An 89,902-nucleotide genomic window follows, 5' to 3' on the forward strand; every position below is an offset into this window, starting at 1 on the left:
TAATTTTATTGTATACAAATTCATTAATTTTTTTGGACCACTGCTTACTCTTACTTTTGCAGCACTTAAATAAGTAATCAAAGCAGCTCTTTCTGATGTCCATCTTAAATTTATTCCTAAATCAAATTTCCTTCTTCGCAACTTTAAGATAATTAACAACTGCTTGAATATTGAATCTACAACTTTATTTCTATCTGTATTTACTATTATGTGTTCATCAACTAAAAAATTTTGTGGAATAATTTGAGTCATAAGTTTATTCGTTAAAAGTGTAATGTGTGCATTAGGGAAATTTTCTCTTACTGTTTTTATTGCAGATGTACTTGCAATTAAATCTCCCAATGCCCCCCATTTTATAATTAATATATTTTTTACCTCTTCTTTCACCATAGATTTAGTATCTCTCCAATTTTATCATAAACTTGTTCAACCTGTATATTACTTAAGAAAGATTCATTATCATTTTTAATTCTTTTGCCAATTAATGAATAATGCCTTTCTTCTTCTGAATAAAAATCCCAGCATTTTGAATTATCATCAGGCATAAGAGCAAGAACTGGAACTTTCAATGCAATTGCTAAATGGCGTGTTCCTGTATCATGAGTTAATAAAAGAGAAGATTTTTTCAACAAAGCTGCAGTATTCAGAATACTTTCAGAGTAATAAAATATTATGTCTTGTGTATCGCTCAATATTGCATTACAAACTAATATATCAGCTGGTCCTGATATCAATAAAATTTTCAATGAACTTTTTTGTTTTAATAAATTAATCAGTTTGATAAAATTTTCTTTTTTCCAAACCTTAGAAGGTTCACTTGCCCCTGGATGAATGCAGAGTACTTCTTTATCATTCAGACAATTGTTAATGAAAAATTCTTCTGCCCATTTAATTTCTTTTTCGGATATAAAAAATTCTGTTGTTTTTGAATCAACCTTAACATTAAATGACTCTATTATTTTATTATAATAATCTATGTAACTAATTGAATCTTCCAGGACATCAACTTTTTTATTTAATAAAAATGAGAAATTCTGTTTTCGTGGGGCAATTCTAATTTTTGCTTGCGATAACCAAGATAAAAAAGCGATTCTATCCCCGGGATGTAAAGCTATTACAACATCAAATTTTTCCTTTCGGATTTTGAAAAAAAATTTAATACCCTCTATTAGTTTTTTTATACTTTTTTTCCCTTTGATTTGAGGATTAAAAGTAATTATGCCATTGATATAAGGATTATATTTCAATACATCTTCAAATCCATTTCTCACCATAACTATTATTTCAGCATTTAAGTAGCTATTTCGAAGTGCTCTCAATGCAGGGGTTGAAATGATTAAATCGCCAAGATATTTGATATTAATAACGAGTATTTTCAAAATAGTAAAACCAATAATTCCAATTGTAAATTTAAGAAAGAATTATTTTCTTAAACGAAGAAAAATAAAAAAGGTCACTAAAATTTTAGTGACCTTAAAAAATCCATTTATAAATTTTTGGGTTAAACCTGACTTAATTGTTCACTAACAATTTTTTCTGTATCGAGTGCTATAACCAATTCTTCATTCGTAGGGATTCTGAATACCTTTACTTTTGAATCATCTGAAGAAATTAAACATTCTCCTTCGACATTTTCATTTCTATTATCGTCAAGTATAATTCCAAGATATTCCATATTTGAACATACTTCTTTGCGAACCATAACAGAATTTTCTCCTATACCGCCTGTAAATACTAAAGCATCCAAGCCATTCATAGCGGCTGTATAAGCACCAATATATTTTTTAATTCGATAGTTAAAAACATCAAAAGCATTTTTAGCTTTTTTATTTCCTTCTTTAACTGCTTCTTCAATTTCACGCATATCACTGCTTTCACCGCTAATTCCAATTAAACCGCTGTGTTTATTTAACAGAGTATTAGCTTCAGAAAGAGATAAACCTTCTTTTGCCATTATGTAAAGAATAACAGAAGGGTCAATATCTCCGCTTCTTGTTCCCATAATTAATCCTTCAAGTGGAGTAAAACCCATTGTTGTATCAATTGACTTTCCACCTTCAACTGCAGCCATTGAACAACCATTCCCTAAATGAGCTGTAATAATTTTCAATTCTTCGATTGGCTTACCTATTAATTTAGCTGCTCTCTCAGAAACATAACGATGGGAAGTGCCATGAAAACCATAACGACGGATTTTATACTTCCGATATAGTTCATAAGGTATTCCATAAAGATAAGCTCTTGGTGGCATTTTAACATGAAATGCCGTATCGAATACTCCAACTTGAGGAGTATTTGGTAAATGCTCTTTTGCTGCTAAAATTCCTTTTATGTTTGGTGGATTATGAAGAGGTGCAAGTTCAATATTTTCTTTGATTGCATTCATTACCTGGTCTGTAATCAAAACTGAGCCAGAAAAAGTTTCACCACCATGAACTACACGATGTCCTACAGCATCAATTTCTTTTTTATTTTTAATCACACCATGATTAGGACTCAATAAAACTGCAATTACGTATTCAATAGCAATTGTATGGTCTAAAATTTCTCCGACAATTCTAATTTTTTCTTTTCCATATGGAGTATGAGTTAGAACTGCACTAGACATTCCAATTCTTTCGACCATTCCTTTTGCTAATGCAATTTGAGTAGTTGTATCAATAAACTGATATTTAATCGATGAACTTCCACAATTAAGAACTAAAACTTTCATGATATCTCCAATTTTTAAGAAATTATTTTACCTTCAGCATCATATTTGAAGAAACCTTCGCCAGTTTTTTTGCCTAATTTTCTTTCTCGAACAAGTTTGCGCAATATTGGACATGGTCTGTAGCGTGGCTCGCCCAAACTATGCCATAGAGTTTCCATCCAAGCAAGAACTTCATCGAGTCCCATTGCATCAGCCATTTCAAGAGGACCCATAGGGAAATTATAACCAAGCTTCATTGCCGTATCAATATCTTTAGCTGATGCAATACCTTCAAGTAAAATATGCATTGCTTCATTTAATAAAGGTACAATTGCTCGGGTTGTAACAAATCCTGGATATTCATAAACTTCAACCGGGGTTTTACCAATTCGAGCTGCAAATTTTTTAATTATTTCAACTGTCTTATCAGAGGTATCCAATGCACGAACAAGTTCAACAAGTGGAACTTTTGGTACAGGATTTAAAAAGTGCATCCCGATTATCTTATCTCTTCGATTTGTTACTTCAGCAATTTTAGTAAGGCTTAGAGTGGAAGTATTTGAGATAAAAATTGTTTGTGGTTTTGCTATAGCATCTAATTCCTTAAATATTTTTTGTTTTAATTCATAATTCTCATCAACAGCTTCAATAACAAGGTCACATTCAGGAATATCATTTCTGTCTGTAGTCCATTTAATTCTTGAAAGAATTGATTTCATTTCACTCTGAGTCATTGCCCAGCGGGCAATTTCCCTTTCCATTGATGCTTTAAGACTTTCTCTTGATTTTTCAATTGTTTCCTCATCCTTTTCAATTATCACAACATCTAAACCAGCCGCAGAAATTGTATGAGCAATTCCCTGTCCCATTACACCACCCCCAATAATTGCTACAAAATCAATTCTGTCATACTCTTCATTTCTTTGAACGTTACCCAGTAAATCTTCTAATTTTAATTTTTCTTCTGCCATAAAAACTTTCCTTTTATTATTAACAAAATTACAAAAAAAGCCGATTACCTACTCAAAACTTATACCAGCATTATATCTAAGTATTTTACTAAAATCCATTAGCAAATTTTAAAATTTTATTAAAAGTAAAAATCTAGAACCAATAATGAGAATTATTCGGGAAGAAAATGCCGCTGAAATAAAAAAGAGATGAATAATAATTTTTTAGGTTTGAAAAAATAAAGAGCAGGGTTTGAGATTTTAATTTATTCCTGCTCTTAACTTAATTACATATTTTTAACAATTTCTCTTGCAAAATCAGAACAGCTTAATTCTGTAGCTCCTTTCATTAATCTTGCAAAATCATAAGTAACAGTTTTGGCTTTAATTGTTTTGCTTAATGCTTTTTCAATTAATTTAGCTGCTTTTTTCCAGCCAATATAATTTAGCATCATAACACCTGATAAAATAACGGAACCTGGATTAACTTTATCAAGTCCAGCATATTTGGGAGCTGTTCCATGAGTAGCTTCAAAAACTGCGTGATAATAGCTCATATTTGCTCCGGGTGCAATGCCTAAACCTCCAACCTGTGCTGCACAAGCATCAGACAAATAATCACCATTTAAATTTGGTGTAGCAATAATATCATATTCATCAGGTCTTAATAAAACCTGCTGGAACATACTATCTGCTATTCTATCTTTAATTAAAATTTTTCCTGCAGGTAGTTTACCATCATAAGATTTCCACAGTTCTTCTTCAGTAATTATAATATCACTAAAATATTTTTCAGCTGTTTCATAACCCCACTCTTTGAATGACCCTTCAGTAAATTTCATAATGTTTCCTTTGTGAACAAGGGTAACACTTTTTCTTTTATTTTCAATTGCATATTCAATTGCCTTTTTAACCAATCGTTCCGTTCCGAACTGACTCATAGGTTTAATACCAATTCCGGAATCTTTACGAATATTTTTATCAAATTTTTTATTGATATAATTAATCAATGCTACTGCTTCTTTAGAATTTGCTTTGAATTCAATTCCAGCGTAAACATCTTCTGTATTTTCACGAAAGATAACAACATCTAAATCCTTCGGACGTTTAACCGGGCTTGGTGTTCCTGAATAATATTTCACCGGTCTTACACAAGCAAATAAATCAAGTTCTTGACGAAGTGTAACATTCAAGCTTCTTATTCCGCCACCCACTGGAGTTGTAAGTGGACCCTTGATAGCGACAATAAATTCCTTAATAGCTTCAAGAGTTTCTTTAGGTAGCCATTGATTTTTACCATAAGTTCTTACTGCTTTTTCTCCTGCATAAATTTCCATCCATACAATTTTCTTTTTTCCATCATAAGCTTTTTCTACGGCTGCATCAAAAACCATTTTCGATGCAAACCAGATATCTGGGCCTGTGCCGTCTCCTTCTATAAAAGGAATTATTGGATTATCGGGCACCGAAAGTTTTCCATCTTTAATTGTAATTTTTTCTCCTTCGGTAGGAACAATAATTTTTTTGTACTTTGCCATGAACACTCCAATTTTATATACTTAATAAATTTTGATGGATATAACAACCAAATATCCAAATCAAAATTAAGCAGAATAAATCAAAAACCAAACTGATGTTTTTATAAAAGTAATCTATAAAACTCTTAAAAGTGCTTGATATACTTTGGCAAGTGGTAAACCCACAACATTGTAATAACAGCCATTTATTTTTTTTATAAATACAGCCCCGAAATCATCTTGAATTCCATATGCCCCAGCTTTATCCATTGGACTTTTAGTTGAAATATATTCTTTAATTTCATCATCAGAAATTTTTCTGAATGTAACTTCTGTTTTTTCGTAATCAACTATCTTTTTATTGTTTAAGACATTGCACACTATAAAACCTGTATAAACTGTGTGTGTTTTTCCACTTAAAAGTTTTAAGATTCTAAAAGCATCTTTTTCATCTTTTGGCTTGCCTATAATTTTTTTATTAAGAACTACTATTGTATCGGCAGTAATTATAATTCCATCCTGTTTTCTTTTTAAAGCTTCTTCAAATTTATGATTGGCAAGACGTTTAACTGTTGCAATCGGATGTTCACCATCAAATATTTTTTCATCAACATCGACTGAAAAAACTTTAAAGTTAATTCCGAGTTGTTTTAATAATTTTTTTCTGCGTGGTGATTTTGATGCAAGGTAAATTGGTAAATCTGTCTTCAACATTTTACAAAATCTTTTAGTGGAATTATGAATGGAACAAACGAATAGTTAATTAACGGAATAAAGCTTTAATACTTCCCCAGGTTCTTTTAACACTTGATACACTATGTGCAACAGAAACTGGAGCAGAATAAGAAACAGTACCGTCATTATCTACAATTTTCAATTTGTAAGTATAAACCGCATCCAAGGACTTGAAAGCTGTTTGGTCAATGAATTCATAAGTTTTGTCTGCTCGTGGTTCAATTCTTGCAATTGGAATAAAACTGCCTGATGCAGTTGCTCTTTCAATAACAAAATAATTAAGATTAGTTTCAGATGAAGTTTTCCACTCGAGAATTACATTTCCATCTTTACTTGTTGCAGTAAAATAAATCAATTGTGCACCGGCATAAATAACAGAGGAAATTATAATGACAAGCAATATGTTAAATTTGATATTCATCATAATTTTGCGACAGCAATATATCTTAGAAAAATTATTTTGTCAAGTAGTTATTAAACTCTTTTATATCCATCCCAATTTCCAAAGTAAAATTTGAGAAATATAATTCCTGCATAAAGTATCACATAAAATGGAAGTGCTAACCAGGCTCCAATTAAACCTAATTTTAGTATTACTCCGAGAAAGAATGCAATCGGGACAAAAACAAACCAATTTGCAATTACTTCGGCCATCATAACAAAAAATGTTTTTCCTGCTGCCTGCAAGCCATTGGCAAGAACAACACCAAATGAATAAAATATTTGACCAAATCCTGCAATTCTCAAGGCTGGAACGGCTGTATCAATAACTTTGTAATCATTCGTTGTAAGAATTAAAATTGCTTTTGGAACAGAAATAAAAATTAATCCTACAAACAATGTATAAATCGCTGCAATTTTGCTCGTTTCAAAGCCGTAATGTTTTGCAAGTTTAATATTCCCACTACCCAGACTATTACCTACAAGTGTTTGAACTGCTATTCCAAAACCAAAGCATGGCATAAGAGAAATTAGAAGTGAAGAAAAAACAATATTACTAGCGGCTTGTTCGAGTGTGCCAATAAAACCAGTTATTGCTATAAAACTTAAGAATCCAATCAGTATAAAAATATTTTGAAGTGAAACAGGGAGAGAAATTTTTATTATGGAATTTGCTATATCTTTAACAAACTTAAAATTCTTGAAGTATTTATATCTGAATCGATAAGATGGAAGAATTGAAACCCCGAAATAAAAAAGTGCATCGCAAAATGTTGCTAAAGTTGAACCCAAACCGGCACCTGCCAATCCCATTCCTTTAATTCCAAAAGCACCATAAATCAAAATATAGTTAAAAATAATGTTAAGAAAATTTGCCAGTACACCTGAATACATAAAAATTTTTGTTTTACCAATACCAAAATAAAATCCACGATATGATACAGTCATCAAAAAAAATGGAATTCCTAAAAATCGATAATGTAAATATTCACCGGCATAGATTCCAACTTTTTTATCAACTGCAAAAAAATCAGCAATATCATTTGCAAAAAGAACAACAAGCGAACTTATTATCACTCCAATTAATAGTGAAAGGAGTAAAGATGTATTTAGAACTTTACCACATTCTTCATAATTTTTGGCACCATATCTTCTGGCAATTAAAACATGAGTACCTGTGGCAAGACTTGAAAAAAAACTTACGACTGCCCATGTTGCCAGTACTCCAATACCCATTGCAGCAAGATAATATTTTGCATCTGGAAGACGCCCTATCATTGCAGTGTCAATTAATGAAACCAGCATTTGGGTTGACAAACCTGCAATTGCGGGTATGGCAAGTCTTAGAATATATTTACGGTCGTCGTTAAGAGAAAATAATTCCATGAAACTAAAATATTGAAATAAAATTTTTGATAAAACTTTTTTATTCTTCAAATAATTATTAATTCATTTTCAAAAAAGATTAATTGAAAAGTTAACATTTAATCTAAATTTTACTATTTTGCAAATGGTAACGTCGGACTAAAGTAATAATGACAAAGCAGGAAGAGATAAAATATTTAATTCATACTTATGGAATTAAACTGAGTTACATTGCTGAAAAAATTGGAATAAAAACACAAACATTAAATTATTTACTTAATGAACATCATCCATTTGATGATGAACTTTATAAAAAAATAAAAGAAATAATAGACAACTATCAGTTTGAATTAAATTTATTCGATGAAACTTATCAGGAGGATTTTGATTTATTCAATGAAGAAAATCAATTCAGTATTGGAGAACGAATTAGAATATTTGCAAAAAAGAAATTTGGAAAACTCAAAAAACTTGCTGAAGCAATGAACATATCACCTCAACAACTTCAACAATATATTAGTGGAAAAAGAGAACCGGGGGCAAAAATATTAACAAAACTTTTAAGACTTGGGTGCGATATTAACTGGCTACTTGGAGGTAAAGAATCAATTGAATCTTATCGAATTTATAAATTAGAAACAAGACTTAGACAACTCGAAGAAGCTGCTGAAGAAATTTCTCAAATAATAAAAAAATTGGAATAAATTTATTTCCCCAATGCTTTTCCGTAGTTAATCATAAAATTTGTACCAAATCCTTTTTTTGTTTCCAGATTTATTTTTGCTTTATTTAGTTCAACAAATTTTTTTACAAGTGCTAAGCCTAATCCTACACCATCATAAGCTCTTCCATAACCCATTTCTTCTTGAATATAAGGTTCAAATACATGTTTGATATATTCTTTACTTATTCCTATACCTGTATCCTTTACACTTATAATAATTTCATCATTATCATTTTTGTCAAGAATTACTTTTACATAACCTTTTTTTGTATACTTTATTGCATTATCAATTAAATTAGAAATTGTTTGCGTGAATGAATATTCATCAAGATAAAGAAAAACTTCTCCACAGTTATTTTCAAAAGTAAAATCAATATTTCTTATTGAAGCTGCAGATTTGAATTCTAAAACAAGATTGTTAATAATAGATGTTATGTTAATCCTTTTCATTTCAACTGGGAATTCACCAGTTTGTAATCTCGAATAATTTAGAATCATGTCTACAGTCCTAATAATTCTTCTGCTTGAATTATCAATACTAACAAAGTATTGTTCTTCTTCTTCATCAATATATTTTTCAAATGATTCTTTTATTAAACTGACCATTCCAAGAATACCATTCAAAGGAGTTCTAATCTCATGAGAAATATTTGCAATAAATGCATCTTTAAGCTTGTTTGCAGATTCAGCTTTTTCTTTTGCCTCAACCAATTCATCATGAATTTTCTTTAGTTCAGTAATATCTTCAACCGTTCCATCATAATATAAAGCTTTTCCATTTGCATCTTTAACTGCTCGTGCACTTTCTCTTACATAGATAGTACTCCCGTCTTTTCTCTTCCATGCAGATTCTAAACCTTTAACAATACCATCTTTTTCAATTTTTTCAATAAATACTTTTCTTTCATAACCTGGTTCAAATCCTTCATGATTTAAATTTCTTTTGCATAATTCATCAAAAGAAGAATAACCAAGCATATTGATAAGTGTTTTATTTGCAAGCAATATTTTCCCTTCTGGTGTAGTTCTATAAAGCCCGATTGTAGAATTCTCATACAAAGAACGAAATCTTTCTTCACTTTCTGTCAATAATTCCAATGCTTTTTTTCTTTCAGTTATATCCTCAGCAATTGATAAAATTGCGGTTCGTCCATCCGGTAATTTCACTTTTCTTTCTACTAGATGAACCCATATAGGTTGGCCTCCTTTTTTTATGGAAGTTATTTCCATGTCGAGAATTTCTCCTGCAAGTAATCTTTTAATATTTTCTTCAACATGGTCAATTTTATTTTCTGTTTGGAATTCTCGAACATTCATTTTCAATAATTCATCGCGAGTATATCCCATAATTTGACAAAACTTTTTATTGACATCGATAATATTTCCATTAACATCTTCAAGAACAATTCCCACAGGTGAAGTTTCAAATAGATTCATATAAAGTTCAGCATTAAGATGAAATAATTCTTCAGCTTTTCTCTTTTCAGATTCTTTCCTCAAGAAATCTAATGCAAAAGAAATATCCATTGCCATTTCAGTAAAAAGTTTTACCTCATCTAAATCGAAGTAATTTATTAGTGGTGAATAAAGTGTCAGAATTCCTTCTACTTTTTTTGATATAATCAGCGGAAAGAAAGCAATGGAATTTATATTATATCTTTTATAAATCTGCCAGTCAATTGTTCTATCATTTAAGCCATTAAGAATAATACATTTTTTACTTTTATGAATCTGGTTAATTATCTTTTTGTATGAATTATCATTCAATAAATTACTTTGCTTATTAATGAAACTCTTTGTAAATCCTTTGCAAGCTGTAATTTTTATATTGTCATTTTCAAATAAACCAATCCAGCATAAAAGATTAGCTTTTTCGTGGGAGAGCTTACAAATTTCGTAAAATAATTTTTTTTGCTCTTTGACTCTTACAATCGTCTGGTTAACATCACTTAAAAAAGAATATAACTTATTTAATTTCTCAATCTTCTGATCGATTAATACTTCCCGATTAATATCTCGCGATATTACAAGAACAGCATCTTTTCCTTTATATCTAACCTTATGTGAGGTTATGTCTACAAAAATTATATTACCATTTTTTAATTGATGTCTACATATACCATACTGCTTCGATTTTATTTTTTTCTTTTTAATATCCAACAGACTGGGAATATCTTCTTTTGGTTCAAGGTCTTTCATTTTAATATTAAGAAACTCTTTTCTTGAATATCCATATTTTTTTATAGCAGCTTTATTAACTTCAAGAAGTTGTAATGATTTATAATCATATATCCACATGGGCAAGGGATGATTTTTGAAAAGTAAATTGAAAGTATAATCCACATCGGTGCCGAAAGCCATATTACCCTCACAAAATTTTTAAGAGATGATAAAACATTTTTTTATGTTAATTTCTGAGAAAAACTAATTAATTAAAATGTAATACTCAAGAATTAAAATCACTTCGGATTTGATGCAAAAGGCTTTTAATATTGAGGAGAAAAATTGTGGAGCTGAGGGGATTCGAACCCCTGACCTTCTGAATGCCATTCAGACGCTCTCCCAACTGAGCTACAGCCCCATAAAGTTCAGTGCAAATATAGAGAAACTTATATTCCTGAGTCAAATATTATCCAATTCAAATGAATAAGGATTCTATAGAAATATTTATGTCCATTGAAAAATAAATTCATTGAATTCCACAAAGAGTAAGAATATCTTTGTATCAAAATTTTGTGAAATTATGAATTACAAAAAATATTTAAACATAATATTTATTATCACATTTGTACTATTAATTTCTTATTCATGCGATGATACAATTACTCAGGAGGATTTAGACAACAGACAAATACCTTCTTCAAATGTAAGTTATTCACAACATATTCAACCTGTATTTGATGCAAAATGCAATTACGCAGGTTGTCATAATGATAGAGATATGGCTGGTGGATTAAGTTTAACAAATTATTATAATACAACCGCAGATTATTTAATTGTTGCACCCGGCTTACCTGAAAACAGTAAATTAGTCTGGTCAATTGAAGGTAGAGGGACAAATCCAATGCCCCCTGTTGGAAGATGGCCCTTAACAAAAAACCAGATTGATGGAATTAAAATCTGGATTAAAGAAGGAGCAAAGAATAATTAAAAGTAAATTTTTTATTTAATTTTGTTTTAATATTTATAACCACTTCATTTTTCTGTACCATGAGATTGTTCGCATCATCCCTTCATCTAATGAAATATTTTGTTTATAACCTAATTCATTCTTTGCTTTTGAAACATCGCATGTCCATTCTTTTTGAACAAAATCTTTTGCTTTTTCTAAATTAAAAGTTGCTGCTTTTGAGCTGAACATTGCAAAAAATTGAGCGATGGCAGCTACTATATAAACAATAAAATGAGGTATTCTGATTGTAAGAGCACTTCTACCAAATGCTTTTTTTATAGATTGACTTATCTGTTCCCATGTATAAATTTTTTCTGATGCAATAAAATAAAGTTGACCCTTAGATTTATCCGAAGTCGCTGCAAGAAAAATTCCATTTACTACATCATAAACATGACTTAAGTTCAATTTCTTTTCGTTAAATCCTACAAGTGTCATTATTCCCATTTTATAGGTTTTGAATACCTGATAAATTTCCGTATCTCTTTCTCCATAAACCGCTGGCAGTCTTACAATAGTTATTGGCAATTTATCCATATAACTTTTGGCAAGTTTTTCTTCAGCAAGTTTACTTCTTCCATAAGTTGTGATTGGATGTTCGGGAGTTTCTTCATTACATGGTTCCCCATTTAATGAAGGACCGCATGCTGTTTGACTGCTTACCACCACAATTCTTTTAATTTTCGAATCTATTTCACATAATGCATCAAGAAGTGTTCTTGTTGTTTCAACATTACCTTTGAAATAACCTTCTTCTGTTTTTGCTTTTACAACTCCGGCAATGTGAAATAAGTAATCAGCATCTTTAAGAACCTCTTTTAATTTCTCTTTATCAAATAATCCTGAATAGAAAATTTCTACTGGCTTCCCCTCCAACCATTTTGTAGAGCTCGTTTTTCTTAAAATGCATTTTACATGATGACCCTTTTCAAGAAGATAATCGACCATATGACTTCCTACGAATCCGGAAGCTCCTGTAACAACTGAAATAATTTTAGATTCCATAGTATTAAATAATTATTAATTTTATTTATATTGTCTTTGTTATTTAAGAATTTTATTCAAAAGATATAACTAAAATATAAAAATCAAAATTTGTAAAACAATCAGGAGGTATTTTTGGGAGATTTATTCACAAAATGTTTTGAATTTACCCGCGCAGATGATATCAAAGCGTTGGGCTACTATCCATATTTCAGACCTATCGAAGAAAATGAGGGACCTGTAGTTCAAATCGAAGGAAGAAAGATTGTAATGGCAGGTTCAAATAATTATTTAGGTTTAACAGCACATCCCAAAGTTAAAGAAGCAGCAATTAAAGCAGTTGAAAAGTATGGAACTGGATGTTCGGGTTCGAGATATTTAACTGGCACACTTGACCTTCATATTGAATTAGAAAACAGATTGGCTAAATTTTTTGGTGCTGAAGCTGTACTTCTTTATAGTACAGGTTACCAAACTGCACAGGGTATAATAGCTGCATTAGTCCAAAAAGGTGAATATGTAGTTTCCGACAGAGATAATCATGCTTGTATAGTTGCTGGACAAATTATGGCACGCGGTGCAACTGCTGAACTTGTAAGATACAAACATAATGACATGAATGACCTAGAAAGAGTTCTTCAAAAAATTCCAATTGAAACAGGTAAATTAATTGTAAGTGATGGTGTTTTTAGCACAGGTGGAGAAATAGTTGATTTACCAACACTTGTTAATCTTGCTAAAAAATATAATGCTCGTGTTTTAATTGACGACGCACATGCAGTTGGTGTGATAGGAAAAGGTGGCCGTGGAACTGCAAGTGAATTCAATCTGGAAAAAGAAGTTGATTTAACAATGGGAACATTCAGCAAAACATTTGCATCTCTTGGCGGATTTGTAGCAGGACCTGAAAGAGTAATTAATTACTTGAAACATCATTCATCTGCATTGATATTCAGTGCTTCTCCTACTCCAGCAGCTGTTGCTGCAGCTCTTGCAGCTCTCGATATTCTTGAACAAGAGCCATGGCGCGTTCAAAAATTAATTAATAATGCAAATAAAGTTCGTCAAGGATTAAAAGAAGCTGGATTTAATATTGTAGATGGAAGAACTGCTATAGTTCCTGTAATCGTGGGAGATGACGAATTAGCATTTAAAATGTGGAGAAAACTTTTTGACGCAGGCGTTTTTGTTAATGTATTTATTTCACCCGGAGTCCCACCAGGAAGACAGATGATGCGAACAAGCTATATGTCAACTCATGAAGATGAGCACCTGGAATTTATTATTGATACTTTCAAAAAAGTTGGCAAAGAATTAGGATTAATTTAATAGAAATTATCTCGTTTATTAAAGAGCCAATCAAATTTTGATATGGCTCTTTTTTAAATATTGGAGGTCTTATGTCAACAATAACAATAAAAAAAGTTGACTCAACAAAAGATTTGATGACATTTATTAAATTTCCCTGGAAAATTTATAAGAACGACCCTTATTGGGTGCCACCTTTAATTTATGACAAGAAAAAAATTCTTGACAGGGAAAAAAATCCATTTTTCGAACATGCGGATATGGAATTATTCCTTGCAGAAAAAAACGGTGAACTTGCAGGAAGAATTGCAGCAATCAAAAATGACCTCCACAATCAATACCACAATGATAAAGTTGGCTTCTTTGGATTTTTTGAATGTATTAATAATCAAGAAGTAGCAAACAAACTTTTTGATGCAGCAAAAGAATGGTTGAAATCAAAAGGCTTGAATGCAATGCGCGGTCCAGCTAATCCATCTTCTAATGATGAGTATGGAATGCTCTTAGAAGGTTTTGATGATGAACCAAGATTACTTATGCCATACAATCCAAAATATTATCTCGAACTTTGTGAAAATTATGGTTTTAAAAAAGCAAAGGACCTTTATGCTTATAAATTAGAAAACAAGAAAGTTATTTCATCAGATAAATTAAGAAGAGTTGCAGAGATAGCCCAGAAGCGTTCTAAAATAAAAATTACTGAACTCAATATGAAAGATTTTAAAAATGAATTAGAAAAAGTAAAATATGTTTATAATAAAGCATGGGCTCCAAATTGGGGATTCGTTCCAATGACTGATAAAGAAATTGATGCTATGGCTAAAGACTTAAAACCGCTTGTAGAGCCATCACTTGTATTATTTGGAGAAATTGATAATCAACTTGTTGGCTTTGCTCTTGTAATGCTTGATTTTAATCAAATTTTTAAAACTATGAATGGAAGACTCCTACCATTTAATTTCATTAAACTTTTTACACAAAGAAAAAAAATTACTTGGGCAAGAATTCTTACTTTAGGCATTATCCCTGAATATCAGAAGCGTGGTCTTGATGCAGTATTTTACTGGGAAATTGTAAATCGTGCTGCAAAACTTGGAATTTATTTAGGCGAAGCAAGCTGGATTTTAGAAGATAATGACATGATGAACCGCGCAGCTGAAGTAATGAATAGTGAGCTTTATAAAAAATACAGGATTTATGAAATCTCAATTTAATATTTTTTGAACTTGAATTCTTTTGAATTGATTATCAAGATATCTTAAATACCTAATAAATATTTTAAATAAAATTAATTTTACTTTAGTGCTTCTTCATATTTTGCAATGTGTGGTGCATCAATTTTTTTAAGTGTTTCAAAAATTGATTTATCAGGATAATTTTTTAATACTTCCACTAATTCGCCAGCTTTAGCATCAAAAAAAACTTTGAGAAGAACACTGCGTGTGTCAATTTGGTCTCTCACTTTTTCAAGGTTCTTAATTAACTTAACAATATTTTTCATTGCTGTTTCAGGGTCGCTTTCTAAAAGGTCTAAACCATTGTAGTGATAATCAAAATAATCCATTCTAAATTGTTGATACTTTGCATTTACAAGATTTTCTGCAAGCCCACGCCTATTATACAAGGTCCCTTTTGCCTGCCAGCCTTCACCAAATTGACTATTTGCACCTCTTATTGTTATTTCTAATGCTTTTGAAAAAAATTCAGAACCGCCTAATTTGTAATATGAATCCATATCAAAACCAATAATTATATAAGCATAATAATCAAGCAAACTAACAAGCGGGTCAAAATCTGTTTGATTGAAGTACATTGCTTGATTTTTCTCATACTTAAAATTCCATGCATTATCAAGAATATTAAGCATAAGAGAATTTCTTTCAGTTCCTTCAATTGGTCTTTGACTTGTAACAACTAATTGCGCCATATAAGTTGTTTCATCGCTTGCACTGATAAAGAAAATATTAAAACTACATTTAATTCTATCCCCTTCCCAATTCCCTTTAGTAAATTTTGTGTTGTTCAAATAATTCTGAATTTGATTCTTAAAATTTTCTAATCTTTCCTTAGCTGCAACAGGAAGTTGTTCAAAATTAACTGTTACAGTTGCATCGAGTTCCTGAGATTTTATAGTTGAACCAATTAACAAAATAATCAACAATAGCTTTTTCATAACTATCTCTAATTTCTTTTTATTCAAAATATAGAATTGAAAATAATTTTACAATCTATTAACTTGACTTTCAGTATGAAGGGGGTTTTGAAAATCTTTTGTTTTCTTCTAATTTTTTCCAATTTGTGTGATGCACAACTAAAACCAGGTGCACGCCAGGCTGCTTTGTCTTTTTCAGATTTATCAACATCGGATATTTTTTCTTTGTATTACAATCCATCAACTCTAAGCTATTTTTCAAATAGCTCAGTCGGAATTTCTTACTCACCTTCTCCTTTTGGTCTGAAAGAATTATCTACTGCTTATTTATCTTATGTTCAACCTGTAAAATTTGGAGTGATATCTGCTGGTTTTATGATTTATGGTTTTGAGCTTTATAAAGAAACTCAATTTGCTTTTAGCTTCAGCAAATTACTATCAAATAACTTTTCATTTGGAATTACTTCTATCTTAAAAAACATCTCAATCAAAAATTATGGTAGTAAAAATTTTTTATTATTCAATCTCGGTTGCAAATCGATATTGACACAAAATCTAAACTTTGGTTTTGCACTTGAAAACTTCACAAGAACTTCTGTAAATAATGAAAGCAATCAATTCCCTGTAATATTAAGTCTTGGAATGAACTATCACCCATTTGACTGGATAAATTTTTTTACAGCTCTATCTAAAGAAATTAATTATAATGTATCATTAAAAACAGGTGTTGAATATAAAATTCTTGACTATTTATCATTAAGAATCGGGACAGCAAATCAACCTGAAGAATTCTCAGGGGGATTTGGATTTTTTTATAACTTAATCTCACTGGAGTATGCTGTTATATCTCATCAAGATTTGGGCTTAACTCATCAATTTGGATTAGTAATTCAAATAAAATGAAAAATACTACGGGACTAATTTTAATATTTCTTTCATCATTAATTTTGGCGCAGGTAGATTCATCAGAAATTAATGATGACTTTCAATCTATACTTGAAGATGCTTCTATCGACAAAGAAGATTTTCAAATTTATGATTTAATTGAAGAACTAATTATTTATCCAATTGATATTAATTCTGCTACTATTGAACAATTGTTACAAATTCCTTATCTCAATTTTTTAACAGCCAATGCTATTATCAGATATCGAGATTTGCACGGCAAATTCAATTCTATAAATGAATTAGAAAATATTGATGAACTTAACGATGAGTTAATTAATAAAATCACCCCATTTATTCAAATCAATAAATCAGAGGATATTTTATTGACATCAATGAAAAGAATTTTTAATAAAATAAAAATTTCAAATCGATTTAGAACCATTCAAGATATACAAACAAGAAAAGGATTTAGGGAAAATAAATTTACTGGTTCAAAGCAAAAAATTTATAATCGATTTCTTATAAATTCAGAAAATAATTTTCGTGCTGGGCTTACAATTGAAAAAGATGCAGGTGAAAGTTCTTTCTCAGATTTTTTTTCTTCCCATATTCAAATAAATAATTATTCAATTTTTTCGAACATCACTTTTGGAGATTATATTGTTGAATTTGGCCAAGGTTTAGCATTATGGGGGCCATATTCATTTTCAAAAGGAATTGATGCAGTAAATTTTGTCAATAAAAATGGAAGAACTATAACTCCTTACATCAGCACAGACGAAAATAAATTTTTTCGTGGTTTTGCTATGAATGTTAATACCAATCACTTGATTTTATCACCATTCATTTCATCGAATAAAATTGATGCATCAATCGATAGTATTACACATAAAGTAAATTCATTTGATTATGATGGATATCATAGGACAAAAACAGAAATTGATAAAAAAGACAAAATCAATGAAAATCTTTATGGCATGGCTATTCATTTTGATATAAATGAAAATAACAGAATTGGTTTACTTTATTATCATTCAAAATTTAGTAACGAACTAAAATATGATTCTGAAAAATTTTACAGCTCATTTGATTGTTACTCATTAAGTTATTCATCATTAATAAAAAAATTAAATATTAACGGTGAATTTGCTTATAACAAAAATTCTATTGCTTCAATAAATACAATCAATTTAGAAGCAGAAAAAAACTTATCACTTATTTTTTCGCATAGATATTATCCTGCAAATTTTATAAGTCTTCATGGAAATTCATTTGGTGAAAATCCTTCTGTTCAAAATGAAATTGGTTTTTATACAGGAATTTTATTCAGAACTAAATTTGGCACTTTTCATTTTTATTACGACCAATTCCATAAACCTAAAGCAAGTAATACTTTATCATTCTCTTCCAATGGTTATGAATTTTTAATTTATTACTATTATAAAATTTTTCAACGAACAGAATTGAGAATAAAATATAAGTATCAAAACAAAGAGATTGAAAGTAATCTAAATGAAGTAAAATCTTTAATAAATAGTATAACTAATAACCTCCGCTTAGAAATTTTATTTAATTCATCACAAAAATTAAAATTGAAAACCAGGCTTGAATTAATTTCTCTTTCTCAATTAGAAAAAGAAAATGGATATTTAATTTCCGAAGACATTAATTATTCATTGCATAAGAATTTATATTTTTATGGTAGAATAATTTTCTTCAGAACAAATTCATACAACTCAAGACTTTATGCTTATGAAAACGACTTACCAGGGATTATGTCAGTTCCAGTTTTATATGGAGAAGGAATGCGATGGTTTATTCTAATAAAATATAAAACTAAATTTGGAATAGACTTTTCATTCAAATATTCTGAATTATACAAACCAGATGAAAGAACCTTAGGCAGCAGTTATAATCAAATTGATGGCAATTTAGACAATAGAATAAGTTTCCAAATTGATTGGAGATTATAAAATTCTACAAAAATTATATTGTATAAATCAATTTTATATTTCGAACTTAATTCCCTGAGCAAGAGGTAATTTAGTTCCGAAATTTATTGTATTAGTTTGACGACGCATATAAAATTTCCATGCATCTGAACCAGACTCTCTTCCGCCGCCTGTTTGTTTTTCACCACCGAATGCACCCCCAATTTCGGCTCCGGAAGTTCCAATATTTACATTTGCTATTCCACAATCACTCCCCCAAGCTGACAGAAATTCTTCAGCTTCTCTTAGGTCATTTGTAAAAATTGCTGAAGATAATCCTTGAACAACATCATTTTGAATATCAATTGCATTTTGAACATCACCAGAATATTTAATCAAATAAAGAATTGGAGCAAAAGTTTCTTCTTGAACAATATTATAACTATTTTCTGCTTCAACAATTGCAGGAACAACATAACATCCTGATTCATATCCTTCACCGGATAAAACTTCGCCACCATATAAAATTTTTCCACCTTCTTTTTGAACAAGGTTCAATGCATTCTTAAAATCTTCCACAGCAATTTTGTCAATTAATGGGCCAACATGATTTTTTTCATCAAGTGGATTTCCAATCCTTAGACTCTGGTAGGCTTTTATTAAAGCTTCTTTAACTTTATCATAAACATCTTCATGAACAATTAGTCTTCGAGTTGTTGTGCATCTTTGACCTGCAGTTCCTACAGCTCCAAAAACAACTGCAGGAATTGCAAGCTTTAAATCTGCATTTGGAGTTATTATAATGGCGTTGTTCCCTCCTAACTCTAATATTGCTTTCCCAAAACGTTTTGAAATTATAGCCGCAGCATGTTGTCCAACTTGAATTGAGCCTGTCAATGAAATCAGTGGAATTCTTCTGTCGTTCAATAGTTTTTCTCCAATAGTAGAACCTTTCCCAATTATTAAAGAGAACAAACCTTCTGGTAAATTATTATCCCTAATTACTTCTGCTAAAATGTTTTGAACAGCGATAGCAGATAATGGTGTTTTAGAAGAAGGTTTCCACACATTCACATCACCACATACTGTTGCAATCATAGCATTCCATGACCAGACAGCTACTGGAAAATTGAAGGCAGTAATTATTCCAATAACACCCAGTGGATGATATTGTTCATACATTCTATGTTTTTCTCTTTCTGAAGTCATTGTAAAACCATATAACTGGCGCGATAAGCCTGCCGCAAAATCACAAATATCAATCATCTCCTGAACTTCACCTAATCCTTCTTGCAAAGATTTTCCCATTTCGTATGATACTAATCTCCCAAGTTGTTCTTTGTAAGTTCTTAGTTTTAATCCAATTTGTCGAACTATTTCACCTCTTTTTGGGGCCGGGATAGTTCTCCAGTATTTAAATGCTTCAACAGATTTTTCAACTACAAGGTCATATTCATATTCATTTGCTTGATAAACTTTTGCTATTAACTTCCCATCAACAGGAGAAATTACTTCAATCATACCGCTGCTTTTTGTTTCAAGCCAGATTGTCCCGGTGGAAGCACCAAAATTTTCTTCTTTAATACCCAATAATTTTAAAAAATCCATTTTACACTCTTAATGAATTTATAAATTTTACTTGTTATTCAATCAATCGACTTTATTGAGCTTATTGTAGATTCCATATATTCATGTTCCTCGTTGTAATTTCTCTTTAGAATAGTAAAATCGAATGTAACTATAAAATTTTTGCTTTTTAGTATAATCTTGTTATTAATAAAATTTCCAATTTCATATTTGAATTTAGTAAAATGAATATTAGAATGAACAAATTCATCAACAATTAAATTGTAGTGATAGTATTTGTTGTTTACAAAATTTTTATAATAATTTAATTTATCATTTAATGATAATGAACTATCAGGAGAATCAACATATCCAACATTAAGTAAACTTTTTGTCGAATCATTAAAGAAAAGATAAACTGGAATGTAAAAAAAATTTTTTTCTGAAGATTCAGTATTTTTTGAAAAGCTTTCTACTTTTCTTGAAAATTCAGGCTGTTTAATTTGCCAGTTGATTGGAGGATTAAATTTAATCTTCAGTCTTTCATCTGTAATTTCAGCAGCAACTTTAGATTTATCGAATTTCAAATTACGATAGTCGAGTATATCGTTATTTTTTTTACTGCATCCAGTTAGAATAAATGAAAAAGCAATAACAACTAAAGTGGTATAAACAAAATTAATTTGCATTCATATCCAATTTTTATTCTAAATTAAATTAAGCAAAAATTATTCATAAACAAATCTCACCATTTCAATAAACATAAATAGCACATGAAATCCATAATTGATTTGTTAATATTGATTATGATTCATAATTTAACGATGAATTTTAGCAATTACTATGAAATACATTAATTTTCAAAAACTAACCGGAAGAAAAAACTTAAAAAGCTACTTAAGCTCCCGCTTAGAACAAGTTTATTAAGTTATCCCCTCTCATTGTACACTTACCAAAATTAAAACCCAAAAATATTTGAGAGGTTACTATGTCAGAAAATATTTTTACTAATACTAAATTAGTAAATAACATTAACAAAGTTACTCCACAGAATGCACTTGATGTTCTTCGCAAAGTAATGTTAATTGATGGTTTTGAAATTGTTTTGGATTTAGAAAAAAGTCATGGTTTAACAATTATTGATGCTAAAACTAATGATGAGTATTTAGATTTTTATTCATTTTTTGCATCTGCACCGCTTGGGATGAATCATCCAAAATTAAATACAAAAGAGTTCAAGGAAGAATTAACATTAGCTGCAATGAATAAACCTTCCAATTCAGATATCTACACAGTTGAGATGGCAAAATTTGTTGATACTTTATGCAGACTTGCAAAGCCGGAATATTTCAAGCATTTATTTTTTGTTGAGGGAGGAACACTTGCAGTTGAAAATGGACTTAAAGCGGCATTCGATTGGAAAGTTAAGAAAAATTTCATGAAAGGATATAAAGAAGAAAAAGGTCAGCAGGTTATACACTTTCGTCAAGCATTTCATGGCAGGTCAGGCTACACATTATCATTAACAAATACAGACCCAATTAAAACTGCACATTACCCTAAATTTAATTGGCCCAGAATTACCAACCCAAAAATAATTTTCCCTGTTGAAGAAAATTTAAATAAAATTATTCAGCTGGAAAATCAAGCAATCAATGAAATTTATTCAGCAATTAAAAATAATAAAGATGATATTGCTGCAATTATAATTGAGCCAATTCAAGGTGAAGGTGGCGACAATTTTTTCAGAAAAGAATTTTTCTTAAAGCTTAGAGAAATTGCCGATGAACATGATATTATGCTTATGTTTGATGAAGTTCAAACCGGTATCGGTTTAACCGGTAAAATGTGGGCTCACGAATACTTTGTTCAACCTGATATTATGTCATTCGGGAAAAAAGTTCAGGTGTGTGGAATAATGGTAAGCAATAAAATTGATGAAGTTGAAGATAATGTTTTAAGAGTATCTGGAAGAATTAATTCAACTTGGGGTGGTAATTTGACTGATATGGTTAGAGCAAGAAAATATCTAGAAGTTATTGTTGAAGATAATTTAATTGAAAATGCAAGAATTGTTGGTAAATATCTTTTAGAAAAATTATTGGAGGTTCAAAAAGATTTTCCACATCTTGTAAGTCAAGCTCGTGGTCTTGGTTTAATGTGTGCTTTCGATATGCCAACCCCAGAAATTAGAAAAAGATTTCTTACAAAATTATTTGAGAACAAAATGCTAATGCTTGGTTGCGGTGTATCAACCGTGAGATTCAGACCACCATTAATTATAACAAAAGAAGAAGTTGATAAAGGAATTGAAATAATAAGAAGAACTCTTAGAAGTATATAAAAGGCTCTGTAAAAGAGCCTTTTATTTTTTGATTTGATTAGTATCCTGTTCCCTGGTCGTGCTTCTTTTCAAGTTTTTGAACCAACTTAAATCTTATTGCACCATTAAATAACTGAAAAGAATTCCATAGTTTATAACCACCGGCAAGACTATTATCATCACCAAACCATGCATCAATATCACCATTAATATTGCCAAAGTTTGTATCTTTTAGCGTAAATGTTAAAATAGTATGCTTATTAATTACAGTGCCTTCAAAATTGAAAGTTATTGCATTCCAGCTGCCTGTTCCGTAAACTTTATTACCTTCATGTGAAAGCAATAAAATTACAATTGGGTCAGCATTATCAGCAGAATAAGGAATTGATTGATATTGTCCACTGTAATCATTTGATACTGTTGGTTCAATAATCTTTTCCGTCACGCACGAAGTAACAAGAAATATTATCAATGCACCCATCATCAATATTTTTTTCATGTTTACCTCACAATATTAACTTTATCAAAATTGTTTATTGCTTCTGGCTTATTATCGTAATGATATTAATGTTTGTTTAATTTTTTGATGAAGATAATTTTTTGAGTATTCAAGATTTGATTTTATAGAAATAACTTAGGATAAAATTTTGGGGAGAAAAAATTATTCTTGTTAAAAATTCCTGTATTATTAAACGATAATAATTATTACTTTTTGTTAACAAATAATTTTTCTATTAGGATAGAAATATTTTCTTCAAATAAAATTGTAATTAATAATATTACCAATAATAATTATGATATGAGAAACTACGACGATAAAAACAAATATGGCAGAATTTATGTAGTAGCTACGCCGATTGGGAATTTAGAAGATATTACATTGCGTGCATTGAAAATATTAAGAGAAGTTGATTTTGTAATTTGCGAGGATACAAGAGTTACAAAAATTCTCTTTGACCATTACAGCATTCAAAAAAAATTTGTAGTTGTTAATGCAAACAACGAAGAACACCAGATAGAAAAAATTTTACAAGAGATAAAATCGGGATTTACATGTGCATTAGTTTCTGATGCTGGTACGCCACTAATTTCTGATCCTGGTTCAAAATTATTAAATGAAGCAGTAAAGAATAAAATAACAATTGTACCGGTTCCCGGTCCAAGTGCGATTACCACTGCTTTAAGTATAAGTGGTTTACCTTCAAGCTCATTTGTCTTCGAAGGTTTTTTACCTCAGAAAAAAGGAAGACAAAAAAAATTGCAAGAACTTGCTGAAGAAGAAAGAACTATTGTTATTTATGAATCAATGTATAGAATTAAAAAACTTATAGAAGAATTAAAATATTTTATGCCAGATAGACCAATAGTTGTAGCTAGAGAGTTAACAAAAAAGTTCGAAGAAATCTGGCGTGGAACTCCTGAAGAAATTTTAAAAGACTTTGATAAAAAAATAATAAAAGGAGAATTTGTAATTATAATTGCACCAAAAAATTTTTCAAATCTTTAAATAAATTAATCACTTAGATGTTAATGAACTTTTATTCTGAATCATATTGAATTAAGGAGTGAACTTCATACTTTTTTAACCTATCACGCCCTTTAAGAAAATTGAGTTCGATTAAAAATGAAATTTGGACAACTTTTGCTCCCAATTTTTCTACCAATTTGCAGGCTGCTTCCATAGTTCCACCCGTAGCAAGCAAATCATCATGCATTAAAACCAAATCACCATCTTGAATAGCATCTTTATGAATTTCAACCGAGTCAATACCATACTCTAAAGAATAGGTTTCTGATAATTTTTCAGCTGGAAGTTTTCCAGGTTTTCTAACTGGAATAAAACCTACTCTTAGTTTATTTGCAATTGCAGCTCCCAAAATAAATCCTCGAGATTCAATTCCAACTACTTTTGCTATCTCTTTATTTTTACATAAGTTATATAATTCATCTACAGCATATCTAAATGCGTTGCCATCCTTAAGTAAAGTGGTAATATCTCGAAACATAATCCCTTTTTTAGGGAAATCCGGGACAGTTCGAATATAATTTTTCAAATCCATATCGCTGCTCTTTTTTTAGTAAATAAATTTTTCTTCTTTTTTTAATTCCTCAAGATAGTTCATTAATAAATCTTCAATGGGAGCATACTCAGTCAATTTCATTAATTCCTGTTTTACTTTTGATGAATTCCTTAACCCTTTTAAGTAACCAGACCAGAATTTTCTAAATGGAATTATTGCAGTTCTCGGTTCTTTAATTTCAAGTGAATATCTTAAATGACGAAGAGCTGTTTGAAATCTGAATTCAGGAGAATCAATTAATTTTATTTCTCCATATGTTAAAAGTTCTTTTGCTTCTCTAAAAATCCAAGGTCTTTCAATGGCTCCTCGAGCAATCATTACTCCATCTGCATTTGTAGTTTCAAAAGCTTTTTTTACATCATATGCTGTCATTACACCACCATTAAGAAAAACAGGAATCTTAACTACTTCTTTAACTTTTTGAATCCATGACCAATCGGCTTCACCATTATGTCCTTGACTTCTTGTTCTACAGTGTATAGTTAATGCAGATGCACCTGCATCTTCAACTCTTTTTGCTATTTCAATTATATTTATAGAGTTTTCATCCCAACCAATTCTTGTTTTAACGGTTACAGGAATTTTAACAGACTTCACAATTGCTTCAACCATTTTCTGCATATAATCAGGGTCTCGTAATAAACCAGCACCCGCACCACGATTAGCAATTTTCTTTACCCAGCAACCTGCATTAATATCAATGATATCCGGATTTTTCTTTTCTGCTATTTTGGCTGATTCTACCATAGGTCCTAAGTTACCGCCATAAATCTGGATTCCGACAGGTCTTTCTTCATCAGTTATTTCAAGTTTCTTAAATGTTTTTTTGTTTGAACGTATTAATCCATCTGAATTGACAAATTCAGTATAAACAATATCCGCCCCAAATTCTTTACACAATTTTCTAAATGCAATATCTGTAACATCTTCCATTGGTGCTAAAAGTAAGGCATTATCTATTTTAAGATTCCCAATATTCATATTTCTAAATAATATTTTTCCAAAAATTAATTACAATGATTAATATAAAAAATGTAAAAATAGCACCAGTAATAAATGGCGCTTTATAACCTAAATAATCGTAAGAAAATCCACCCCACAGTGGACCAAGAACTCTTGCAAAAGCAGAAAATGATTGATTCAAGCCAAGTATAGAACCCTGTTCTTCTTGCTTTGAAAATTTCGAGATCATACTAAGTATTAGTGGCTGCAATATGCCTGTCCCTATTGACAAAATTGTAATTACTACTATAACACCAAAAAAATTCCCTCCGTATGGAATTCCTGCTAAACCAATCATCATCAAAATTAAACCCAAAATTAAAAGTACTCTTTCAGAAATTTTATTTGTAAACTTAATTAATACACCTTGTACGATAGCTCCGATTACACCCATTATTCCAAAAAGAATACCATTTTGTTGATCAGTAAAGTGATAAAACTTGTAACCAAGTAATGCAAATGTTCCATATAAATTTGCAATTGAAAAAATTATTATAAAAAAAATAAAAATCAGCAAACCCACAACAGGCTTTCTTAAAACATCTTGAATATACTTCACATCAAATAATTTAAAATGAAGATTCATTCTTTCAGATTTCAACTGCTTAGATTCAGGTAAAATTAACAATGCAAATAAAAATGCAGTAAAAGAAAAAACTGCGCTACTTAATCCAGCAACAGCATAACCGAACTTTGCAATAAATGCCCCAATTAAAGGTCCGAACACAAATCCCAATCCAAATGCAACCCCAATAATTCCCATTCCTTTAAGTCTTTCTTCTGGTGGAGTTATATCAGCTATATATGCTTGAGCTACAGCAATATTACTGCCTCCAAGTCCAGCCAATGCTCTTGACAAAAATAAAATTACAAATGAATTAGCAAAACTAAATATCACATAAGAAATTGATGTTAATAATAATGTTGCTGCAATTATTGGTTTTCTTCCAATAACATCAGATAATTTCCCTAGTAATGGATTAAATAAAAATTGCATCAAAGAAAAAATTGCTACGATTATACCAATGCCATAATCTTGCACTCCTAATTCTTTACTTGCGAATGTTGGCAAAATGGGAATTAATATTCCAAAGCCCATTAAATCTATGAATATTGTAAAAAATATTACCGAAAGAGATGCTTTATTTTTCATATTTGTTTAAATATTGACCCGTAAAGATATGAAATTAGCTTATTATTTATTATTCTGTTTTAAAAACATTTCCATTGTATCGTAGTAACTTCTTTTGATTAACTTCTTATCATGATTGTTAAGAAAATAAAATTCATTTATTTTATTTGTATCAGATGGAATTATATAAAATTGATTTTTGCCATCAACCAAACCTTTATAAACCCATGTAGGAATTATTGAGATACTATCAAACGAAACCACACTGCCATTTTTACTCATACGAATATTTAAAATTACTCCCGCATCAGAATATCTCCATCTTTGATTCGAAATAAAATTTCCCAAAGAATATGCAACTAATGTTTTGCCAATTTTATTGTTACTTGAATTACGAACCATTATTGGTTGAACAACATGCGGGTGACTTGCAACAATTATATCTGCCCCATACTCAATTGTTTTCTTTACAATTTCTTTTTGATATAAAGATGGCTTCCTTTTATACTCATCTCCGAAATGAAAGTAAACCAAAATTATATCAACAGACTTTTCTTTTAATTTTTTAATCTCTTTTTTAATCAAAGTAGTATCGATAATTTTAACAGCATATTTATTGTATTTATTCAGATTGATATTCAAACCATAAGTATAAGCTAATAAACCTATTTTAAAATTTTTTTTATTTATAATTCTTAATGAATCATAATCACTTTGTGATAAGTAAGTCCCCAGATAATCAATTTGATTTGCTTTCAACACTTTGATTGTTCTAATAATTCCTGAAAACCCTTGATCAAAAGAGTGATTATTAGAAGTATACAAAATGTCAAATTTTGCGTATTTCAATGCCTCTACAAATTCTGGAGGAGAATTAAAAAGCGGATAACCTTTATAACTATCTTTTTCTTCACCTATAACAGTTTCTAAATTTCCAAATGTAATGTCAGAATTTTCAAGAAATTTTTTAATGTATTTAAATGATGGTTTGAAATCGAAACTGTCTTTATTTATTTGAGAAGAAATGACCTGGGGAAGATGACACATTAAATCGCCAACAAATGTTAATTTAATTACTGAGATTGAATCTTGGGATAAAATACTTACAGAGTTATTAAAACATACCCCAAATAGAAATGAGTAAGAAAAAATTAATGCTGCAATAGAAAAAAATTTTATAAGGAATGATTTGAAAAAGAGGCTGGATAAAATAATCCAGCCCCTAAAAAATATATTATTCACTTTTTGTAGCTTTACGCTGTGCCTTTACTTCTTGAATTTCATTTCTAATTTCTTGAGCCATTTTTTTCAGCTCGCTCAATCCTTTTCTTAGACGAGTGCCTGCAGCTGCCTGGCCCTTTTCATAAAATTTAATTACATCTGTTTCTAAACTTTTAACGAACTCTACTAAATTTTGATACTTTTGCATGTATACCTCCATAATTTTTAATTAATTAATAAGTTTTCAAGAATTATTTCGGAAATATCTTTAACGGTAATTTCATCTGATTTATTAAAAGATTTTAATCCGTCAGAAAGCATAGTCATACAGAAAGGACAAGCTGAGGCAATAATATTTGCATTTGTTTTAAGTGCTTCCTTTGTTCGATTTTCATTAATTCTTTCACCCTCATTTTCTTCGAGAAACATTCTTCCACCGCCAGCTCCACAGCAAAAACCTCGATCTCTATTTCGTTCCATTTCAACTAAATTTATGCCATTTATCATTTTCAGAGATTCTCTAGGTGAATCATAAATATTGTTATATCGCCCAAGATAACATGAATCATGATAAGTAATTTTCTGTTTTAGAGATTCATTTTTCAATTTTAATTTTCCCTCTTTCAATAAATCCAAAATAAAATCAGAATGATGAATAACTTCATAATTTCCACCGAAATGAGGATATTCATTTTTCAACATATTAAAACAGTGCGGACAACCTGTTACAATTTTTTTAACATTATACCTGTTCAGAGTTTCAACATTTTCTTGAATTAACATTTGAGCTAGATATTCATTTCCTAATTTTCGAGCAACATCTCCCGTACATTTTTCTTCAACGCCCAGAATTCTAAATTCAATATTCGCATTTTGCATCAATTTTGCAATTGATTTCGTCACTTTTTGATACCGTGAATCAAAAGAACCAGCACATCCAACCCAGAATAATATTTCACAATTTGAATCTTCTGCCATTGTTTTGATATTCATTCCTTCTGCCCAGTTTGCTCTATCCTGTGCATTAAAAGCCCATGGCGTGAAATTCGTTTCTATATTTTTAAAAACAGCATTTAATTCAGATGGGAAATTAGATTCCATTAGAACAAGATTTCTCCTTAAATCAACAATTGTATCGATGTGTTCGATTGTAACAGGACATTCATTCATGCAAGCTCCACATGTTGTACAAGCCCATACTTCTTCATCAGTTATATAATCATGTATAAGTGACTTTGTTAAAATTTCATTTTCTTTTATCCCATTTACTATTAAAGGAGCTTTATCTTCAGTTCTGTAACGAATATTTTTTATTATCTCACGAGGAGATAATTTTTTGCCGGTATTTGAAGCTGGGCATGCATCTGTGCATCGTCCACATTCAGTGCATGCAAAACCATCAAGGATTTGTTTCCATGTCAAATGTTCAAAATCTGCCGCTCCATATTGACTTATATTTTCATCTTCAAGATTAATATTCTTTAAAACATATTTTTCATTACCAAGTTTTGAGAAGTAAACATTCGGAATTGATGAAATAACATGAAAATGTTTCGAGTAAGGCAAAAAATTTAAAAAGCTTAACACAAGCAGAATGTGGATCCACCAAAAAATTTCATAAGATACTTTTGATATTGAAACAGCATTTGCAAAGAAATATTTGCTTAACACAGTCGAGATTGGTCTGTATTCATTTGCTGATAGTGTGAAATTATTTGAAGCTATATGCGCAGAATTCTGTCCAAACATAGAAACAACTACTCCCAATATCAAAAGCAAGATTATTGCAGCATCTAAATTTCCTTCTTTCCCTACATTGAGTCTTGGGACTTTTATAATAAATCTTCTATAAAGAGCAATTAAAACAGAAGTAATAACAAGTAACCCAAATAAATCTTGAATAAATGTAATTATTTTATAGAATGAACCTATAAATTCCCAGCTGAAATTTGAATAGAATCCCTGTATGATTGATTCAAGCACTGCAAGAAGAAAAATTATAAAGCCCCAGAAAATGAAGAAATGAATTATACCGGCAACAGGTTCTCTCAATAATTTTGATTGAGCAAAAGCAATTTTCAATACATTTTTAATTCTTTCTCCAGGATTATTAAATCTATCTTCTTTTTGTCCAATAAAAATATATTGTAAAATTTTTTTTACATTATAAATAAATAATCCAATTGCACAGAAGAATACAATTATAAAAATTATATTTTTAGCATTCATTTTTCATCCGAAAATTGTAAACGAATTTCTCATTCTTTATGATATTTAATTTTAATTGCTTTATAAATGCTAAATGCTGCAATTATTTTAATAAAATCCCATAGAGAAAAAATAAATGCACCGCTTACAAAAGCCTGCTTAAAATTACCATTTAAGAATAATGACAGATATAATGCTCCTCCAGTTAAAATTATCAATTCACCAAGCATAAAAGAAACTAAAACAAACAGATTGTTGATTTTCTTTTCAATTAAATAACCGGTTAAAAATGCAGCAAAAGGAAATGACAATAAATAACCTCCTGTAGGTCCAAATAATTTCAAAATTCCTGCACTAAAACCTGCAAAAACAGGTAATCCTAAAATTCCTGCCAATAAATATATAACTTGACTTAATAAACCATTTCTCGCACCTAAAAATGCTCCTGACAAAAGCACAATCATCGTTTGAAGTGTAAATGGGACAGGTTGAACAGGAATCATTAATTGAGCACTAAGAAATGTAAGTATTGAAAAAGAAAATATTCCCAATAATTGATTTGATTTGATTTTATTCAGCAATAAAACAAAATGATTGGATAATTCTTTTACAATCATACCTCACCTTTTTTTATTTAAGATTATTTTGAAAAAAATATAATGTTGTTTCTAACACTCTTTCAAATTTATCATTTGAACCATTGAAAGGGTGAACGATATCAAAAGTATGACCAGTACCATAAATTTTGAAAAATTCTGTTTTAGTTTTATCTGACCACTCATATAATTGCATAGCTTCTTTCACCGGAACTACCATATCCTGATTGCCATGAACAATTAATATTGGTCTATTAAACTGAGAGATTGCTTTTTGTATATTCAAGAAATCATCTGAATTTTTTTCAATATCTTCAAGAAGCGAGATATTTAATTTCATTATTTGCTTTGTTCTTGTATTTATTATTTCGATATAACCTTTTTTGCGCCATTCATCTTTTTGTCTCTGTGTATATCTATCAAGTTTTGATATTGAGGCCCAGAGACTAACACAACTAATATCTTTTCTTTTACTTGCTGTTAAAATGGCAACTGCACCTCCTCTGCTATGTCCAATATATCCTATTTTACCTTTAAAATTAATTTTAAAGAAATCAGATTTTAATGCATCAGTAATCTCGTTCAATTCCCTTATTTCTCGCGAAATAGTATTCTTAGAAAATTTATCAAGTTCTGTAAATTCTGTTAAATTTTCTCCAATTCCATTAAAAGAAAAATTAAATGTTACAACAAAAAATCCATTGTTTGCAAAATAATTGCCAAGATAAGGAACAAACCCCCAATCTTTAAATCCTTTGAAACCATGGACAAAAATAACTGCATTTCCACTAAATTTATTTTTATTCAAGTAAGTGGTGATAGCAAGTTTTTCATTATCTGAAGCTAAAAAAGTAAAATTTTCAATCATATAATGCGAAATATGAATATTAGCTATTCGAAAGTCAAGAAATTAGATAAAATTTGATTTCGAGAAAAAAATATTAATCTAATTTTAAGTTAGCATTGCTCACTAAAGCTTTCCATTTTTTTTACGATTATAAGTTAGAAAAAATAGCCATTAAAGAAAAATGACAATAGAAGAAAAAGCAAAATGGTTTGATGTAGCAATGAGATTTGGTTTAGAGGGTAAAATCCACCTCGTTATGAAATCATATAAAAACGGTGTAGCAAAATGGGCTATTGTTAATACAGAAAATAACACTGTGTTAAATTCAAATTTAGAATGGGAACCGGAGCCACCTGCCAAAAAAAGAGATGAAAGCTTTTTAATTAGAACAAGATTTAGTTTTGAGGATGCAGTTGCTCTCTACAAACAATATAAAATGTTTGCTGTAGAAACATCACAAGCAGTTTAATTTTTCTTCTAATAAACATTTCTTCATTGATTTTATTTTAGTATCCATTTCTTTATTTTACATCAACAAATCAAAAATTCTTAATTAATATGATGATTAAGTTTACAGAAGAACAAGAAATGCTGCGTTCAATGGTAAGAGAATTTACAAACGCAGAAATTAAACCATTAGCAAAAAAAATTGATGAACAAGAATTTATTCCACAAGAATTAATTAAAAAAATTGCTGAAATTGGATTATTAGGCACTGCATTCCCTGAAAAATATGGTGGGGGTGGATTTGGTGAAGTAGGATATTGCATTGCTCAAGAGGAAATTGCAAGAGGATGCGGAGCTACTGCAACATTTATTGGGGCACATCAATCTATTGGAACAAATGCCATTTATATTGGAGGATCAGAAGAATTAAAACAAAAATATTTGCCATCACTTACATCTGGTGAAAAAATTGCTGCATTTTGCCTTACCGAAGCTGAAGCTGGTTCAGACTCTTTTAACTTAAAAACCACTGCAGTAAAGAAAAATGACAAATGGATTATTAATGGTGAAAAACTCTGGATTACTAATGGAGCTATTGCCGATGTATTTTCTGTTTTTGCAAGAACAAGTAAAGGCATAACTGGCTTTGTCGTTGAAAAAAATTTCGAAGGTGTTGAAATTGGTCCTAACGAAAAAAAACTTGGTATAAGAGGAAGTGTAACAAATGCAATTAGATTTAATAATGTAGAAGTTCCCTCAGAAAACATAATTGGTACTGAAGGCAGAGGTTTTGCAATTGCAATGAAAACTTTGGATGCAGGAAGATTAACAGTAGGGGCGTGTAGTATTGGAGCTGCTAAAGAATTGCTCGAACTTTCAGTTCAATATGCTACTCAAAGAATTCAGTTTGACCAACCAATTTCTAATTTTGAAGCAATTCAATTTATGATTGCAGATATGACAACTAAAATTTATTTAATGGAAAGCATACTTTATCGAGCAGCTGAAAAATATGATAAAGGTCTGGATATAAGTCATGATGCAGCAATTGTAAAACTTTATTGTTCGGAAGCTGTTTCAAAAATTGCTGATATGGCAGTTCAAATTCATGGCGGTATGGGATATTCCAGAGAACTTCCAATTGAAAGATTTTATAGAGATGTAAGAATTCTAAAAATTTTTGAAGGAACAAGTGAGATTCAGAAATTAATTATAAGCAAAAAAACTATTAAGAATCAGGGTAAATGGAAATTCAATGGCTAAACTTTTAGTTATTCCTTCAATTGATATACAAGATGGTAAGACCGTTAGAGTTGTTCAAGGGATTCCAGAGTTAAATTGTCCTGCCTATGGAAATGACCCGGTAGAAATGGCTCTTATCTGGAGAGCAGAAAATGCAAAATGTCTTCATGTAGTAGATTTTAATGCAGCTTGGGAACATTCACATGTTAATCATGAAATAATCAGAAAAATTTGTGAAGCAGTAATAATACCCGTTGAACTTGGTGGAGGCATCAGAAATTTTGAAGATGCTAAAATTGCTTTTGATTTAGGAGTAGCAAGAATTGTAATTGGCACTTTAGCATTTGAAAACCCAAAAGAATTTTCAAAAATTCTTGAGACATTTACACCCAACAAAGTCGTTGCGGCAATTGATGTAATTGAAAATCAGGTTGTTACACGTGGAAGAAGAGTTTTTACAGGAATAAATGCATTAGATTATGCTCGCATGCTAAAAGAACTTGGTGCTCAACGTTACATTGTTACTGATGTTAGAAGAAATGGAATGATGCTTGGACCAAATATTGAACTTTCAAAAAATATTGCAGAAGTTACGGAAAGAAAAGTTACTCATTCTGGCGGTATTGGTGGTTATCAGGACTTAATTAAGTTACAAAAAGAAGCTGAAGGCTATGTAGACTCTGTTATAATAGGTAGAGCATTATACGAAAACAAATTCCCCTGTCAAAAAATCTGGCGTGTTGCCGAAGCAGGTTTATTTAATTAGAGATTATATATGGAAAGAAAATCAAAAGTAAGCAGTAGTTTTTGGACAAACTTGTTTAAAACTCCAACAGAAAAAAGTGATTTAGAACAGGTTCTTCTATCTATGCCCCCCTTTAAAAATCTCAGCAACAAAAACTTTGCATCACTTTTAAAATTATTTCACAATAGAGTCTATGCCCCCAAAGAATATATTTTTTATCAAAACGACCCTGGCATTGGTTTGTATGTAATAATTAATGGAGAAATTTTAATCACATTTGAAGCTGAAGATAACGAAAGATTTGATCTGGCTCATCTAACAAGAGGAGATTTCTTCGGTGAGTTGGCACTGCTTGATAATGACAAACGCTCTGCTTCCGCTATTGCTCTTAAAGATTCTCAACTTGCAGTAATATTTAAACCTGATTTAGATGATTTTATTGAAGCTCATCCAATTGATGGTATAAAAATTTTAAAAGGTATTGCTCAAATAATTTCAAGAAGATTAAGAAATCTAAATAAAGATTACATTGAGCTTTATAATAAACTTAGAAATAAATGAGGTGAAATATGGGAATGATAGATAAAATTCTTGTGCCAATTGATTTTTCTGATTATTCTAAAAACGCATTAAAGTATGCAGTACAATTTGCTAAACATTTTAATTCTTCCATGTACTTAATTTATGTAATTGAACCTATTATCTATCCTGCAGATTTCAGCATGGGACAGGTTGCAATTCCATCAATGGATACAAATATTCAATCAAGAGCAGAAGAGGAACTGAACAATCTTGCTAAAAACTATGTTGACCCTTCAATAAAAGTTGAAATAATAATAAAAACTGGAAAACCTTTCGTCGAAATCAATGAAACAGCAAAGGAAAAAGATATAGATTTGATAATTATTGCAACACATGGCCACACAGGAGTGGAACATTTACTCTTTGGCAGTACAGCAGAAAAAGTAGTAAGAAAAGCTCCGTGTCCCGTATTAACTTTGCGGGAACCTATTAAAGGTTTTAAGTTCAATCAAAATTTTTCATAATGTTTTCTGTCTTTAATGAAAGAAAATCTTGATAAAAATTTACTAAAATTAATCAATAATAAAACTTCAGGAAGCAGTGAATTACTTACTCTTCTTCATGACCATATAAAACAAGAAAGAAAGAACTTTGAATTATTCCCTTCTCTAATAATTGAATTACAAAAAAAATTTACTTCATTTCAAAACATTAATAGCTATCTTGATGAATTCTACAATGAAATTAAAAATAAAGGTAATCTTGAAAAATTCTTTTACAAATATGATGAGATTTTAATTAATGTTTATGACAACATTTTTTTGAAAGCTAAAAATGAATTATTGAAATACTCAAATTTCATTACTATTTCCAACAGTAAAACTGTTTATGAAATCTTAAAAAGAATTAAAAAAGAAAAATCTAAAATTACAGTTTTTGTTTCAGAATCAAGACCAAAATTCGAAGGTAGAATTTTAGCACGAAAACTCGCAGAAGAAAAAATAAATGTTTACCTGATTACAGAAGCTATGTTAAGCAATCATGTTAAAAATTCTGATGCTGCATTAATTGGAGCAGACATTATTTTAAAGAATGGCAATGTTGTAAACAAAGTCGGCAGTTCCATACTTGCAATTCTTTGTAAATTTTATAAAGTCCCATTTTTTGTAGTAGCTCATAAAAGTAAATTTTCATCAAAAAATACATTCGACAGAAAAGAGATGCACTCTACTGAAATTTGGAGAAACCCACACTTAAACATTGAAGTCCCAAATTATTATTTCGAAGAAATTGACAAAAAGTTAATTAAAAAGATATTTACTTCTTAATCTTCTCTAAATTTTGTAATAATTCCTTAGCATTTTTAGCCAATTTACTATCCGGTTCTTTTTTAAGAACTTCATTCCAATAATATTTTGCTTTTTGATTATCCCCTTTTATGTGAGAAATAACTCCCAGATTATACAAAGCAAGCGGATAATCTTTTTTAATGGTTAATATTTTCTTCGACATCTCTTCGGCTTTATCAAGTTCACCCTTATTGAAATATAAGAAAGTGAGGTGTTGTAAAATGTCAATTCTTTTCGAATCAACTTTCAAAATTTTTTCATAAAGTTCTATTGCTTTATCATGCTGATGAGCAAGAGTTAACATATCTGCATAATTTCTAATCTTAACTGTATCCTCAGGATTTTTCTCATAATCTTCTTTTAATTGATTTAATTGCTCCAGAGCTTCTTTAGCTACATTAGATTTTGAAGGCATGTCTTCAGTATTCTGAGACATACCCCGATGAATGTCGTCATCAGGCATTTGACCATGGGGATTTATTTGTGTTTGTAAAGTTGGTTCCTTGGCGCTTGGCGAAAATATAATTAATGAAATTATAAACGCCGTAAAAATAATAACATAGATATATAATGATTTAATTCTCATAAGTTCTCCAATTATCTAAATTGTGGCTGCCAAATTAAGAATATTTTTCTAATGTTTTTAGTCTTTCTGAAATTACAAAGTAAACTCACTCCTATAAAAAAGCATAATGTGAACTATAATTAGTTTATCAATGTTTGATTATGATACATAAATTAAATTCTTCAAAACACGAATTGACAGCATGTTCTGGCTTAAGAGTTAAGGAAAAAATTCGATAATAGTTCTGAGTTTTAAAATTTTTGTGAAATTAAAATTTATATAGACAATTAAATTAAAATTTATTAATTTTGGGCGTGAAATTTTGGTTAACATATCAAAGAGCTGCTATTATAAATCAAATTTATACTTACTTTGTACACTTCCTTATAAGAAGGAATTAATTAAACAAATTAGCTCTAAAATCAGAAAAATTTTTACCCGAATATATATTAAAATAAGGGAACAATTTTGTATTACTTAAAGTTGAAGCTCAGAAAAATTTAACTAACTACAAATAAATTAAGGAGAGATGTAGATTTGAAGATTACGAAGCAATTCACGAACAGAGAAAGCAAATCTTTAGATCAATATTTACAAGAGATTGGCAAAGTAGACCTCCTTACACCGGAGGAAGAAATTGAATTAGCCAAAAGAATCAAAAAGGGCGATAAAGCCGCACTCGATAAGCTAACAAAAGCTAACCTTAGATTTGTTGTTAGTGTTGCAAAACAATATCAAAATCAGGGATTACCTTTAGGTGACCTGATAAATGAAGGTAATCTTGGACTTATTAAAGCCGGTCAAAGATTTGACGAGACCCGTGGATTTAAATTTATATCTTACGCCGTTTGGTGGATTCGTCAATCTATTATGCAGGCTATTGCAGAACAGTCAAGAATGGTACGCCTGCCATTAAATAGAGTTGGCGCATTAAATAAAATGAGTAAAGCCTTAAGCCAGCTTGAACAAGAGTATGAAAGACGTCCTAATCCAGAAGAAATTGCTGAACAACTTGACATGGATGTTCAGGATGTTACTTATGCAATGCAGATTGCAGGACGTCATATTTCTATGGATGCTCCATTTGCACATAGCGAAGACAGCAATAATAGTTTGCTTGATGTTATGCCAAATGAAGATCAACCACCACCAGACCATTCTCTAATGAAAGAATCTCTTAAAGCTGAAATTGAACGTTCACTTTCTACTTTAACTGAAAGAGAAGCTGAGGTAATCAGATTGTATTTTGGTTTAGGTAAAGAACATTCTCTCACTCTTGAAGAAATTGGAGAAAAACTAAATCTTACTCGTGAACGAGTTCGTCAAATTAAAGAAAAAGCTCTTATAAGATTGCGTCATTCTTCAAGAAGTAAAAATTTAAAAGCATACTTAGGTTAATAAGTAGAGCGAACTTTGTTCGCTCTACATTTTTTATCACTTCCCTATTTATCACCTTTTCTCAAATTAAAATTTATTACCCCCTTTCAATTATCATTATTATTTTTGTGAAAAACAGAAGAGGTATTATGCAGTCCCTTGAAAAATTTTTTGAAAAATATCGAAATAACATCGTTGGAATTAATCAATATTTTGATGGACCTTACGGAAAAAGAAAAATAATCTATGCAGATTGGATTGCAAGCGGAAGATTATATGACCCAATTGAAAATATTTTAAAAGAAAGATTTGGACCTTTTGTAGGCAATACTCACTCTGAATCCTCAATTACCGGGACCTCAATGACAAAAGCATATAAAGAAGCAAAAAGAATAATAAAACAACATGTCAATGCTAATCATAACGATGTTTTAATTTTTTCTGGTTATGGAATGACTTCTGCAATTAACAAATTTCAACGCATACTTGGTTTAAGAATTCCTGAACAACTTCAAAAATATGTTCATATTCCTAAAGAAGAAAAGCCTGTGGTCTTCTTAACTCATATGGAACATCACTCGAATCAAACATCATGGCTGGAAACAATTTGTGATGTTGTTTTAATTGAACCTGATGAAAAAGGTCTGGTGAACATTAGTCATCTTGAACATTTATTAAAATTATATGAACATCGTAAATTAAAAATAGGGTCATTTACTGCAGCATCAAATGTAACAGGTATTCAACCACCAATATATAAAATGGCAGAATTAATGCATAAGTATGATGGTGTTTGTTTTATTGATTTTGCAGCTGCTGCTCCATATGTAGATATAAATATGCATCCTGAAATTGAAGAACAAAAATTAGACGCTATATTTTTTTCACCCCATAAATTTTTAGGTGGACCTGGTACATCAGGAGTGTTAATCTTTGATTCAAAGTTATATAACAGAAAAGTACCTGACCAACCTGGCGGTGGAACAGTTGATTGGACAAATCCATGGGGAGAACACAAGTACATTGAAGATATTGAAATCCGGGAAGATGGCGGAACTCCTGGATTTATGCAAGCAATTAAAACTGCTTTAGTCATAAAACTTAAAGAAGAAATGGGCGTAGAAAATATAATTCAAAGAGAGCACGAGTTATTATCAATTGCTTTCGATAAACTAAAAAAAATTAATGGTGTTCATATACTTGCCGCTGAACATGAAGACAGGCTTGGAGTTATCTCATTTTATTTGGAAAATATACATTATAATTTAATGGTCAAACTGCTCAATGATAAATATGGCATTCAAGTAAGAGGTGGATGTTCATGCGCAGGAACTTATGGCCATTATTTACTTCATGTTGATCCAACTAGATCAAAACATATAACAGAAAAAATAAATCAAGGTGATTTATCAGAAAAACCAGGCTGGGTCCGTCTTTCAATTCATCCTACAATGACAAACGATGAGTTGATATTTATCATTGATGCAATTGAAGAAATTATCATCAATGCTCCGAGCTGGTCTAAAGATTACATTTACTCAAAGAAAACAAATGAATACACACACACTTATTACAATGAAGAGAAATGGCAGCACATTCAAGAATGGTTTGAAATTTAGATTGCTAAAAAAAATTATGAATTAAAGCAAATATTAATTTATCAGCATATGTATTGAATTTTCACTATTAAATCTCAGCCTAATAATAATGAAGCTCCAGTTAATATTTTTAATCACATAAATCAGAAAATATAAAAATTCTTCATCCAGATATTGACTTATTTAATTCATTTTCTCTATCTTTGCAGCAAATGATTTACAGGAACAAAACATATAACAAAATGAACAAAAATCACTGGTGGTGGTGGCGCAGAATTATATCCATCATCTCAGTGATAACATAAATTTAATTAAATATTTCAATGCAAGAAACCCTTCTTAGTTATCACTGAGAAGGGTTTTTTGTTTTAAAGGAATTCAATATGGAATACAAAAAATTTTTAGAACTATCAGAAAAATATAATATCGTACCAGTGTATGAAAGAATTGCTGCTGATTTGCTTACTCCAGTTTCTGCATATTTAAAAGTCAGAAATAAAAATTATTACACCTTTTTGTTAGAGTCCGTAGAAGGAATTGGAAGATTAGCTCGATATTCATTTATCGGATTAAATCCAGCTGAAATAATTTCCAATAATTACACTGAAATTACTATTAAAGATTTTAGAAAAACTGAGAAAATCTCCGGCAACATCTTCGATTACTTAAAAAACAAAATTCATAAGTTCTCTTATCCCAAAATTGATGAACTACCCTATTTTTCAGGTGGCTTAGTAGGATTTATTGGTTTTAATAACATATCTCTAATTGAAGATAGTATATTGTATAATTCTAAAGAAGAAAGCATTGCCCCCGATTCAATTCTTGGGATTTATAATTCACTTATTGTATTTGACCATTTTAAGCATCAAATAATATTGATTTATAATGTTGATTGTTCTCATAAACAAAATATCAAAGAAAAATTTGAACATGCAAAAAATGAACTTCAAAAACTAAAAGAAATATTGAACAAAAACATTGAGTTTAAATCTGACTTCAAAGCTAATCCCAAGCCTTTGAGTGATAATGAAGAAGAAGAATTCTGTGATCTTGTAAGAGTATCAAAAAAAAATATTTACAACGGCGATGTATTTCAAATTGTTCTTTCAAAAAGATTTGAAGCAGAATATCATGGTGACCCATTCAATGTTTACAGAGCATTAAGAATGATTAATCCTTCACCATATATGTATTTTATGGAATTTGATAATGACTTTAAAGTTATTGGGACATCACCTGAAGATTTACTAAAAGTAAAAAACAGAAAAGCTGAAATATTACCAATAGCAGGGACAAGAAGACGAGGCAGAACAGAAGAAGAAGATTTAGAATTAGAAATGGATTTACTTAACGACCCTAAAGAAATAGCAGAACATGTAATGCTTGTAGATTTAGCAAGAAATGACCTTGGAAGATTTTGTCAACTTGGTTCTGTAAAAATAAGTGAGAGAATGAAAATCAATAGATTTTCTCATGTTATGCATATCGTATCTCGAGTTGAAGGTATATTGCGTGAAGATGCCGATTGCATAGATGCTTTTAAATCATCATTCCCGGCGGGAACAGTAACAGGCGCTCCAAAAATTAGAGCAATTCAATTGATTAACGAATACGAAAAAATAAAACGCGGATTATATGCTGGTGCAGTTGGATATATCGATTTCAGTGGGAATTTAGATATGTGCATAGCAATAAGAACTTTATTTGCAACAAAAAATAAAATTTACTGGCAAGCTGGCGCTGGCATCGTAGCCGATAGTAAACCTGAACTTGAACTCAAAGAAATTAAAAACAAATCAGCTGCATTAGTTAGCGCACTAAAATGTGCGGAGGTAATTGATGAAAATCTTAGTAATTGACAATTACGATTCTTTTACATATAACCTTGTTCAATTAATCGGACAATTTACAAATAACATAATTGTAAAACGCAATGACCGAACATCAATTGATGAGATTAAAAAAATGAACCCAGATAAAATTGTTATTTCTCCCGGTCCTGGCACACCAGAAGATACAGGAATTACAATTGATGTAATAAAAAATTTTGGTCCAAATACGCCTATACTTGGTGTATGTCTTGGTCATCAAACTATTGGTTATTACTTCGGAGGTAATATAATAAATGCTCCTTACTTAATGCATGGGAAAACATCACTTATCATTCATGATGGCAAAACAATATTTAAAAATGTTGAACAAAAATTTGATGCTGGACGATATCATTCTTTAATTATTGAAAAAAGTAGTCTTCCTGATGTTCTTGAAATATCCGCTCACACTGAAGACGATATTATTATGGGTATTAGACACAAAAAATTTCCAATCGAAGGAATTCAATTCCATCCAGAATCTATTTTAACAAAAGTAGGTTATCAATTAATAAAAAACTGGATTGAACTATGATAAATAATTACATTGAAAAAATTGCTTCCGGCATTAATCTAACTATTGATGAAGCTTATGAATCAATGACTCATATAATGAATGGTTCATGTAACAACTCGCAGATTGCTGGATTTTTACTTGCTTTAAAAACTAAGGGTGAAACTCCAGAAGAAGTTGCTGGCTTTATAAAAGCAATGCGCAATAAAAGCATTAAAATTAATTCTGATGAAAACACAATTGATGTATGCGGCACAGGAGGTGATGGTTCCAATACATTTAATATTTCTACTGCATCTGCATTTGTTGTTGCAGGTTGTGGAATTAAAGTAGCAAAACATGGTAATAAATCTATTTCAAGTAAATGTGGAAGTGCAGATGTTCTTTCATACCTTGGAATTAATATTAATCTTTCCCCTTCTGCTGCAGAAGAAGCATTGAATAAAATAGGAATTACATTTTTATTTGCTCCTCTTTATCACCCTGCAATGAAATATGCAGCAGAAGTTAGAAAAGAATTAGGAATGAGAACTGTATTTAATATTCTCGGACCTTTAACAAATCCAGCTAATACTAAAAAACAATTAATTGGCACTTTCAATAATCAAGCAGCTGAGTTGATGTCAAAAGCTGTTTCATATCTTGATATGCAAAAGGTGTGTTTTGTTTGTACGGATAATAGTCTTGATGAAATTTCTCTTACAGAAGAGACTGATGTATTTGAACATCATAAATCAACTTTAAAGAAATACAAAATTTCTTATAATACATTCGGTTATAAAAAGATTGATAAAGAAAATATTCAGAGTAATTCAGTAGAAAAGAATGCAGAGATAATTCTTTCTGTGCTTAGAGATAAAGTAAAAAACGATGCTTTTTATGTTGTTGCAGCTAATGCGGCAATGGCGCTTTACGCCGCTGATTATTCAAACAACATAAATGAATGTCGTCTTGCAGCAGAGGAATCAATTCTTTCTGGCAGAGCATATGAAAAATTAATTTCTCTAAAATCTTTTGGAGAAAATTATCAATGAACTTTCTGAATAAAATACTCGAAGTAAAAAAAGAAGAAGTAACAAAACTCAAACAGAGATTTACATATTCATCATTTATGGATGAAGAATTTTTCAATACAAAGACGATTAGTTTAAGTAAATCTATCAATAAGCCAGGGAATCTTTCTTTAATAGCAGAAATTAAAAAAGCAAGCCCGTCAAAAGGTATTTTAATTGAAAATTTTGACCACATAAATATTGCTTCAATTTATATGGAATGTTCTGTGCAGGCAATCTCAATTTTGACAGACAACAATTTTTTCAAGGGGCACATTAATTTTCTAAAAGATATTGCAAGAATAAAAACGGTTCCTCTTTTAAGGAAGGATTTTATTATAGATGAATTTCAGATTTATGAAGCAAAAGCCTCAGGTGCTGATGCTATTCTACTTATTGCAGAAGCTTTATCAAAAAATCAAATTGATAATTTGACCTCTGCTGCTGTTGAATGCGGCATGGAAGTTTTATTAGAACTTCATTCAACTTCTCAGCTCGATAAAATCGATTTTAATAAAAATAATTTAATTGGCATTAATAACAGAAATCTTGAAACATTTGATGTTGATTTAAGCACAACATTAACAATTTCAAAGCATTTACCTGAATATGCAACCATTGTATCAGAAAGCGGAATTCACACTAAAGAGGATATTAACAAAATAAAACAGACAAAAGTTAATGCTGTTTTAGTAGGTGAACATTTTATGAAATCAAATAATATTAAAGAAAGTGTAAAAGAATTTATTAAGAATTGTAATTCGAAAGAGACCTGAAGGATGAGAGTAAAAATTTGTGGCATTACAAATATTGATGATGCACTACTTTGTTGCGAATTAGGTGCAGATGCACTTGGTTTTATTTTTTACAAAAAAAGCAAACGATTCATCAACTATTCATCGGCAGAAAAGATTATAAAACATCTTCCTGCATTCATATCTAAAGTTGGAGTGTTTGTAGATAATGATGCACAGGATATAAATAATATTTCAAAAAAAATAGGATTGACTCATATTCAATTACATGGCAATGAGGATTTTAATTTTGCTTCTCAAATAACTTTGCCTGTGATTAAAAGTTTTCGCATTGATGAACAATTTGATTTTACAAAATTATATATGTTTAACAATTGCGAGTTTTTATTAGATACATATTCGCAGAAATCTTTTGGAGGCACGGGAAAAACTTTTAACTGGAATTTAATCCCGGAAAACCTAAGAAATAAAATTATTTTAGCTGGCGGTGTATCTATTAACAATATTGAATACATTTATAAAAATATCAAACCACAAGCTGTTGACCTTTCTTCATCTGTTGAAACTAAACCAGGTAAAAAAAGTCACAAAAAGCTAAAAGAATTTTTTAGAGTAGTAAATAATCTCAGGTACTCATGCAAAAATATTTAATAAGAAAAATTCACAAACAAAACAAAATATATCTTTATGTTCCGGTGCATACACTCCTCTCGAGCCCTCTGAGCTTCCACAAAATGGAAGTCTTAAGGGCTCGAGCAAATTTTAAAATTTAGTATACAAAACTATGAGCGCAAAATGAATAATTACAATTATCCTGATTCACATGGTAAATTTGGAATTTATGGCGGGCGTTATGTTCCCGAAACTTTAATTCCAGCTCTTTATGAACTTGAATCAATTTATAATCAATTAAAAAATGATTCTGAATTTATAAGTGAATATTATCAACTACAAAAAGAATATAACGGAAGACCAACTCCCCTTACATTTGCAAGCAGATTAACAGAATATTATGGTAAAGCAAAAATTTATTTAAAGCGCGAAGATTTATGTCACACCGGTGCACATAAACTAAATAATGCACTTGGTCAAATATTAATTGCAAGAAAATTAGGTAAAGAGAGAATTATTGCTGAGACGGGAGCCGGACAACATGGAGTTGCTACAGCAACTGTATGTGCAAGATTCGGAATCAAATGTGTTGTTTACATGGGAGAAAAAGATATTGAAAGACAAAAACCAAATGTTTTTAGAATGAAACTTCTTGGAGCTGATGTAATCCCTGTCTCTTCTGGAAGTAAAACACTCAAAGATGCAACAAATGAAGCAATAAGAGATTGGGTAACAAATGTAAAAAATACTCACTACATTATTGGTTCTGTTGTGGGTCCTCATCCTTATCCGATGATAGTTAGAGATTTTCAATCAATAATTGGGAATGAAACAAAAGAACAAATCTTGTCAATTGAGAAACGACTGCCAGATTACATTATTGCATGCGTGGGAGGCGGCTCAAATGCTATAGGTATTTTTTATCCATTCATCAATTATAAAAACATAAATTTAATTGGAGTAGAAGCAGCAGGTTATGGAATAAATACAAACAAACATTGTGCAACTTTAAGTCTTGGTTCACCAGGTATTTTCCAAGGAATGCTTACATATCTTTTGCAAGATAAAGATGGTCAGGTTTCAGAAGTTCATTCAATTTCGGCAGGCCTTGATTATCCTGGGGTGGGCCCTGAACATTCGTTACTTAAAGATATTTCTCGAGTAAAATATTTTTCTGTAACTGATACCGAAGCTTTGAAAGCTGCATATCTTTTAACTCGACTTGAAGGAATTTTACCTGCTTTAGAAAGTGCACATGCAATTGCTTATCTTGAAAAATTTATTGACAATACAAATCGTGATGAAATTATAGTAATTAATTTAAGCGGCAGAGGAGATAAAGACCTTTCAACTTATATGGACAATTTTAAGGAAGAATTATAATGAGCACTATTCATAATTACATTGAAAAATTAAACAACCAAAAAAGAAAAGTTTTATCAATATTTCTAACTGCGGGCTTTCCTGATAAAAATAATTTTGTTGAATTAGCAAAAGCTGTTTTAGATGCTGGAGCTGATATGCTTGAATTAGGGATTCCATTCAGCGACCCTTTAGCTGATGGACCGGTTATTCAAACATCATCAAATATTGCACTCAACAATAATGTTACTACTCATGATGTATTAAAATATGCAGAAGTAATTTCAAAGCACTCTGAAAAACCAATTATTTTGATGGGTTATGCAAATCCAATAAATAGATACAACAAATCAAATTTTTTCGAGGATGCCTTTAATGCAGGCGTAAAAGGTTTAATTGTGCCCGATGTTCCACTTGAGGAATACGACTCATTTTATGATTGCGATACAAAAAATTTAGATATTATACTACTTACAACTCCTGCTTCAACTAACGAAAGAATAATCTCAATTGATAACAAGAGCAGTGGATTTGTATATTGCGTCAGCGTTACCGGGACTACAGGAATCAAAGATTCATTCGGCAATGAAACATTTGATAATCTTAAAAGAACTTATTCTTTAATCAAAAAAAATAAAATGCTGATTGGATTTGGAATATCTAAATCTGATGATATAAAAAATTTTTCTCCTTATTGTGACGGAGTAATTGTTGGAAGCAGAATTATTAAATCCATTCTAAATAATGATAAGTTTGATGAGACACTAAAAATTATTAGTGAATTGAGCGAAGCTTGTGAAATTTAATTTAATACAAAAAATGTAATATTAAGTTTTAAACTCGATGTTAAATAAATTAAATATTTTATCCTCTACGATTAAAAGATAAAACCGCAGAGGACAAAATAATTCATTAGTTATTACAAATCATATTTTATAAATACTAAATGTTTACCTTTCAACTCTTCCAGAGCCACCACTTTTAATCAATTTTTCTACTTCATCGATTGATACTAAATTAAAATCACCGGGGATTGAATGTTTCAGACATGATGCTGCTACTGCAAATTCTAATGCATCTTTAGTATTATCCTTTGTTAATAATCCATAGATTAACCCACTGGCAAATGAATCACCAGCTCCAACTCTGTCAACTATCTCAATATCATATTTTCTTGAACGATATGGAGTTTTACAATCTTTGTCATCAAGTAAAATCGCACTCCATCCATTTCTCGATGCTGAATAACTTTCTCTTAGTGTAATTGCAACTGCCTTAAATCCATAAATTTCTTTTAATTTTTTTGCAACATTAAAATATCCTTCTTCGCTTAACTTACCAGACTCAATATCGGTAGCCTCTGCTTTAATCCCCAAACTCTTTTCTGCATCTTCTTCATTTGCAATACAAACATCTACAAATTTCATTAAAGGTTTCATGACAGCTTGAGCTTCTTCAGTAGTCCACATTTTTGCTCTAAAGTTTAAATCACAGCTAACAGTAACATTTTTTATTTTTGCAATTTGGCAGGCTTCCGATAAAATTTCCTGAGCATTTTTACCCAATGCTGGTGTAATACCTGTCCAGTGGAACCAGATAGCATTTTCAAAAACCTTATTCCAATCTACTTCTCCTTTTTTCATTAGTGCAACTGCTGAATTAGCTCTATCATAAATTACTTTTGAAGGTCTTTGACTTGCACCTGTTTCTAAAAAATAGATTCCAATTCTATCTCCGCCGCGAACAATAAAATCATCTTTAACACCAAATCTTCTTAAATGATTTACAGCTGCTTGACCAATTTCGTGCTTTGGTAGTTTTGTTACATAATAAGATTCAAGTCCATAATTTGCTAATGATACCGCTACATTTGCTTCACCACCTCCAAATGTAACATCAAAGCTTTGTGACTGAACAAATCTTGTAAACCCTGGAGTTGATAATCTTAACATTATTTCACCAAATGTTACTACCTTTTTTGATTTGTCAATTGAGTTTATCATTGTGCTCCTCATATTTATTATCTATTAACTATTAACTAGTAACTATTAACTAATAACTAGTAACTATTGTCTATTATTTACTTTTCATATTTCTTTATTACAAGATATTTTAATTCAGTATCACCAATGTTTCTAATGCCATGCATGCTATTCGGTGGACAGTAAAAACTTGAGTAGGCTTTACCAACTTTAGTTTCACCATTAAGATAAAATTCTGCTGTACCTTCCAGAACAAAGAAGAACTCATCTTCAGAATGTTTATGAGGCGGATGAGTTGCTGAATGCGGAGCTACAACACTTAATTTTAATGTCCTACCATCAAGAAAATTTTTATCAACAAACCAGTATTGATAACCTACTTCTGTCTTTACAATTTTTTCAGGGTTGAATTCATTTACACAATTTTCAATTGTAAATTCTTTTGCAGGCTGGTTAGTATCTTTTTCCTGAGATAATAAAGTCAGCACAGGGATACAAAAAATCAAAAATAATTTTATTAATACTTTCATTTTGTCACCTTTTTAATTCATTATCATGTTAAATTATTTCAGCATAGGTTTAACACGACTTACAAATTGAAGTGGTAATCCAGTAGAATCTTTAAAATTCATCACATAATCTCCGGATGGTGTTTGATAAATATCATTAACAAGTTCAGCTTCATTCGTTAATAATTTTTCTTTCAATGCTTTTATATCCTGAACAACAAAAGCAACATGCAAAGTTGAGTGAGTAATATCATTAAAATTTATTACGGGCGAATCTTGATGCTGATAAAATTCAAACATTACATTTTTATTCTCATCAGCTATAAACATTCCAAATGACGGGGCTTTCCCTTCTCTCATAATTTCCATATTTAAATTATTAACATACCACTTGGATTTTGCAGGAGAATCCGAAACATTAAAAGCAATATGTTCTATAAAAATTCCTTCAGCGTTTATCATAGGTTTTACTCTTTGAACAAACTGGATTGGTAAACCCCACGGATCTTTCAAAACTAAAACCTGGTCTCCAGAATCAGTTTTTCTTAAATCACTTAAAACAGTTGCACCTGCATTCAATAGCTTTTCTTTAATCATGTTAATATTAAAAACACAAAATGCAAGATGAAAAGAATCATAATTAAAATTAAGTGAATCAATAGTTGGAAAATCTTTGTTGTAATTAAATTCTATCATCATATGTATGGATGAATCAGCAACGAATGTAGAATAATTTGGAGCAGTACCTTCACGCAGAATCTTCATATTCAAATTTTCCGAATACCACCTTGCAGCTGTAATAGGGTCCTTTACGTTTATGCCAATATGTTCAAATCTTATACTATTTTCAGACTTATGACAACAAGAATCTCTTTTCTTACAATCATCATCTTTGGCATAAAATTGATTTGCATATGCCAAAATAATAATCAAGAATGTTGTTACTTTTGTTATTATTTTATTGTTTGTTAAAAACATTTTCATCCCTCCTCAAATTACTAAACAAAGTTATAATTGAAATATTCTATTTATAAAATTATTCTTAGAGAATTTATAAATTCGTATCAAAACTAAAACCAAGTAAAAATGTTCTCCCCGGCATTGGATAACCATCCATAATTTCATATTGTCTGTTTAATAAATTATCTAATTTCAAATACATTGACAGGGATTTAACTAAATTAACCCACATCGAGGCATTTAATAAAGCATAACTTTGTTTTTTCTCTACAGAATTATTTGTCTTTACCGAAGTATAAAGATTTGAAATTGTTTTTAATCCTACATTAAAACTGAAAATTTTATAAATATAATTAGCTTCTGCAAAAAATTGTTGTTGTGGAACGCCTATTAATTTAGTAGAATTTTTAATGTAACTATAATTACCATTTATCGTAAAACTTTTTGATAAAATATAACTTGCCTCAATTTCAAAACCTCGATTGGTCAATTTATTTACATTCTGGTTTTTAATATTAGGATAAACACCGACCATATTAATAAAATCTTTTCCTTCAATTAAATAAAAGGCCCCATTAAATAAAAGTTTGTTTTGAAGCAACTTGCTTTTAAAACCAATTTCATAATTCCAGATTTTTTCAGGTTTTAAATCAATATTAGCCCCAAAGAGAAACAATTCATTGAGAGTAGGATTTCTAAATCCTTCTGCTGCAGAAATATATAGATAAGATTTACCATCAACCTGATAACTTAAATTAAATTGTGGTATCAATAATGTGCCATAAACAGAATGGTTGTTTAATCTTACTCCACCACTGAATGAAATTCTATTGAATATATTTTTACTTAGAAGAACATAAAGAGATTTTTCTATTACATGTTTATCTATTAATTGAGTTTTATTTCTTGCACTGCCTGCATAACGTTTTATATCAGCCCCTAATGTTATTAAACTTTTTTCAATAAATTCAAAACTCTCATTTATTATCAATCCAAGTGTATTATCATTTGAATGGAATCCATCAAAAACATCGTGAACACCATTATTAAAAAAAAGCAAAACAGAGCCTTCATATTTGTCATATTTATTTTTCAGTGATAAAGAAGTGTTTGCTCTGGTAATATCTGTCCAGACTGAATCATTTTTATATGGTTTTGTTACAGGTCCTGGGTTAAAAGATTTCGTCGAGCTGATAAAAGCATTAAAGTCAATTGACCAGGATTGATTGATTAAATAAGAAGCATTATAAATCCCCGAAATAGAATGAAAGCTTGAAGAGGGACGATTATCATTTGAATAATCTTTACTTATTGAGATTTTGCTTATGAACTTATTTCTTTTATAATCAATACTGCTTTTTATTTTGTATGTATCAAAAGAACCATAATTAACATCTGTAAAAATTTTTATACCTTCAAGTTGAGTTTTTTTAGTAGTAATATTAATGACACCTCCCATTGCGTTAGTACCAAATATAACTGATGAAGGTCCTCGCAAAACATCAACTGCTGCTATTTCAGAAGATTGGTAAATATCTGCAATAGGATGCCCAAATATTCCAGCAAATTCTGGTCTTCCATCAACAACTATTAATGTTTGTTGTATTCCATTTACACCACGTATTGAAATTTTTCCAGCAGCTTGTGAGCCAATTCCAAAACCACTTAAACCATTTTCAGTAATAAACAAGCTTGGGATTTTCCCACTGATCGAAGCAAGTAAAGATGGTTTAATATCCTGCTTAATTTTTCCCTCAGGAATTATTGAATATGAAGGCGTAAAATTTCTAAGTAATTGCTCAAATTTAGTTGAAGTAACTGTAATTTGCTGTAGTTCATATATTTTTGCAGTATCGTTTTGTGCATTAAGAATTGTAGTTAAAAAAATAAAAACAAGAATAAATTTTATTCTCATAATATTTCCTTTCCGGTAATGTCAGTAATTTTAGAGCAGATTTATGTTACGATAATTTACTATCATAATTTATAAAATTTTAATAGAAATCTACTCCACTTTTTTACCATTAATTATCACATTAATTAATTTGAGTTCTTCAACATTTTGCAATGAATTTTCCTTAGCAACGCCTTCAAAATTACAATCAATAATTTGAACATTACGAATTGGCGAATCTTTCAGTCCAATAAATTCTAGTGCATATTCACTTTTTTTACTTGTTACTTTTTCCACTTTAATATTTCGAAATACTGGGGGGAATTTACCATCGTTGCCTTCATTCGGGTCATAACGCATATTTAATCTTATAACAGCATTGCTTACTTCTCCAACTTCTACATTTCTCATAAAAATATTTTCAACTACTCCACCTCTATAAGAATTAGACTTGATTCTTAATGCTCTATCAAGATTTGGGCTATCCATTTTACAATTCTCAATAAATACATTTCTACATCCTCCAGAAATTTCACTCCCAATTGATACCCCGCCATGCCCATCTTTCATAATAGAATTTCTAACTATAATATTTTCACTTGGAACATTAATTCTTCTTCCATCAAGATTTCTACCTGATTTTATTGCAATGCAATCATCTCCATTATCAAAATAACAATTATCAATCAACACATTTTTACAAGATTCCGGGTCACAGCCATCTGTATTTGGTCCATCACTGATTGTTTTTACATTTTTAATTGTAATATTCTCTGATAGTACTGGATGAATAATCCACATTGGAGAATTTGTAATGGTAATATCTTCAAGAAGAATATTTTTACATTTAATAAATTGAACAAAATTTGGTCTTAAATAATATCCTTTACCAAAAATTCTTTTTTCAACTGGTACCCCCTCATTATTCATTTTCATCAATCTTGGTCTTGAAATACTATCTCTTTGACTTGGCATTCCAGTAACCCACCCATAATTTTTGTTGCCGTTCCATTTCCACCAGTTTTCGGAACTTGCCTGGCCATCTAAAATTCCTTTCCCTGTAATTGCAATATTTTCCTGCTCATATGCATAGATAAGAGGAGAATAATTAAAGCATTCTACTCCTTCCCATCTTGTAAATACAACTGGTAAATAATCATCTGGGTTGGTACTAAATTTTATTATTGTTCCTTCTTCCAGATGAAGATTCACATTACTTTTAAGATGAATTGGACCACCACAATAATATTCACCTTTTGGCACCACAACTGTTCCACCACCATTGTTTGAACATTTTTCAATTGCATTTTTGATTGCCTCTCTAATATCTTTTTTTGCTTGTTCAATGCTTATGAAATCAAGAACATTATATTTTTTTTCAGAAAATTTTGGCGGGACAATATTTTTCAAAATTTCATCGGCTTTGTGCCATTCATCCTGTGCATTATTATTTGAATAAAAAAATATAGATAGTATCAATAAAATTAATTTTTGCTTTTTCATGCTCACCTCATTCTATGTTAAAATATGATGTGTAATAATCAGAATGAATATTGTTTCTTTATACAGGTACCTCGTAAAATCAACTCAGTATCGATAACAATATTTTTAGGGTTAAATTCATCCTGATTATTAATGTTTTCAAAAAGAATTTCCATTGCGTGCTGGCTTAATAAATTAGTGGATTGGTCAACACAACTTAAAGGCGGGCAAAGAAATTCCTGAACTTTCGCATTACCAAAACAAATTAAATCTATATCCTCAGGAATTCGCAATCCAACTTCCTTTGCTGCCGTATATACTCCAAGTGCAACTGGAAAAGTAACAGTAAATATAAATTCAGGTAAATTATTTTGTTTATAAAGTTTCATGAATGCATTATAACCATATTCTTCTCCAAAACCACCTTCTATGACCCAATCAGGATTTATTTCAATCCCATATTTTTCCATAGCATCTTTGAAACCCAATAATCTCTCTTTACCGATATTGATATTAGTATAACCTGCAAAATGTGCAATTTTTGTGTACCCAAGTTTTATAGCATGTTCAACAGCTTTGAATGCACCACCTCTATCGTCAACAGTAACAGTACTTATATTTTTAAGTGAAGGGACTCTATCAATAAATACAATTGGGATTTCTCTCTTCAATACCGTTTCAAAAATTTCATAATTATTGGTATGTTGTGTTATAGATACAATAATGCCATCAACTTTCATAGCCAATAATGTATGAATATGCTTTCTTTCGAGTTCTGTATTTTCTTGAGAAACAGTAAGAATAATTTCATAATTATGTTCCATCCCGATTCTATAAATATTTTCTATTATAGAACCAAAAAAGAAATGAGCAATTTTAGGAACAACGACTCCAATTGTATTTGACCTTCTTGCAGATAAACTACGGGCTATAAGATTTGGAGTATAGTCAAGTTCTTCGGCAAGTTTTTTTATTTTTTTTGTTGTTTCAGGGGAAATATCTGGATGATTTCTTAATGCTTTAGATACTGTTACAGTTGATACATTCAATATCTTAGCAATATCACTTAAAGTAACAGGTTTCGATTTCATATTTATACTTTTAGTAATTCAATCCAAAGAATAATGTTATGTTATTTAATTACTTACCACAAAAATAATAATTTTGATTAACTTTTTTATTATACACTTATTAAAAAGGGATGACTTATTTCAGTCATCCCTGATTGCATATTTATTTAATCAATGTCATTTTTCTTGTAAGAGTTATTTCATCAGTCTTTAACTGGTAGAAATAAATTCCGCTTGATAATGTTTGGCCAGATAAATTTTTCCCGTTCCATGTAACTGTATATTTACCAGCATTTTGAATCTGATTGTTAACAAGTTTTGCAACTTCTTGACCAAGTGAATTATAAATTGTCAATGTTACATTGGAAGTTTTTGGCAAACTATAGGTAATATTTGTAGATGGATTAAATGGATTCGGATAATTTTGTTCTAGGATATAGTCATAAACCAAAATTATATCTTTTTCAACATCAACTGTTTCTCCAGCTTCCCAGCGAACTTTTAGTTCTGGAAACCAATTTAAATCGCCAACAGGGAATCCTCTTTCAGCACTATAATATGCTTCAACATTAGTATCATAAGAGCAATCAAGTGTATCTTCAAAATATTTATAAGTTCTTCTATCCATATCGTGCAGATTTTTATTCCATTTATCTGAAGGTGTATTTTTAGTTTTATTCCCACCATCAGGGCTTTCATACCATTCCATCATATTAATCATTAATCTTGGGATTTCTTTCAGTTTCAAATTAATTTTCTTAAATGCAGTTGCAGCTGCTGCACCAAGTCTGCTTTTAATATGTAGTGATAATGGAGAACCTTCTCCAAATCCATACTTTGTTAAAAAGCTTTGTCCTTCTGGAGAAATAACATAGTAGTTATTTTTAACAGTCCATTGAGTAGTATCATTTGGAGCACTGAAAATCCATGTAATCCTATTATTCCCATTAGCATAAGTTTCGCCAGTATTAGCCCATTCTGCAGCTCTCGTAGCATCTGTAGAATCCTCACCTAAGGCAAATGCATCATAGAATAAATTATTCTTTATAATTACTTCTTTGCCGACATTACCTAAAGAAAGTAAGCCATGGAAACCCATACCATTAACAAAGGAATTATGGTTAATTAAACAATATTGAATTCCACCTGTCCCAGCAAGAGGATTACTAAAGTTGTAATGTCTAATAACACGGTCCTGATAATTTACAAAAGTATTATTAACGAGAATAAGAGAATCACAAGAAGCTTCTCTTAAATCGATACCTTTACCAGCTCCAAGATTTGAACGGCCAAGAAATCCCATATTAGCAAATATTGTATTGGTTACTTTAACTTTCTTTGTTGCACTTCCAGTTCGAATATGTTGACCATTAATATTATTAAAAATACAATCATCAATAATAATAGAGGAACCTTCCTGAGTTGTATTAATAATGCCACCCTGCAAGTTATCGAGATAATCGCTGCTTGCCTCAAAATATCCAGATACTGCAATATTTTTCATTTCTAAATTCCCACCCTGAAGAACAAAGAGATTTCCTGGAGGATTTTGTGGATTGCTTCCTGTTCCAGTTGGGAATTGATAAATAATTGGCTTCTTAGGACCATAGCATACTAATCTAATAGTTACTCCTTTAGCTATATTAAATTGTTCTGTATTAAGATAGATACCACCGCTTTGAAGTTCATAAACACGGTCAGGTAATACTCCATGATTAGCTGCAGTATCAGCTTTAATTTGAGCTATTATGTATGACCCGGGTGTACCATCATAAGGTTTAAGCTTAAGTACATTTTGACCAAACACATATGATGTAATAAACAAAAGTAAAAATGAAGATAAGATTAGGTTGTTTTTCTTTTTCATGGTGCCTCCATGGTTTTGTTGATGGATAATATGTTTTTTATAATCCATATATGGTTTAATAAATTATAAATCTATTTTAATCCCTAAATCAGCTGTTAATCCGTAACGCTCACTTGTATTTAGAATTTTATAGCCATTTACGCGGTTATATATCAAATTTTCTTCTTTAATATTTGTCAAATTATTAATATTCAGAAGAACTGCTATATTATCATTGTATTGATACTTAAGAGCAAAATCCAATCTTGTAAACGGATTTATTATAACATCTCCTCTTCCACTTGGTGAAAATGATAGATTATATTCTGATTGATGGAACAATGAGATACGGGCAGATACAGGACCAATATCATAACCTAAGGCTATGTTTCCAAAAAATTCCGGTTGATTTTCCAATTGTTGTTTGACTTCAATTGCATGTTCTGAATATTGTGGGACTTTTATTTTTATCCCGGGTAAAATTTCTTTTTCAACAAAAGTAGTATCTGTCTTTGAACCAATAAGCCAGGTTTCAGAACGAACAAGTGATGCATTATAGCTTAAGACAAAGTTTCGTAAAAATCCGGGTAAAAATGTAAAATTAATTTGATGCTCAAATTCAAATCCCCATACTTTTGTTGGTTTAGGCGAATTATAAGGAACTGTTAAAGCATAACTGCCACTGTGAAGTGTTTTCCAACTCAAGCCAAGATAATGAAACAAAGTATCACCAGTAGTATTAATTCTATTGAGCATATGGTACATATCTTTTATCTCTTTATAGAATGCAGAAATTGAAATTAAACCAATATCATTTCCAAAGAATGATGTATTAATTTCATAGTTCCAAGCTTGTGCAGTTTTTAATATTGGATTACCAACAATCAGTTGTTTATCAATACCAACTTGAGCAGGACGCCATGCAAAATATTTACTCAATCTCATATTAAAATCTGGTCTTGCTAAAGCTTTATAGGCTGCAATTCGGATGCTCATAAAGTTTGTGGGTTTAATATTAAGATGAAAATTCGGCAAATAAATTGTTTGAGTGAAGTTTGAAGATGTATCTTTTGTTACACCAAGAGGAATCGGGAATCCACCAATTTGACTCGGAGAATATTTTGATTTGTAATCATTATCTTCTCTTTCAATTCTCAATCCAGCAATGAAAGTTATGTTCTGTCCAATTTTGAGTGTATTCATTATATAACCAGCAGAAACACTTTCCGATATATCGTAATAATTAGCTTGATTTGACGGGTCTAAATTATATTCTCTTTTAACACCATTTTTATCTATTCCATTTTTATTCAGTTCATACCATTGACGCATTTTATCTCTGTTAATTAAAGGATATAATTTGTAAGAAGCATATAAATCTCTTGAAGCTGGGGTATCGTCGAGAAATTCAATAAATGCTAATGTATTATTAAGAGGGTTTTGCAAATATCTTTGATAGAAAGCATCGAACAAAGTTCCGCTTAAATTTTTTGGTTGTATTTTCCCATCGGCTGTTAATTCATATGGCTGCCAGTAACCTAAATAATATGGGGCATATTGTGAAGTTGTAACATTTGACCTGCTTTTAATTTTATATTTAGCTCCAAATTTAAATTCGCCTGACATTAAATTTCCAATCATATAATTTCTTGAAGCATTAAGAAAAGCAGTTCTTTCTTTTTCAAAGTTTCTTTGTGTATAATAATAAGCTTCATATAGAGTAGCTGTTCTAAAATTATTATAAGCAAAAGGAATTAATTTTTCCGGGTTAGATTTCAAACTTGGAGTATTTGCCATACCGGAAACACCAGCATTAGAAGGTTCATGAAAATCTATACTGTAATCAAATGGATAATCAGCTTCTGATTGAGCATAAGATAATCCCCAGTTTAACTTAAGTCCAAGCAAATTATTTTCACCGGCAATAGAACTGTTGAATGTTTTAATTTCCTGTTCTCTATCTCTGAATGAATATGTTACAGTTCCGCCAACTCCGCCTCCCGATGGATAGTCTCTTGAATGAATAATATAATCTCGTTTAGTACTATTATAGACATTATTAATTTTTATATTTCCTTCATCAGGTGTATTAATGTCGAACATAATTCCACCACCATTACGAGTTCTAATCTCATCAGTAAATTCAAGTGTAAAATTATTAATTGCATAATCAGTTTGATTATTTATAGTTTGGTCATAGTCAAGGTCGTATTTTTCGTTACTTCTAATTTTGCTTTCGGCATTTGCATTAACTCTGACTCCAAGCATGTCATTAAAAAATCTTTCTCCATACTTAAAAGAAAAATCGTACTGCTTTGCAGAATTCATTACATTATTATAGCCGCCTTTTAATACTGCGTTTATTTCTCTAAGAGATGGAGCCTTTTTCGTTACCAGATTTATACTCCCTGCAATAGCATCAGCATCTTTATCTGAGGTAAGTGCTTTATAAAGTTCAATTCCTGCGAGTGAACTTTGAGAAATTGTACTTAAATCTAAACCACGGCTATCTGCATCAGTTGATGCTATCCTAATTCCATCAATTGTTACAGATGTATATTTATCACTTAATCCTCTCAAAATTACTTTATTAGCTTCGCCACCTGAACGAAGTATAGATACCCCTGGAAGTCTGCCAATTGATTCTGCTGCATTCGCATCAGGTAATTCTTTAATCTTTTCCTCAGATACAACATTAATAATTGTGTTCGAAGTTAATTGTTGGTTAATAGCTGCAGCTTGACCAACTGCTTGAGCAGTAATTATTACCTCAGTTCCTTCTATAACATCAGGTACTAATTTAAAATTGAATATAACTGTTTTATTTTTTTGTATAACGACATCATAAACTTTTGGTTTATAGCCAACATAAGAAACTTTCACTTTGTATGTGCCTTCTGGGATTCTGTTAATAATATATTGACCTTCAATATCTGTTGCGCTCCCTAAAGAAGTGCCTAACAAAAACACATTTGCACCAATCAAACTTTCATTTGTAAGTGAATCAGTAACAGAACCTCTTAAATTACCCTGAGCGTTTATTATCCCAAAAGTAAATAATAACATTAATAAACCACTTTTAATGAAATTTAACTTCATACTCTTATCTCCCTTTATAAACTTTGTTTTCAATTAAATAATAAATGTGAAAAAGATAAGATAAAATTAGAACAATAAAGTCATTGTTTACTTAATTGATAACTTAACTTGCCAAATTTTATTTTAATTGTCAAGAACTTTTTACGAAATTATTTTATAATTATTACAATATATCCATTTAAAAATAGTAGCATTCTTCCATTCTATTTGCAAAAAGGATTATAATAAAAATTACTTTTATATAAGGCTTTATTATAAGATATATTAAATGTTACTTTATTCATCACTAAGTTCTAAATTTTAACTTTGGCAGGCTATACTTTTGAGACCTACTATAATTATAACGAAAGGATTACGTTTACGATTTTAATTATAGATTAATTAGTAATCTTACACTACAATAAAAGGATTATCTATTTCACAAGAGGATGTTATTCCTTTGAAGTATTAGTACCATTATAATGCTTTTCGTAAGCATCTATAATATCTTTCACAAGTTTATGACGAACTACGTCTGACTTATCAAAATAAACAAAACTAACGCCTTCAATATCTTTAAGAATTTCTTTAACCTGAACCAACCCACTTTGAGAATAGGATGGTAAATCAATTTGAGTAATATCTCCTGTTATAATTGCTTTTGAATTTGGGCCTAATCTTGTCAAAAACATTTTCATTTGCATACCGGTTGCATTTTGTGCCTCATCAAGAATTACATAAGCATTATTAAGTGTTCTGCCTCTCATGTAAGCAAGTGGAACTATTTCAATAATTCCTTTCTCAATATAATTTCTTAACTGTTCTGCTGGGAGCATTTCTTCAAGTGCATCATAGAGTGGTCTTAGGTATGGGTCAATCTTTTCTTTAAGGTCGCCAGGCAAAAAACCCAAACTTTCACCGGCTTCAACTGCTGGTCGTGCTAAAATTATTTTCTTTACAATTCCTTTTTTTAATGCAGCAATTGCAAGAGCTACAGCAAGATATGTTTTACCGGTTCCTGCCGGCCCAATAGCAAAACAAATATCATTTTCTTTTACGCTTTTTATGTAATTGATTTGGTTTTGAGTTTTAGCTTTTATAACATCTTTCTTTGAATACAAAACAATATTATCATATTCATTTTCACTAATAATTTCTTTGCCCTGAAGTGTTAAATCTATAATTGTTTCAACATCATTTGGTTGAAGTTTGCCTGTTGTATTAAGGACAAAAATCATTTCCTTAAAAACTTTTTCAATTGCATTTACTTCTTCTTCCACGCCCTGAATAATAACATTATCTCCACGCACAATAATATTGCTTGAAAATCTATCTTCGAGAGGCTTGAGATTAGAATCTCTGTACCCCAGCAAAGATATTAAATCGACATTTTCTAATTTTAATTGCTTCTCTATTTGCGTAGCTACCTCCTTAATTATAAAAAAAGCCCTCTTCATTAATAAATGAAAAGGGCTTTATGAAAAAATTATCTAACACCTTTTGAAATTATCACCCAATTATTTAGCAGACTGTGTTTGTGTTGGCGGAGCTGGTTTATAATTTCTTCTAATCTTATCATACTTTGCTTTTTCTTCTTCAGTCAAATTTGGAATCTTAAATACCTGTTTTGGATAAATCAAATCTGGGTTTTTAATTTGATCTCTATTAGCTTTATAAATTATAGGCCATGCGAATGGATTATCGTAATGTTCTTTCTTTTTAGCAATATTCCACAGGCAGTCGCCTTTTACAACTGTATAATTAATTTCTTTTGGAGCTTCAACCCATGCATCAAGTTTTCTTTGCAATTGGTTATGAACCTTATCAAAAAATTCTGGAAGAGCAGAAATTTTATTTTTCTTCATTGCATCTAATTCTGCCTGTCGATCAGCCTTTGGAGCTTCTTTGTTGTCAATTTTCTTTGTTAATGCATCAAGTTGATTTCTAAAATTATCTATGTCAGCTTTTGAAGATGCACCAACCATAGCGTATAATTCCTTCATACAATCATCATAAGATTGCAATTTTTCACTTGTAGCTTTTAAGTCAGCAACTTCTTTTTTAAGAGCATTTAGTTCTGTTGTTAACGAAGCTTTTCTTTCTGTAAGACGATTAATTTCGTTCTGCCACTCCTCTTTAGTCAATTCTTGCTGTTGCGCAAAAACGTTAGCCGAGAGGAGTATTAAAGCTGTAATTGTCAATAAAAATTTGTAAACTTTCATCTATTCCTCCTTTTTTGATTATTAAACTTTTTGAATTATAAACCGAGTTTTTCGAGATTCTTTTTGGTCTCTGCCTTTGCTTTTGCGCATTCATCAAGCTTAGCATTCTTCTCAGCAATTTCTCTTTCGAGGGCAGCTTTTTCACTCTTCAAAGAATTAACTTCTTTTTCAAGTGCTTTTACTTCGGAACGAAGAGCTTCTAATTCAGCCATTTGTTCTTCAGATACACCACTGCAGCCAGTCACGCTAAGCATGCCAACAAATAAGGCTATTATAAGCCCGCTGCTAAGGATTCTTTTAATATTTGCCATATGCATCTCCTTTTAATTTGTGAGTAATGAATTTTTAGAATTCGATTTTAATGAACTAATTTATAATGTATAAAACAAACCTCTTAAAATTCATTTCAAATATAATTATTTTCTTTATAAAAGGAAGTAAATAGATAATAATTCAAGGAACTTTATATTAAATTAACCTTTTTTCAACCAAACTGGTATAATAGTTCCCTGCTATTATAATGTGGTCGAAAACCTGAATTTCAAGTAGCTTACCAGCTTCTACTAATTTTTTTGTTAATGAAATATCTTCACGGCTTGGTTCTGGATTTCCACTTGGATGATTATGTAACAAAATTATATTGGCAGAATTATTTTCAATTGCAACTTTGAATACTTCTCTTGCATGAACTACACTCGAATTCAAATTCCCGATTGATATCAGTTCATTTTTGATAATTTTATTTGCAGTATTCAAGCATAAAACATAAAATTTTTCTTTAACTTCATCTCTTAATAATGGAATAAAAATTTCTGCAACATCGGAAGGTGATGTAATTTTTTTATTTGAAAACCATTTTTTCTGAGCATCAGCTCTTCGACTAATTTCAAATGCTGCAATAAGTGTAGCGGCTTTATCTTTTCCGATACCCGGAAAATTTTTTATTGCATCTATTGTTTGCATTGATAAAATATTCAGATTACCATATTTGCTGATTAAACTTTGTGCAATCTGAATTACATTTTGTCCCTTTGTACCAGTTCTAAGTAAGATGGCAATTAATTCCGCATCAGATAAACTCTGCGCCCCTCTTAGAATTAATTTTTCTCTTGGACGGTCGTCAACAGGTAATTCTTTTACCTTCGACATTTCATTCCCATTCAATTGTTGAGGGTGGTTTTGAACTTATATCATAAACCACACGATTAATTCCTTTAACTGAACGGATAATTTTATTTGCTGCTTTTTCTAAAAAATCATGGTCGAAACGAAACCAGTCGGCTGTCATCCCATCAGTAGATGATACAGCTCTTAAAGCTAAAACATTTTCATAAGTTCTTGCATCCCCCATTACTCCCACACTTTGCACTGGAAGCAACACAGCAAAAGCCTGCCATATTTTTTCGTAATATCCATCTTCGTGCAAAAGGTTAATAAAAATATCATCAGCTTCCCTTAGCAAATCCAGTCTTTCTTTTGTTACTTCTCCTAAAACTCTAACTGCAAGTCCGGGACCCGGGAATGGATGTCTATTAATAAACATCTCTGGTAAACCAAGTTCTCTCCCAATAGCTCTAACTTCATCTTTGAATAATTCTCGGAAAGGCTCAATTAATTTTAAATTCATTTTTTCTGGTAGACCACCAACATTATGATGAGTTTTAATTGTAACTGAAGCACCTTTTACTGAAACAGATTCAATTACATCTGGATAAAGTGTTCCCTGAACTAAAAATTCGGCATCGGGAATTTTTTTTGCTTCTTTCTCAAATACTTCTATGAAAGTATTACCTATAATTTTTCTTTTCTGTTCTGGGTCTACAACATTCTTTAATCTTTCGAGAAATAATTCTGATGCATCAATAAAAATCAATTTTATATTAAAATTATCACGAAATAATTTAACTATATTTTCACTTTCATTTTTTCTCATCAAACCAGTATCAACATGAATGCAAATTAAATTTTCTTTTAATGCTTTATGAACCAATACAGCTGCAACTGAAGAATCTACACCGCCGCTAAGTGCACAAATTGCTTTTTTATTTCCAACCTTTTCTTTTATTTCATTAATGGATAATTGAATAAAATTCCCTGCTGTCCAATCTGCATTACAATTACAAATATTGAACAAAAAATTCTCAATTATTTTTTTACCATCTTTGGTGTGTGCTACCTCAGGATGAAATTGAATACCATAAATTTTTTTTGTTGTGTTTGAGATTGCACAAATTGGAGTGTTATCTGTTCTTGCAGTTACAATAAAATCTTCAGGCATTTTAGTAATATAGTCTCCGTGACTCATCCACACAATTGAATTATTCTCAACATTTTTTAACAATTCGTCTTCGTGTAAAATCTGTATGTGAACTTTCCCATATTCCCTGTTCTTAGCTGCATCAACTTTTCCATTATTGTATTTAGCAATTAGCTGCATTCCATAACAAATTCCAAGTATCGGGATTCCAATTTCAAAAACTTTTTTATCAATTGTTAAAGCTCCTTCGTCATAGACACTCATTGGTCCACCAGAAAGAATTATACCGCGAGGCTTTTCACTAATTATTTTTTCTACAGGATAGTTATTAGAATGGATTTCAGAATAAACATTTAATTCACGAATTCGACGTGCAATTAATTGCGTGTATTGTGAACCAAAATCAAGAATTAATATCTTATGTTGATGAGTCATAAGTTCAATTGCCATCAGACAATTTACTAACTCTGTCAAGCTAACTGTGCTTTATAAGCTTCTGCATCAAGCAGTACATTTAATTGTTCGGGATTAGTTAACTCAATCTTGATAATCCAACCTTCACCATAAGGGTCAGAATTAATTAATTGAGGTTCACTATTAATTTTAGGATTAATTTCAAGCAATTTGCCATCAACAGGAGCATATAAATCACTTACAGTTTTTACAGCTTCAATTGTGCCAAATGGTTCTCCCATTTTGATTTCACTTAAGTCGGGTTTTATATCAACAAATACAATATCACCAAGCTCACTTTGAGCAAAGTCGGTAATACCTACAAATGCAATCTTACCTTCAACTTTAATCCATTCATGGTCTTTTGTGTACTTTAAGTTATCGGGTATGTTCATAAATCCCTCTTAATATTGTTTAAGTATTTTTCTATAAAAGAAGTATCAAAATCCCCTTCAATAAATTTTTCATGTTCTAAAACTTTTCTATGGAAAGGTATAGTAGTTTTAATTCCTTCTACAGTAAACTCTTCAAAAGCTCTACGAGCGCGATTAATTGCATGTTTTCTATCTGTTCCCCATACAATTAATTTTGCTATTAAAGAATCGTAATAAGGTGGAATTACATATTCATTGTAAATATGAGAATCAACCCTCACACCAAATCCTCCCGGGAAATGTAAATATTCAATTTTTCCTGGACTTGGTCTAAACTTATTTTCAGGGTCTTCTGCATTAATTCTAAATTCGATTGCATGTCCGCGAGGTTCTAATGGTGGGTCAGCAATTTTTTCACCAGCAGCTATCAAAATTTGTTGTTTAATTAAATCAAGATTTCTTACCATTTCTGTAACTGGATGTTCAACCTGAATTCTTGTGTTCATTTCAATAAAGTAGAAATTAAGATTCTTATCAACAATAAATTCGACAGTTCCAGCTCCCTCATAATTTACAGCTCGAACACCTTTGAGAGCAGCCTCGCCCATTTTTTCACGAACCTCAGGAGTAATAATTGGAGAAGGTGATTCTTCAATTAGTTTTTGATGTCTTCTTTGAATTGAGCAATCACGTTCGCCGTAGTGATATGCATTACCATGCCTATCACTCAAAATTTGAATTTCGACATGGTGAGGATTTTCAATATATTTTTCAATGTATAAATCTGGCACACCAAAAGCTGCTTCAGCTTCTGCACTTGCTGTTTGAAATAATTTTGGTAAATCTTTTTCTTCCCAGACAATTCTCATTCCTTTGCCACCACCGCCTGCTGAAGCTTTAAGCATAATTGGATAACCAATTTCCTTTGCAATTTTTTTTGCTTCTGCAATATCTCTGACAACACCATCACTCCCTGGCACCACGGGAACACCAACCTTTTTCATGGTTTCTTTTGCAAATGCTTTATCCCCCATTTTTCTTATGGAATCTGCTGATGGTCCAATAAATTTAATATTAGACTCAGCACATATTTCACTAAAGTCAGCATTCTCTGCTAAAAATCCATAACCTGGATGAATTGCTTCGGCACCAGTAATAACAGCAGCAGAAATTATATTTGGAATTTTTAAATAACTTTCTGAACTGGGGGGAGGTCCAATACAGATAGCTTCATCAGCAAAAATTGTATGTAAAGATTCTCTATCAGCTTCGGAGAAAACAGCAACGGTTTTTATCCCCATTTCTTTACATGTGCGGATAATTCTTAATGCTATTTCTCCTCGATTGGCTATTAAAATTTTTTTGAACAAAATAACCTCTAAAAAAAGTTAGACAATCTACATAGTTTCAATTAAAAAAAGAGGCTGATTATATTCTACAGGTGTGGCATTCTCGACAAGTATCTTTACTATCTTACCGTTCACATCACTCTCAATCTCATTCATTAATTTCATTGCTTCTACAATGCATAAAACCATTCCTGGTGAAACAATATCTCCTACCTGAACATATGGGTCGGCATCCGGTGCTGGTGCTCTATAAAATGTTCCAACTATTGGGGATCTGATTTCATGTAAGTTTGATTTCTTCTCTTCCTTTGGTTCCAGTAATTTTGGTTCTTCTTGAATTGTGTTAGTTACCGGAACTTTGGTTATCATTTCTGGAATTACAGCAGGCATCTGCTGAAATACTGCTTGAGTTCCAGCGTGCGAATTTTTTGATATCTTAATTTTCAAATCACCTTCTTGAACAGAAAATTCAGTGATTTCACTTTGTTCTACAATTTTAATTAGCTTCTTGATTAAATTAATATCCATATTGATTCTTATTTTAGTTTTAAAATTTTTATAATCTTGCAGAAGAGATATTATAAATTATGAACTTTGATGAAAGGTAATAAACAGTAAATGTACATTTATTTAAATATGACATGCTTTCCATTAAATTTATTCCCTTAAGTAATGAAAATATATTCAGCACTTGTAATAAAATCAAGTATATTAATTAAAATCAACTTTCAACTTGAATTAAATATCTTTCAACTTCTCTTGCTTCCTGGTAATTTTTATAATCTTTTTTAATGATTTCAAAAATTGATTTTGCTTCTGCCTTTTTATTTAACTTCAGAAGATTAATGCCTGCTTTAAGCAAATAGTCCGCGTTCAAAGGATTTTCTTTTGATATTTTTGCTGCATCTTTATAAGCATCTACAGCCTTTTCATACTCTTTTTTAGTCTCATAGTATGAAGCCTGTCCAGCTAAAGAAGCTGCTTTTAATATAGGATTAGAACCATCATAATCTTTGAACATTTCATATGCACTATCTATTTTCCCAAGGAACAAATAGCAATTGGCCAGATAAATTCTTGCTGTTTCTCCCTGCTCTGTATTTCCATAATTTTCTACAATACTCTTCAACCCAACAATATTTTGAGCTTTAATACCTTCGATTGCTTGTTGATATTGACCCGCATCGTAAAGCGGGATTACTTTTGAGAGTAAATTTGCTGCTGTTAAATTATCACTTGAACGCTTATTAGAATAAATAATAACTGATACCACAATTAATGCTGCAACTGCTAAGGCAATCAAAATTTTTGCCTGATATTCTAAAAAGAAATTGTAAACTTTGTAATATGTTGTAACTAAGGTATCTTGTTTAATTTCTTTTTTGGTAATTTTTTTCTTTTTTTCTAACACGTTCACCTCTTTATGAAATTTTCAAAAAATTCGGCGTGAAATTTAGCAAATATTATAGACCAATTCTAATGTGATTTGAAAAAATCCATGGATTCCCATTGAGATAAACTTCCACCCTGTAAGCTCCAGATATAGCAACATGAAACTCCAATTCTGAAGCATTTTTGTTTTCAATAATTTTGCCATTTCTAATTAATCTAATATCTGCTGTTTGATTAGGGAGTAAAATCCTCAATTTAATTCCATTATTCAATGGAATTGAATCTCCCATCTGATATGTTTTGATTCCATCATCAGCATAAAATTGAAATCCTTTTGAATCACCATAATAATAATTTGCCACATAACATCTTCCGTTCTCAAGAGCTTCGTATATAATTTTTTTTGTTTCATTTTTATCATTACTCGGTAATAACTCCTTTTCAACTAAAATATTTGTTCTAATTGACCTGAACATTACTTTATAGGGAAAAACTTCTACTTCAAAAAATCCAAGTAAATTTACTTTGTGAGCATGAGCATCAACTCCACCAATCCCAACAACTCTTCTACTTAAATTAAGTTTATCCCATAAGTCTAAAGTTTCCTGAGGAGGAGGCGAAATTGACTTTAATGGATGAATGAAGTAATTATATTTATTTTCTTCAGTTAATCCTTCCATCCAAACAGACATATGATTCCAGATTTCAATTCCAGTAAATTCATTTGTATCCCACTCTGTCCATGGGTATGGAGGATGTTTTTCCATAGAATTTCTTTTTTCATGAGGATGTGCAATAAATCCAAGTCCCCCAGCTTCCCTAACTTTATGAACATACTCTTTGGCAGGAAGTCTGGTAGAATAAGTTTCGTTAATATTAAATGCCAATAAATGATTTTTATTTTCTTTATCATTTATTTCGCATCCTACAAGAAGAAAAGTTTTTTCATACCAGCCTTCATAACCTTCGTGAAGTGCGCGTAAAGTATTATGGTCTGTTAAAATAATATAATCAAGACCTGATTCTGCAGCATATCTTGCTATTTCGTTTACATCACCAGAGCCATCAGAAAAAATAGAATGCACATGTATTGCACCTGTATATTCAAACATTATTTTACCTTTCTAATAAAGGCAGGTAGTTATTCTGATTTGATTTTTTATCAGTTGTTAACCTCAATTAATGTCGTATATTGAGTTGTTTGCTCTTTTATCAAATCAGAAAGCTTTGTCATTAAAATATCAATTCGTTCATCTTGATTATCATCAAAATTTTCAAAGGCTTCTTCTGAAGAAAAAATATAAACTTCTTCAAAGTTATTTGGTTTATTTTTTTGTTCATAAACAGAATAACTTTCCAGACCTTCTGCTTTTACTAAAGTTTTAAGCTCTCGAACGATATCAAGATATTCATTTCTTTTTTCAGGAAAAATATTATAACGAATTGAAAAAATTACTTTACTCATGTATTCCTCAATTAATTAATAATTCACCTTTATAAACTGCTATTGCTGGACCTGTCAATGACAGGTTCATAAACGATTTATTTTCAACATTAAAATCAACTACAAAAGTTTCGCCTATTCTTGTAATTAATTTTATTGGCGGTTTAATGTTATAATTAATAAATGAAATTAAGGCTGCTGCAACACTTCCGGTTCCGCAAGCCAATGTTTCATCTTCAACCCCTCTTTCATAAGTTCTAATTTTAATAACATCTTCTTGAACATCAATAAAATTAACATTTGTGCCATCAGGCTCAAAATCTCGAGAATATCGTATTTCTTGTCCAATCTTATAAACAGGGACTTCATCAATATCCTTATAACTTGAATCGAGCCGTTTAGAATTTTTTAGGATGTCTGAAATTCTAATAACAACATGCGGAGCACCTGTATCCGCATAGGATGCATTTATCAATTGTTCTGCAGCCTTTATCTTAAAATTTACCTTTATTTTTTTGGGTTCATTTAGATAAAACTTAACCAGCTTATCATCCAGGATTTCCCCGGCATATTGAATTCCATTTACTAAAAATTCGACTTTATTTTTGTTTATTCTTCCACTTAAATAGGCATATCTTAAAGCGCACCTTGCACCATTGGCACATAAAACACCTGTTGTTCCATTAGAATTAAAATAATCCAATTCAAATGGGTAATTATATGAATCAGAAATTAACAACACCCCATCGGCCCCAATTCCTGTTCTTCTATTGCATAATTTTTGAATAAAATCCCCATTTATTTCAATAGATGGATTTAATTTTCTATCGAATAAAATGAAATCGTTACCTGCTGCTGTTAATTTTGTAAACAAAATATTTGTAGACAAAAACTTATTCATAACGCTTTCAAATTTAAGGCAATAAAGAACTGAATGCAACGAAAAAGGTTAACTGGCATGATTTTTTATTGTAGGCATTTTATAATATTGCGAGCTATTATTTATTAAACGCTGGGTTTAAATTAATCTTTGCAAAATGTTACTCGAAAGGTGGTTCCTTCACCTTTTTTGCTTTCCACTTCTATTTTTGCTTTATTTATTTCACAGTAGCTTTTCACAAGAGAAAGGCCTAAACCCGTTCCATCATAAGATCTGGAATATCCCTGTTCTTCTTGATTAAAAGGCTCAAAAATATGTTGCATAAATTCTTCACTCATACCAATTCCGGTATCTTTCACTTCAACAAAGATTTCTCCTTTTTCATTTTTATCTAAATTAATTTCTACATCACCTGCTTGAGTATATTTAAGTGCATTGTCTATCAGATTTGCAAAAATTTGTGTTATACTGTATTCGTCAGCTATAATTCTTGCATCTTTTATTTTATTATTCAAAATGAATTTCAAATTTTTCTTTTCCGCAAGTAATTTATGTTCTTCATATAACGAAGGTAAAATATTTTTCCCGAGGTCTACTTCTTTAAAAATTGGCTCATATGATTTTGTTTGTAGTTCTGAGACATTCAGAATTAAATCAATTGTTCTCATTATTCTTTTATTGGCAAGTTCAATACCATCAAATAATTCGCAAATTTCATCATCTAAATTTTTACACAATTCTTCTTTTAGCAACGACAAATTTCCCATGATAATATTTATTGGTGTTCTTATTTCATGTGACATTTGTGCTAAAAAATTAGTTTTAATTTTCTCGGATGTAACTGCTTTTTCTTTTGCTTCAATTAATTCCTCTATTAATTTTTTCTTTTCGGTTATATCTTGTATAATTCCAAATATAATTCTTGAACTTTTATCATAAAAAGCAACCGAATGTATATCTCGAATTTCCCCTGTATCTACTTTTTTAATTTTGAATTCAACATCATAGGGAATATCATTTTCAATTAAATTTTTTAGTGCATTATCAAGAAGAGTTCTATATTCTGGCAAAGGTACTTTTTTAATATCTTCATAATTTACTTCTTCAACATCCATCCCATAAATTAGTGCTGCTCCTTTTGAAGCCGAGATTTTTTTAGTATTAAGATTTAGTTCCCAATTACCTGATTTAGAAACTATTTCAGCTCTATTTAATCTATCATAACTTTTCTTTAATAACTCCTCAGCTCTTTTCTGTTCCGTTACATCTCGGGCAATTCCATGTAATCCGACTATCTTTCCATCTTTATAATAAGGTACTTCATAAACCTCAAGTAAAATTTTTTCATTTTTTGAATTATTAATTTCAAGATAGACTGGATATTGACACTTTTCACCTCTAAGCATTTTTCTTGTATTTTCTCTTGCCTGTAAGTTTATTGGGGAATCAGTGACAAACCAGTGAGTCTGATTGAGCCATTCTTCAACTTTGTAACCAGTAATCTGTTCAACAGATGGAGATATATAAGTTATCCTACCTTCTGTATCATGTGTATAGAAGAAAAAGTATGATGTGCCCTCTACAAGCAGTCGCAATTTTTCTTCTTCTTCTTTAATCATAGTTTCCAATAATTTACGTTTAGTTATATCAGTTATAAAACCTTCAAGATATTGCAATTCTCCCTGTTCAGAAAAAATACCTCTTCCTCTTTCCCAAACCCATTTTAGTTCTCCTGTTTTGGTAATTATTGGGTATTCATACTCAAAGTATTTTCTTTGACTAAGAATTTTTTGCCATTCATTCCACAATAATTGCTGATATGCAGGATGAATAATATCATTGAAAGCTATAACATTGTTATTAATAAATTCTTCTTGCTTATATCCGGTTATTTCTTCACACTGACGAGAGATGTAAAACATTGTCCAATCTTTATCATTGGCACATCTGTAAATAAAGCCTGGAAGATTATCAATCAATGTTGATAAAAATCTTTCATTTTCTTTTACCTTGTTTTCTGCTTCCTGTCTTTTAAGGTCATTATCTATTGCAGAAAGTGCGTATGAAATATCAGTTGCTAATTCATTCAATAATTTTATTTCTACATTATCAAAAAAATCTTTTTCATCTGAATAAAAACATAAAATCGCAACAACTTTATCGGCTACGATAATTGGGAAAAATGCTGCTGATTTTAGATTATACTTTTTAGCAATTTTTTCCATTGGAAGTAATTCGACATCATTAATAATTTTATATTTCTTTGAGCCAATTGTTTCAGCTAATTGACTTTGAATGAATTGTTCTTGCTCGAATGCAGCTTCCAGCTGGCGAAAATATTCTTTACTCTCATCATAAATAGATACAGGGATTATTTTCATATTAGTTTGATTGATTTCTCCTATCCATGCTAATTTGAACAAACCTATTTCTACTGCTATTCTGCATGCTTCATCAAATATTTTTTGTTTATTTTTTTTTCTTACAATCATCTGATTAATATCGCTAAGTACAGCATAAATTCTATTCAATTTTTTAATCTCTTCTTCTGATTTCTTTAGTAAAGTAATATCTTGAAGTGAAGTCAAAAGATATTCTGCACCATCAATTTCAATAACATCACTATTAGATAAAACAATTATTTGATTTCCTGTTTTTGTAATTAAAGTTTGTTCATAATTTTTAATATGATTATTAAGTTTAATTTCATTTACTAAAAAACTTATAGTTTCTTTACTCTTAATTATTCCTATTTCAATTGCATCTTTACCAATAATTTCTTCCTTTGAAAAACCAAATAAATCAGTCCAGGCTAAGTTCACATCTGCATATTGTAATTCAGGAAATTTCAATAATTCTACTGGAACGGAAGTTTTTTGAAACAATGTTGAAAATTTCTTTTCACTCTTAAGAAGTTTTTCTTGAAACAATTTTTGGTTTGTTATATTTCTTATTACAACAACAACATTATCATAAATGCCCGGTGACATTCTTGCTTCATAAAATTGTATCCCGTCAGGCATTTGCAAATCATATTCATAAACTTGCATTTCTTTTTTACTTAATGCTTTTTGGATATTCGCCATAGTTATATCAGCAAGAAATGGAGGCAATACTTCCTTAATATTTTTGCCTAAAAATTCTTCCGGGGGGACATATAATTCATCTGTAGAGTAAGTTTTATATGCTAAAAAATTTCCATTCTTATCAATTAAAAAAACAATATCGGGAATAGCTTCAAGAATTGCGCGATTTACTGATTCACTTTCCTTTAATTCTTTATTTATCTTCAAATTAATTTCGTGGTCTAAAAGAATTTTCCCTATAAGTACAGTTGCAATAGGATAGAAAATAATTACAGTCAGACCGACAGTTTGAAGTGCCTGTGAAGTATAACCTTTTGGTAACAAAATCATTAATATAATCATCAATGTATGAACAACAATACCAAATAAATAGAGATTAAGATTACTTAGCTGAATTTTATTTTTTCTCCTTAATAAATGGAATACTAATCCAACAATTATAGATGTGGTAATAACCGAAACCCCCATTAAAACTCCACCGCCACCGATATAAATTCTCGTTACAATAGCCATAAATCCAGCAATTATTCCGGATAAATTTCCAAAAAACAAAGCACATAAACTTAGAACTACAGAGCGTCCGTCAAAAATAATTCCTTTCGATAAGACAAATGGATTTAACATTGCAAGAATTGATATAAAACCAAAAGTAATACCTTGTAGAATTTTGCCTGTTAAGGTATTTCTATTCCATCTTACATCAAGAAAATTAGAAATCACACTGGCTGCAACAAGAACTGAGAGATTATAGATTATCTGGACAGTTACCATGTAACCCCCAGAATTTTATATGAAGATTTTTTACAGTACAATAATTTCTTTTTTATGATTATCGAATGTTTGCTATATAACTTAATACATTAACTTTAATTGGAACTTAATTAGTTTATATTAAATATTCAATATAGATTTGGATACCTAATTTTTTATTAACTAACAGTTGATTTAACTCACATTAAAAAGAAGAAGTTCAAATTTTTTTTAACCAGAAACTCTTAGTGACACATATTAAGATTAAAAGATTGATATAAGATGATGAAAATTTTAGTTATGGGAAGAATAATTTTTCTGAAGTTTGAGTTTAGGTTTGATATTAAAAAAAATTGGCTTAGTAGCTAAATAAAATTTTGGTGGAGGTGCGGGGAGTCGAACCCCGGTCCGAAGTTACCTTTCAATGAACGTCTACGCACATAGTCTGTCTTTTAAGTTTCGCCCTGTTAACATCGACAGACAGATTTTAACAGGACTATTCCGTTAGAATTTCGCCTTGTCTACACGGACACTTGACTTGGCTATCGTATCATTGACGACGCTCTGTTAAATCCTGATACGAAAGGATTTAAAGAGCGGCTGCTGTTTTTAATTAAGCAGCTAATGCGTAGTTATATTCGCCATTTATTTTTTTACCGTCGTTTAACGTGTCTACGGTGAACACGGTGCGCAGTTCAAAGAACCAGTAACCCCGTCGAAACCACGTCACCCCCAAACTTTATATTTAATCTGGGGCTGCTATTATTTCAAGGATTCCACTTAATATCTTCTATACCATTAATATAATTTTCATACCTTGCAAGAACAAATAATAAATCCGAAAGCCGATTCAAATATACTTCAATTTGTGGATTAATTTCTACTTCTTTTATCAATGAAACTACTTCTCTTTCTGCTCTTCTACAAACTGTTCTTGCTAAATGTAAATATGATGCAGCTTTTGAACCTCCAGGCAAAATAAAATTTTTTAATTCAGGAAGTTTTTCATCGTACTTGTCAATTAAGTTTTCTATTCTTTTAGTAAAATTTTCATCAGTTCTAACAATTTTAACAGACTTATTATTTGGGGTTGCTAAATCTGCTCCAATAGTAAAAAGTTCGCTCTGTATACTTCTTAATTCTCTTATAAGTTCCTCAGATTTAGATTCAGTAATTACAATTCCCAATATTGCATTTAATTCGTCAACTGTGCCATATGCTTTTATTCGTTGATTATCTTTCCAAACTTTTTCGCCGCCAAGCAGCGAAGTTTTACCACCATCTCCCTGTTTAGTATAGATTTTCATCTTTCAAACGGCAGAGCTACTATTTTTAAATTTATTTTTTTCTGATTCAACAGACATTCAAAATTTTGTTTATCCAATATTTTTTTTCTTATGACAGCTAAACCTATTTTTTTATTTAACAGTTCAGAATTTACAACACTTGTAACTATTCCAGCATCTTCACCTTCTAAATCTGTTATTTCACCAGGTAAAATATTTTCATCTTCTTCAAAAATAACTCCGCATAATTTTCTTTGAACTTTATCATAAGTTTCAAGTCGAGCAACCACTTCCTGACCAATGTAACAACCTTTTGTAAAACTTATTTCATTTAATAAATTTATTTCATGTGGATTAAAATTTAGATTGATTTCAGATTCATCAGGAATGCCCATTTCAACTCTAAAAACCTGATATGCATCTTCTCCTACAAAATTCAAGTCAAATATACTTTTATTGTCAAGCACATAATCGATGAAATTTTCTAAATACTTTTTCTCTAAAAGAATTTTATAAATATCCAATCCATTTATTTCTTTATGTAAAAACAAATCGAACTTCAAATTATCATTTGATATACTTATAATTTTATTCTCATTTAATGACTGAATCAGTTCATTCATTGAATTAGATGGTTCGTTTAAAATCATAGTTAAATATGATTCTGATTGAGGGCCAATAATTTCAGCTAAGACATATGATGATGAAGCATCTACAGTTTCAATTTCCTCTGTAATTATGTATTTATTAATCCAATTAATTAATTTCTTTGTACTATCATGAAATACAATTAGAAGAAAATAATCATTCATATTTAATAAATTAGTTCTATTAATTAATCTTCCCTTTTCATTTAAGAAAAGAGTAGTTCTTTTCTCAAATGCCTGCATATTTTTCAAATCATTAGTAGAAATTCTGTGCAGAAAATCCAGTGTGTCTTTTCCTTTCAGTTGAACAATAACAGGATTAAATATTCTAATCCCTACTCCATATCTAAGTGAATTGTATTCTTCCTTAAAATTGTTTATTACTTTTATTAAAGAATTATCACAGACACAATTTTTGAATTTACTTTTTAATATTTCAGTTACATTTAACACAGAATATTCCTCCTGATACATAAATCCTCTCAGATTTATTTTTGATGAATTGAATAATGATAAAATATCAGTTATTTAGTTTTAGTAAAATTGATCGAACAATATCAAAATTAATATTTTCTAAACCAACGAGGATTTTTATCTGTAATGTACAATTGCCTTTTTTCACTCCAGTAAAAAGGAATCGAATCCCGAACTCGAATACGCATTGAATCTTCAATAAATCTATATTCATAATAATCGGGATACTTATCATTATTAATATTTGCTAAAGTTCTCTTATGAACTATACCGGTATAAGTTTCGAGCAAATGTGGTGGTTTACGCCATCCATCAACAAGAAAGAAATTATATTTTCTATGACCTGAAATAATGCCATCTTCATAAAAAAGCTCAACATATTTTATATTTTTTGGTGTCCATGTTTTTATAGACATTTTGCTAAATCCACCGTGAATAGGAACTTCTGCTTCCCATATTTTTTCGAAATTATTCTCTTTGCACTCAAACAACGTTAAATAAAAAAAGGCAGTTCCTAATTTTGTGCTATCAAGTGTAACAAAACTTGATTCGTATCCCTGAACATTTTTTTTCTCAATAAATCTTTCTGATTCTTTTGAACGAGCTATTAAAGCAAGAATAAAATTAGCGCCATCATTAAAATAAATTACTGCACTCTTAGGAACGCCATAAATTGTAGAAGGTTCATTTTCCATTAAATAAGTTCCTGGAGGATAATTTTCCATAATATATTCTTTTAATGCTATTGTATCGCATGGAAATCTATTTTTAGTTTGTTCTTTTGCTACATCAATATTGTATTCTCTTATTTCTCTTTCCTTTCCAGTTGAAGTAGCTGCATCACCAGATTCTTTTTTACCTGATGTGCACGCAATAAACAAAAGAGGAAATAATAAAATTAAATTGTATTTATTCATTTATTCCTCTTTAGATTATCTTAAATCTTTGAAAACTCATCTATAAAATAAGTAGAACTTAGAATTCCTTTTTCAAAATTTTCTATGTGAAAATGTTCGTTTGGAGAATGAATATTATCTGTGTCCAAACCCAAACCAATTAAAACTGCAGGAGCTTTTAATTGATTCATAAAATCTACAACAATCGGTATTGAACCACCTTCACGAGTAAAAACAGTTTTTCTTCCAAATGCTTTTGATAGTGCTATTGATGCTGCTTTAACTGCTTTGCTGTTTAATGGTGTTAAAACTGGATATCCATAATGAAGCATTTTAACATCAATTTTTATACTCTTTGGGGCAAGACTTTTTAAATAACTTGAAAACTCTTTAAATATCTTTTGAGGATTTTGATTTGGTACCAATCTCATACTAATTTTTGCAGATGCTTTTGAAGGAAGAACCGTTTTAGCACCTTTTTCTGTAAAACCACCAACTATTCCATTACAATCGAGAGTTGGTCTAACCCAAAGTCTTTCCAAAGTAGAATAACCCTTTTCACCTTGAAGTTCTTTTACTCCAAGTTCTTTTGCAAATTTTTTATCAGAAAATTTGAGTCGTTTGAAATTTTCTTTTTCTTCCTGAGTTAATTTTAAAACATCCTTATAAAAATTTGGGATTGTAACTCTACCATTTTTATCATGAAGTTTAGAAATTATTTTTGCAAGTTCATTAATTGGATTTGCAACAGCACCTCCAAAACTGCCTGAATGTAAATCGGCTTTGGGACCTACAACTTCAACTTCAGTATATAAAAGTCCACGTAAACCATAAGTTATAGTAGGAATACCTTTATCATACATACCTGTATCAGAAATTAAAATTGCATCACACTTCAACATTTCTTTATTATTCTTGATGAATGAGTATAAACTTTCGCTACCAATTTCTTCTTCTCCTTCAATTACAAATTTAACATTTAATGGGAGAGAGCCAAAAGTTTTAAAATATGCTTCTACACTTTTTATATGAACAAAATGCTGTCCTTTATTATCATTGGCGCCACGAGCCCAGATTTTTCCATCATTTATTACAGGTTCAAAAGGTGGATTATTCCATAATTCGATTGGGTCTACTGGTTGAACATCATAATGACCATAAATTAATAATGTTGGTTTTCCTGGAGCTCCAAGCCATTCACCATAAACAATCGGATGTCTATTTGTTTGAAAAATTTCCACTCTTGACATTCCTGCTTCTTTTAATTTATTAGCTGTAAATTCTGCGCATCTGTTAATATCTTCTTTATGAGATTCAAGCGTACTTATGCTTGGGATTTTTAAATATTCGATTAATTCATTAAGATAATTATTGAAATTGGAATTTATATAATTTAGAACTGCATCCATAAAACCCCCTAAAATTTTATAAAATTAATTGAGTATTTTCTGTGTTCAAATTTACACTGCATTTAATCGGTATTCAAGTTAATAAGTAATCAAATTTCAAATTACAGAATAAAGTTGGTAAATTTAAGAAAGTAATTTTCGTTGCTCACTTAAATGATATTAATAAGATACATATTAAAAAATCATATTGCCCCATTTTTCTTTTCTGTATTTGTATTGATAGCAATATTTCTACTGCAGTTCCTTATGAAATTTGCAGATAGATTAGTTGGGAAAGGATTAAGTATTTGGATTATTATCAAATTAATTATCTATAATTTAGCGTGGATGGTAGTTCTTGTAATTCCAATGTCTGTACTTGTTGCTGTTTTAATGGCTTTCGGAAATATGTCGCAGAATAATGAGATTGCAATATTAAAAGCAACTGGAATTAGTTTATACAAAATGATGATACCGCCATTTATAGCAAGCATAATCCTTGCATTAATGCTAATATATTTTAATAATCACATTTATCCAGATGCAAATCATGCTGCAAGATTATTGATGGAAGATATATCAAGACAAAAGCCCACACTTTCACTTGTACCTGGAGTTTTTTCTCAAGATGTTCCAAACTATTCAATTCTTGCCCGCAAAGTTGATGCACACACAAATGAATTAGAATATCTGACTATTTATGATTATTCAGAATTGCCAAAAGTCAACATAGTAACTGCATCAAAAGGAAAAATTTATTTATCGAAGAATCAAAAAAAATTAATAATGGATTTAACAAACGGCGAAATTCATGAAACAGACAATACGAATTCAATAGAATACAGAAGATTAAGATTTCAGCGTCACAAAATTGCAATGCCTGCAGAACAATTTACATTCGAACAATCCACACCTGGCGGACCAAGAGGCGATAGAGAATTAGGTGCTAAAGAAATGCTTAGAATTGTTGACAGCTTAAATGTATTTCTTACTCAATATGAAAATGAACTGAACAAAAAAATATCTGATTTAATCAAAAAAAATGAATTGAATAAAAATTATGTTGAACCGAATTTTTATTCAAAATTTATCTTCATACGCGCACAGCAAAGAATTAAAGCCGATGAAAGTTCTATATTAAACACATTATATAGAATTGATTATTATAAAAAAGAAATTAATCGTTATTGGGTTGAAATCCACAAAAAATATTCATTGCCTTTTGCATGCCTGATTTTTGTTTTAATTGGAGCTCCACTTGGCACAATGACACGAAAAGGCGGATTTGGAATGGCAGCTGGAATAAGTTTGGTTTTCTTTTTAATCTACTGGGCATTTTTAATTGGAGGCGAAAAATTAGCTGACCGCGGACTTTTATCTCCATTCTGGGGAATGTGGAGTGCAAATATTCTTTTAGGAATTCTTGGAATTATTCTAACTATAAAAAGTGCAAGAGAAAAAGTTACATTAGATTTTAGTTTCATTAGAAAATATATTCCTGAATCATGGCTTAAACCAGAAGTAGAATATGAAAATAATTGACCGATATCTTGTAAAACAATTTCTACAATCAATATTTTTTGGTTTGATTGCTTTTACTTTACTTTTTGTTGTAATTGATATGATGGAAAAGCTTGGGGATTTTATTGACCAAAATGTTGACACAAATATGATTGTTCAATACTACATTGTATTTACCCCTGAAATTATTCGATTAATGACTCCAGTTGCAGTTCTCCTTGCAAGTCTTTTCACAGTTGGTAAGTTGTCCAATCAAAATGAATTAACTGCCATTAAAGCTGGTGGAATTAGTTTCTATCGTTTCATTATTCCATTTTTTATTACAGCTTTTGTCATCAGTCTTTTTTCTGTTTACTTTGGAGGATACATTGTTCCATTGGCAAATAAGCACAAAGTTTTTATCGAACAAACTCATTTGAAAAAAGGGATTGTATATTTTGGAAGCAACATTTATTTCCAGGATACAAAAACGAGAATAGTAACAATAAATATTTATGATTTAGCAAATGACCAGGCAAATCAGGTTAGCATTCAAGAATTTGATTCAAAAGACAAAACAAAACTAATTGAAAGAACTGATGCTTTTCGAATGAAATATGATACTGCAAAGGCATGCTGGATACTTTATAATGGAATTAAAAGAACATTTAACGATACAAGTGAAACAATAGAAAAATTTGTTGTCAAAGAATTTTATGGGTTAAACTTTTTGCCGGAAGATGTAATCAAGAAACAAAGGAAGCCGGAGGAACTATCACTACCTGAATTATCTGAATTAGCTAATGAACAAAAACGAACTGGAAACGACCCGACACAAATTCAAATTGAATATCAATCAAGAATTGCATATGCATTTTCAAGTGTAATTGTTGTTTTATTTGGCTTACCAATTTCAGCAGGAAGAAGAAAAGGCGGGCTTGCACTACATTTTGGAATTAATCTTTTGATAACATTTATTTATTTAGTTTTTATGAAAGTAAGTCAGGCATTCGGCAAAAATGGAATTTTAGACCCTTTCATAACTGCCTGGTTTTCAAATTTTATATTTTTGATTGCAGCTATTTTTAATATTAAAAGAGCTATGAAATAATCTATTATAATTTTTTATACCGAAACTGAATCAACTAACAAAGCAACATATTATTTAGATTTCAATTCAAACACACCATCCCAATTATCATCTGGAGGATTTGTTAAATAAAATTCACATCGGTTTATATAAACTTTTGAAGGATAATCTTTCAATTTTTCGTAAGAGCGTTTAAAATAATCTAATGCTGCTTCAAAACTTCGATGTTTATATAATTCTATCCCCTGAAAATAAAAATCCATGTTTTCAATGGCATCTTCTGCTTTTTTATCTCCTTTCTCACTAATTAATTCATAAATTGCTGTAGGTTTTGTTTTCCCTTTAACTCTTACGACATCAAGATAACGAACAAGAAATTTATCTTTCACCAATTCATAAGTTGATTCACTAATCATTATGCTTGTACCATATTCCTTATTTGCTCCTTCAAGTCTTGAAGCTAAATTAACATTATCCCCCAGAACAGTGTAATCAAATCTTTTTTCTCCTCCAATATTTCCAACAATAACTTCACCCGAATTAATCCCAATTCTAATATGAATAGAAGATTCAGTTTTGTTTGTCCATATTTCTCTTAATTGAGCAAGTCTTGTTTGCATCTGCAATGCAGTCAAACAAGCCTTATAAGCATGGTCATGCACTTCAACAGGAGCACCCCAGAAAGCCATAACAGCATCACCAAGATATTTATCAAGTGTTCCATCATTTGCAATAATTATTTCACTCATTTCATTCAAAAACTGATTAATAAAGCTGACAAGCTCTTCAGGCTGCTTATTTTCTGCAAATGTTGTAAAGTTTGCAATATCACTAAACAAAACTGTTAAGTTTTTCTTCTCACCTCCTAATTTTAATTTTTCCGGATTTGATATTAATTCATTAACTACTGCTTTACTAACATAATGACTAAACATTCCTTTAATTAAAACATTCTGCTGTCTTTCTTTTAGGAAATGATATGCAGTGCTTGAAAAATATCCAATTACAATTGCAAGCGAAGGACTCACAATTGCCATCACTAATTTTTTTTCAACAAAATAATAAATACTCAATAGATAAATTAAATAAATACTCAAGCCCACAACAATAACATTCAACAGCTCAATTAATAAACCAATATGCAATTTTACTTTTCTAAGAAATGATGTTAAAAGAAATGAGTAAAAAGTTAAGAAAACAATCATTAATAGTTCACCAAAATTTGATTGCTTATATAAAAAATCATCTCTTAAAATATTTTGAATTATATTCGCATGAAATTCAACACCATAAATTAAGTTATCTCCCTTTTGTTTCCCTTTTGCAAAAGAAACTGGAAGTATATCCCGGTCTTCCGGCATTGTTGAACCAATTAAAACAATTTTATTTTTTAACTTGCCTGAGTATAACCATCCACCATCTGGATTATCCCATGTATTTATATCTTCTCCTATGTCAATTTCATCAACAGTTTTAAATTCACTATCATCAAGCACATCAATTAATTTGATACGAGGAAATGTTCCACTTGGTCCATAAAAATTTACCAATACACTGTTCTTATCATATTGAGGAATTAATTTGTCTGAAAATTCAAAAAAGTTACCATGGCGTTTTGCTGTAAATGAATTTTGGAAACCAAAGTATTTATTTAAAACCGCGAAACCAAAACTTGGTATCAATTTATTTGATACATAAGATTTAACATAAGGTACATATCTTCTAAATACTCCATCATTATCAGCAGGCACCTGAACAATTCCTATTGAGCTATCAGCATTATAAAAGTAATTGCCATAATTTTCATTTAGGTTTGTTATAAAACTTTTATTTTCTTCGAAAAGTTTTTCCTGCTCGATATCAATCTTTCCTGCAAGAACAACTTTTTTTGACTTTCTAATTGCATCAATCATTAGTGAATCGTTTACAGGAGAAAATTGGTCGCTGCTTGTAAAATTAATATCAATTCCAATTGCTTTAACACCTGCGTTTGTAAGATTATTAATTACTTTAGCAAAAATAAATCTTGGCCAGGGCCAGCGATTATATGGAGGTGGAATTTGTTCATAAGCATCCTGTGTTATTTCAACAATTATTACATCAGAAGAATCACTTAAGTCAATTGGTCCTCGTTCTGAAAATCTTCTGTCAATTAATTTTAGTTCTAATTCTTTGAGTGGAGAAATTGGAAGCAGATAATCTTGTGTTATAACAATAGTAAAAACAGCAGCAAAAATAATTATTAAAATCTGCTTAAATATATCAGTTAAAATTCTTTTGCTGCTGTTCATAAAATTATAAAACATATCGTGTAGTTAAACCAATAATTGAATTAGTAGATTTTCCAGGAAATCTGAAAATTCTTGCCTGAAAAGCAAGATTAAGATTTCCAATTAAATTGTAATCAGCAATTAATTCTAATGCTTGTCTTTTGAAATCTCCAAAACTTGGACTTAGAGTAGCAGAAAAAATTAATTTATTTTCCATTAATTTATACTTTGCACCTGCTGTTAATGTAAAATATTTGAATTGAGAATTACCAATTTCTGTTGAGCTGTAGAATATTTGAAAAACAGAGTTCAAATTATTTTTCCAGTAACTATTAACTGAAAATGAAACTGAATTAAAATTAGCATCATAGTCTCTTAGACTTTTATCATCCCTTCGCTGAGTTGATATTGATAATGAAGTATTATGACGAACATATAATTTCAAGTCATAGGACATAAGAAATGTAAATCGATTTGTAATTTCATCAATAACATATTTATTGAATAAAGGATCTCTAATACTCAAACCATTATTATTTTTTTTGCGATAATATCCAACGCTGATATTCGGGAAATTTAATCTTGTAAATATTGATGCAGTAGCACTAAAGGTTTCGTAAGTTGTAGTAGCAATTTTTGTTTTTTGAAGATTGTCTTCTAATTTTTCATAACCAACTGAAAGAAAAAATCTGTTATCGAACATTCTAATCTGATCAGAAAAATTAAATCCTTTAATATCTGTTTGAATGAATGATTGTCCAAGTGAAAGATAATCATTACCTCTGTAAATGTATGAAGCTTTTAAGGAATTATTAAAGTAATTTATGTTTAATGCAGCCTCGCCTGCAAGTGAAGCTAATTTTTGAGGATTCAATGGACCAATATACTGGTTAACAGTAATAAATTTTCCAAGAATCTTTTTAATTGTTTTTATCTGGTCCGGGTCAATATCAAAAGCAGAGCCTTCACCAAATATTGAATCAATTTTCGCATCTGACAATGTCCCGGAGGATATATCTTTATTAAAAACACTGAATGCAGCCTGCGATGTAAACATTATATTTTGCTTATCAATTGCAAACATTAAATCAGTTCCAAAAACAGCATTTTCCTGTGGACGCGATGCAAATTCAACAGAATTTGGGTCATCTTTAGAATGTAAGTATGTAAATCCCAATTGAAAATTTTTACCGCTCCCGAATGATGGACGAACTACAAAAATATCTCTCTTATAAGTTCCAAATTGAACTCTGCCATATGGATAACCATATTTGCTTTCATTTATTTTAATAACATCAAAAGCAAGAGGAGCTTCTTCTCTTAGATAAGTTTGTAATAGTGTTCCTTCAATTTTTCTTTCTGTTTCTCCAAATGCAGTTTGAAGATTTATTTTTCCCAAGTTCAAAGCTCCATTAAATCCTCTTACTCTTTTGCCATTCATTATTAAATTTGGAAATTGAGGGTATGAATCACCAATTTGTAAATTCAATAAATCTTTGTGACGAATTGTCAATGTGTAACGATTATATGGTTGTAAATATTTTTTTTCTTCTGAAGTTACATACAACTGTCCACTAAACAGCCATTGGTCAGATGTTAACTTAGCTTCTGCACTAAAATTATTATACCAGGTTGATGCTGAACTGTAGTTCTCATTTCTTGATTCTGCTCGAAGATGACCATTGACATTCCATCTTTTTGAAATTTTCTCAGCTACTTCTTTTGTTGCAATCAGCACACTTCTTTTAGCAGTATAGTATAAATTCCCTTTATTATCATAAACCTCAATTTTTATTTCTGCGGAACCATATTTAATATCAGTGATATTTTCACCATTAATTACAATCAAATCTTCTGCAATCAACTTGTTTTGTGAAATATCAATATCATTTAAATAAACTTTTGTTTTTTCAACATCAATATTGGAAGGAGCTCTAATAAAAGAAACTGATATCAAAAAATTTTCTCGAGTTAGAACTTCTCCTTCTTCTGGACTAAGTATAATAATTTCTTTCCCCTTCTCTGTTTCACCTGCAATAGCTAATTGAAATGGAGAAATTCCCTGTTCTATTCCAGTTGGATAAGTTTCAGTAGTTCCATCTTTTAGATTAATTATAAAATAATATTCAAGTGTTGGCGGTTTTACTTCTTCAGCAGGAATTGTAACAGTTGCAGTAATTCCTGCTATCTGCATTTCTCTTTTTGTAAATTCATTTTTATCAAAAAATCGATAAGCAAATTCAATTGATGAAATGTTTTCCGCGGAAATTAAGTCAACAGAAATATTAATTGGATTATTGATTTTGGATTCACTGAGTTTGACATTCAGGATGTAATTACTTTCCTGTGCATAAATTAAACTAATAGTTAAATACATTATTATGAAAAACAAAAAATTTTTATTACTCATATTGACCCCTACTTGTTTTTAACTATTACTAAAGATTATTCTTCAGGTGCGTAATATTCGATTTCAACATTTCCTTGAGTGGTTCTAATAATCAACTTCTTGACATTTGTTTTCTTTGTCTCATTAGATTTGTTCTTGTCTTCATCCGTCTGTTGATGAAATTCGAAATTACCATCAGATGTTATAACAACTGTATTGCCTTCCGTTAAAGTTCCTTCTCCACCCTGCGGTCCTAAAAAATTAAGCAGAGCACTTCCTGAATCTAAAGACATTGTAAAAGTACTATCTTCACTATAATCAATAAATCCACTTGTACCTCTTATAGACGCAACAACTGTAGGGGTCGTAAATTTAAATTCTTCATCTTCAGCTTGTTTATTAACATCAAAACCAATAAGCCCTTTTTGAATGAAAGTATTTTTATTTAGTTTTCTTTCTTTTTTATCACCATAGATATGAAGAATAGAATTTTCACGTACACGCAATAAACCTGAACCATCAGTGAAATAAATTAATGCTAAAGATTTTGGACCTGTTTTAATTTCATTCCCATTATTCAGTATTAATCCAATAACAGCTTTTTCCCAATCTGTTTGTTGAGCTGATTTCCTATAATCAACAACCTTATGAACTTTTTTAACCAATGCTACTGGATTGTCCGGTGGGTTAGGATTTTTCTCTTGGATATTTGTTTTATCAAATGAAAAATTTATTATCACAGGAAATAATAAAAATAATGATAAAAGTTTTATTCTCATTTTACCCTCCTAAAATTTATCTGCCGCTAAACTGAATATTAATTATGTCATTAACATTTTGTTCAAGATAATTCAGTATTCTAACAAAATCAGAAAAAACTAAAATATTTCCATTCTCATCTGTAAATTGAATTTGTTCGGCACTAATCTCACCATTTTTTAATTTCATTATAAAAGCATCATCTAATTTCCCTGTTAAAAAATCAGCAAGCCGAATTAAATCTGGATTAATTACTTTCTCGGTACTCTGCCTTCCAATTCTAATTTTAACAGGATTACTCATTAACTCATCATAACCACCAGGACGATGAACAACAGCTTTAACAGCTATTACAATAACAGTATCGGTAAGTAGTTCACGTTCTAAATATTTTGTTAAATCAATATTTGTTACTTTCCCCACATCTTTGTTGTTAACAAGTAGATTTCCTGAACTCAGTGCTTGTTCATAAGACTCATTTGGCTTTAAATAATTTGCAAGCACTTTATAACTTGTTACTCCCAAAACATCATTCCATGATATTACTATTGAACCAACATCATTTATTACATCGTTTTCAAGAGGAGAAGTAATGCGTGGAGGTGTTGGATTCAAAAATACTAATTGGTCTTCATCACTATCCAATTGTCTACCTTGTTTATCATAAAGGATAAATTTGAATTGAAATATACCGCTGGGTTTACCTTTTTCTGTGAGTTCTCTTGTTAAATCAGAATTATAAGAACTTGTTTCAATTTTAATATCATTTACTGACCCAATTTCATCATTGTAAAAACTTCTTGCAACAAATGGTTTAGTTCTAAATCTGCCAACTTCTTGGAAACCTGTTCTTTGGTCTTTCAACCACAAAAATATTCCTTCTACTATTACCTCCATTCCAGGCGGGTTAATAATTATCTGAACCATTCTTGGTTGATTTTCAAGATTCTGTTCAACAGCAAAAGCTGCAAAATCAATTGTAGATAAATCACCAAAAATATTCAAATCAATCGTTGCATTCTGAGCTATAATGCTATTTACATTTAAAATAAAAATTAATAAAAATGTAAAAAGTATATTGCAAATGCGCATGGTTCCTCCCTTAATTTTTTTTGAAAGTCCAGAACGAGAATGGAATTGTGTCAACAAAAACTAATTATTTATTTGGATTTACTCAAGAATATTTTGTTAATTAAATATTAACTACGCAATAATTGAGTGCAATTAATCACAAATTAGTTATAATCTTAACGCAGATTGATTATTTGGTTACTAAAAAGTCTTGGTAAGATTTTGTTATTTGAATTTAGATTTAAGACGAATCATTAAATTAAGATAAGATGAAATTCATTATATTAAAAGTTCATTCACTACTTTGCAGACGAACACAGAGGCGTACTTTATTTAATTTTACTGTAGTCCGAATAATTTAAATAGTCGAGACAGCCTTAAGCTTTCTTAATAAATTTTGAAACCTGCAAAAGTTCAGTTAATTTATATCAGCAAAAGTAAGGATGCTTTCGTTACTTTATTTCATCAATATCATCTTCTTACTAATATTTACATTCTTTCCAATTAATCTGTAAATGTAAATTCCTGAATGTAAATTACTTCCATTGAATGTAAGCTTTTGTGTGCCTGCGTTTATTTCGTCATCAAATAATGTTGCCACTTCCTGCCCGAGTATGTCATATACTTTCAATTTGTATCTTCCTTTTTCTGGGACCGCAAATTCAATTGTCGTTACTGGATTAAATGGGTTTGGGTAGTTTTGAAGAAGATAAAATTCAGGCACTTCCGGCGTTGACTGTACTGAAGTGATTTCATAAAAACCAACTTTATAAAGTCCTTCAGAAGTAGCCACCAGTATTTCATTATCTGACCACTGGGTGATGCCCCAAATGCCACCAATTACTCCCGGCACTCCCTGCCAAGACTTATTATAGTAGCGATATAATGTATACTTATCTCCCGGTTGCCAGTAAAATCCAACAAAAGTTCCTAAATTTTTGCTTGTATATCCTGCTCTCCCCCAATAATTATCTATTTCATCAATCCTTTCCCAAGAGTTTCCTTTATCGTAAGACACATATAGGCCCCTATTCGGAGAAGCATATACTTCACCATCATTACCTGCAACAACAAGAGGAACCTCAAGATTGGTGGTTGGCAAGTTTGGAAAATTATTTACGAATTCCCATGTATTTCCATTGTCCGTAGATCTTATTAGACCTTTGGCAGACCGCGGGATCCAACTTTGTTGACCTGCAAAAATCGTTCCATCCTTAGTTATGGTCATTGACCAGACATAAGGAAAAACAAATTCTGGCCCTGCAGCAACAGACCAACTGTTTCCATTGTCTGTGGAACGATAAATTGCATCAACACCGCCTGCAAAAATTGTTTTATTTGTGGAAACCAACAAAGCCATAACTGCATGCTCTTTATCAAATGGAGGAAGAGGTATTTGTTGCCAACTCAAACCATGATCTTTGGAACGATACAAACCATCGTCTGTGCCCGCAAGAACATATCCAGAATCAACAAAAGCAAAGGCAAATATATCACTGTATGGGTCCCACCCACCATACCTACCATCGGGAGTCCAGGTCTGGCCACCATCTGTTGAGATTCGTATTCGAGGGTATGGAGATGTAATTCCTCCTCCGATATAAATTATTTTATTTTTACTATCAACCGCTACACTACGTAGGGAACTTCTCCACCAAAGTTTATTTACAGTAACAACATCGCTACCCACTTCAAATTTTTCCTCTTCTTGCTGTGCCACTATGGGCACAAACAAAAAAATAACAATTGTTATTATTACCCATAGTTTCATTTTCTTCCCCTCCTTTTTAAATTTTTAAAGAACTATTAACTGTTTATAGTATAGCATAAAAAACTAAATAATGTCAATAGAAATTAGTTACAATTCACAAACCTTGGTAAAGCAGCCTCTGACAAAAAAGCTATAAGTGGAGCTTGGTTCTAAATCAGTAACTGTAAAAATATAATCAGATATTTTAGTTGAAGGAAGATTGATGTCGGTACGCTCAAAGTATTCAGAGCCTTCAGTTATACTCTGAAAAAGTTTCATACCAAATGGATAATCTTGCGGATTAGTTAATTTAAAATCAACACTACATTTATTATTTGCATCACATTTTTCGCTATTTGATACTGGCTCCAAAATTGGCGCCTGTGCAGTTTTCAAACCCATACTCACATCATAAAAATTTATCCAGCCTGCAATATGTGAACCCCATGCCCAAGAAGTATTGGAAACAAACTTTTGGGTAGAAGAATCAAAATGAGCAGTATATGAGTGCGATTCGCCGGGTTTTGTACTTAAACTCACCCATCCATCCCATATTCCAGTTGAAGAATCAGCTGCAAGAAATTTTGCCCAGCCGGATAGTGTGTTTGTTTTTGAATTAAACCGCGGGGTGCAGTCACCGCCACCCGGGCATCCTGTTGTTTCATTGAATGAAAGCCAGCCATAATTGCAATCGGAAATATTTCCAAAAGTTGACTTTCTTGATATTTTCATCTTTGTCATTAAACTAATCCTTCTGCTTTTTTGATTAACTAATCTACAGAGTATTCAATAAAATTTTTGTTATACCTCACATTTTTCTTTCTCCCTCTTAAATCTGAATTAGCCGACATTAACAGATGATATTTGAAAATAAGCATCACAGAAAGAGATTTAACTACAAGAAAAAGTTATCATTGTTTTACTTGAGGATGTGTGAAAAATATTACCAGAAGAACATTGAATTTCATTGTAATAAGTATTTTGTTTATTTCAACTACGAACACTTTTACAAAAAAATACAGCAGTTACTTCAAAATTCTTTTTCAAATCAAGTGAGTTGACTTTGGAATATATAACAAGAAGACTTTCTAAATCAATATGTAGCCCTCTAATGTTTAACATTAATGATTGTGTAAATTAAAAATCTCTTTTGATGCATAATAACAAAATTACTATTAAAAATAAATAAGTCATCACTTTACTTAATTTTCATTATCTCCTTACGATTTTATTTTATATACACTTCTTTGGTTAAGACTTCATGAATGCTACTCTCAATCTCAGCTGAAAAAATTTGTTCTAATTCTGAAATAAATTCAGATTAATATTGCATCATGAATCCAAAAATTAGCATTCGTCTTCCGAAATAGCTTGCAATTTCTTACTTAAAAGAATATTCATATGAAAAACTGTAACCAAATATGTTTTTAAAATTAAAGATATTTATACCTTTTCGAAGTGAACCCGCTTTTAGCGGGTGAACGAAGACCCGCCTTATCCAGTAT

At 30.5% G+C, this 89,902-nt stretch carries 79 protein-coding genes, 1 tRNA gene and 1 other RNA gene (1 of these 81 cut by a window edge); 25 read left to right on the plus strand and 56 right to left on the minus strand.

All coding sequences use genetic code 11. The features are described 5' to 3' along the window. The 8 genes from VJY32_RS02655 to VJY32_RS02690 form a co-directional block, all read right to left on the minus strand. Positions 1-390, minus strand: the beginning of a protein-coding gene (locus VJY32_RS02655; RefSeq protein ID WP_353676326.1) for a glycosyltransferase family 9 protein. It extends 648 nt beyond the left edge of the window; 390 of the gene's 1,038 nt are visible here — the first part of the coding sequence; its start codon is at positions 388-390; its stop codon lies off the left edge, out of view. Further along, positions 384-1,379, minus strand: coding sequence for a glycosyltransferase family 9 protein (locus tag VJY32_RS02660; RefSeq protein ID WP_353676327.1), 996 nt, complete (start codon positions 1,377-1,379; stop codon positions 384-386). The genes VJY32_RS02655 and VJY32_RS02660 overlap by 7 nt, the downstream gene beginning before the upstream one ends. A gap of 122 nt (positions 1,380-1,501) precedes the next feature. Further along, entirely contained in the window at positions 1,502-2,713 is a 1,212-nt protein-coding gene (locus tag VJY32_RS02665) for an acetate/propionate family kinase (RefSeq protein WP_353676328.1), read from the minus strand. Positions 2,714-2,727: 14 nt separating this feature from the next. Then, positions 2,728-3,663 (minus strand): 3-hydroxyacyl-CoA dehydrogenase family protein, encoded by a 936-nt coding sequence (locus tag VJY32_RS02670; RefSeq protein ID WP_353676329.1) that lies wholly within the window; start codon positions 3,661-3,663, stop codon positions 2,728-2,730. A gap of 266 nt (positions 3,664-3,929) precedes the next feature. Then, positions 3,930-5,180, minus strand: a complete 1,251-nt coding sequence (icd, locus tag VJY32_RS02675; protein WP_353676330.1) for an isocitrate dehydrogenase (NADP(+)) — start codon at positions 5,178-5,180, stop codon at positions 3,930-3,932. Positions 5,181-5,294: 114 nt separating this feature from the next. Then, entirely contained in the window at positions 5,295-5,873 is a 579-nt protein-coding gene (locus VJY32_RS02680; protein ID WP_353676331.1) for a Maf family protein, read from the minus strand. Positions 5,874-5,922: 49 nt separating this feature from the next. Further along, a complete protein-coding gene (locus VJY32_RS02685) occupies positions 5,923-6,315 on the minus strand; it encodes a hypothetical protein (RefSeq protein WP_353676332.1) in 393 nt (130 codons plus the stop codon). 53 nt (positions 6,316-6,368) lie between these two features. After that, the gene (locus tag VJY32_RS02690) at positions 6,369-7,772 is read right to left on the minus strand and encodes an MATE family efflux transporter (RefSeq protein ID WP_353676333.1); all 1,404 of its coding nucleotides are present in this window, start codon (positions 7,770-7,772) and stop codon (positions 6,369-6,371) included. 98 nt (positions 7,773-7,870) lie between these two features. Between VJY32_RS02690 and VJY32_RS02695 the strand changes: the two genes are divergently transcribed. Beyond that, positions 7,871-8,404: a helix-turn-helix domain-containing protein gene (locus VJY32_RS02695; protein ID WP_353676334.1), complete on the plus strand. Its 534-nt coding sequence runs from the start codon at positions 7,871-7,873 to the stop codon at positions 8,402-8,404. A gap of 2 nt (positions 8,405-8,406) precedes the next feature. Here the strand turns inward: VJY32_RS02695 and VJY32_RS02700 are convergent, their stop codons facing one another. Both VJY32_RS02700 and VJY32_RS02705 read right to left on the minus strand, forming a co-directional pair. Then, positions 8,407-10,785: a PAS domain S-box protein gene (locus tag VJY32_RS02700; protein WP_353676335.1), complete on the minus strand. Its 2,379-nt coding sequence runs from the start codon at positions 10,783-10,785 to the stop codon at positions 8,407-8,409. A 147-nt stretch (positions 10,786-10,932) separates the two neighbouring features. Further along, positions 10,933-11,005: transfer RNA gene (locus VJY32_RS02705), tRNA-Ala, on the minus strand. Between the two features lie 162 nt (positions 11,006-11,167). Here VJY32_RS02705 and VJY32_RS02710 point away from each other — a divergent pair. Further along, entirely contained in the window at positions 11,168-11,575 is a 408-nt protein-coding gene (locus tag VJY32_RS02710) for a c-type cytochrome domain-containing protein (protein ID WP_353676336.1), read from the plus strand. 33 nt (positions 11,576-11,608) lie between these two features. Here the strand turns inward: VJY32_RS02710 and VJY32_RS02715 are convergent, their stop codons facing one another. Beyond that, entirely contained in the window at positions 11,609-12,601 is a 993-nt protein-coding gene (locus tag VJY32_RS02715) for an NAD-dependent epimerase/dehydratase family protein (protein WP_353676337.1), read from the minus strand. A 114-nt stretch (positions 12,602-12,715) separates the two neighbouring features. Here VJY32_RS02715 and VJY32_RS02720 point away from each other — a divergent pair, with 114 nt between their 5' ends. Together VJY32_RS02720 and VJY32_RS02725 are read left to right on the plus strand one after the other, a co-directional pair. Continuing rightward, positions 12,716-13,909, plus strand: coding sequence for an aminotransferase class I/II-fold pyridoxal phosphate-dependent enzyme (locus VJY32_RS02720; protein ID WP_353676338.1), 1,194 nt, complete (start codon positions 12,716-12,718; stop codon positions 13,907-13,909). Between the two features lie 71 nt (positions 13,910-13,980). Next, the gene (locus VJY32_RS02725) at positions 13,981-15,102 is read left to right on the plus strand and encodes a hypothetical protein (protein ID WP_353676339.1); all 1,122 of its coding nucleotides are present in this window, start codon (positions 13,981-13,983) and stop codon (positions 15,100-15,102) included. 80 nt (positions 15,103-15,182) lie between these two features. Here VJY32_RS02725 and porD read toward each other — a convergent pair whose 3' ends face one another. Next, the gene (gene porD, locus VJY32_RS02730; RefSeq protein WP_353676340.1) at positions 15,183-16,061 is read right to left on the minus strand and encodes a type IX secretion system protein PorD; all 879 of its coding nucleotides are present in this window, start codon (positions 16,059-16,061) and stop codon (positions 15,183-15,185) included. Positions 16,062-16,148: 87 nt separating this feature from the next. On the opposite strand from porD, the gene VJY32_RS02735 reads away from it, so the two are divergent. Next, entirely contained in the window at positions 16,149-16,943 is a 795-nt protein-coding gene (locus VJY32_RS02735; RefSeq protein ID WP_353676341.1) for a PorV/PorQ family protein, read from the plus strand. After that, positions 16,940-18,901: a ComEA family DNA-binding protein gene (locus tag VJY32_RS02740; RefSeq protein WP_353676342.1), complete on the plus strand. Its 1,962-nt coding sequence runs from the start codon at positions 16,940-16,942 to the stop codon at positions 18,899-18,901. Before VJY32_RS02735 ends, VJY32_RS02740 begins: the two co-directional genes overlap by 4 nt. Before the next feature lie 33 nt (positions 18,902-18,934). On the opposite strand, the gene amaB is transcribed toward VJY32_RS02740, so the two are convergent. Together amaB and VJY32_RS02750 are read right to left on the minus strand one after the other, a co-directional pair. Beyond that, complete coding sequence (gene amaB, locus VJY32_RS02745) at positions 18,935-20,467, minus strand: L-piperidine-6-carboxylate dehydrogenase (RefSeq protein ID WP_353676343.1); 1,533 nt, start codon at positions 20,465-20,467, stop codon at positions 18,935-18,937. 38 nt (positions 20,468-20,505) lie between these two features. Further along, positions 20,506-21,114 (minus strand): hypothetical protein, encoded by a 609-nt coding sequence (locus VJY32_RS02750; RefSeq protein ID WP_353676344.1) that lies wholly within the window; start codon positions 21,112-21,114, stop codon positions 20,506-20,508. Positions 21,115-21,413: 299 nt separating this feature from the next. Here VJY32_RS02750 and lat point away from each other — a divergent pair, with 299 nt between their 5' ends. Next, positions 21,414-22,769 carry an L-lysine 6-transaminase gene (gene lat / locus VJY32_RS02755; RefSeq protein ID WP_353676345.1) on the plus strand — a complete coding sequence of 452 codons (1,356 nt, stop codon included), beginning with the start codon at positions 21,414-21,416 and terminating at the stop codon, positions 22,767-22,769. Positions 22,770-22,806: 37 nt separating this feature from the next. On the opposite strand, the gene VJY32_RS02760 is transcribed toward lat, so the two are convergent. Then, positions 22,807-23,247, minus strand: a complete 441-nt coding sequence (locus tag VJY32_RS02760) for a hypothetical protein (protein WP_353676346.1) — start codon at positions 23,245-23,247, stop codon at positions 22,807-22,809. A 168-nt stretch (positions 23,248-23,415) separates the two neighbouring features. Here VJY32_RS02760 and rsmI point away from each other — a divergent pair, with 168 nt between their 5' ends. After that, positions 23,416-24,255, plus strand: coding sequence for a 16S rRNA (cytidine(1402)-2'-O)-methyltransferase (rsmI, locus tag VJY32_RS02765; protein ID WP_434968521.1), 840 nt, complete (start codon positions 23,416-23,418; stop codon positions 24,253-24,255). 31 nt (positions 24,256-24,286) lie between these two features. On the opposite strand, the gene VJY32_RS02770 is transcribed toward rsmI, so the two are convergent. Genes VJY32_RS02770 through VJY32_RS02805 form a run of 8 tightly spaced genes read right to left on the minus strand, consistent with a single transcriptional unit; the run spans position 24,287 to position 31,856 of the window. Beyond that, a complete protein-coding gene (locus tag VJY32_RS02770) occupies positions 24,287-24,808 on the minus strand; it encodes an adenine phosphoribosyltransferase (RefSeq protein WP_353676347.1) in 522 nt (173 codons plus the stop codon). A gap of 15 nt (positions 24,809-24,823) precedes the next feature. Beyond that, entirely contained in the window at positions 24,824-25,810 is a 987-nt protein-coding gene (dusB, locus tag VJY32_RS02775; RefSeq protein ID WP_353676348.1) for a tRNA dihydrouridine synthase DusB, read from the minus strand. A 4-nt stretch (positions 25,811-25,814) separates the two neighbouring features. Then, positions 25,815-26,984, minus strand: coding sequence for an MFS transporter (locus VJY32_RS02780; protein WP_353676349.1), 1,170 nt, complete (start codon positions 26,982-26,984; stop codon positions 25,815-25,817). 42 nt (positions 26,985-27,026) lie between these two features. Beyond that, complete coding sequence (locus VJY32_RS02785; protein ID WP_353676350.1) at positions 27,027-28,205, minus strand: CapA family protein; 1,179 nt, start codon at positions 28,203-28,205, stop codon at positions 27,027-27,029. After that, positions 28,198-28,392: an Hc1-related histone H1-like protein gene (locus tag VJY32_RS02790; RefSeq protein ID WP_353676351.1), complete on the minus strand. Its 195-nt coding sequence runs from the start codon at positions 28,390-28,392 to the stop codon at positions 28,198-28,200. The genes VJY32_RS02785 and VJY32_RS02790 overlap by 8 nt, the downstream gene beginning before the upstream one ends. 17 nt (positions 28,393-28,409) lie before the next feature. Beyond that, positions 28,410-30,413: a heterodisulfide reductase-related iron-sulfur binding cluster gene (locus tag VJY32_RS02795; RefSeq protein WP_353676352.1), complete on the minus strand. Its 2,004-nt coding sequence runs from the start codon at positions 30,411-30,413 to the stop codon at positions 28,410-28,412. Between the two features lie 29 nt (positions 30,414-30,442). Continuing rightward, positions 30,443-31,009 (minus strand): biotin transporter BioY, encoded by a 567-nt coding sequence (locus VJY32_RS02800; RefSeq protein WP_353676353.1) that lies wholly within the window; start codon positions 31,007-31,009, stop codon positions 30,443-30,445. Between the two features lie 13 nt (positions 31,010-31,022). After that, positions 31,023-31,856, minus strand: a complete 834-nt coding sequence (locus tag VJY32_RS02805) for an alpha/beta hydrolase family protein (protein WP_353676354.1) — start codon at positions 31,854-31,856, stop codon at positions 31,023-31,025. 160 nt (positions 31,857-32,016) lie between these two features. On the opposite strand from VJY32_RS02805, the gene VJY32_RS02810 reads away from it, so the two are divergent. From VJY32_RS02810 to VJY32_RS02835, 6 genes are all read left to right on the plus strand, one after another. Then, the gene (locus tag VJY32_RS02810; RefSeq protein ID WP_353676355.1) at positions 32,017-32,304 is read left to right on the plus strand and encodes a hypothetical protein; all 288 of its coding nucleotides are present in this window, start codon (positions 32,017-32,019) and stop codon (positions 32,302-32,304) included. Positions 32,305-32,396: 92 nt separating this feature from the next. Continuing rightward, positions 32,397-33,545 (plus strand): acyl-CoA dehydrogenase family protein, encoded by a 1,149-nt coding sequence (locus tag VJY32_RS02815; RefSeq protein ID WP_353676356.1) that lies wholly within the window; start codon positions 32,397-32,399, stop codon positions 33,543-33,545. Continuing rightward, the gene (locus VJY32_RS02820; RefSeq protein WP_353676357.1) at positions 33,538-34,290 is read left to right on the plus strand and encodes a 1-(5-phosphoribosyl)-5-[(5-phosphoribosylamino)methylideneamino]imidazole-4-carboxamide isomerase; all 753 of its coding nucleotides are present in this window, start codon (positions 33,538-33,540) and stop codon (positions 34,288-34,290) included. Before VJY32_RS02815 ends, VJY32_RS02820 begins: the two co-directional genes overlap by 8 nt. A 9-nt stretch (positions 34,291-34,299) precedes the next feature. Then, a complete protein-coding gene (locus tag VJY32_RS02825) occupies positions 34,300-34,830 on the plus strand; it encodes a cyclic nucleotide-binding domain-containing protein (protein WP_353676358.1) in 531 nt (176 codons plus the stop codon). Between the two features lie 8 nt (positions 34,831-34,838). Continuing rightward, positions 34,839-35,315: a universal stress protein gene (locus VJY32_RS02830; protein ID WP_353676359.1), complete on the plus strand. Its 477-nt coding sequence runs from the start codon at positions 34,839-34,841 to the stop codon at positions 35,313-35,315. Between the two features lie 15 nt (positions 35,316-35,330). After that, positions 35,331-36,119: an eIF2B alpha/beta/delta subunit family protein gene (locus VJY32_RS02835; protein ID WP_353676360.1), complete on the plus strand. Its 789-nt coding sequence runs from the start codon at positions 35,331-35,333 to the stop codon at positions 36,117-36,119. Here the strand turns inward: VJY32_RS02835 and VJY32_RS02840 are convergent. Then, positions 36,109-36,726: a tetratricopeptide repeat protein gene (locus VJY32_RS02840; protein WP_353676361.1), complete on the minus strand. Its 618-nt coding sequence runs from the start codon at positions 36,724-36,726 to the stop codon at positions 36,109-36,111. The genes VJY32_RS02835 and VJY32_RS02840 overlap by 11 nt on opposite strands. Before the next feature lie 516 nt (positions 36,727-37,242). Between VJY32_RS02840 and VJY32_RS02845 the strand changes: the two genes are divergently transcribed. The 9 genes from VJY32_RS02845 (at position 37,243) to trpA (ending at position 46,655) form a co-directional block, all read left to right on the plus strand. Then, positions 37,243-38,103, plus strand: coding sequence for a sigma-70 family RNA polymerase sigma factor (locus tag VJY32_RS02845; RefSeq protein WP_353676362.1), 861 nt, complete (start codon positions 37,243-37,245; stop codon positions 38,101-38,103). Between the two features lie 128 nt (positions 38,104-38,231). Then, positions 38,232-39,701 (plus strand): aminotransferase class V-fold PLP-dependent enzyme, encoded by a 1,470-nt coding sequence (locus VJY32_RS02850; protein WP_353676363.1) that lies wholly within the window; start codon positions 38,232-38,234, stop codon positions 39,699-39,701. Between the two features lie 362 nt (positions 39,702-40,063). Further along, positions 40,064-41,542 carry an anthranilate synthase component I gene (gene trpE, locus VJY32_RS02855; RefSeq protein ID WP_353676364.1) on the plus strand — a complete coding sequence of 493 codons (1,479 nt, stop codon included), beginning with the start codon at positions 40,064-40,066 and terminating at the stop codon, positions 41,540-41,542. Continuing rightward, positions 41,523-42,089, plus strand: coding sequence for an anthranilate synthase component II (locus VJY32_RS02860; RefSeq protein WP_353676365.1), 567 nt, complete (start codon positions 41,523-41,525; stop codon positions 42,087-42,089). Before trpE ends, VJY32_RS02860 begins: the two co-directional genes overlap by 20 nt. Continuing rightward, positions 42,086-43,102, plus strand: a complete 1,017-nt coding sequence (gene trpD / locus VJY32_RS02865; protein ID WP_353676366.1) for an anthranilate phosphoribosyltransferase — start codon at positions 42,086-42,088, stop codon at positions 43,100-43,102. Before VJY32_RS02860 ends, trpD begins: the two co-directional genes overlap by 4 nt. Continuing rightward, the gene (trpC, locus tag VJY32_RS02870; protein WP_353676367.1) at positions 43,099-43,896 is read left to right on the plus strand and encodes an indole-3-glycerol phosphate synthase TrpC; all 798 of its coding nucleotides are present in this window, start codon (positions 43,099-43,101) and stop codon (positions 43,894-43,896) included. The genes trpD and trpC overlap by 4 nt, the downstream gene beginning before the upstream one ends. 3 nt (positions 43,897-43,899) lie before the next feature. Beyond that, positions 43,900-44,526, plus strand: a complete 627-nt coding sequence (locus tag VJY32_RS02875; RefSeq protein WP_353676368.1) for a phosphoribosylanthranilate isomerase — start codon at positions 43,900-43,902, stop codon at positions 44,524-44,526. Between the two features lie 144 nt (positions 44,527-44,670). Further along, the gene (gene trpB / locus VJY32_RS02880) at positions 44,671-45,870 is read left to right on the plus strand and encodes a tryptophan synthase subunit beta (RefSeq protein ID WP_353676369.1); all 1,200 of its coding nucleotides are present in this window, start codon (positions 44,671-44,673) and stop codon (positions 45,868-45,870) included. Then, entirely contained in the window at positions 45,870-46,655 is a 786-nt protein-coding gene (gene trpA, locus VJY32_RS02885) for a tryptophan synthase subunit alpha (protein WP_353676370.1), read from the plus strand. Before trpB ends, trpA begins: the two co-directional genes overlap by 1 nt. Positions 46,656-46,799: 144 nt before the next feature. Here the strand turns inward: trpA and VJY32_RS02890 are convergent, their stop codons facing one another. From VJY32_RS02890 to VJY32_RS03015, 26 genes are all read right to left on the minus strand, one after another. Continuing rightward, positions 46,800-47,852, minus strand: a complete 1,053-nt coding sequence (locus tag VJY32_RS02890) for a PfkB family carbohydrate kinase (RefSeq protein ID WP_353676371.1) — start codon at positions 47,850-47,852, stop codon at positions 46,800-46,802. 77 nt (positions 47,853-47,929) lie between these two features. After that, the gene (locus VJY32_RS02895) at positions 47,930-48,361 is read right to left on the minus strand and encodes a cupin domain-containing protein (protein WP_353676372.1); all 432 of its coding nucleotides are present in this window, start codon (positions 48,359-48,361) and stop codon (positions 47,930-47,932) included. 33 nt (positions 48,362-48,394) lie between these two features. Continuing rightward, positions 48,395-49,324 (minus strand): VOC family protein, encoded by a 930-nt coding sequence (locus VJY32_RS02900; protein ID WP_353676373.1) that lies wholly within the window; start codon positions 49,322-49,324, stop codon positions 48,395-48,397. A gap of 67 nt (positions 49,325-49,391) precedes the next feature. Further along, on the minus strand, positions 49,392-51,215 hold the full coding sequence (locus VJY32_RS02905; RefSeq protein ID WP_353676374.1) for a TonB-dependent receptor: 1,824 nt from the start codon (positions 51,213-51,215) through the stop codon (positions 49,392-49,394). Between the two features lie 90 nt (positions 51,216-51,305). After that, entirely contained in the window at positions 51,306-52,697 is a 1,392-nt protein-coding gene (locus VJY32_RS02910) for a glycoside hydrolase family 28 protein (RefSeq protein WP_353676375.1), read from the minus strand. A gap of 38 nt (positions 52,698-52,735) precedes the next feature. Then, on the minus strand, positions 52,736-53,767 hold the full coding sequence (locus VJY32_RS02915; RefSeq protein WP_353676376.1) for a LacI family DNA-binding transcriptional regulator: 1,032 nt from the start codon (positions 53,765-53,767) through the stop codon (positions 52,736-52,738). A gap of 142 nt (positions 53,768-53,909) precedes the next feature. Beyond that, entirely contained in the window at positions 53,910-55,613 is a 1,704-nt protein-coding gene (locus tag VJY32_RS02920) for a T9SS type A sorting domain-containing protein (protein WP_353676377.1), read from the minus strand. 63 nt (positions 55,614-55,676) lie between these two features. After that, positions 55,677-58,691: a TonB-dependent receptor gene (locus VJY32_RS02925; protein WP_353676378.1), complete on the minus strand. Its 3,015-nt coding sequence runs from the start codon at positions 58,689-58,691 to the stop codon at positions 55,677-55,679. Positions 58,692-59,122: 431 nt separating this feature from the next. Then, positions 59,123-60,127, minus strand: a complete 1,005-nt coding sequence (locus tag VJY32_RS02930) for a PhoH family protein (protein WP_353676379.1) — start codon at positions 60,125-60,127, stop codon at positions 59,123-59,125. Between the two features lie 60 nt (positions 60,128-60,187). Continuing rightward, a complete protein-coding gene (locus VJY32_RS02935) occupies positions 60,188-60,892 on the minus strand; it encodes a LysM peptidoglycan-binding domain-containing protein (RefSeq protein WP_353676380.1) in 705 nt (234 codons plus the stop codon). Positions 60,893-60,927: 35 nt separating this feature from the next. After that, a complete protein-coding gene (locus tag VJY32_RS02940) occupies positions 60,928-61,203 on the minus strand; it encodes a hypothetical protein (protein ID WP_353676381.1) in 276 nt (91 codons plus the stop codon). A 157-nt stretch (positions 61,204-61,360) separates the two neighbouring features. Then, entirely contained in the window at positions 61,361-62,041 is a 681-nt protein-coding gene (gene radC, locus VJY32_RS02945; protein ID WP_353676382.1) for a RadC family protein, read from the minus strand. Position 62,042: 1 nt separating this feature from the next. Continuing rightward, entirely contained in the window at positions 62,043-63,599 is a 1,557-nt protein-coding gene (gene guaA, locus VJY32_RS02950) for a glutamine-hydrolyzing GMP synthase (RefSeq protein ID WP_353676383.1), read from the minus strand. A 20-nt stretch (positions 63,600-63,619) separates the two neighbouring features. Next, positions 63,620-63,997: a glycine cleavage system protein GcvH gene (gene gcvH / locus VJY32_RS02955; protein ID WP_353676384.1), complete on the minus strand. Its 378-nt coding sequence runs from the start codon at positions 63,995-63,997 to the stop codon at positions 63,620-63,622. Further along, positions 63,994-65,346: an acetyl-CoA carboxylase biotin carboxylase subunit gene (gene accC, locus VJY32_RS02960; protein ID WP_353676385.1), complete on the minus strand. Its 1,353-nt coding sequence runs from the start codon at positions 65,344-65,346 to the stop codon at positions 63,994-63,996. The genes gcvH and accC overlap by 4 nt, the downstream gene beginning before the upstream one ends. 27 nt (positions 65,347-65,373) lie before the next feature. Continuing rightward, positions 65,374-65,853 (minus strand): acetyl-CoA carboxylase biotin carboxyl carrier protein, encoded by a 480-nt coding sequence (accB, locus tag VJY32_RS02965; RefSeq protein WP_353676386.1) that lies wholly within the window; start codon positions 65,851-65,853, stop codon positions 65,374-65,376. A gap of 193 nt (positions 65,854-66,046) precedes the next feature. Then, on the minus strand, positions 66,047-66,736 hold the full coding sequence (locus VJY32_RS02970) for a tetratricopeptide repeat protein (RefSeq protein WP_353676387.1): 690 nt from the start codon (positions 66,734-66,736) through the stop codon (positions 66,047-66,049). A gap of 52 nt (positions 66,737-66,788) precedes the next feature. Then, the gene (locus VJY32_RS02975; RefSeq protein WP_353676388.1) at positions 66,789-67,829 is read right to left on the minus strand and encodes a CehA/McbA family metallohydrolase; all 1,041 of its coding nucleotides are present in this window, start codon (positions 67,827-67,829) and stop codon (positions 66,789-66,791) included. Between the two features lie 50 nt (positions 67,830-67,879). Then, on the minus strand, positions 67,880-68,182 hold the full coding sequence (locus tag VJY32_RS02980; RefSeq protein WP_353676389.1) for an antibiotic biosynthesis monooxygenase: 303 nt from the start codon (positions 68,180-68,182) through the stop codon (positions 67,880-67,882). Between the two features lie 7 nt (positions 68,183-68,189). Next, entirely contained in the window at positions 68,190-69,062 is an 873-nt protein-coding gene (gene dapF, locus VJY32_RS02985) for a diaminopimelate epimerase (protein ID WP_353676390.1), read from the minus strand. A gap of 122 nt (positions 69,063-69,184) precedes the next feature. Continuing rightward, positions 69,185-72,898: a PAS domain S-box protein gene (locus VJY32_RS02990; protein ID WP_353676391.1), complete on the minus strand. Its 3,714-nt coding sequence runs from the start codon at positions 72,896-72,898 to the stop codon at positions 69,185-69,187. Between the two features lie 357 nt (positions 72,899-73,255). Then, positions 73,256-73,611, minus strand: a transfer-messenger RNA (tmRNA) gene (gene ssrA / locus VJY32_RS02995). 33 nt (positions 73,612-73,644) lie between these two features. Beyond that, positions 73,645-74,184: a cob(I)yrinic acid a,c-diamide adenosyltransferase gene (locus VJY32_RS03000; RefSeq protein WP_353676392.1), complete on the minus strand. Its 540-nt coding sequence runs from the start codon at positions 74,182-74,184 to the stop codon at positions 73,645-73,647. Next, positions 74,181-75,263, minus strand: coding sequence for a CAF17-like 4Fe-4S cluster assembly/insertion protein YgfZ (ygfZ, locus tag VJY32_RS03005; protein WP_353676393.1), 1,083 nt, complete (start codon positions 75,261-75,263; stop codon positions 74,181-74,183). The genes VJY32_RS03000 and ygfZ overlap by 4 nt, the downstream gene beginning before the upstream one ends. A 110-nt stretch (positions 75,264-75,373) precedes the next feature. Next, entirely contained in the window at positions 75,374-76,201 is an 828-nt protein-coding gene (locus VJY32_RS03010) for a hypothetical protein (protein WP_353676394.1), read from the minus strand. 20 nt (positions 76,202-76,221) lie between these two features. Continuing rightward, positions 76,222-77,589, minus strand: coding sequence for a dipeptidase (locus VJY32_RS03015; RefSeq protein WP_353676395.1), 1,368 nt, complete (start codon positions 77,587-77,589; stop codon positions 76,222-76,224). Positions 77,590-77,742: 153 nt separating this feature from the next. Here VJY32_RS03015 and VJY32_RS03020 point away from each other — a divergent pair, with 153 nt between their 5' ends. Continuing rightward, complete coding sequence (locus tag VJY32_RS03020; protein WP_353676396.1) at positions 77,743-79,110, plus strand: LptF/LptG family permease; 1,368 nt, start codon at positions 77,743-77,745, stop codon at positions 79,108-79,110. Then, entirely contained in the window at positions 79,097-80,179 is a 1,083-nt protein-coding gene (locus VJY32_RS03025; protein WP_353676397.1) for an LptF/LptG family permease, read from the plus strand. Before VJY32_RS03020 ends, VJY32_RS03025 begins: the two co-directional genes overlap by 14 nt. A 50-nt stretch (positions 80,180-80,229) precedes the next feature. Here the strand turns inward: VJY32_RS03025 and VJY32_RS03030 are convergent, their stop codons facing one another. From VJY32_RS03030 to VJY32_RS03055, 6 genes are all read right to left on the minus strand, one after another. After that, entirely contained in the window at positions 80,230-82,449 is a 2,220-nt protein-coding gene (locus tag VJY32_RS03030; RefSeq protein ID WP_353676398.1) for a CHASE2 domain-containing protein, read from the minus strand. A gap of 4 nt (positions 82,450-82,453) precedes the next feature. Beyond that, on the minus strand, positions 82,454-84,838 hold the full coding sequence (locus VJY32_RS03035) for a hypothetical protein (protein ID WP_353676399.1): 2,385 nt from the start codon (positions 84,836-84,838) through the stop codon (positions 82,454-82,456). 35 nt (positions 84,839-84,873) lie between these two features. Next, the gene (locus tag VJY32_RS03040) at positions 84,874-85,596 is read right to left on the minus strand and encodes a FecR family protein (RefSeq protein ID WP_353676400.1); all 723 of its coding nucleotides are present in this window, start codon (positions 85,594-85,596) and stop codon (positions 84,874-84,876) included. A 16-nt stretch (positions 85,597-85,612) separates the two neighbouring features. Then, the gene (locus VJY32_RS03045; protein ID WP_353676401.1) at positions 85,613-86,668 is read right to left on the minus strand and encodes a hypothetical protein; all 1,056 of its coding nucleotides are present in this window, start codon (positions 86,666-86,668) and stop codon (positions 85,613-85,615) included. Between the two features lie 436 nt (positions 86,669-87,104). Then, positions 87,105-88,418, minus strand: a complete 1,314-nt coding sequence (locus VJY32_RS03050; RefSeq protein ID WP_353676402.1) for a T9SS type A sorting domain-containing protein — start codon at positions 88,416-88,418, stop codon at positions 87,105-87,107. An 87-nt stretch (positions 88,419-88,505) separates the two neighbouring features. Beyond that, positions 88,506-89,138, minus strand: a complete 633-nt coding sequence (locus VJY32_RS03055; protein ID WP_353676403.1) for a hypothetical protein — start codon at positions 89,136-89,138, stop codon at positions 88,506-88,508. Between the last annotated feature and the right edge of the window lie 764 nt (positions 89,139-89,902).

Origin of the sequence: Rosettibacter primus, from assembly GCF_036860675.1 — a bacterium.
In the GTDB taxonomy this organism is placed as follows: domain Bacteria; phylum Bacteroidota; class Ignavibacteria; order Ignavibacteriales; family Melioribacteraceae; genus Rosettibacter; species Rosettibacter primus.

Excerpts from the sequence above, each read along its gene's own strand:
- porD (WP_353676340.1), bottom strand. The coding sequence starts at position 16,061 with ATGAAAAAGCTATTGTTGATTATTTTGTTAATTGGTTCAACTATAAAA.
- amaB (WP_353676343.1), bottom strand. The coding sequence starts at position 20,467 with ATGGATTTTTTAAAATTATTGGGTATTAAAGAAGAAAATTTTGGTGCT.
- VJY32_RS02980 (WP_353676389.1), bottom strand. The coding sequence starts at position 68,182 with ATGAGTAAAGTAATTTTTTCAATTCGTTATAATATTTTTCCTGAAAAA.
- VJY32_RS02895 (WP_353676372.1), bottom strand. The coding sequence starts at position 48,361 with ATGAAAGTATTAATAAAATTATTTTTGATTTTTTGTATCCCTGTGCTG.
- VJY32_RS02810 (WP_353676355.1), top strand. The coding sequence starts at position 32,017 with ATGACAATAGAAGAAAAAGCAAAATGGTTTGATGTAGCAATGAGATTT.
- VJY32_RS02915 (WP_353676376.1), bottom strand. The coding sequence starts at position 53,767 with ATGAAATCGAAACCTGTTACTTTAAGTGATATTGCTAAGATATTGAAT.
- VJY32_RS02930 (WP_353676379.1), bottom strand. The coding sequence starts at position 60,127 with ATGAAGAGGGCTTTTTTTATAATTAAGGAGGTAGCTACGCAAATAGAG.
- VJY32_RS02780 (WP_353676349.1), bottom strand. The coding sequence starts at position 26,984 with ATGAAAAATAAAGCATCTCTTTCGGTAATATTTTTTACAATATTCATA.
- VJY32_RS02795 (WP_353676352.1), bottom strand. The coding sequence starts at position 30,413 with ATGAATGCTAAAAATATAATTTTTATAATTGTATTCTTCTGTGCAATT.
- VJY32_RS02670 (WP_353676329.1), bottom strand. The coding sequence starts at position 3,663 with ATGGCAGAAGAAAAATTAAAATTAGAAGATTTACTGGGTAACGTTCAA.
- icd (WP_353676330.1), bottom strand. The coding sequence starts at position 5,180 with ATGGCAAAGTACAAAAAAATTATTGTTCCTACCGAAGGAGAAAAAATT.
- VJY32_RS02800 (WP_353676353.1), bottom strand. The coding sequence starts at position 31,009 with ATGATTGTAAAAGAATTATCCAATCATTTTGTTTTATTGCTGAATAAA.
- VJY32_RS03050 (WP_353676402.1), bottom strand. The coding sequence starts at position 88,418 with ATGAAACTATGGGTAATAATAACAATTGTTATTTTTTTGTTTGTGCCC.
- VJY32_RS02920 (WP_353676377.1), bottom strand. The coding sequence starts at position 55,613 with ATGAAAAAGAAAAACAACCTAATCTTATCTTCATTTTTACTTTTGTTT.
- guaA (WP_353676383.1), bottom strand. The coding sequence starts at position 63,599 with ATGGCAATTGAACTTATGACTCATCAACATAAGATATTAATTCTTGAT.
- trpB (WP_353676369.1), top strand. The coding sequence starts at position 44,671 with ATGAATAATTACAATTATCCTGATTCACATGGTAAATTTGGAATTTAT.
- VJY32_RS02905 (WP_353676374.1), bottom strand. The coding sequence starts at position 51,215 with ATGAGAATAAAATTTATTCTTGTTTTTATTTTTTTAACTACAATTCTT.
- dapF (WP_353676390.1), bottom strand. The coding sequence starts at position 69,062 with ATGAATAAGTTTTTGTCTACAAATATTTTGTTTACAAAATTAACAGCA.
- VJY32_RS02850 (WP_353676363.1), top strand. The coding sequence starts at position 38,232 with ATGCAGTCCCTTGAAAAATTTTTTGAAAAATATCGAAATAACATCGTT.
- VJY32_RS02760 (WP_353676346.1), bottom strand. The coding sequence starts at position 23,247 with ATGAAAAAAATATTGATGATGGGTGCATTGATAATATTTCTTGTTACT.
- VJY32_RS02860 (WP_353676365.1), top strand. The coding sequence starts at position 41,523 with ATGAAAATCTTAGTAATTGACAATTACGATTCTTTTACATATAACCTT.
- gcvH (WP_353676384.1), bottom strand. The coding sequence starts at position 63,997 with ATGAACATACCCGATAACTTAAAGTACACAAAAGACCATGAATGGATT.
- VJY32_RS02940 (WP_353676381.1), bottom strand. The coding sequence starts at position 61,203 with ATGGCAAATATTAAAAGAATCCTTAGCAGCGGGCTTATAATAGCCTTA.
- VJY32_RS03045 (WP_353676401.1), bottom strand. The coding sequence starts at position 86,668 with ATGCGCATTTGCAATATACTTTTTACATTTTTATTAATTTTTATTTTA.
- VJY32_RS02835 (WP_353676360.1), top strand. The coding sequence starts at position 35,331 with ATGAAAGAAAATCTTGATAAAAATTTACTAAAATTAATCAATAATAAA.
- VJY32_RS03000 (WP_353676392.1), bottom strand. The coding sequence starts at position 74,184 with ATGAAAATCTATACTAAACAGGGAGATGGTGGTAAAACTTCGCTGCTT.
- VJY32_RS02680 (WP_353676331.1), bottom strand. The coding sequence starts at position 5,873 with ATGTTGAAGACAGATTTACCAATTTACCTTGCATCAAAATCACCACGC.
- VJY32_RS02975 (WP_353676388.1), bottom strand. The coding sequence starts at position 67,829 with ATGTTTGAATATACAGGTGCAATACATGTGCATTCTATTTTTTCTGAT.
- VJY32_RS02770 (WP_353676347.1), bottom strand. The coding sequence starts at position 24,808 with ATGGATTTGAAAAATTATATTCGAACTGTCCCGGATTTCCCTAAAAAA.
- VJY32_RS02725 (WP_353676339.1), top strand. The coding sequence starts at position 13,981 with ATGTCAACAATAACAATAAAAAAAGTTGACTCAACAAAAGATTTGATG.
- VJY32_RS02710 (WP_353676336.1), top strand. The coding sequence starts at position 11,168 with ATGAATTACAAAAAATATTTAAACATAATATTTATTATCACATTTGTA.
- trpE (WP_353676364.1), top strand. The coding sequence starts at position 40,064 with ATGGAATACAAAAAATTTTTAGAACTATCAGAAAAATATAATATCGTA.
- VJY32_RS02715 (WP_353676337.1), bottom strand. The coding sequence starts at position 12,601 with ATGGAATCTAAAATTATTTCAGTTGTTACAGGAGCTTCCGGATTCGTA.
- VJY32_RS02740 (WP_353676342.1), top strand. The coding sequence starts at position 16,940 with ATGAAAAATACTACGGGACTAATTTTAATATTTCTTTCATCATTAATT.
- VJY32_RS02695 (WP_353676334.1), top strand. The coding sequence starts at position 7,871 with ATGACAAAGCAGGAAGAGATAAAATATTTAATTCATACTTATGGAATT.
- VJY32_RS02750 (WP_353676344.1), bottom strand. The coding sequence starts at position 21,114 with ATGCAAATTAATTTTGTTTATACCACTTTAGTTGTTATTGCTTTTTCA.
- VJY32_RS02935 (WP_353676380.1), bottom strand. The coding sequence starts at position 60,892 with ATGAAAGTTTACAAATTTTTATTGACAATTACAGCTTTAATACTCCTC.
- VJY32_RS02805 (WP_353676354.1), bottom strand. The coding sequence starts at position 31,856 with ATGATTGAAAATTTTACTTTTTTAGCTTCAGATAATGAAAAACTTGCT.
- radC (WP_353676382.1), bottom strand. The coding sequence starts at position 62,041 with ATGTCGAAGGTAAAAGAATTACCTGTTGACGACCGTCCAAGAGAAAAA.
- VJY32_RS03025 (WP_353676397.1), top strand. The coding sequence starts at position 79,097 with ATGAAAATAATTGACCGATATCTTGTAAAACAATTTCTACAATCAATA.
- trpA (WP_353676370.1), top strand. The coding sequence starts at position 45,870 with ATGAGCACTATTCATAATTACATTGAAAAATTAAACAACCAAAAAAGA.
- VJY32_RS03055 (WP_353676403.1), bottom strand. The coding sequence starts at position 89,138 with ATGACAAAGATGAAAATATCAAGAAAGTCAACTTTTGGAAATATTTCC.
- VJY32_RS02900 (WP_353676373.1), bottom strand. The coding sequence starts at position 49,324 with ATGAAAATGTTTTTAACAAACAATAAAATAATAACAAAAGTAACAACA.
- VJY32_RS03020 (WP_353676396.1), top strand. The coding sequence starts at position 77,743 with ATGATATTAATAAGATACATATTAAAAAATCATATTGCCCCATTTTTC.
- trpC (WP_353676367.1), top strand. The coding sequence starts at position 43,099 with ATGAACTTTCTGAATAAAATACTCGAAGTAAAAAAAGAAGAAGTAACA.
- VJY32_RS02700 (WP_353676335.1), bottom strand. The coding sequence starts at position 10,785 with ATGGCTTTCGGCACCGATGTGGATTATACTTTCAATTTACTTTTCAAA.
- VJY32_RS03015 (WP_353676395.1), bottom strand. The coding sequence starts at position 77,589 with ATGGATGCAGTTCTAAATTATATAAATTCCAATTTCAATAATTATCTT.
- VJY32_RS02825 (WP_353676358.1), top strand. The coding sequence starts at position 34,300 with ATGGAAAGAAAATCAAAAGTAAGCAGTAGTTTTTGGACAAACTTGTTT.
- VJY32_RS02910 (WP_353676375.1), bottom strand. The coding sequence starts at position 52,697 with ATGAAAAAGCAAAAATTAATTTTATTGATACTATCTATATTTTTTTAT.
- VJY32_RS03040 (WP_353676400.1), bottom strand. The coding sequence starts at position 85,596 with ATGAGAATAAAACTTTTATCATTATTTTTATTATTTCCTGTGATAATA.
- VJY32_RS02820 (WP_353676357.1), top strand. The coding sequence starts at position 33,538 with ATGGCTAAACTTTTAGTTATTCCTTCAATTGATATACAAGATGGTAAG.
- VJY32_RS02840 (WP_353676361.1), bottom strand. The coding sequence starts at position 36,726 with ATGAGAATTAAATCATTATATATCTATGTTATTATTTTTACGGCGTTT.
- VJY32_RS02890 (WP_353676371.1), bottom strand. The coding sequence starts at position 47,852 with ATGATAAACTCAATTGACAAATCAAAAAAGGTAGTAACATTTGGTGAA.
- VJY32_RS02665 (WP_353676328.1), bottom strand. The coding sequence starts at position 2,713 with ATGAAAGTTTTAGTTCTTAATTGTGGAAGTTCATCGATTAAATATCAG.
- dusB (WP_353676348.1), bottom strand. The coding sequence starts at position 25,810 with ATGAATATTGGGAATCTTAAAATAGATAATGCCTTACTTTTAGCACCA.
- VJY32_RS03030 (WP_353676398.1), bottom strand. The coding sequence starts at position 82,449 with ATGAACAGCAGCAAAAGAATTTTAACTGATATATTTAAGCAGATTTTA.
- VJY32_RS02875 (WP_353676368.1), top strand. The coding sequence starts at position 43,900 with ATGAGAGTAAAAATTTGTGGCATTACAAATATTGATGATGCACTACTT.
- VJY32_RS02990 (WP_353676391.1), bottom strand. The coding sequence starts at position 72,898 with ATGGTAACTGTCCAGATAATCTATAATCTCTCAGTTCTTGTTGCAGCC.
- trpD (WP_353676366.1), top strand. The coding sequence starts at position 42,086 with ATGATAAATAATTACATTGAAAAAATTGCTTCCGGCATTAATCTAACT.
- lat (WP_353676345.1), top strand. The coding sequence starts at position 21,414 with ATGTCAGAAAATATTTTTACTAATACTAAATTAGTAAATAACATTAAC.
- VJY32_RS02925 (WP_353676378.1), bottom strand. The coding sequence starts at position 58,691 with ATGAAGTTAAATTTCATTAAAAGTGGTTTATTAATGTTATTATTTACT.
- VJY32_RS03035 (WP_353676399.1), bottom strand. The coding sequence starts at position 84,838 with ATGAGTAATAAAAATTTTTTGTTTTTCATAATAATGTATTTAACTATT.
- VJY32_RS02815 (WP_353676356.1), top strand. The coding sequence starts at position 32,397 with ATGATTAAGTTTACAGAAGAACAAGAAATGCTGCGTTCAATGGTAAGA.
- VJY32_RS02685 (WP_353676332.1), bottom strand. The coding sequence starts at position 6,315 with ATGAATATCAAATTTAACATATTGCTTGTCATTATAATTTCCTCTGTT.
- VJY32_RS03010 (WP_353676394.1), bottom strand. The coding sequence starts at position 76,201 with ATGAATAAATACAATTTAATTTTATTATTTCCTCTTTTGTTTATTGCG.
- VJY32_RS02830 (WP_353676359.1), top strand. The coding sequence starts at position 34,839 with ATGGGAATGATAGATAAAATTCTTGTGCCAATTGATTTTTCTGATTAT.
- VJY32_RS02790 (WP_353676351.1), bottom strand. The coding sequence starts at position 28,392 with ATGCAAAAGTATCAAAATTTAGTAGAGTTCGTTAAAAGTTTAGAAACA.
- accB (WP_353676386.1), bottom strand. The coding sequence starts at position 65,853 with ATGGATATTAATTTAATCAAGAAGCTAATTAAAATTGTAGAACAAAGT.